Below are 85,042 nucleotides of genomic sequence, written 5' to 3' on the forward strand. Positions count from 1 at the left end.
CGGGAATGGCGGCCAGGTCTTTCAGGTTTACGCTCGGTTTGGGCGTCGCGGCGATCAGCTTGGCGGTATAGGGATGGCGCGGATGGTGGAACAGTTCAGCGGTTGGCGCGGCCTCGACGATATGGCCGGCATGCATCACCACGATATGGTCGCAGTATTCCGCCGCCATGCCGAGGTCATGCGTGATCAGCAGGGTCGACATGCCCTGGTCGGCGCCCAGTTCGGCGATCAGATCCATGATGGCGGCCTGGGTGGTCACGTCCAGCCCTGTGGTCGGCTCGTCGGCAATCAGCAGTTTGGGCGAGCAGGCGATCGCAATCGCGATCATGATGCGCTGGCACATGCCGCCAGAAAGCTCAAAGGGATAGGCCTTGGCGCGGCGTTCCGGATCGGGGATGCGCACCTTCTTCAGCATCTCGATGGCGCGCTGCGGAGCCTCGCGNNAGCGCCACGCGCGGGTTTTGGAAGATCATCGAGATTTCGCGGCCGCGAATGTCGCGCAGCACACTTTCCGGCGTGTTCAGCAGGTCGAGGCCGCCGAAGCTGGCGCTGCCCTGGCTGACGCGGCCGGCGGCATCGAGAATGCCCATCACCGTATAGGCGGTGACGGATTTGCCCGAGCCGCTTTCGCCCACGATGGCGACCATCTCGCCCTTGTTGATCCTGAAGCTGACGCGGTCGAGCGCCTTGACGATACCGCCGCGGGTGCGGAATTCGACGCTCAGATCATCGACGGCCAGGACGGGGACGGCACTCATGTCCTTCTCCTCGGGTCCACGATATCGCGCAACCCGTCACCCAGCAGGTTGAAGCAGAAGACGGCGGTCATCAGCGCCAGGCCTGGGAACAGCGCCACCCACCATTCGCCCGAGATCATGTAGGCAGCACCTTCGGCCACGAGAATCCCCCATTCCGGCGTCGGCGGCGAGATCCCTAAGCCGATGAAGGAAAGCCCCGCCGCATTCAGGATGGCGTAGCCCATGGTGAGCGAACATTGCACCATCAGGATGGGCAGGATATTGGGCAGAATCTGCATCAGCAGGATCCGCGCCTCGCCATTGCCGGACAGCCGCGCGGCTTCCACAAATCCGGCGTTGCGCCTGATATTGGCCTCGGCGCGGGCGACGCGGGCATAGAGCGGCGTGTTGATGATCGCGGTGGCCAGCACGATATTGCCCACCGAGTTGCCCAGCGCCGCCACAATGCCCATGGCCAGCACGAACAGCGGAAAGGCCATGATTGTATCGGCCACGCGGCCGACCAGCCGGTCGACCCAGCCACCGAAAAAGCCGGCGGCGATGCCGGCCAGTGCCCCGATCGCAAAGGTAAGGATCACCGAGGCGAAGGCAATGCCAAGATCGAGGCGGGTGGCAACCAGTACGCGGCTGAAGATGTCGCGACCCAGCGAATCCGTGCCGAACCAATGCGCGGCGGATGGCGGATTCAACGCCATGGCGGCATTGGTCTGCAAGGGATTATACGGCGCGATCCACGGGCCGAAGATGGCGCAGAGCACGATGAAGCCGAACAGCGCAAAGGCGAACAGCGTGACCGGATTCTCGGCCAGGACATAGCGGATATGCTTGACGGTTGCCGCGGTGCTCATGCGAAAACCTGCCTCACTCGAAGCCCACGCGCGGGTCGATCACGATGTAGAGGATGTCGATGGCGAGGTTGAGTGCCACATAGAGCAGTGCCATGGTCAGCACAAAGCCCTGGATCGGCGCATAATCCGACGCAATCAGTGCCTCGATGGCGAAAGTGCCGATGCCGGGCCAGGAGAACACTTTCTCGACCAGTACATTGGCGCCAAGCAGGAATGAGAACACCATGCCCAGCGTGGTGATCACGGGCAGCATCGCGTTGCGGAAGGCATAGCCGTAGATGATCTTGCTCTTGGGCAGGCCCGAGGCGCGGGCAGTGCGGATGAAGTCGCTGCTCAGAACTTCCAGCATGGCGGCGCGGGTCATGCGCGCCAGTGGAGCCATGGTGAAGATCGCCAGTGCCGCCACGGGCAGCAGCAGTTGTGCTGCGGCGGCACGGAAGGTTTGGAGATCCCCGGCGATCAGCGCGTCGATGGTGTAAAGTCCGGTGACGGCAGGCGGCGCTGAATAGAAGATGTCGAGCCGGCCGAGCGGTGCCGGCGCCCAGCCGAGCAGATAGTAAAGCACATAGACCAGCAGCAGCCCGGTGAAAAAGGCCGGCAGCGAGACGCCGGCCGTCGTGACGACGCGGCAGGCATGGTCAATCCACGAGCCAGGCCGCGTGGCGGCCAGCACGCCGAGCGGTACGGCAATCAGCACCGAAACCAGCAGGCCGTAGAGTGTGAGTTCCAGAGACGCCGGAAGTCGCGTGCGGATTTCGCTCAGCACCGGCTGGCCGGTGGCGATGGAGTTCCCGAGATTGCCCCGGCCGAGATCCTTCAAATAGACGACGAACTGCTCGGGCAGGCTCTTGTCGAGACCGAGGCTTTTGCGCACTTCCTCGATGGCCTGCTGCGTGGCAGCAGGGCCGGCGAAGAAGACGGCCGGGTCGCCAGGCAGGGCGCGGGTGAGCAGGAAGGTGACAATGAGCACGCCGATCACGCTCGGGATCGCTCCCACTAGGCGCTTTCCGATCAGTCGCAGCATTGCCGCCCTCCTGCTTTACAGCTCCCCGGCCTTAAAGCTTCTCGAACTGGCGGAAGTCGAGCTGGCGATGGAACCAGTAGGTATAGCCCTTGATGTTCTTCTGCATGCCGACATCCAGTATCTGCTGATACAGCGGAATGCGCGGCACTTCTTCCATCGACATCTTGATGAAGCCCAGGACCTGGTCCTTGTACTTGGCCGGATCGGTCTCGAAGCGCGAGGCATCGATCAGCGCATCCATTGATTTGTTCTGATAAGCCATGGTGTTGAACACCGCGTTCTGGCCGTGATAGCCCCAGAAGAAGTAATAATCCGGGAAGTTCAGCCAGCCGCCGAAGCTGGCGATATGGATCGGCCGGTTCTTCTGCAGCAGGGCGTTGCGGAAGTTGGCACTCGGGATTTTCTCGATGCTGGCCTTGATGCCGATCTTGCCCAGGCTTTCCTGCAGCAGCACGGCGGTCGGCTCATCGGCCGTGGCCTCGCCGAGATCGAAGGAGATGGTCGTCTCGAAGCCGTCGGGATAGCCCGCCTCGGCCAGCAGCTTCTTGGCCTTGTCGAGATCGACATTATACGGGAAGGGCTGCGGCCAGACCGGCTCGGTCGGCGTGCTGCTCTTGGCGCCGTACATCATATTGCCGCGGCCGTAGATGGCCGATTTGGAAATCTGCTCAAACGGCACGGCATAGGCTACGGCCTGGCGTACCTTCACGTTGTCGAACGGCTTGGCCGTCGTGATCAGGCCGATGTATTTCAGCGAATTTTCGACCGGCACGCCGACCACGACATATTTGCCCGACCCTTTTTCGGCGAAGATTTCAGACGCATCCTTCTGGGGCATGTCGAGCGAGATATCCGCATCGCCGCGTTCCATCAGAGCACGGCGATTGCCGGCCGAGGGTACGTCGCGGATGATGACGCGCTTCATCTTGGGCAGCGGGCCGCTCTTCCAGTCATCGAAGCGGGTAAAGGTGATTTCCTGGCCTGGCGTCCACTTTTCCAGCTTGTACGCGCCGCTGCCGGCGTCGTTGGTTTTCATCCATTCCATCGCCCACGGATCCTTCTCCGTGGCATGCTTCTTGGCGAGTTCGGAATTGTAGATCGCAGGCACCACGACGGCCATGTCGGGCAGCGACAGCTTATCGCGCTTGGGCAGATCGACGCGGAAGGTGTGGTCGTCCACCGCCACGAACTGTTCCGGCTTGGTCAGCGAGCCTGCGGCCATCTGGAAGGTGGGGAAACCGCCGACGGACACCGCGCGGTCGTAGGACCATTTCACGTCCTTCGCCGTCACCGGTGCGCCATCGTGGAATTTCGCATTGCGCCGCAGCTTGAAAGTCACCGACGTGCCATCGGGCGCTACGGCGTAGCTTTCGGCCAGTTCCGGCTCGATCTTGCTGTAGTCATAGGAAAGCGTGCCGTCGGCCAGCGTCTTGCGGCCGAAGGTGACCAGGCGGTCGTACATGTTCCAGGCGGCGACATAGGAACGGCCGCTGGTGCCGACACCATGGATGTCGAGATTGTTCATACCGGCTTCGACCACGACCAGCAGGGTCTCCTGCCGGGTCTGGGCGGCGGCAGTGCCGGCGATCAGGCCGGCGGCGACAATGGCGGAAGACGCGAAAAGGAAAACACGACGTTGCATGGCAGAGCCCCCGTAGCTGCTTGTCTGGGTTCATCATTGCAACCGATATGCCAAGGGCAGGCCGAAGCCTGCTCTCTGCCGTAATGAATTGTGCGGGCTGGGAAAAAGCCGGCGCTGCCGAAATTGGCGGCGGACGGATGGAGTTTATAATATGATTAAATAAAAGGCATTTGCCTTGGATTGTATGCAAGGTATAGGCAAATGCATAAAGCTACTACATTGATTTTCATGGGATTTGGAGCGGCATCACGCGGTATGGCTATTGCATACAATCTATGGAAAACCGACCACTGCGGTCTGTCGGAGCCGGTACATGGACATCTCACTCGATCTGAAAACCCTCGCTGCAGCTTACGAGAGGGGCCTGCGGCCGACTGAACTGGTGGCGGCGATTTACGACCGCATCGCGGCGCGTGGCGAGGACAATGTCTGGATCGCCCTGGCGCCGAAGGAACAGGCGCTCGCGCGTGCCGCGGCCCTGGAAGCTTCCGGTCGCAGCGCCCAGCAGCCACTCTGGGGCATTCCCTTCGCGGTGAAGGACAATATCGATGTGGCCGGCCTGTCGACCACCGCGGCCTGTCCCGACTTTCTTTATATGCCTGACCGTTCGGCGACCGTGGTGGAAAAGCTGCTGGCTGCCGGCGCACTGCTGATCGGCAAGACCAATCTCGATCAGTTTGCCACCGGCCTTGTCGGTGTACGCAGCCCTTATGGCGTGGCGCGCAATCCGTTCAATGCCGATTACATTCCCGGCGGCTCCAGTTCCGGTTCGGCCGTCTCGGTCGGTGCTGGCCTGGTCAGCTTTTCGCTGGGCACTGACACGGCGGGGTCGGGCCGCGTGCCGGCAGGGTTCAACAATATCGTCGGCCTCAAGCCCAGCGTCGGCCTGCTCAGTGCCAGTGGCATGCTGCCGGCCTGTCGCGCGCTGGACTGCATCTCGATCTTTGCATTGACGGTGAATGATGCCAGCGCGGTGCTGAAGGCTGCCGCCGGATACGATGCTTCGGATGCCTACAGCAGGTCCGCGCCTGCCGGCTGGCATGCGATGCCATCTGTCATGCCGGGCCATTTCCGCTTCGGTGTGCCGCAGGACAGCCAACTCAGGTTCTTCGGCAATGCCGCGGCGGAAGAATTGTTCCGCAGCGCTGTCGGCCGGATGACGGCGCTGGGCGGCGAGAAGGTCGAAATCGACTATGCGCCTTTCGCCGAAGCTGCCGGATTGCTTTACACCCCCGCCGGGACGGCAGAACGCACAGCGGCACTGGGCGATTTCCTGAACAGCCATGCCGATGCGCTGCATCCTGTCACGCGCCGGATCATCGAAGCCGGCAAACAGGCGACCGGCGTCGATGTGCATCGGCACTATTACCGTGTCCGGGAATTGCAGCAGACCTCATCGGCAACCTGGAACGATATCGATGTCCTGCTGCTGCCGACCAGCGGCACGATCTATACGGTCGCGGAGCTCGAAGCCGATCCTGTTCAGCTCAACAGCAACCTCGGCTACTACACGAATTTCGTGAACTACTTCGATCTTGCCGCCCTGGCGGTGCCGAACGGTTTCCAGCCCGACGGATTACCGGCCGGTATCACACTGGTCGGGCCGCATTTCTCCGAGCCGCTGCTGGCCACGATCGGTGACGCCTATCATCGGCAGGGTGGCCTGCAGCTTGGCGCGACCCGCCATGCGCAGCCTGCGACGGCGGCGGCGTCCGGCAATGCGAGTTATCCTTCAGTGACCATCGCAGTCTTCGGCGCGCATATGTCCGGCCTGCCGCTGAATTACCAGTTGCGCGATCTGGGTGGACGACGGCTGGCCGAATGTCGCACATCGCCGGACTACCGCCTCTATGTCATTGCCGGCGCGCTGCCTCGTCCCGGCATGGTGCGGACCCGTCAGGGCGGCACGGCGATACTTGGCGAACTCTGGCAAGTGCCGACCGCCGGTTTCGGCGCTTTTGTCGCCGGCATTCCGGCGCCGCTGGGCATCGGTGACGTGACGCTGGAGGACGGCCGCGTGGTGAAGGGGTTTGTCTGTGAGGCATCCGCGACGGCGGATGCGCCGGACATCACTTCGCTGGGCGGGTGGCGAGCCTGGCTGGAGACGCGGCAGCAGTCTGCTCTGGCTGTGTCCCGGTGACCTGACCGACCGAAGCGGTCGTTACTTTGCCGACATGGCCGCGCATGGCGGCTTCGGCGCCGAGGGCATCGCCCGACAAGATGGCCTGCACAACGCGGTCATGCTCGGCATGGGAATCGTGCAGGCGGCCCAGCACGCGGAACTGCGAACGGCGGAAGGGCAGGACGCGGCGGCGCGTGGCCCAGGCTGTCTCGGCCAGGAAGTCGTTCTTGCTGCCGCGATAGATCAGGTCGTGGAAGTCGTTGTTGAAGGCGGTATAACCCTTGAGGTCGCCGGTCTTGACGAGTGTCAGTGCCGCCTCATGAGCTGAGGACAGTTCGCGTCGTTCTGGCGCGGTCATGCGCAGCGTGGCCAGACGTGCGCAAGTCGCCTCCACCTCGGCCATGACCTCGAACATTTCCTCGATGCGGCGTGTGGTCGGCAGGGCGACGAGGGCGCCGCGATGAGGCCGATATTCCACGAGACCGAGCCCGGCCAACGCTTTGAGAGCTTCGCGGACCGGCGTACGTGACATGCCGAAGGTTTCGGCAAGATCGGCTTCGTCCAGTCGAGCGCCGGGCAGACGCTCACCGGTCACGATCTGCTCGGCGAGCATGTCCCGCAGCTGTTCAGCCAGCGTCCGTTTCTCGTCCATGGCCCGGTAATAAAGGCTTTCGGTGTGTCGTTCAAGAACGAGTCTGATCCACCGCCGGTGTCACGTGGACAATTGATGAGTGGAAGCGGCGGGATTTTTCGACAGTGTCCCAAATTGTCCCAAAAGGCAGAGGTGCTGCCTGTTAAGTGCCGGACTTTCAAGGGGATCGAATTTGCCGTCGTAAGCTCTGTCAGCAGCTTGATCAGCTAAGTGCTGGAGCGGGTGAGGGGAATCGAACCCCCGTCGTAAGCTTGGGAAGCTTAATCAGTAGATTTTCTGTGATTGATCGTAGCCAGTAGGTTTTGGCGCGGTGGGCAGAGTTTAGAGGCCGGCGCCAAGCCGGCCTCTGATTTAGGACGGTAGCTTTGACGTGATACGGCTCGCTACAGTCTCAGCCATAATGGATCGCGCTTCACGACCATATTGAGAATAGCGAGCGCTCATGCGGGTGGTTGAATGCCCCATAAGCGCCATAATCTGCTTCTCATGCATGCCGGCATCAGCAGCCATCTGGCCATAGAAGTGCCGCAAGTCGTGTATACGGGGACGGTCGCCGTCGGGCTTTACCAGGCGAGCCTCATCGCGGATTCGGTACCAAACCCTGGTGATTTCTTTTAGGTGGCTTTGGCGGCTTTCACCGACGAATACATAAGGGTTGCCGACAACGCGCACACTTTTGAGAACGCGCAGCATGTCTTCGAGCGGTTCTGTGATGGCACGAAGCATGGCACGCTGGCCGCGGCCAAGAGATTTAGTCTCTTTCCGTCGGCTGTTGCGAACCCACTCAATAACTTGTCGATCTTCCTTGATCTGATCCCATCGCAGCTTGAGTGCTTCACTCTTGCGTACGCCGGTGATGATCAAGAATCGAATGGCCAAGATAGACCAGGTATTCGGCATATGACCGGCGAATACCCCATCTGAACGTCGCTCGCCTATGATGTATTGACCAGACAGATTGGCCTCAACGGCCATCTTTTGATACTTATTGAGTACTTCGCTCAGGCGCGTTAGTTCGGCATCTTCCCATTCATAATGCCGCTCAGTGTCCAGCTGTGAGAAGTTTCTATCTATGAAATCACAGGGGTTAGTATTGCGCGGCACAAGTTCTTGTCGCTCAGCCCAGTTGAATAGCGCTTTCATGATATCTAGAACGCGATCGGCAACATGAGGGGCGGGGGCTTGGTCAGTCTGTGTGATCTTGCCCGCACCGTCTTTGATATAGACGGTCTTAGTTATGCTGGCATGCCAGGCGCTAATCTCGAACGCGCGGATAGAAACGGCCACTCGGTTACCAAATTTCGGTAGGATTCGTTTCTCGATGCAGCGCCAGGTTTCGTAATTGGGTTGTTTAATAAGGCGGTACTGCTCGGCGACGAAGCCAAGGGTAATTTTCGGCGGCGGCGGTTGTAGAGGATCGGCACCTTTTTGTAGCTCGGCCTTTATCTCAATAACTTTGATGCGCGCGTCCTTTAGCGTCTCTACCCCGTCGAGAACACGCTTCGTGGCATTGCGCTGGCCAGGTGGACGGTATTTGAGAATGAAGGTCTTGCGGCCAGAACGTGCCGAAACACGCACCTTTAAACCTGGCGTTTTTGAATCAATGTAGATGGTGTCTTTGTCAGCGATAGCCTTGAGCTTTGTGAGCTCAGCTTCTGTGCTGAATTTGAGTTGTGCGCGCATAGGTTGCTCCGATTTGGCGACAATTTGGCGACAAAACCGGTGCGAATCCTATTTCCTGGCCTTTCTATCGAATTCCTGCGTTTCCAATAAGCTTATGAATGCTTAGTGAAAATTGGAATCCTGGGAATTGACGGGAACCGCAGACATCCTCGTTGCCGGCCTTTACACCGAGGATGTCGGCGGTTCAATCCCGTCATCGCCCACCATTTTTTAGGCCTCGCGCCGATTTGGCGACAAAGCTCCCGGCTGTCAAATAGCGCAGAGTGACGCGGCAACCGCAGCGCGAAGCCACCCAAATGGACGCAGGCTCGCGAGTGTCGAACTAGCTCGAGTTCGAGCCAGCGCTTTCACATTCGCAAGGCTCCGAGATCTCTGGTCAACTGGTGAGCCAAGCGAGATGAGATCTATTACTTTCCAGTATTCGCTGTCGATTTAGGCTCAATAATCGCGGGCGGCAGACCCAGTAAATGCTCGATGGCGGCTGCAATCTGGAACAGGCGGCCTTCAGAACGCGGCCGGCCGATGATCTGCACGCCAAAAGGCAGGCCGTCACGCGAAAAACCGGCCGGTATCGCCAGTACCGGACAGGCCAGCAGCGAGGTGATGGCCGTGATGGCAATCCAGTCGATATAGGTCCGCTGCCGCACGCCGGCGATCTCCTGCGGCCACATCGTTTCGACCGCGAAAGGCAGGATCGGTGTCGACGGGGTGATTAGCACTTCATATTCGCCGAGGAATGCGATCACGCGGCGGTACATCTCGGCACGATAACGTTCGGCCGCGCCAATGCTGGCGGGCGTCTGGCGCAGGCCGTGTTCGATATCGCCCATCACCTCGGGCGTGAACTGGTGCCGATGGCGCTCCAGGAATGGCTCCCAGGTCGTCACGTAATTGGCGCCACGTAGTGTCAGCAGCGCGGGTAGCGCGCCGGCGAAATCCGGGCAGGCATTGTCGATGTCCATTCCGTCTTTTTGTAATGCCGCGACGAAGGCGTCGCCCAGCGCCCGCACCTGGTCATCCACCGGCAGGCAGCCGAGGTCGGCCGACCAGGCAGCGCGCAACGGCCGGTCGGGCGTCAGGGCCATCGACAGGAAAGGGGCATCCGGCGAAGGCGCGGAGAGCGGATCGGCAGAATCGAAACCGACCATGGCGTCGAAGAACAGCGCCAGGTCGCCCACGTCGCGCGCCATCGGACCATCGACAAAGATCGTGTCGAAGGGATTGAGGATGCTGCGGCGAGGCACGCGGCCGGGTGTCGGGCGCAGGCCCGTCACACCGCAGAAGCTGGCCGGGATGCGCAGGGAACCGCCGACATCGTTGCCATGTGCCAGCCAGACCTGACCGGTGGCGAGCGCCACGGCGGAACCACCCGATGAACCGCCACAGGTCAATGCCGTATTCCACGGATTGCGCGTGGTGCCGAGCGCGGCATTGGTGGTGTTGGCGCCGCCGAGTTCCGACAGGTTGGCCTTGCCGAGCGGAATGCCGCCATTGCGCTCGATCAGCGCGATGGTGCGGTCGGACTCTGGTGCAATGCGGTCGGCGAAGATCGGCGTGCCGCCGGTCCAGCGCACGTTGCCGACGGCGGCGTTGTCCTTGATGACGAAGGGAATACCACCGAGCTTTGAGTGGGGAATCTGTGGATCTTTGGCCTGCTCGCGGGCGCGGTCGAAGCAGCGGGTCGGTACGGCATTCACCGTGCCGTCAACTTTCTCCATCCGCGCAATCGAGGCTTCGACCAGATCGGCTGGGGAAATCTCGCGGCGAGCTAACAGGTCATGCACACGGCGGGCGGAAAGTCTGATCAGGTCTGCTGTCATGCTTTTTACGAAGACTGGGCGGGCAGGGGTTGCGCGGTATCCAGGGGCGCGGCGCAGGACTCGCGGATCACCAGTCGCGATTCCAGGAAATGCGTCTTGCCGGTGCCGGTACGGCCGCCGCTGATCCGGTCGGTCAGCAGCTGCACGGCCATCTCACCCATTTCGCGTACCGGCTGGGCGATGGTGGTCAGCTTGGGGCGGAAAACATTGGCCCAGGCGAAATCGTCGATGCTGATAACCGAGACGTCGTCCGGGCAACGCAGGCCGAGATCGCTCAGCGCACGCATCATGCCGATGGCCATCAGGTTGTTGGCGGCGAAGACTGCGGTCGGCGGCTGCGGCAGACGCATCAGTTCCACGGTGGCATCATAAGCCTGCTGCTCGCGGAAACCGGCTTCGCGCACCAGTCCCGGCTCAAACCGTAACTGACTGGCCAGCAGGGCCTCGCGATAGCCGGCGAGTCGGTCGGCGCCTGTCGTGACGCTGGTCGGGCCCGACAGCAGGCCGATCCGCGTATGACCGCGACGGATCAGATGCTGTGTGGCCTGATGGGCGGCAAGACGATTGTTCAGCACCACGGCATCCAGGCCAAGTCCATCGAAGGCGCGGTCGACCAGCACGACGGGCACGCGGCTTTGCGAGAGCAAAGAGGTGCGGCTGAGGGAAGCCTCGCCGGTGGTGGCCAGGATGATGCCATCGACCCATTGCGAGCGCAGCACCTGCAGATGTTTTTCCTCGCGCACTGGATCTTCATCGCTGTTGCACAGCAGCACCGAATAACCGTGCTGGCTGGCGATGGCCTCCACCGCCTGCACAAGTTCGGTGAAGAAGGGATTGGTGATATCTGCGACGATCAGGCCGAGCAGACCGCTCGACTGCTTGCGCAAGGAGCGGGCAGCGGCGCGGGGCGCGTAGTTCAGCGTGTTGATCGCCTTGAGCACGCGTTCGCGCAACTCGTCGCTGACCCGCTGTGGGTCGTTGACGGTATTCGACACTGTCGCGACCGACACCCCGGCCAGTTTGGCGACATCGCGGATGGTGACCATGCGTTCTATATACTTGAAACGTTTAAAAATCTCCCCCTGATATGCCAGAGGTGCGCGTCCCAGGCAAGGGCAGGCATATCCGCTGCGGGCAGTTTCGTTCTTCGCACATGCGGAATAAATCGATGTCTTCGATCATTTTGGAGCCGCTTGCCAGCCGCCGGAATTTCTGGCACTGGTCTTTGAAACGTTTTACATGGAGAGATCGGAGTCGCTAGTCGAGGGGCGGGCACTTCGGGAACGCAGCGGGGATGGCAGTTTGATCGGGTATGTCGTGCGACGAATTCTGGCCACCATTCCGGTACTCGGGCTGGTCGCGGTTTTCGTCTTTTTCCTGCTTCAGCTGACACCCGGCGACCCGGCCGTGGTGATTGCCGGCGATTACGCCACCACCCAGCAGGTAGAAGCCATCCGCCAGCAGCTCGGCCTCAACCGCCCGATCCTGGAGCAGCTTTATGCGTGGTTCGGTCGTCTGGCCCAAGGCGATCTCGGCACCTCGATTTTCTCTCGTCTGCCGGTGATGACCCTGATCGCCCAGCGGATTGAACCCACCCTGGTGCTGACCCTGTATACTGTCGTGCTGTCAATCGCCTTTGCACTGCCGCTGGGTGTGGTCGCCGCCTATCGCGCAGGCAGCTGGGTGGATCGCGCCGTCATGGGCTTTGCCGTGCTCGGCTTCTCCACGCCGGTCTTCGTGATCGGTTTCTTACTCGTCTATGTCTTTGCGCTGGGGCTGGAATGGTTTCCGACCCAGGGTTACGTGCCGCTGGCGCAAGGCGTCTTCGATAGCCTGCGAAGCATGACGCTGCCGGCCATCACGCTGGCGCTGCTCTACGCGGCCCTGCTCGCCCGCGTCACCCGTGCCAGCATGCTGGAAGTGCTGGCGGAGGACTACGTCCGCACCGCGCATGCCAAGGGGCTGGCGCCGCAGCCGGTGCTGATCGGTCATGCGCTGAAGAATGCNNGGCGTGGTGGTGACCGAGACGGTGTTTAACATCCCCGGTCTCGGGCGCCTGACCGCCGATGCCATCATGCGGCGCGACTATCCCGTGGTGCAGGGCCTGATCCTGCTGTTTGCCGGCGTCTATGTCATCGTCAATCTGCTGGTCGATCTCAGCTATATGCTGTTCGATCCGCGCATCAGGTTGTAGCGCCATGGCTGTCTCGGAAACTGCAGACACGGTCATGCGGCCGCGCCGCGCCGCAGCCTACATCAGCTTCCTGCGCCGCCACCCGACCATCTTGTTCGGACTTGTGGTGTTGCTCGTCGCCGTCGTCGTTGCGCTAATCTCGCCGTATCTGCTGCCAGACCCCAAAGCGATCAATCCAATCTACCGCCTGCGCCCACCGGGTGAGGCATTCTGGTTTGGCACCGACCACCTCGGCCGTTCCGTCCTATCGCGCAGTCTGAACGGGACGCGGGTGTCGCTCGCCGTTGGCATCCTGGTCGCTGTGGCAGTCACGCTGGCGGGTGTCGCCATTGGGCTGCTGTCGGGCTTCCTGCGCAAACTCGACGACATTGTGATGCGGGTGATGGACGGCATCATGGCGGTGCCCGGCGTGCTGCTGGCCATTGCGCTGATGTCCCTGTTCGGCTCCAGCCTGCAGAATGTGGTGATCGCGATCAGTATTCCGGAAATCCCGCGCATGGCGCGGCTGGTGCGCAGCGCCGTGCTCAGCATCCGCGAGCAGCCCTATATCGATGCCGCGATCACCAATGGTACGAGACTGCCGCGCCTGCTCGTGCGGCATGTGCTGCCCAATACGGTGGCGCCGGTGCTGGTGCAGGCCACCTATGTCTTTGCCTCTGCCATGATCCTGGAAGCCGTGCTGTCTTTCCTGGGCGCGGGCACGCCGCCCGAAGTGGCCAGCTGGGGTAACATGATGGCCGAGGGTCGCCAGTATCTGCAGCGCGCGCCCTGGATGGCGGCATTTCCTGGCGTGCTGCTGGCGATTCTGGTGCTGACGGTGAACGTGGTCGGCGACGCGCTGCGCGACGCCATCGATCCGCGTCTTGCCGGTAAGGGGGCGAAATGATCGCCCCCCAGAATGTCGGGCCTCTGCTCAGTGTCGAAAACCTCAGCGTCAACCTCGCGCTGCCACAGGGTGTCATGCCGGTGCTGCATGATCTGTCTTTCACTGTCCAGCGCGGCGAGACGCTCTGTCTGGTCGGTGAAAGCGGCTGCGGCAAGAGCATCACTGCGCTTGCGCTTCTGCGGCTACTGCCCAAGGGAATCGGGCGCATTTCTGCCGGCCGCCTTCTGTTCGACGGTACCGATCTTGCCACGCTCGACGAACCGGCGATGCGCCAGATTCGCGGCAACCGCATCGCCATGATCTTCCAGGAACCGATGACCTCACTCAATCCGGTGCTGACCATTGGGCGGCAGATCGGGGAGGTGCTGCGTCTGCATCAGGGGTTGACGCGTCACGAGGCTGACCAGAAGACCGTCCGCCTGCTGGAACGCGTGCGCATTCCCGATGCGACGCGGCGTCTCGGCCAGTATCCGCACCAGCTGTCCGGTGGCATGCGCCAACGTGTGATGATCGCCATGGCGCTGGCCTGCAGCCCGCAGCTTCTGATTGCCGATGAACCGACCACGGCGCTGGATGTCACCATCCAGGCACAGATCCTCGCCCTGCTGGATGAAATCCGTGCTGAGACCGGGGCAGCGGTGATCATGATCACGCATGATCTGGGCGTGGTCGCTGAAGTGGCGGACCGCGTCGTCGTGCTCTATGCCGGTCGCGCCGTGGAGCAGGCCAGTGTCAGTGCGCTGTTCGCCCATCCGCATCATCCCTATACGCGCGGCCTGATGGAGTCGGTACCGCATATGGCGTTGCATCGTGGCGGCCGGGGTGTGTCGAGGCTGCAGGAAATCAAGGGCACCGTGCCGTCGCCGTTCGACATGCCGCCAGGTTGCGCCTTTGCGCCGCGCTGTGCGCTGGCCAATGACGTCTGCGCGACCGTGCCTGCTCTGCAGGATTTCGGTGCCGGTCATGCTGCCGCCTGCTGGCACGCCGCGCAGCCGATGCCGCGCAAGGCAGGTGCGCTATGACCGCGCCAAATGTCTCTCCGGCGCTTGAAGTCCGCGATTTGGTCAAACATTACCCCTTCCGTCGCAGGCTCTTTGGCGGCGGCGGACATGGCGCCGTACGCGCCGTCGACGGCGTTTCCTTCACATTGCCGCGCGGCGAGACGCTGGCGCTGGTCGGCGAAAGCGGTTGCGGAAAGTCCACCATTGCCAAACTGATCCTGCGCCTGATTGAACCGACCGCCGGCACCGTTCTGCTGGATGGCCAGGATCTGGCCGGCATGCAGGGCGAGGCGCTGCGCCAGGCGCGACAGCGGATCCAGATGGTATTCCAGGACCCGTTCGCCTCGCTCAATCCGCGGCTCAATGCCGCCGATATCGTCGGCGAACCGCTGGTCAATTACGGCAAGGGTGATGCGGCTGCTCGCAATGCACAGGTCGACGCCCTGTTCGACCGGGTCGGCCTCGCGCGCTACCAGCGCGACCGTTATCCGCATCAGTTCTCAGGCGGGCAGCGCCAGCGGCTCGGCATTGCCCGGGCGCTGGCGCTTAATCCCTCCGTGGTGGTGGCTGACGAACCGGTCTCGGCGCTGGATGTTTCAGTGCAGGCCCAGATCCTGAACCTGCTGGCCGATCTGCAGCGCGATCTTGGCCTGTCCTATCTCTTCATCAGTCACGATCTCGGCGTAGTCGAGTATGTCAGTACCACCGTGGCAGTGATGTATCTCGGTGCCATTGTCGAAGTGGCGCCGCGGCAGCGATTTTTCAGCGCAGCCTTGCATCCGTATTCACGCGCTTTGCTGGATGCCGTGCCGTCACCAGATCCGACGCGCCGCAAGCGCCGCAGCCTGCTGCAGGGCGAGGTACCAAGCGCCAGTGCACTGCCCAGCGGCTGCCGCTTCCGCACGCGCTGCCCGAAGGCGACGGCGCTCTGTGCCGAGGCGGCTCCGGCCCCGCGCGAGATCGTTCCACAGCATTTTGTTGCCTGCCATCACATCGAAAACGCGTAACCCAACAACAGAAACGACCACGGAGGAAATCATGCTTAGAATCAAGTCACTCAAACTGCTGGCAGCCACGGCCGTCGCGGCCCTGCTGCTGCAGACCGGCATCGCCGCGGCGCAGGGCAATGTGCTGCGCGTGCGTCCCTTCGGCGATCTGAAGGGTATCGATCCGGTCACCAATTCGGATTATATGGCGCGCAATCACGGCTACATGATCTATGACACGCTGTTCGCCATGGACGAAAAGCTGCAGATCAAGCCGCAGATGCTGGAGAAATACGAGACCAGCGCCGATGGCCTGACCTGGACCTTCACCCTGCGTGACGGCCTGACTTTCCACGACAAGACGCCGGTGACGTCCGCTGACGTAGTCGCCTCGCTGAAGCGCTGGGGCCAGCGCGATGGACTCGGCCAGCAGCTGTTCGCCAATACCGCCAGCCTGGAAGCGGTGGACGCCAAGACCACCAAACTGGTGCTGAAGCAGAAATGGGGCCTGGTGCTGGATGCGCTGGGCAAGCCGAGTTCGGGCGTGCCGTTCATCATGCCGGAGCGCATCGCCAAGACCCCGGCGACGGAATCGCTGACCGATCCGGTCGGTTCTGGGCCCTTCATCATGAAGAAGGATGAATGGGTACCGGGCTCCAAGGTCGTCTATGTGAAGAACCCGAACTACAAGCCGCGCAGCGATGCCGCTTCGGGGTTGGCCGGCGCCAAGCAGGCGAATATCGACCGCGTCGAGTGGCTCTACATGCCGGATGCGCAGACCGCGCTGAATGCTTTGCAGGCTGGCGAGATCGACATCTTCGAGGAAGTGCCGCCGGATATGCTCGCGCTTCTGTCGAAGAACCGGAAAGTCAAGGTCGCGCCGCAGGACTCGCTCGGTGTGCAGGTGGTGTTCCGCATGAACAGCATCCAGCCGCCGTTCAACAATCCGAAAATCCGCGAAGCCATTCGCTACATGGTGGATCAGAATATCTTCATGCGGGCCTATGTGGATATACCGGCACTCTATAAGGACTGCCCGTCCTTCTATATGTGCTCGTCGCCGTACTACACGGATGCGGGATGGGTGAAGCAGGATCTGGCCAAGGCACGCCAGCTGGTGAAGGAGTCTGGCTATGACGGTACGCCGGTTGTCGTGCTGCATGGCACCGAAGCCGGTATCACCAATACCTTCTCCTCGGTCGCCGAACAGCTGATGCGCGACATCGGCCTCAAGGTCGACCCGCAGGCGATGGACTGGGGTACGCTCACGGCCCGGCGCACCAGCAAGAAGCCGACCAACGAAGGCGGCTGGTCGCTGTTCATCTCGGCGCCGACTGGTGCCGACATGATGGACCCATTGGGCCATCTCGGTCTGCGCTCCAACTGCGATGCCTCCTGGTTCGGCTGGCCCTGCGATGACCAGATCGAGAAGCTGCGTACCGAGTTTGCCGTGACGCCGGATCTGGCCAAGCGGCAGGATATCGCCAAGCAGCTGCAGCTGCGCGCCAACCAGGTGGTGCCCTATGTGCCGCTCGGCCAGCTGCACCTGGTGCGCGGCATCTCGACCAGCCTGACCGATATTCCGAAGGCCGCCATTCCGGTCTACTGGAATATCAGGAAGACGAACTGAACCTTGTAACACCCGGGCCGCCGTGTGCGGCCCGGGACTTTATCGATGAAAGCAGGCAACCTATGTTGATTGGTATTTCGGCGCAGTTGCCACCCGATCTTCTGCACGTTCTCGCCAGCATGGGGCATGGCGACGAGTTGGTGATCGCCGACGCGAATTTCCCGGCCGCGAAGCTGGCGCGCCTGCTCGTGCAAACCACCGCCGACAGCACGACGCGGCTGAGCAAGGCCGTGCTCAGTCTGCTGCCGCTCGATGAATTCGTCGCTGCACCTATCGCCCTGATGGCCCCCGCCCGGTCGCAGGATCAGACGGCGCCGGCCTTGGCTGATCTCTCGGTCGTGCTGGCTTCGCACGGCAAGATCGAGCAGACCGACCGCAACGCGTTTTACGAACGGGCAACCCAGGCCTTCGCCGTCGTCAGTACGGCCGATGCACGGCCTTACGCCAATGTAATATTGCGCAAGGGCGTGATCGCCCTTAACGCGGCCGGCTATGTCTGCTGATATGCAGGGTGTCGTCGAACGCGCAGCGCGCAGGCGCATTCTGGGCCGCGGCAATCTCTCGCTGACCCGTCTCGGCCTCGGCGGCGCGCCGTTGGGCAACCTGTATCAGGCGGTGGAAGAGGCCGAGGCCGAGCGTGTCATCGATGCCGCCTGGCAAGGCGGGGTTCGCTATTTCGACACCGCGCCGCTCTACGGCAGCGGCCTGAGCGAGCGACGTATGGGACGTGCACTGGCCCGGCGGCCGCGTAGTGATTATGTGCTGTCGAGCAAGGTCGGCTGGCTGATCGAACCGGGCGTCGGTATCCGCGACGACGGGTTGTATGTCGGCCTGGAAGGCGGGCCGCGCCGTTGCGATTACAGCTACGACGGCACGCTGCGCTCGCTGGAAGCCAGCCTGCTGCGGCTTGGCCTTGACTATGTGGACATTGTCTACATTCATGACCTTGATACGGTGCAGCATGGCGCTGCGCTGACTGAACGCTACGGCGACGCCATGGACGGCGCGTATCGCGCGCTGGACAGGCTGCGCGGAGAAGGCGTTGTCGGTGCCATTGGACTTGGCGTCAATGAATGGCAGATCTGCGACCGTCTGCTGGCAGATGCTGATCCGGATTGCTTCCTGCTGGCCGGGCGCTATTCACTGCTCGATCAGTCAGCGCTTTACAGCTTCCTTCCGGCCTGCATTAAGCGCGGCATCGGCGTAGTGATTGGTGGTGCATTCAATTCTGGCATTCTGGCCACCGGGGCAGTGCCGGGTGCACGCTACGATTACATGCCAGCGTCAGCCGAAATTATGACGCATACAGCACGGCTTGAGGCCGTGTGTCATCGGCATAACGTGCCGCTCGCGGCGGCTGCATTGCAATTTCCATCCTTCCACCCAGCCGTCGTATCGGTGGTGCCCGGTGCGCGCAGTGCGGCCGAGATGGCCACAAACCTCGACCTGTTCAGCCGCATTATCCCCGCGGCGCTGTGGCAGGAGTTGCGTGCCGAGGGGCTGCTGCCGGCCGAGGCACCGCTGGGGCCGGACTGATCATGCGGATCGACGCCCATCAGCATTACTGGCAGCTAGGCCGCAGCGATTATGCCTGGATGCAGGCGCCGCATGCGGTCATCAGACGCGATTTCCTACCGTCCGACCTAGCACCACTGCTGAAGGCCACAGGTATCGACGGTACTGTACTCGTTCAGGCAGATGCGACGGCGCGCGAAACAGATTTCATGCTCGAAATCGCGGCAGTCACGGCAAATGTTCTCGGCGTCGTCGGCTGGGTGGATTTCACCGCCAAAGATGCAGTCGCGCAGGTCGAATATCGGGCGGGGCAAGATAAGCTGCGTGGCCTGCGTCCCATGCTGGAGTTCATAGCCGATCCGGAATGGATTCTGCAGCCCGCATTCAAGCCCGTACTGCGCACCATGGTGCAACAGGGATTGAGTTTCGATGCGTTGGTGCATCCTCAGCATCTTCCGGCGATCGAGACTTTGGTGCGGCGCCATCCCGATTTGCCGATGGTGATTGATCACGGCGCCAAGCCCAAACTGCGGGCTTGGCGCGGCAATGCGCTGGCACTGGTGGCCTGGCGCGATGATATGCGTAAGCTCGCGCGGCATCAGCAGGTCTATTGCAAGCTGTCTGGCCTGCTGACCGAAGCAGGGGCGGGCTGGCAAGACGGCGATCTGCTGCCAGCGATGCAGATATTGCTCGATCTCTTCGGGCCATCGCGGCTGATTTGGGGTAGCGATTGGCCTGTTATGACACTGGCGGGCCAGTATTCTGATTGGATCGAGCTTAGCGAACAGGCGTTAATTGGGCTGACACATTCAGAAAAGCAGCAGATCTATTCGGATAATGCCGCGGACTTTTACAAGCTCGATATATCTAGATCTGCCTGCAAACACTCATAATCTACTGGCCGCGATGAAATCGTCGGCAAGGTGCCCGTCCCAAAAGCCAAGTTGAACAGATCACGGTCGCGCTGTTTCGCGGAGGTGGCAGGACACCCAGTGGCCTGGCGTCACTTCCCGCAAATCAGGGGATTCGATCCGGCAGCGATCGAACGCATAGGGACAGCGTGTGTGGAAGTGACAGCCCGAAGGCGGGTTCATCGGGCTGGGCACATCGCCCTCGATCACCAGCTCGCGACGCCGGGCGCGCGGATCGGCCACAGGGGCGGCGGCAATCAGGGCTTCCGCATAGGGATGCAGGGGCTGGGCAAACAGTGCCTCCTTGTCCGCCATCTCGACGATGCGGCCCAGATACATGACCGCCACGCGGTGCGCGATATGCTCGACAACGCCAAGGTCGTGCGAGATGAAGAGATAGGCAAGGTTGAATTCCTCCTGCAGATCCATCATCAGGTTGATGACCTGCGCCTGCACGGAGACGTCGAGCGCTGAGACCGGCTCGTCGGCCACGATCACCGCCGGCTGCAGCGCCAAGGCGCGCGCCAGGCCGAGCCGCTGGCGCTGACCGCCGGAGAATTCGAACGGATACTTGACCAGGGCGTCGGCGCGCAAGCCGACCCGCTCCAGCAACATCGCGGCCTTTTCCTCGCGGGCCGTGCGGGTCAGATCCTCGAAATTCTCCAGAGGCTCCCCGACGATTTGGCCGACCGTGAGCCGCGGATTGAGCGACGCATAAGGATCCTGGAACACCAGCTGGATCCGCCGGCGGTGCGGCCGCATGGCTTCCTCGTCGAGATGCGTCACGTCGACCCCGTCGAGCAGGATGCGGCCCGAGGTCGGCTGCATCAGCTTGACCAGCAGGCGGCCGACGGTCGACTTGCCGCAGCCGGATTCGCCAACCAGGCACAGGGTTTCGCCGCCGCGCAGGGCGAAGGAGACGCCGTCGACGGCCCTGATCTGGCCCACGGCATGGCGAAGCAGGCCGCGAAGGACGGGGAAATGCTTGATCAGATTGTCGACTTCGAGTACCGGCGCCGTCATGCGGATATGCTCCGGCCGGCTTCCCAGCAGGCCACGATGTGGCCCGGTACAGGCTCGGTGAGCGGTGGGGCCTCGGCGCGGCAATGCGCGGTGGCAGACCCGCACCGCGGTGCAAAGGCGCATCCCACAATTGGCTCGCGCAGGGATGGCACGATACCGGGAATTTCCGCCAGCCGTCGCGTGGCGGTTCCGGCACGGCGACCGCGCGGGATCGAGGCCATGAGGCCGCGCGTGTAGGGATGTAGCGGGCGATCGAAGAGTTCGAGCACCGGCGCCTCCTCGACCTTGCGCCCGGCATACATGATGATTACGCGTTGCGCGGTTTCCGCGACGACGCCGAGATCGTGGGTGATCAGGATGATTGCGGCATCCAGTCTGTCCTTGAGCTCACGCATAAGCTTCAGGATTTGTGCCTGGATCGTGACATCAAGCGCGGTGGTGGGTTCGTCGGCAATCAGCACCATGGGATTGCAAGACAGCGCCATCGCGATCATGACACGCTGCCGCATTCCACCGGAGAGCTGATGCGGATAGTCGCCCAGGCGACGCTTTGCATCGGGAATACGGACCAGATCGAGCATGTCTCGGGCCCGCTCAAGCGCCGCTACACGCGCCAAACCCTGATGGATCATGACGGTCTCGGCGATCTGGTCGCCGATGGTCATCACCGGGTTGAGCGACGTCATCGGCTCCTGAAAGACCATGGCGATGCGGTTGCCGCGGATGCCGCGCATCTGCGCTTCTGGCAGGCGCGTCAGATCGGTCCCGCCGAAATGCACCGCGCCGGATACGATGCGGCCACTGGTCTCCGGGATGAGGCGCATGATCGATAGCGCGGTCACGCTCTTTCCGCAGCCGGATTCGCCGACAATTGATAACGTCTCTTTCGCGCCGACACTGAAAGACAGGCCGTCTACGGCGCGCACGACGCCGTCGCGGGTAAAGAACTGGGTGTGGAGGTTCTGAACTTCGAGAACGGGGGGGGGCATCGCCTACATCCGTCGTGCCAGGCGCGGATCGAGATGATCGCGCAATCCGTCACCCAGCAGATTGATGGCCAGGACAACGAGGGCGAGACAGGCACCGGGGAAGAAAATTGTCCAGGGTGCGAGGGCCAGAAGCAGCCGGCTCGAGGCGACGATATTGCCCCAGGTCGGCGTCTCGGGTGGCACGCCGGCGCCGAGGAAAGACAACCCGGCCTCGGTCAGGATCGCCGACGCGGCCACGTAGGTTGCCTGGACGATCAGCGGCGGGATCGTGCTCGGGAGGATATGACGCAGGATGATCTTACGCCTGCGGCTGCCGCCGCTGATCGCCGCGTCGATATAGAGCTGCTCGCGGGTGGTCAGCACGACGGAACGTACCAGACGCACGACGCGGGGGATCTCAGGGATGGTGATCGCCACAACGACGATTCCGACGCCGGCCTGATTGAGAGATACGAGGGCGATGGCCAGAAGAATTGCCGGAATAGCCATCAATCCATCCATAAACCGCATCACCAGATTATCGACGCTTCGCAGGTAGCCGGCAGCAAGTCCGATGGCGAGCCCGCCGGCCACTGCGAGAGCTGCCACCGACAGCCCGACAACCAGCGACACGCGGGCCCCGTAGACGCAGCGCGCGAAGATGTCCCGGCCGAGATGATCGGTGCCAAAATAGTGCACTGCAGAGGGGCGCTGCAGCCGGTCCACGGGATTGATGAAGGTCGGATCGCCCGCCAGGAACGGCGCCAGGATTGCGACGCATGCCATGAAAACCAGGATCGTGGCGCCGATCACGATTGTCGGATTGCGCCGTCCGAATTCGGCAAGGCGGGCGGGAAGGCCGGGGCTTCGGCTGCGTATCTGGGAAAAGGCTGCCATCTCAATACCGAATGCGCGGGTCGAGGAAGGTGTAGGACAGGTCGACGAGCAGGTTCACCAGCACATAGATGCCGGAGAAGATCATGATGACGCCCTGAATGATCGGATAGTCGCGCCGTGCGATCGCGTCGACGACAAGCCGGCCGATGCCCGGGATGTTGAACACCGTCTCGGTGATCACCACGCCGCCGATCAGCAATGCCACACCAATGCCTACGACCGTTACGATCGGCACGGCCGCGTTCTTGAGGGCATGGCGCAGGAGCATTGGGGCTCTAGCTACCCCCTTGGCGTTGGCGGTGCGGATGTAATCCTCTGCCAGCACGTCGAGCATGGTCGTGCGCGTGATGCGCGCGATCAGGGCCACGTAGGCGAGACCGAGCGCCAGCGTTGGCAGGATAAGATTGTGAAGCCAGGGCAGGATGCCCTCGGCGATCGGCGTATAGCCCTGCACCGGCAGCCAGCGAAGTTCGATGGAGAACAAAAAGATGAGCAGGTATCCGACAACGAAGACCGGAACAGAGAAGCCTGCGACGGCGAGGCCCATCACGAAGCGGTCGACAACCCGTCCAACGTTGGCTGCAGCCACCACGCCAAGGCAGACCGCGACCGTCACGGCGAACAGGATCGTGGTCAGGGCGAGAGAGATGGTCGGTTCGGCACGCTGGGCGATCAGCGTGGTAACCGGATCGCCCCAGAACATCGAGCGGCCAAGGTCGCCCGACGCCAGATTGGCGAGCCAGACCACGAGCTGCCGCCACAACGGCTCGTCCAGCCCAAGCTTGTGGCGGATTTCCACGATGCTCTCGGGGGAGGCATTGTCCCCGGCCATGATGGCTGCCGGGTCGCCGGGAGAGAGATGAAGCAGAAAGAAGACAAAGACGGCGACCAGGCCCATGACGGGGATCGTCATGAGCAGGCGCCGAATGATATACGCGGTCATCTAGTGCTCCCGATCTTGCCTCTTCTGACAGAGAAGCCGCCCCCGAGACGCGGAGGACTGGTCTGCGCCTCCGCGCCTCAGGGGGGCGTGATCAGGTTACACCTTCTCCGCATTCCACCATGGCACAATCTCGGCGACCGGGATCACGCCGCGCAGATTGCGGCGCATGGCCGCGGGCTGCACCCATTGTCCGTAATAGAGCTGGGGCACGAAATTCCACGCATTGGCCTGCAGCTCGCGGGCCACAGCCTTGCGGGCGTCCAGCGTCGGGGCCAGGGCCCATTTGTTGCGTAGTTCCTCATGCTTGGCATCGGAGGGCCAGCCGAACCAGGCTTTGTCGCCGGTTGCGGCATGGGCGGAGAGCAGGATCGGATTGCCGATGGCGGCCCCGCCCGACCAGGTGATGAAGATGTTCCAGCCGCCCTGGTTCGGCGGGGCCTTGCTGGCGCGACGCTGCACGACGTTCGACCAGTCCATAGCCTCGACCTGCACGTTCAGGCCGGCCTGGCGCATCGCCTGCGCGATCACCAGGCTGGTGTTGCTCATCACGGCAATATTCGTCGCCTGCATGATGACGATCGGACGACCGTCATAGCCGGCCTCCTTGAACAGTTCGCGCGCCTTGGCGATGTTCTGCCCGCCTTTGAACCAGTCGATATTGGCATCGTTCTCCATCGGCGTACCCATGCCAAAATACGACGACACCTGTTTGACGTACTTCGAATCGCCGAAGGTGGCCTTCAGCACGTCGCTCTGCTTGACGAGGTAGAGCATCGCCTGTCGCGCTTTGACGTTGTCGAAGGGCGGATGCAGGTAGTTCAGCCGGACCTGGCCGACATTGCCAAGCCCGTTCAGCACTTCGATCTTGATGTTGCGGTCGCTCTCGAGCTGCGGCAACAGGTCGGTCGGCGGCACTTCATAGAAGTCGATCTCGCCGGCCTGCAGGGCGGCAACCGCGGTCTGCGCGTCCGGCATATTCATCATGATGACGCGGTCGACCTTGGCGATCTTGCCGCCGGCGATACCGGATGCGGCTTCCGCGCGCGGCACGTAGTTCGGGTTGCGGTCGTATACATACTGCGTGCCAGGCTTGGTTTCGTTGAGATTGAGCGTGAAAGGCCCGGAGCCGACGACCTGATCGATCTTCTGCATCGGATCGGTCTCGGCCTCCTTCTTACGCATCATGAAGCACATCGGCATGTTGGTCTTGGCCAGCACGTCCAGCACCAGACCATATGGCTCCCGCAGTGTGATGCTGAATGTCTTCTCGTCCTTGGCGGCGAGATCCTTGACCCGTTCCATCAGATGCTGGCCGCCGCCGTCGCGTGCAGCCCAGCGTTTCAGGGAGGGCAGGATGTCGGCCGTGGTGACTGCCGAGCCATCATGCCACTTGAGCCCGTCGCGCAGCTCGAATGTGTAGGTCAGCTTGTCGTCCGAGACGCCGTGGCGGCCGACCATTTGCGGCTGGGGCTGCTGGTTGCCGTCGATGCCGAACAGGGTGTCGTAGACCATGCCGCCGTGGTAGCCGGCCATATTCGCCGTCGTCCATATCGGGTCGTAGGTCGGGATGTCGCCGTGCATGACTGCGCGGATTGTGCGGGCCGCACTTGGCCTGGCTTGCCCACGTACGATACTGGGCGCGGCCAGAATGGCGGAGGCGGCGAGGCCGGTCTGTATGGCGGTACGGCGAGTGATCTTCATCGGTTGTCTCCCCTGCGAATTCTTTTTCATTTGCCGTTTGGCAGAATAGTTAGTATTGGCACGAGTTAGTGCATAAATGTACTATATGCTCGGCGCCCGGGGAATCCAAGCTCATTTGAGACGGAGCGGCGGGCCGGGGAATGGCGATGGTGCAAACGATCGAGGATGGAATAGCGGACGGCGAACAGGCCCGCCTGCATCGGCTGCGCGCCCCCGGGACGGACGACGTCTGGCTCGGGCTCATTCAACGGGGGAGCCGGGACACGGATAAGGGTCTCCGGCCGGTCCTGGTGATTCACGGTTCGACCTTCGGAGTCACCCTGTTTGACCTGCCCGTCGCTGGATATTCGATGCTGCGCGAACTGGCGGGCAGCGGCCGCGCGGTCTACGCGATCGATGTGCGCGGCTATGGCCTGTCATTGAACGGCCGGGTGATGGACGCGCCACCGGACGCCAATCCGCCATTCGGCACACTGGAACATGCCGTCCTGGACATCGGGGCGGCGGTTGACTTCATCCTGGCGCGTGAGAACGCGACCGCGCTCGACATGATCGGAAGTTCGTGGGGCACAATCACGGCAGCGCTATATGCAACCCGATACCCGCAGAAGGTCGCGCGGCTTGTGCTGTCCGCACCGCTCTATGCCGAGAGGAACGAGCCCTGGCTCGAGCGTATCGCCAACCCGGACAACCGCCGGCAACTCCATCCACGATTTGGCGCCTATCGCCTGCAGACTTTGGAGGAGCTGACGCAGCGCTGGACGGACGACCTTGGGAACGAGGATCCAGCCAGTCGCCGCGAACCGAACATCGCGGCGGCGATCTTTTCGGCGCTCTCTGCCGCCGATCCTCGCGCCCTGTCACATCGTCCGCCGGCGCTGCGCATCCCCAATGGGGCCCTTGTGGATCTTGTCACCGTGTTCAATGGTGAGCCGCTCTATGACCCGGCAAAGCTGACAATGCCGACCCTGATCATCCGCGGCGCCGGCGACACGACATCGACAGATAGCGACGCGCGTCGTCTGCTGGCCCGCGTGGCGGCGCGCGACAAGGACTATCACATCGTGTCGCCAGGCTCGCATTTTCTGTGCGTCGAGCGAAACCGGCACCAGTGGTATGATCCGATCAGACGTTTTCTGGACGGCGACAGCAGCGAATCATTCGACCGAAAGATATGAAAATGAGTAAGTCCGCGAATTTGCCAGCAGATGAAGGGCACACGGTGTGGGAGCCCGATGGCGATTTCGGCCGCCGCGAGAGACTGGCGGCTGTCCTGAAAGGCAATCCGATCCCGGTGGCTTATCGCCTGAACTACGTGGCGAATTTTTATGTCGGCCCGCTTGTGAAGAATATGGAGCAGGCGTTCGGCCTGTCGCGTCCTGAGTGGATCATCCTGTTCTGCCTGACCCAACGCCCGGATTTGAACGCGCAGCAGATCAGCGATGTCTCGGGTCGGCCAAAAACCAGCATCTCCAAGGCCGTACGGCAATTGCTGAGCAAGAAGCTGATCGTACGGAGTGCCGATGTGCGGGATGGCCGTCGTCTCGTACTGCATCTCACGGATGCAGGGCGCAGGATCTATAAAAAGATTCTCGCCAGCTTCGTGGCGCGCGAAGCCGACATGATGGCCTGCCTCGATGACAACGAGCGCCAAACGATTCTGGGGCTGCTCGACAAGGTCATCGACAACAGCGCGAACTGGGCTAAACCTTACTAACGATCGCTTTCAACGCCGTGGAAGTCAGAGTTGGAAATAGTGACAATCATCTAAAGAATCGATCATCGCTATTTCGGGATATGCTCAACCGATCATGTCGCCGGCCTACGATATTGTTCCGGCCCGGGGTTATGACCCCCATCGCCCGATATACTGAGTGTGAGCAGGGCTAAGCTGGATATCTGCAGTGATGCCGTAATACTGGCCAGTAGATCTGCTAGTTGCTCCCTGCTGAGGAGGCGATTTTGGCCGCTGCCACTTCGGCGGCAACAATTTCAATTATACCAATGGCCGAAAAATGGCACAGGCCCTGGCCCAATCACTCGTCAGTGGATTTAGCCAATTTGATCGCCGCCGGTAGATATTCGCAATGAGTCTCCTTCCGGTCGGATTGGAAATCTACATTCTGGTGATCGTCCGTTGGGGTTCAGTTATTGTGCAGTCGTAAATGCCTGGATCGTGGTAGTTGGACGGCAGCCAGGCATTTACGACCAGCGCTATCGCTTCATGCGCCGGACCAGACCCGAAGTTAATCCGCGACGATGATCTCGCCGATGCCGGCGCGGCGCAGTTCAGTCAGCGCCTTGCGCCCGGCGGAGCTGTCGGTGACCAGGCGGTGGATATGGCTGCAGCCGCAGATATTGGCGCGGCTGACCTGTCCGATCTTGCCGTGATCGGCCAGCAGCGCGAATTCATCGGCGTAGCGGATCATGGCGCGGGCCACTTCGGCCTCATGCAGCACGAAATTGCTGGCGCCGCGCTCAGCGTGGAGCGCCACCGGCGACAGCAATGCGATATCGACCTGGAAGCGGGCGATCTCGCTCAACGTCAGTTCGCCGAAAGTGCCGGGCACATCGCTGTGCAACTGCCCGCCCAGCAGCAAGGCCGTGGCCTCGATGCCCTCGCGGTTGATCGTACCGGCCACATCGATCGAATTGGTGATCACCGTGATGCCCGGAATCTTCGCCAGCTCTTCCGCCAGCAGCGCCGTGGTGCTGCCGGCATCGACGAAGCAGGTCTGGCCAGGTTCCACCAGCTGGGCGGCGGCGCGGGCGATGGCCTGCTTTTCGCGCCGGCGCACCTGCAGGCGATCGGCAAACGGTGCTTCCTTGCCGGTCGAGTCCGGCAGGATGGCGCCACCATGCACGCGACGCAGCAGGCCGGCAGCTTCCAGTTCGACCAGATCGCGGCGGATGGTTTCCCGCGAGACATCCAGTTGCCGCGCCAGTTCGTCGGCCGAGACCTGCTTATGGTGGCCAAGCAGGCCCTGGATGCGGCGATGCCGTTCCTGCGCCCACATGGCTCAGGCCTCGGCCGACAGGCGAATGCGTCGCTGCGCCAGCCACAGCGTTCCGCGCGCCAGCAGCAAGGCGGCGGTGACCACCAGCATGATGGCGGTGGAGAAGGCGGCGGCCTGTGCCGTGTAGCCGCCCTCGTCGAGGCGCATCACGGTCACGGCAGCGAGCATCAGATTGGGGGTGACCAGGAAGATAACGGCAGAGAGCGTAACCATCGAACTCATGAACAGGAAGAAGAACACCGAGATCAGGGTGGGCAGCGTGTAGGGGATATAGACATCGCGCAGCACCGCCCAGGCCGAGGCGCCGATACAGGTGGCGGCTTCCTCCAGCGCCGGCGGGATCTGGCGCAGGCCCGTCGTCATCGTGGCGAAACCCTGCGTGTGATAGTGGTAGAAATTGCACATCGCAAGCAGTGCGGCGCTGCCATAGAGCAGGATCAGCGGCGTGCCCGGCTGGTTGAAGGCAAAGACATAGGCCAGGCCGAGCACGAGGCCCGGCACGGCGGCCGGCAGCATCGACACGAAGTAGATCGCGCGCGCCGCCGGGCCACCCAGCCGTTTCAGCGCGACGCCGAGAAACAGCAGGAAGATGGTACCGAATCCGGCGGCGGCGGCAGAGATGCCGATGCTGATCCACAGCGGATCGTAACCGCCGGCCAGTTTGATGTCGTAATGCCGGAGGGTGAAGTCAAGGCGATAGGGCCACAGCCGCATGAAGCTGGCATAGACCACCACGCCAACGACGGTGACCGGTGCCAGCGCGACCAGCCAGGCCAGCGTGCCGATGATCCCGTCGCGCCACGGATCGTGGCCGGGGCGGTAGGGCACGGCGGCTTCGGACTGGGTGCCGAACTGGCGCTGCGTCGCCAGGCGTTCGAAGTAGAAGGCCAGCACGGTAGGCAGCAGCAGCAGCATGCCGACCACGGCGCCGAGATTCAGGTTCATCTGGCCGATGACCTGGTTGTAGATCTCAATCGCCAGCACGGTGTAATCGCCGCCGATTACCGCGGCATTGCCGAAATCGGTGATGGTGACGGTGAAGACCACAAACGTGGCGCTGAGCAGGCCGAAGCGGATATTGGGCAATGTCAGGTCGATGAAGCGGCGCCAGCCGGTGGCGCCCATCACTTCGGCGGCCTCGAACAGCCGCGCATCGGCATTGCGCAGCGCCGCGCCAATGATCATCGCGGCCTGCGGCAAAGCGTAGAGCGAGTTGGCAATCAGCAGGCCCCAGAAACCGTAGATCTCAACCTGCAGCCCGAAGGTCTTGTTGATCAGGCCGTTGCGGCCGAGCAGGAAGATCAGGCCGAGCCCCTGCACCAGCGAGGGCGCGATCACCGGCAGGCTGATGGCGCCGAGCAGGACGATGCGCAGCCAGAGGCGGCAGCGATGCAGCGCAAAGGCGAGCAGAAGACCGAGTGCGACAGTGACGGCCGTGGTGGCCAGACCCATGGTCAGGCTGTTGACCAGCGCCCGGAGGAAGCTGCGTGAGCCGATGATCTGGCTGAAATTGCCGAAGCCGAGCGAACCATCGGGCAGCAGCAGGCTGCGATAGCCCATCATGCCGATGGGATAGACAAAAAACAGCAGCAGTGCCGCAGCCGGAATCCACAGGCAGGCGAGATCGAATATCCGGTCGGCGCGTTCACGCGCCAGAGGGGTCACCCGGGGCGCCACTGCACTGACGGCCGTCATGCCGCGACCCAGGCTCCGCGTGCCGGGTCCGGTGCAATGTCGATGCCGTCGCCGGGCGCGAAGTCTGCCTGGCCGGGCAGTTCCGCGACCAGCATGCCCAGCGGGGTGTCGAGTTTCAGCCGCGTGATGTTGCCGAGGAATGTGGTGCTCATCACCTTGCCCAGCGTACCGGGGCGCACGGCCAGGTGTTCGGGCCGCAGGCACAGCAGCTGATCGCCGCCGGGATAGTCCTGCATCAGTTGCGGCAGCAGGGCAGAGAGCCGCGACGGTTCGATCAGGTTGCTGACGCCCATGAAATCGGCCACGAAACGCGTGGTGGGGCGCGCGTACAGATCAGCCGGCGTGCCGGCCTGTTCGATACGGCCCCTGCTCATGCAGACGATGCGGTCGGCGAGCGTCAGGGCTTCCTCCTGGTCGTGCGTCACCATCACGGTCGGAATGCCAAGCCGGCGCTGCAGGTCGCGGATTTCCTCGCGCAGTTCGGCGCGCACCTTGGCATCCAGCGCCGACAGCGGTTCATCCAGCAGCAGCAGGGCGGGATCGGCGGCGATGGCGCGGGCCAGCGCCACGCGCTGCTGCTGGCCGCCGGACAATTCCCAAGGGTAGCGGTCGGCGATCTGCGGCAGCTTGATCAGCGCCAGCAGGTCGTTCACGCGCTTGGCGATATCCGCTGTCGGCGTGCCGCGCAATTTCAGGCCGTAGCCGATATTGGCAGCCACGCTCATATTGGGGAACAGCGAATAGGACTGGAAGACGATGCCGAAGCCGCGCAGGCGCGCCGGCACCTGCGTCAGGTCGCGGCCAGCCAGGGTAAGGCGGCCGGAATCCATCGTGAGAAGCCCGGCGATGATACGGAGCAGCGTGGTCTTGCCGCAACCGGATGGGCCGAGCAGACAGACGAATTCGCCGGTGTCGACGCCGAGCGAGACATTATCGAGAGCGACGACGGAACCGAAACTCTTGGCGACCTGCTCAATCGCGAGATGCATACGACATCCTGGTGCAGCAGAAACGAAAACGGGCGGCTGGAAGCCAGCCGCCCGTCAGTGTAGCAGGCTCAGCGGCCGATTTCCTTGGTCCAGCGCGCCAGGATGGCTTCGCGCTGCACGGCGGAGGCGGCGAAATCCATCTTGTACAGGATGCTGCCCGGATCATCAGGCATGCCGGCATCGCGCGCGGCCTTGGCAGGCTTGTAGCCCGGCAGGGTCACCAGTTCCTTGTACTTGGCATAGAGACCGGAGGCGCCTGGCGACATGGTCCAGTCGAGGAATTTCTTCGCGTCGGCCTTGTTCTTCGACGCGGCCATCAGCGCCGAAGCTTCGAGTTCGTAGCCGGCGCCTTCGCTGGGCAGCACCATGGCGAGCGGGAAGCCTTCCTCGATCGACTTGATCGCGGCGAAGGCCAGCGAGGTACCGACGGTGAACTCACCCGCGCGCGCCGAGCGGCAGGGGCGCGAGCCGGACTTGATATACTGGTTCACATTGCCGTCGAGTTGCTTGAGGAAGGCCCAGCCTTTTTCCTCGCCCATCTTCTGCAGGATCGAGACGATCTGCAGATAGCCGGTGCCCGAGGAAACCGGGTTCGGCATGGCGATTTCGCCCTTGAAGGCCGGATTGAGCAGGTCGTTCCAGCTCTTCGGCATCGGGAGGTTCTTCTGCTTCAACCGCTCGGTATTGACGCAGAAGGCGCCGATATAACCGGTGGCGGCAAACCATTTGGAATCGGCGGCCTGATAGGCGGCGCCCAGCTTGTCGCTGCCCTTCACCTTATAGGGCTCGACCAGCGCCAGGATGCGCGGGTCCATCATGTTGGTGACGGCCCAGCCCCAGATCACGTCATGCTGTGGATTGCCGGCTTCGGCCATGATGCGCGCGCCAAGATCGCCGGTGGAGAGGCGCAGCACATTCACCGTCACATCGGGAATGTCCTTCTTGGCGAGCGCCACGTAATCGGCAATCTCGTCTTCTTCCAGCGCGGTGTAGACCGTGATGGTGCCGGCCTGTGCGGCGCCGGCGGTGAACATCAGCATGCTGGCGGCGCCAGCGAGCAGCATGGATTTAAAACGCTCGAGCATTGTTTATCCCCCGTCTGTCGGCCGGCATCCGGACCCTGTATCCGGGCGACCATGCGGAATTGTTGCAGACCCCCGTAAAGCCGTCTATAAAAAATTACACAGAAATCCACAAATGCCCAAAAATGCAACAGTCGCCTGTCGCTTCAGCATCGGCCAGCAGCATTCTCCAGATTCACCTGGCCACGGCGCGCGACCTGGTGGCGACGGCCCGGCCGATCGCGCGGCGCTATTTCCGTCAGCGGCTTACGGTAGAACGCAAGGCCGACGCGAGCCCGGTCACCGTTGCTGACCGCGGCATCGAAGCCGAGCTGCGTGCGATCCTGACCGCCCGGCATCCCGAACATGCCATTTTCGGCGAAGAACAGGGCGCGGAGCGTCTGGGAGCGCGGTTCACCTGGGTGATCGACCCGATCGACGGTACAAAGAGTTTCGTCACCGGCATGCCGCTGTTCGGCACACTCATTGCCTTGCTGGAGAACGGCCGGCCGCAGCTTGGCCTGATCGACATGCCAATGCTTGATGAGCTGTGGATCGGCGAGGCCGGTCAGGGTACCCGCCTGAATGGCCAGCCCTGCCGCACCAGCGGCTGCAGCGATCCGGCAACAGCCACGCTGTATGCGACCTCGCCGGACATGTTTACTGGCACGGAGCTTGCGTCTTTCGAGCGGCTGAGCGGCCAGGTCGCCCTGCGGCGGTTCGGTGGCGACTGCTACGCCTATGCCCTGCTGGCGGCCGGACATATCGATCTGGTGGTGGAGGTGGGGCTGCAGCCTTACGATTACCTGCCGCTGGTGCCGGTGATCGAAGGCGCCGGCGGCGTCATTACCGACTGGAACGGCCAGCCGCTTGGCCTGGGAGCGGATGGTCGCGTGGTGGCGGCAGCCACTCCGGCGCTGCACCGCTGGGCATTGGGCACACTGCTGGGATGAACAGGGCGATGGACGGGGGCAGGGAATGGCGATGAAACCCAGACAGGTCAAGACGGCGGCCGACGCCCGCCGCATCCTGACCGAACGCAAGATCGACCGGGTCAAGGTCGGCGCCTTCGATATCGACGGCATCCTGCGCGGCAAATACATCTCGGCCGAGAAATTCCTTTCCGCGCTCGACAGCGGTTTCGGCTTCTGCGACGTGGTGCTGGGCTGGGACTCCAACGACCAGCTTTACGACAATGTGAAATACACCGGCTGGCACACTGCTTATCCCGACGCGCCGGTCCGCGTGCTGCCCGAAACCTGCCGCGAGATTCCCTGGGAGCCGGAGACGCTGTTCTTCCTGGGCGAATTCTCGCCGCCGGCGGAAACCGTCTGCCCGCGCGCCGTGTTGCGCCGCGTGCTGCAGCGCGCCGACAAGCTGGGTTACAAGGTGCTCAGCGCCTGCGAATTCGAGTTCTTCGTTTTCAACGAAACGCCACACAGTATCCGTGAGAAGGGCTATCGCAAGCTGCAGCCGATCACGCCGGGCTTTTTCGGCTATTCGGTGCTGCGCAACTCGGTCGAGTCCGACCTGTATCACGAGCTGATCGATCTCGGCCTCAAGATGGATTTCCCGCTCGAAGGGCTGCACACGGAAACCGGCGCCGGCGTGCTGGAAGCCGCCATCACCGTGGACGAGGCGCTGGCATCGGCCGACAAGGCAGCGCTGTTCAAGACTTTCACCAAAGCGGCGCTGCAGCGCCGTGGCCTGATGGCCACTTTCATGGCGAAATGGTCGCATGACTGGCCGGGCCAGAGCGGCCATATCCATGTCTCGCTCAAGAAGAAGGACGGCAAACCGGCCTTCCATGATGCGAAGAAGCCGCATGCAATCTCCGACACCATGCGGCATTTCATTGGCGGACAGCAGGCGATGCTGCCGGAATTTCTCGCTATGGTCGCCTGCACGGTGAACAGCTACACCCGGCTGATTCCCGGCTTCTGGGCGCCGACGCAGGCCTCATGGGGTGTGGAGAACCGCACCACGGCGCTACGTGCCATTCCCGGCTCGCCGAAGTCGCAGCGCGTCGAGTTCCGCATCGCGGCGGCCGATATCAATCCCTATGTCGCGATGGCGGCGGCCATCGGTGCAGGCCTGTGGGGCGTCGAAAACAAGATCGAGCCGACCGCGCCGATCCAGGGCAATGCCTATGAGAAGGAGCTGCCGGCGAAATACCAGTTGCCGCGCACGCTGTCGGAGGCTGCCGCGCGGCTGAATGCCAGCAAGCCGGCGCGCGATCTGTTCGGCGATGCCTTCGTCGAGCATTACGCCGCGACGCGCGACTGGGAAGAGCGCGAATACCGCAAGGCGATCACCGACTGGCAAATGGCCCGTTATTTCGAAATCATCTGAGGTCTGTCGTTCATGTCCGCTTCGTTTCAATGCATCAGCCCGGTCGACGGTCGCGTTTATGTCGAGCGCCCGCTTGCCAATGCTTCCGCCATCGAAGCCGCGCTGGCGAAATCGGTTGCTGCCGGTGCCGGCTGGCGCGCCACACCGCTGGATGAACGGCGGGCCGTCCTGACCCGCGCTGTCGAGGTCTTCATTGCGAAGGGCGTCGAGATCGCGCAGGAACTGACCTGGCAGATGGGCCGGCCGTCCGGCCAGACGCCGGGCGAGGTGCGCGGCTTTGCCGACCGCGCCACGCACATGATCGCCATCGCGCCCGATGCGCTGGCCGATCTGCAGCCGGCGGCAAAGGACGGCTTCCGCCGCTTCATCCGCCGCGAGCCGCATGGCGTCGTCTTCGTCATCGCGCCGTGGAATTATCCCTATCTCACCTCGGTCAATGCCGTGATCCCGGCGCTGCTGGCTGGCAATACCGTGCTGCTGAAACATTCACACCAGACGCCGCTCTGTGCCGAACGCTATGCCGAAGCCTTCCGCGAGGCCGGGCTGCCCGAAGGCGTATTCCAGTTCCTGCACATGACCCATGCCGATACCGAAACGGCGATGCGTGATGCGCGCGTCGGTTATGTCGCTTTCACCGGATCGGTTGCTGGCGGTCGCGCCGTGCAGCATGCGCTGAGCGACCGCTTCATTGGTGCCGGCCTGGAACTGGGTGGCAAGGATCCGGCTTATGTGCGCGCCGATGCCGATCTGGCCCATGCGGTGGAGAATCTGGTCGATGGCGCGTTTTTCAATTCCGGCCAGTCGTGTTGCGGTATCGAACGCATCTATGTGCATGACTCGCTGTATGACCGGTTTGTGGATGGTTTCGTCGCGCTGACGAAGCAGTACAGGCTGGGTGATCCAACCAGGGCAGACACCAATCTCGGGCCCATGGTGCGCGGTCAGGCTGCCGATTTCGTGCGCGGCCAGATCGCCGAGGCCGTGCAGCAGGGCGCCAGGGCGCTGATCGCGCCACAGGATTTCGCAGCCGACCAGAAAGCCTCGCCCTATCTGGCGCCGCAGGTGCTGGTCGATGTCAGCCACAAGATGCGGATCATGAGCGAGGAAACCTTCGGTCCCGCCATCGGCATCATGAAAGTGTCGGGCGACGACGAGGCGATCCGGCTGATGAATGACAGCGAATATGGTCTGACGGCTGCGCTGTGGACCCGGGATGCCGACACGGCCGCCAGACTGGGTGCGCAGCTGGAAACCGGCACCGTGTTCATGAACCGCTGCGATTATCTCGATCCGGCACTGGCCTGGACCGGGGTGAAGAATTCCGGCCGCGGCTGCACGCTGTCGAGTGTCGGATTCGAGCAGCTGACCCGGCCGAAATCCTTCCATCTGCGTGTTGCCACGTAATTCTTTTTCGGAGTTTTTGACGATGTCCGCCCCTGTTCTGACCGGCAAATGGAATTACCCGACCACGATCTGGAGTGGCCCCGGCCGCATCGCTGAACTGCCGCAGGCCTGCCGCTCGCTCGGCATGAAGAAGCCGCTACTGATCACCGATCAGGGTTTGGCCGGGTCCGCGATGGTGAAGGCCTGCATCGAACGCAACGCTGCGGCGGGCCTGCCCACCGGGCTGTTTGCCGGCGTGAAAGGCAATCCGACCGGCGCGAATGTCGAGGCCGGCGTTGCCGCCTACAAGGCTGGCGGACATGATGGCGTGATCGCCTTTGGCGGCGGCAGCGGTATCGACGCCGCCAAGGCGGTGGCGCTGATGGCGGGACAGACCCGGCCGCTGTGGGATTTCGAGGATGTCGGCGACAATTCCGACCGCGTGAATGTTGCCGGCATGGCGCCGGTGGTGGCCGTGCCCACCACGTCGGGCACCGGGTCGGAAGTCGGCCGCGCCTCGGTGATCACCAACGAGGACAGCCACGAGAAAAAGATCATCTTCCATCCCCGCATGCTGCCGGCGCTGGTGATTGCCGATCCGGAGCTCACCGTCGGCCTGCCGCCGCATATCACGGCGGCCACCGGCGTCGACGCCTTCGTGCATTGCTTTGAAGCCTATTGCGCGCCGGGCTTCCATCCGATGGCGGACGGCATCGCGCTGGAGGGCATGCGCCTGATCAAGCAGTATCTGCCGCGCGCCTATCGCGACGGCACGGATATCGAGGCGCGCTCGCGCATGCTGGCGGCGGCGTCCATGGGCGCGGTGGCCTTCCAGAAGGGCCTGGGCGGCGTGCATGCGCTGGCGCATCCGATCGGCGCCGTTTACGACACCCATCACGGCCTGACCAATGCCGTGCTGCTGCCCTATCTGATGCGGCACAACCGCGCCGCCATTGCCGAGCGCATGAGGCTGCTGGCCCAGGTGCTCGATCTGCCGCAACAGACCTTCGAGGCCGTCTTCGACTGGGTGCTGGCATTCCGCAAGGAGCTCGGCATTCCCAACAGCCTGGCCGATATCCGCGTGCCGGTGGACCGCGCCGCCGAGATCGGTCGCATGGCCGAACAGGATCCCTCGGCGGGCGGTAATCCGATTCCGGTGAATGCCGCCGCACTGGAGGCGGTGTTCCGCAAGGCGGTGGCGGGCGATCTGGCCTAAAGAATCTGTCGCGGCAGCGTTTCGTATCCTAGTCATAATCGACAAATTGGACTGGCGTTGTCGTACTGCCGCTGCGCAATCCCGCTGTCACCCGTACATAGGGCGTGGTCTCATGTTGCGGCGTACGCCATCGCTTGTGGCCGACGCGCTACTCAGCCCGATCCGACGTCATGTCAAACTAAACTGAGATCTGGCGCCAGCCTGGTTTCCTACATCGTCGCGCCAATTTGCCATGGCACGAATTCGGCATCGCCGAAGCCGAGTTCCTCGCTCTTCGACGGATTGCCTGAAGCGACATCAACGATCTTGTCGAAAATGCGCTGACCCATCTCAGGCACGCTAATGCCTTCGTCCAGCACCGCGCCGCAGTTGATGTCCATGTCATCTTCCATACGGCGATACATGGTCGAATTGGTGGCGAGCTTGATCGAGGGGACCGGTTTGGCGCCGAACACCGAGCCGCGTCCGGTGGTGAAGCAGATGATATTGCCACCGCCGGCGATCTGCCCGGTGGCCGAGCAGGGATCGTAACCGGGCGTATCCATGAAGACGAAGCCCTTGGTGTCGACCGGTTCGGCATATTTGTAGACGCCGCGCAGGTTGGTCGTACCGCCCTTGGCGGCGGCGCCGAGCGACTTTTCCAAAATGGTGGTCAGACCACCCTTCTTGTTGCCGGGCGAGGGGTTGTTATCCATCGAGCCGCCATTGCGCTCGCAATAACCTTCCCACCAGCGGATGCGCTCGATCAGTTTCTCGCCGATGGCACGATTTTCGGCACGCCGGGTCAGCAGATGTTCGGCGCCGTAGATTTCCGGTGTTTCGCTCAGGATCGCCGTGCCGCCATGCCGTACCAGCAGGTCGGCTGCCGCGCCAAGTGCCGGATTGGCGGTGATACCCGAATAGCCGTCCGAGCCGCCGCATTGCAGGCAGAGCGTCAGATGCGAGGCTGGTACGGTGGTGCGTTTCAGCGCATTGGCAGCCGGCAGCATTTCCTTCAGTTGGGCGACGCCACGTTCCACTGTCTTGCGAGTGCCGCCGGTATCCTGGATGGTCATGCTCTGCAGGCGCGGGCTGTGTTTCAGTCCCTGCGCCTCCATCATGAAATCGATCTGCGCCACTTCGCAGCCCAGACCCAGCATCAGTACGCCAGCGAAATTCACATGCTGGGCATAGCCCCACAGCGTGCGCTGCAGGTTGCCATAGCCTTCGCCGGTGTCGGCCATACCGCAGCCGGTGCCATGTACGATGGCGACCACGCCATCCACATTGGGGTAATCCTTCAGCGCATCGCCCTTGAAAGCATCGGCGATATAGCGTGCCACGGTGGCGGAGCAGTTCACGCTGGTAATCACGCCGAGATAATTGCGGGTGCCGGCTTTGCCGTTCTCGCGCATGTAGCCCTGGAAGGTCGCGCGCTCGGCTTCGGGGATGAACAGGGTCGGCCGCATGTCGGCGCCGAAAGCGTAGTCACGCTCGAAATCGCCGATCGCCATGTTGTGGCTGTGCACATGCTGGCCCGGTTCGATGGCCTGCGAAGCAAAACCGATGATCTGGTTGTACTTGCGTACCGGCTCGCCCTGGGCAATCGGCGCGGTCGCCACCTTGTGACCGGCGGGAATTGCGCTGCGGGCAGTGACATTGCCTCCCTCAATGCTGGCGCCGGGGAGCAGCTCGGCACGCGCCACTACCACATTGTCATTTTCATTCAGGCGGATCACCGCCGAAACCCGGTCGAGCATTGGAACCTCCCTCGATTGGGCGCAGTCTAGCGCAGTAGACTGCCTAGCGCAGCAGTCCGCGTTGGGCGAGGTTGCGCATCAGCGCGGCCGTGCCGAACTGCCATGGCGGCAGCTTGTCGCAGAAATCTACCCGGTTGATCAGAGCGCCGAGTTTTGGTGAGCGGATGGTAACCACGTCGCCGGGTTTGTGGGTGAAGCCCATGCCCGGTGCGTCGCGGTCCTGGATCGGCGCGAACATTGTGCCGGTATAGAGCATGGCGCCGTCGGGGTACTGGTGCGAATGGCCAAAGGTCTGGGCAGCGAGTTCGACCGGGTCGCGGCTGATCTTCGACAGATGCGAGGCGGCCTCAAGGCGGAAATTGTCGGTGCCGGCGATGGTCAGGCTGACTTCGGTCTTGCGCAGGTCATCAAGGCTGAAATGCGCATCGAACAGCCGGATGAAGGGCCCAATGGCACTCGACGCGTTGTTATCCTTGGCGCGGCCGAGCAGCAGCGCGCTGCGGCCTTCCACGTCGCGCAGGTTGACGTCGTTGCCCAGCGTCGCGCCCACGATCTGCCCGCGGCTGTCGATGGCCAGCACCACTTCCGGCTCGGGATTGTTCCAGGTCGAGTCAGGATGAATGCCGACACCCATGCCGGTACCGACCGAGGCCATTGGCTGGCATTTGGTGAAGACCTCGGCGTCCGGGCCGATGCCGACTTCCAGATACTGCGACCAGGCACCACGCTTCATCAGCGTTTCACGCAGGCGCATGGCTTCCGGCGAGCCAGGTTTGATACGGGAAATCTCGCCGCCGAGCGCGGTTGCGATCTCAGCACGCACGGCCTCGGCGCGGCTGGCATCGCCGCGGATCTGTTCCTCGATCACGCGCTCGATCAGGCTGTCGGCAAAGGTGACGCCGGCGGCTTTGACCGCCTGCAGGTCGCAGGGCGGCAGCAGGTACGGTGCCTGCAGTTTCAGCGTATTTGTCAGCACATGCTGCAGGCTGCCGATCACAGGCGCCTTGCCCAGCGCCACCTGTACGGCGGCTGCCGCATCCGGCCGGTCCAGCAACTCGCTCATCGTGGCGGTCAATCCGCTGAGATCGACCAGATCCTCGCCGCGCATGGCCACCACAACCGGCCCCGCCGGATTGCCCGCCACCCAGGCGCGGCCGACCAGTGTGGCGCGGTCGTGGTCCTCCGGCAGGGTCTGACGGATCAGGTTCTCTAGCATGGTATGGGGCTCCGAACGTGGGCGGATAGATAGAATCGGCAATATACAATATTGCCAGCGGAAAACGGCTGTGCACGGACCAGCTTGCAATCAGTAGTCCCATTTAAAGAAAAATGACTATCTAAGGTTACATTGGTGGCGCACACACACAAAGGAGGTTGCCGATGCGCCGTAAGATGTCCGTCGACAAATACATCAACCTGATCCTGGCATCCCTTGATGCCAGGGGGTTTTTTATCGAGCAGGATCCAGACCTTAACCGCTGGCGCCGTTGTCTTGAATCGATGCCGGGGATCGTCGGGATCAACCCCAGCTTCGATCCCGCGCACCATGATTTCGAGGTCGGCGGTCCACAATACTGGCTGCGGCTTTCCACCATCCCGAATCATCCCGCCCATCAGATGCGCAAAACCAGCGAAATAGCAGCTGTGATTGCTTTCCGGCTGATCGATACCGGAAAGGGGGGCTGGACCGAACTGCTGCGCAGCGGCCGGTTGTTCTCCGACCGCTTTCCGCCGCTCGGCACGCCCAAAATCCTGCAGCCGCGTGACTGCAACTGGACAGGCAGGATCGGCCATCATGGCGGTCTGGTCGTTGGCGAAGCCTATCGCCGCCAGCGGCTGGCTTATCTGCTGACACATCTGATCCGCGCGGTCAGCGTCAAGCGCTATGACGTCGACCATCATTGCGGTCTGGTCTACGAAAATCTCTATCGCAGCGGTATTCCACTCAGAGCCGATGGTTATGGCTATGCGCGGGCAGATCTGGCGATGGACGGCTTTATCGGCGCAGTCGGCCGTTCAGCGCGGATGTACACCACGCAGATTGATCGCGCCGGCATGCTGGCCCAGATCGAAAATGGCCCGCTGATGGAACTGCTCGAACCTGAAGTCGAGATGGCTGCGTAATTACGGCCATATAGCATCGGTCAGTGCGAAACGGTCGCGAGCGCCACTCCCGGCGTGAGCGGCCGTATCAGCGTCGCCACGCGTGAGACATGGCCGTTCGCGTCGAAGAACGGGAACATGGCACGCTGATAGACGCGGATGCTCATCGCCACCTGGAAACACGCCGGTAGCCTTTCGGCGACGACGGCGGCGTAGGTCTGTTCGGCGGCAATGCGTGCAGGTGCCTGGCGAATGGCACCGAGGCAGAGATTGCTGACATCGTCGCCATCCAGCACGAAGGGATGATGATCGAAATCGATGATGCGCCAGGCCAGCACATGTTGCGGCGTGGTGTCGATCACATGCGCCGGATCCGGGGCGAACAGGTGCCGCATGGCGGTTACGAAGGGTAGTGTGGCCGCCTCGCTGTTATCGCGGCACCAGACCGCTTCGGCCAGGCTGAACTTGCCGTCGCGGACCTGAATCTGGGCGAGCGGAATGCGGTCGATCCGCACCAGGGCATGCTCGCTCGGAATGAACAGGGGTTCCGCAGACATGCAGCCAGTTTGCGAGTGATCCGAAAAAAAGACAACCGATAATACATAATGAGGCTGCTCAGCTAGCGTTTCCGACGCATCCGCTCGGCCAGAATCCGGGCCCGGGCCAGGGCGGCCTCGCTGCTGGAGCCCCCTGTTGGCTGAGCCGGGGCGTCGGCCTGCCGCTCCACATAATATTGTATGAGCGTATTCCGTTGGCGTGCGGTGAGTTTGATACCGAGCCGTTCGGCCTCGTTCAAGGCGTAAAGATCGGCTTCGGCGAAGCGGATGGCCTGTTCGTCGCGGCGCTGCAGACCGCGCGTGATCGTCGCGATGTAGCGACTGTCCTCATCCGATAGCGGCGCTATTTCATCTTCGGCTTTCGCCAGGGCATCAAGGCAGGCGTTGCGCTCTTCAGGAACCGCAGCCACGAAGAGTTCAAGCAACTGCACTGCCTGCTCCAGCAGCAGGGCATCTTGCGGCAGGCTGAGAACCAGCCGGCCATCCTGAACCTGCGCTTTTACGGGTGGCATGCGTTATTTACCCTGCATCCAGATCAAGCCGAGGGCGCAGGGTGCTGGACGTGCTACGGCACGTCAATGAGTTTTGGACTCAGTCGCGCCGGTCGACCCGTTTCAGGAAGCGGTGGATGCGGATTTCCGCCCAGATTCCGGCGCGGTGGAAGGGATCGGCGGCATTAAAGGCTTCCACCGCCGCCTTGGTGTCGGCTTCGATCAGGAACAGACTGCCGATCATTGTCTCGCCGTCGTCCGACATCAGCGGACCGGAAACCAGGATGCGCACTGGCGCAGCGCTCAAATATGCCTTGTGCGCCTCATAATGCTCCAGGCGGCGCGGCAGCGCGTCCGGAGCATCGAGACAATGAACGATGAAATGCGGCATTATAGAAGCGTGCAGGCGCGCTCGAAGGCATGGCGCGGTTGCCGCCCCATCAGCTTGGATGTGTCGCCGTAGCCGATATTGCACAGGAAATCGGTCTGGCAGCGGCCATCGGGGAGGAATTCGGCATTCACCTTGGCGACATCGAAACCGCTCATCGGGCCGCAATCGAGTCCGATGGCACGGGCGGCGATCATCAGATAAGCGCCCTGGAGAGTCGCATTGCGCACGGCGGTTGCCTGCGCCATCGGCGCGTTGTTGGCGAAGGTGTCGCGTGCCGTTGGGTTGTGCCATATCTCGGGCATGTACTCAAAGAACTGCATGTCGCGCGCCACGATGGCGGTCACCGGTGCCGCCATGGTCTTGTCCAGATTGCCCGGCGACAGGGCAGGGGCCAGACGCTGCTTGGCTTCCTTGCTGCGCAGGAAGATCACGCGCATCGGCTGCGTGTTCATCGATGTCGCACCCATCTTGGCGATGTCGTAAAGCTCGCGCAGCTGTTCGTCGGACACGGGCTTGTCGAGCCAGCCGTTCTGTGTGCGGGCATCGAAGAAGAGCTGCTTGAGGGCATCAGCGGAAATCTTGGTCATGTTTTTTGCTTTTTACTTGAGAAGGGAAGTTAGAGAGCGACGGAACTGCGTACGATGGTGGCAGTCTTACGCAGGTGGGTTTCAAGTGCAGCGACGGCACGTTCGACATCGCGTTCCATCACGGCATCGAAAATCGCCTTATGTTCGGCCGGCACGTCACGGGTTCCAGTCTGCTGCGGCATCGAGACCGACATGCGGCGATAGCGTTCACTCTGTTCGTACAGCATGGCGCGCATGCGCAGCAGCCAGTCATTGCCGCAGGCACCGACCAGTTCGGCATGGAAATCGGCATGGGCACGCGACCAGGTTTCGCTCAGATGCTGGTCTTTGCCGGCATCGGTCTGGCTCAGGCGCGACAGCTTGTGCCAGCTCGCCACCAGGCGGCTTTCCCAGGCGAGGTCGCCGCGTTCGATGGAAGTGCGCAGACACAGCGCCTCGATAGCGATGCGTGCTTCGGTGATGTCAGCCAGTTCCTTCGGCGAAACCGGGCTCACCGTGTAACCGCGTTGCGGTTCAGAAACCACCAGCGCTTCCGACTGCAGCATCGACAGTGCCTCACGCACCGCGCCGAGACTGACATCCAGATCGGCTGCCAGGCCTGCGATATTCAGCTTGGTGCCGGGCAGGTGATGGCAGGACAGGATATCGGCGCGGATCTGTGTATAGGCGCGATGCGATTTCGTACCTGGACTTTCAGTCAGGACGGCAGGAACGACATCGGTGGGGCTGTGGATTATTTTCATCCGAAAAATATATTGCGATGACAGAAATCTATGTGTAAGACGAAAATATAGAAAAATCCAGACCCTTACAAGGGCGGTTTTGGAGGAGACAGAGATGGCAGATCCCCGGCGCCCCGGCGTCACCGCAATCCATTCCCTTGATCGTTTCGTCTTCAGTGTGCCCGACCTTGGCGTCGCGAAGCAGTATTTCACCGACTTCGGCCTTGATGTGCGACAGGTCGGCAACCGCATCGATCTTTACACCTTCGGCCATCCGCATCGCTGGGGCTCGGTCTTCGAAAGCGGCAAGCCGAAGAAGCTCGAATACCTGACGCTCGGCGTTTATGCCGAGGATTACGAGCCGCTGCGCAAGCATCTCGAAAAAATCGGTGTGAAGTTCATCGACCCGCATCCGCTGGTGGATGAGCAGGGCTTCTGGCTGCGCGATCCCGACGGCATTACGCTGCAGGTCGTTGTGGCCGAGAAGTCATCGCCCAGCGTGAAGGGTGAGACCTTCGGGCCGCTGAATATGAAGAATCCGGCGGGCACCGACATCGGCATCAATCGCCGTTCAATGCAGCCGGTCAAGCCGGTGCGTCTGACCCATGCGCTGCTGTTCTGCTCGGACGTGCCGCGCTCGCTGAAATTCTATCGCGAAGCCATGGGCATGAATCTCTCGGATCAGTCGGGCGATGGCATCGCTTTCATGCATGGCGTGCATTCCAGCGATCACCATCTGCTGGCTTTCGCCAAGTCGGATGGCCCCGGCTTGCACCACACCAGCTGGGTCGTGCGCGGTGTCGACGAAGTCGGCCTCGGCATGGAGCAGATGGTCGGCAAGGGTTACAAATACGGCTGGGGCATGGGCCGCCACGTGCTGGGCTCGAACTACTTCTACTATCAGCGCGATCCCTGGGGCAGCTTCACCGAATATTCCTACGACATCGACTTCGTCGGCCTTGATGGTTGGCCGGCGCAGGATCATCCGCCGGAGGATTCCTTCTACCTCTGGGGCCCGGCCGTGCCGGAAGACTTCATCACCAATCACGAAACCCAGGCCCATAAGGCCTGACCAGAAACCTGAGTAAAAAAGAGGACTGTCTCCCCATGCGTCTGCTCAATTACCTGAACAACGGCAAGGCTTCTCTCGGCGCCCGCGTTGGCGACAACATCGTTGACCTGAACTCGGTGGCGGCTAGCGTCGATGCGCTGCTCGCTCAGGGCGTCAGCGGTCTGGCCAAGGCCAAGGAAGTCGCCGCGAAGGGCGGCGCCTCTACGCTGCCGTTCAAGGGTGCCAAGCTACTTCCGCCGGTGCTCAATCCGTCCAAGGCGATCGCGGTCGGCCTGAATTACATCGATCATGCCGCTGAAAGTCCTTACAAGGACGCGCCGAAATATCCGGTACTGTTCCATCGCTTCCCGTCGTCCTGGGTCGCGCATGACGACGCCCTGATCAAGCCGACGGTGTCGGACCAGTTCGACTACGAGGCCGAACTGGCCGTGATCATCGGCAAGGCCGGTCGTCACATCTCGAAGGACAAGGCGCTGGAGCATGTCGTCGGTTATTCGCTGTTTAACGACGGCTCGATCCGCGACTATCAGTTCAAGTCGCACCAGTGGATGATCGGCAAGAATTTCGACAAGACCGCCTCCTTCGGCCCCGAACTCGTCACCGCTGATGAACTGCCGGCCGGTGCAGTCGGCCTGCGCATCCAGTGCCGCCTGAACGGGGAAGTGCTGCAGGATTCCAATACCGAACACATGATCTTCGACGTGGCCACGCTGGTCAGCACCTGCTCGGAAATCTTCGAACTGGTTCCGGGCGACGTGATCATCTCGGGTACGCCGGCCGGTGTCGGCTTCGCGCGCAAGCCGCAGCTTTTCATGAAGCAGGGCGATGTGGTCGAAGTGGAAGTCGAGAAGGTGGGTATTCTGCGCAACGGTATTAAGAACGAGTAAGACGTCGATAAGACACACATCTAGGGAGGAAACAATGAAAAGCTTGAAACGGATTGTCGCCATGGCGGCAGTCGCGGCGGGCTGTTTAAGCCTTGCCGCTTCGCCGGTACTGGCGCAGAGCGCGCCGGTCCGCGTTGGCAGCACGCTGGCGCTGACCGGTCCGCTCTCGGCCACGGCTCTGGTGCATAAGCTGGTCGGCGAGATTTACGTTGAGGATCTGAATGCCCGCGGCGGCCTGCTCGGCCGCAAGGTGGAATGGATCGTCAAGGACGACCAGTCCAAGCCGGATGTGGCACGCACGCTCTATGAGCAGCTCGTCACCTCCGACAAGGTCGATCTGCTGATGGGCCCCTATGCCACCGGCGCGATCCTGTCCGCCATCGGCGTGGCGCAGCGCTATAACAAGATGCTGATCCATCACACCATGGGCGTGCCTTCGCTGGCGAAGTACGACATGCACTTCCCGGCCTGGTCGCTCGGCCCCAATCCGGGCACCACTGTCCCCAATACGCTGTTCGATGCTCTGGCTGCTTTGCCGAAGCCGCCGAAGACCATCGCCATCGTCACCTCCAAGTTCCCCTCGCTGCATTTCCTCAGCCTGGGTGCGCGTGAAGTGGCCAAGAAGCGTGGCCTGCAGGAGGTGCTGTTCCTCGAATGGGAATTCGGCAACCGCGACTTCGGTCCGATCGCCGCCCGCGTCAAGGATGCCAAGCCTGATCTCGTCTTCGTTGGCGATATCGGTCTGGAAGGCAACATGCTGCTCGAGGCGATGAAGAAACTCGACTACGAGCCGCCGCTGCATTTCCATCTCTACCCGGCTCCTGGCCCGATGGCGACGTCACCGGAAACCAAGAATGCGCTCTCGGTCACCATCTTCGAAGAGCATGCGCCATTCACCAATAATCCGGTGGCTGCAAAGTTCGTGAAGACCTACAACGAACGGGCCAAGGCGGCCGGCTTCCCCTACACCAAGGTGGAAGTGCAGGCAGCAGCAAGCTTCACGGCCTGGCAGTTGCTGGAAGCCTCGGTTGTTGCCACCAAGAGCCTGGATGACAAGAAGATGGCGGCCTGGCTGAAGGCCAATCAGGTCAAGACCATCCAGGGCACGTTGCGCTTTGACAAGGGCAACAACTTCGGTGACGACCTGATGCGCATCAAGCAGGTGCAGAATGGCAACTGGGTCACCGTCTGGCCGAAGGAATGGGCTGCGCCGGGCGCCACGCTCAAGCAGTAATCGTAACCGAGTAAACTCCTGATGACTTTCCCAAGCCTGAACCTTCTGCTGCAATCCATCCTGTCTGGCGTATTCATAGGCGGGATGTACAGCCTGATCGGTCTGGGCTTGGGATTGTCCTGGGGCCTGCTGCGCCAGATCAACCTGGCACATTTCGGCTTCGTCTTTCTCTCCGCCTATCTCAGCTACCATATGGTGTCGGTCTGGGGCCTCGATCCGCTGCTCACGCTGCTGATCCTGCCGCCGTTCTTCTTCGCCATCGGCGTGGCACAGCAATGGCTGCTGTCGCGCTTCAAGATTTCTCCCTTCAATTCTCTGCTCGTCACCTTCGGTTTCACAGTGATGATCGAAAGCCTGATCCAGTATGTCTGGACTGCCGACTTCCGCAAATTGCAGTCGGCCTATGGTGAGGAGAAGTTCAAGATCGCCGGCCTGTTCGTGCCGGTGCCCGAGCTGCTGACTTTGCTGCTCGCCATCCTGTTCGCCTTCGGCGTCTGGGCGGCCATGAGATTTACCGACATCGGCAAGGCAATGCGCGCCATGGCCGAGGACGGGCCGATCGCGGCTGCTTTCGGCATCAACCAGCGCTGGCTGTCGCTGATGCTGTCGGGCACCTGCGTCGCATTGGCCTCCATCGCAGGTGTCTGCTTCGCACTGACCTTCACACTGACGCCTACGCAAATTTTCTCCTGGGTCGGCGTTGTTTTCGCCGTGGTGATGCTGGGCGGGCTGGGCAGCGCGCTCGGGCCGCTGGTCGCCGGTATCATCATCGGGGTGAGCGAGGCCATCGCCATGGCGATCTTCGCGCCAAGCTGGGCGCCCATCGTGTCTTTCTCATTGCTGATTCTCATGCTGCTGTTCCGTCCGGGTAGGGCCTGATCATGAACAAGGCCATTGTTTCCGGCATCGTGGCAGCCGGCATCGCTTTGTCGACGCTGCCCTGGCTTGGTGCGCCGGCTTTCTGGGAATCCTTCCTCTATCTGCTGTTCCACTGGATCATCCTCGCGGTGTCGTGGAACATCCTATCCGGCTATACCGGCTACTTCTCCTTTGGTCATGGCGCCTTCTTCGGCGCCGGCATCTACGGCACGGCCTATCTGGCCGGCACTGTGGGCTGGCCTTTCCTCGCCACGCTGCCCGCCGCGGTGCTGGTGGCAGCCGCACTCGGTGTGGCGCTCGGCGCGGTCGTGTTCCGCGTCGCCAGTGTGCGCGGGGAGTTGTTTGCATTGCTCACTCTTGCCATCACCTTCGTGCTGGCCACCATCATCCTCAACACCAGCATCGATGGCGGCCCCGGCATCTACCTGCTCGGCGTCGATATCCCCAGGCTCGGCCCGTCGCCGGCAGCCTCGCTCTATATGCTGGGCCTCGTCAGCGCAGTGGCGACATTGCTGATCTCCTACTGGATTTATGCTTCCAAGTTCGGTGCGGGCCTCTTTGCCATTCATGACGACGAAGACGTCGCCGAGGTGATGGGCGTACCGACCTATCGTTTCAAGCTCTATGCGCTGGCGATCTCCTGCGGTCTGGTCGGTCTGGCTGGCGGCATCCATGCGGTGTTCATCTCCTATGTCACTGTTTCGGAGACCTTCTCGATCACGGTGCCGCTGTCGGTGGTGCTGATGAGCATCCTGGGCGGCAGCCGGCACTGGATCGGGCCGGCCGTTGGTGCGGTGTTCATCACTTGTCTGCTGTATTTCTTCACCTCGGGCGATTTTGCCGTGTTCGGCCGTGCCATGGTCGGCCTGATCCTGGTGGTCGTGATCCTGTTCATGCCGACCGGCGTGCTGGGCGTCTTCACCAACTGGCGTCATGCCCGACGCAAGCAGCAGGCCGTGGTCGAGCCTCCGCCATCACATGAGGGTGTCGACGGGCAGGCGGCCCCGGTGGTGCGGCTGGCAGCCAAGCCGGTGATCTCGGGCGAGGTGCTGCTGCAGGTGCGCGGCCTGACCAAGTCGTTTGCCGGCCTCAAGGCGCTCGACGATGTAACCCTCGAAGTGCGCAAGGGCGAGATCCTGGGCCTGATCGGGCCGAACGGTTCGGGCAAGTCGACCTTCATCAATGTGGTCAGCGGGCATTTCAAGTCGACGGCCGGCGAGATCGTGTTCGATGGCAAGACCCTGACCGGGCTGGACGCGCATCGCTTCGCCCAGGCCGGCATCGCGCGCACCTATCAGATTCCGCGGCCCTTCGGCCATATGACCGTGCTGGAAAATGTCGCCATGGTCGGGATGTTCGGCGGCGAGGGGATGAGCCGTGCCGAAGCGATGAAGCAGGCCGAGGAATTCGTTGCCTTCGCCGGGCTGTCGCATCGCGCCCATGTGTTGCCCGAGGATCTCAACCTCCACCAGCGCAAGTTCCTGGAACTGGCACGTGCGCTGGCGGCGCGGCCCAAGCTGCTGATGCTGGACGAAGTGCTGTCCGGCCTGACGCCGAGCGAGATCAACGAAGCCATCGAGATGATCCAGCGGATCCGCGACCGCGGCACCACGATCATCTTTGTCGAGCATGTGATGCGCGCGGTGATGGCGCTGACCGACCGGATCGTGGTGCTGAATTACGGCGGGTTGATCGCGCAGGGCGCAGCGGTGGATGTGATGAACGACGAGCAGGTCAAGGCGGCCTATCTGGGGAAAGCCCATGCTTGAGGTCAGCAACCTGAAAGTCGCCTATGGCGCAGCACCCGCCTTGTGGGATGTCAGCATCAAGGTCGGCACCGGCGAACTGGTCTGTGTCGTCGGGCCCAATGGCGCCGGCAAGACCACGCTGATCAACACGCTGGCCGGGCTGAACCGCGCCTCACAGGGCGGCATCGTGTTCCACGGCAAGGATGTGACGCGGATCGCGCCGCATAAATTCTGCCAGGCCGGCATTGCCATCGTGCCGGAAAGCCGCCGGCTGTTCGCCAGCATGACGGTAATGGAGAATCTGGAACTCGGCAGCTACCTGCCCGAGGCCAAGGCGCGCCGCAAGGAAACGCTGGAGCAGGTTTGCGAGCTGTTTCCCGCCGTGCGCCAGAAGCTGCCGATGCCGGCCGGTTCGCTCTCGGGCGGCCAGCAGCAGATGGTGGCGATCGGCCGTGCGCTGATGGCGCGGCCCCGGCTGTTGCTGCTGGATGAGCCTTCGCTCGGCCTGGCGCCGTCGATTGTGATGGACATGTTCGACGCGATCCGTCGCATCAACGCCGACGGCCTGTCGATACTGCTGGTCGAGCAGAATGTCAGCATGGCGATGGAAATCGCCAAACGCGTCTATGTGCTGGAAGAGGGCCGTATCGTAATGGAGGGCCCGGCCGACGACCTGATGCGTCGGCCCGAGATTCGTAAGGCCTATCTCGGCCTCGATTAAGGAAACTGGCCGCCCGTTGGCGCCTGTTTCGTCCTGTTCGGGGCCAGTTTCGTCCCATTCGGGGCCAGTTCCGTCCCGTTCTAGCCAGTTCCGTCCCGTTTCGGCCTGTTCCGTCCCGTTGCATCCGTCTTGAACCTCGGTATTCCGTGCCAAGGCATTGATATCCCTATCTACGATGTCCAACAACGCAACTGGGCCGGCTGACGCGGACACAAAGGCACACGAGTAAGTGTTATTGATATAGGAATAATAGCACATTTTCAGCCAAGTTCAATGCGAGTCTCGCCCGCCGACGCCGGCCTGGCTGGCCAGGTTCGACAGTGGTTGCCATGGACCTTCGCCAGTCATCGAGCGGTGGCCGGCACGGGCAAACCGCCTGTCCGGCTGCAGACGACGGATCATGCGCTTGTCACCGGCTTCCCGCCGCCCCGGGCTTTATCCTTCCCGGCCGAGCGAGGAGACAAACATGCTGACAGAAAGCCAAACCACCGAACCTTCCAGGGCCGGTTTCCCGGGTGCAAGCCTGCTGCGAGACGGCAAGCGCACCTTGCGGTCGCTGTGTCCGCAATCCGTGCTGAATTGGCGGGAAGAGCAGTTCTACCTGCGTTACGGTGAAGTCGAACTGCATCTGCTCGACCTGCTGTGCGATCCACAGCGCGATTCGATCGACGTCGGCGCCAATGACGGCAGCTACGTACATTTCATGCGCAAGCATTCCCGCATGGTGCATGCCTTCGAGCCGATGCCATCGCTGGCCGAGGCCCTGCGCGAGAAATTCGAGAGCAGGGTGACGGTTCATCCAGTGGCGCTGTCGCGCGAAACCGGTGAGACCGAACTGCGTATTCCGGTGGTGGATGGCGTGGCGGTGACGGGCTGTTCCACCATTTCAGATGGAGCCTCGGCGACCTATCCAGGCTTCACTACGGTCCAAGTGCCACTGGACCGGCTCGATGCGATCTACGAGGGCGATGTCGGTTTCATCAAGATCGACGTGGAAGGCCACGAACAGGCCGTACTGGATGGCGCCGTCAGCACCATCCGCCGCTCTCAGCCGCGTATGCTGGTGGAGGTGGACGAGCGACTCTCCCCGGGCGGCCTTGCGCGGGCGCGCAGCTATTTCGATGAACTGGGCTATCGCGGCTATTTCGTCGCCGATGGCGAGCTGCGGCTGATCAAGTCATTTTCCTCCGACAAGTACCAGCGACCGGAAAATCTGCCGGATCTGAAGGCACCGCTCAGCAAGCGCGAACGGTTTGGACGGTATCTCTACAACTTCATTTTCCTGCCGCCTGATGAGTCGCCGGCCATGCCACATCGCATTGCCGAAAGGCTCAAGCGTCTTTAATCGGCGCCAGCTCTGGCCATGCCCGCCGCTGGACTGGTCCCGGTGCGGCGGCGGGCATCGCGGAGCATACGGAACAGATTGCTGCCGATCTCCTTCCAGTCGAATGCCTTTTCGCAAGCCGCATAGGCCGCCATCTGCTGTGCATTCAGGGCCGGAAGATCATCCATGGCATCCACTACGCCCCGGCCGAGTGCCGCATGGCTGTCGAATTCGCGCAGCGAAATGCCGTCCACCAGCGGTGTGCCTGGCACAGCGCCCTGCATGGCGAAAATCGGCCGGCGATGGAACACGTAGTCGAGCGTCTTGAGTTTGAAGCCGCCCAGCAGATCGGGCACCAGCGCAATGCGGGCTCCGGCCAGATAGCGCCGGATATCGGGGACGCCGCCGGTGAAATCGACCGCCGGGTATTCGGCAGCCAGCCGGGCGAGGTATTCGCTTTCGGTTTGTCCCACCACCTGCAGTTCGATGCCGCTGGCGTCGAACAGAGGTGCGGCATCCTTGAGGAAAGCTTCAAGGCTGATCCGCTTGGGCAACCAGTCGAAACTGCCGACGATCACGGCGCGACGCGGCAGGGAGACATCCAGCTGTCGCTGATGGCGGTTTCCGCCGTAGCCCGGCGGGAGCAGCGCAACTGGCGGTGCTCCTGCAGTGGCGGCAAATTTTGTAACATCGTCCGGGGTGTTGGCGGTCAGCAGGTCGGCATGGCGTATCAGGCGGCTTTCAAGCCACGTCACCTTCGCAGCGTCGATGATTCGCAGTAGGCGACGTGGCAGGCCTGCCTCGTGCGACGCGATATGCCAGGCAACGCTTCTCTCATGGTTATGCGAAAGATAGACCACTGCGGTTTCCGGCCGGTCCTTTTGATAACGCAGCACATGCCTGAGCGCCCAGCCAACGGCAATGCTGTCGAACAGGATCGCATCCCAGGAGTCATTGAGACAGGATTCAATCGCCTGCCGCATGGCGGGCGTCCGGCTCCGCGAGGCGACCTGCGGCCAGGGTGAGAGCAGGGCAGCGGAGGCGGATTGAGGCGCCTGGGCCACCAAATGCCAGCGGATCTGCCCTGAAGCGGCGCGTTCTGCTGCATCGCGCGCCAGCCCAACCACCGTCAGTCTGGCACCACTGCCCGCCAGTGCGTCGATCAGGCCGCCCGAATAGATGTATTGCCCGTTCGTACGGGGTTCGGGATCGGCAAGCGTAAGCCACAGGCATTTCATATGGTTTCCTGGCGAGTCGATCACGGTCGGGATGATCACCGCCAGTAGAGTGGCCTCAGCCGGGTATGCTCGGCCAGTGATCAAAAGGGGGCAGCGACCACCCTGCCGTCATCGAATTGCCTATGCGGACTGGCTCACCTCGCAGCGCAATATGCGCAGGCCTTGGGCAGACACCGGCTAGTCACTGGTTGGAAAGGGGATTTCGGCGGATCGTCGGCGTTGTGATCCGCAACCAAGGCAGCACGACTTTCGGATAGTCAGTGCATGTGCTGCAGCGGGCAACAGCGGTGGAAGCTATGGAAATGCTTCTCGGGAGGTGACGCCGGTGCTGGCTACTGAAGACGAACAGGATTGCCAACCCTATACGTGCAAGCGGTCGGACAGTGTGTTCGCCGCGATCGAGAAATGCCTCGATAACGGTGTCGGGGCCTGCGTGGTCGTCGACGAGGGCAAGCCGGTCGGCAAGGTCTCGCTCGACGATATCCGCCGCGCCATCCTGGACGGCAGCGCGATTCATGAGCCGATGCTGGATCCGCTGGTCAGCCACATGGCTGATCCTTTGGGCAATGGCCAGTTGCGCAACGATGTGAATGTCGACGACAAGATCCTTAGCCCGATCGTAACGGAGAACGGTTATCTCAACAGCATCAGACTGGATCGCAGCGAGCAGTATATCCAGATCGCCCATCCCGACCTGACGCGCCACGAGTTCCGCGCCGTACTGGACGCATTCATCTCCTCCTGGGTATCCAGCAAAGGCCCGTATATCGGCAAGTTCGAGGAGGAGTTCTCTGCCTTTGTGGGGCTGCCGCACGGCATTGCGGTGTCGAACGGGACCGCGGCGCTGCATCTGGCGCTGGTCGCACTTGGCATCGGCCCGGGCGACGAAGTGATCGTGCCGGATCTGACTTTCGCAGCGACCATCAACGCCGTACTTTATTGCGGCGCCACGCCTGTGATTGTCGATATCGATCCGCTGACCTGGACCATGAGTGCGGCCGGCTTTGCCGCTGCTTGCACGCCGCACACCAAGGCAGTGATCCCGGTGCATCTGCATGGCCGCCCTGCCGAGATCGGCCCGATTGCCGAACTGGCACGCAGCCGCAGCATCTTCGTCATTGAAGATTGTGCCGAGGCGCACGGCGCCACGTATGACGGTGCCCGCGTCGGCACTTTTGGCGACATCGCCTGCTTCTCCTTCTTCGCCAACAAGATCGTCACCACCGGTGAAGGCGGCATGTGCCTGACGGCCTCCGACAGCCTTGCGCGTATGCTGCGTGAGTTGCGCGATCACGGCATGGTGCCGGGCAAGTCTTATTGGCATGAGCGGGTCGGCTACAATTACCGCATGACCAATCTGCAGGCAGCGATCGGCCAGTCGCAGCTTTGGCGCATCGACCGCATTCTGGATCGCAATCGCAGTATCGCCGCGCGATATCGCCATGCGTTGGACGGAATCCCTGGCATTGCTTTTCCGCCTGAGCTGCCGGACTCCTACGGCAATGTGGTCTGGCTGACCTGCCTTCAGGTACCTGCCCATCTGCGCAGCCGGCTGATTGCAGCGGCGCATGCTGCCGATATCGAAATGCGGCCGTTCTTCCATTCGCTGTCGGCCATGCCGCTATACGAGAAATATGCCGGCGATTGTCTCCATAGCAGGGCACTGTCGGAAACCGGCGTCAACCTGCCGACCTCGCGATCCGTCGACGACCAGGTGATCGGCCGTATCGCCACCTTGATCCGGGATGTGATGGGGGCGGCTTCGTGACATTACCTTCCACGATCATTCTGGGCGGCGGACCAGGCGGTACGGGTGCGCTGATCTGGGCGGCCCAGACCGGATTCCTCGATGCGTGGCTGGACCAGGGCATCGTGCTGATCGAAAGTCAGCCGCAACTCGGCGGATCGCTCGGGCGCTATGCGATCAATTCCGATACGCTGGGCAGCGCATATCTCGAATGCCTGGACGGCGGCAGCGCGCATCCCTTTCTACGGCAGATGCGGTCCGATCCCGTCACGCAGGAGATGCAGCATTATCGTGACGGTTTGCCGCCATTATCCCTGGTTGGCCGCTTCATGGCGCGGCTCGGCACCGGTCTGGCCGATCTGTTGTCGCGGCATCCGCGCTGCGCCGTGCTGACCAATACGACCGCCCGCTCAGTCACTGTCATGCCGGATGGCAGCGTGAAGGTGAAAGCCGTCGGCAAGGCCGGCCGGCGCCGCAAGCTGCAGGGCCAATCGCTGGTGATGGCCCTTGGGGCTATGCATGCAGCCATGCCGCCCGCCACCTTGCATCCGAACATCCTGCCGTCCGACAAAATCCTCACGGCGGCGGGTCTGTGCGAGGCCGTTGATATCCTGCGCCGCGCGCAGCGCCGGCGCGTCGCGATCCTTGGCGGATCGCACAGTGCCTATTCAGTCGCCTGGGCCCTGACGCATCTGTTGGGGGAGGAGGCGGTGCCCGGGCTTGAGATCGTGATGCTGTCGCGCCAGGAGCCGCCAGTCTTCTATTCGAATGCTGCTGCCGCTGCCGCCGACGGCTACGCGTTCCTGCCCGGCGATGTCTGCCCGCGCACCGGCCGGGTCAACCGCCTTGGCGGCCTGCGTGGCAACGGCAGGGATGTCTGGCGGCAGCTTCGCCGGGATCCGGCCAGTCTGCCGATCCGCTGCCAGGACGCGACCGAACTGTTGCCCGACGCGGTTCAGGCTCTGCTTGCTGATGCCGCGCTCGTTGTGCCGGCATTTGGCTACAGGTCGCGACATCTGCCGGTCTTCGATCATGCCGGGTGCAGGATTCCGCTGCAGACCGATATGTCGCTGCCGGCCGTGGATGCCGCCTGCAGGGTTTACCGGGCTGATGGCACTGTACTACCCAATATTTTCGGGATCGGTCTGGGTACCGGATTCCGGCCGACCGAGGCGATGGGCGGCGAGCCGAACTTCACCGGGCAGGCCAACAGCCTCTGGCTTTACCAGAACGATATTGGCGCCACCGTCTTCCGCGGCGTACAGCAGGCGGCGCATGACGCACGGCATTCGCCGATGCGTCCATCGACCGTCCCCGTTCTGGGCGAGGCGATGGCTTTCAGCTAGATCATTTCCAGCGGTTGCGCGTGTTTCGGCGGCGGGAAGAGGCGGTCGAGCGCCGCAAGATCGTCAGCGCCGAGCTTCAACGTGAGCGCGGCATGGTTTTCCCGCACATGCTGCTCGGCGGTCGCTTTCGGAATAGAGATCACGTTGTCCTGCCGCAGCAGCCAGGCCAGCGCCACCTGCGCCGGGGTAGCATTCAGCCGCTGGGCAATCTCCCGCAATCCCTTGTGGCCGGCGAGACGTCCCTGCTCGATGGGCGAATAGGCCATGATCGGCTGTTGCTGCTTGCGCTGCCAGGGCAGCAGATCGAATTCGATGCCGCGCCGGGTCAGGTTGTAGAGGACCTGATTGGTGGTGCAGGTCTTGCCACGCGGGTCCTGCGCCAGTTCCTGCATATCATTGACATCGAGGTTGCTGACGCCCCAATAACGGATCTTGCCGGCGTGCTGCAGTTCCTCGAAGGCGTCCAGCGTCTCCGACAGCGGTGGGCTGCCACGCCAGTGCAGCAGGTAGAGGTCGATGCGGTCGGTGCGCAGGCGCCTGAGACTGCGTTCGCAGGCGGTGACTGTGCCCTTGCGGCTGGAATTGCTCGGCAGCACCTTGCTGACCAGGAAGAGGTCGTCGCGCCGGCCGGCAATGGCCTCGGCGGTCAACTCCTCTGCGCCACCGCTGGCATACATCTCGGCGGTATCGATCAGCGTCATGCCCAGTTCGATGCCCAGCCGCAGCGCAGCGATCTCGGCCTTGCGCAAGGCCGGCTTCTCGGCCATCTGCCAGGTGCCCTGGCCAAGCCGCGGCACGGTTTCGCCGCCAGAGAGTCCATTGGCGTGCAGGCGAACGGTTGTCATTGCAGTCATAGGGCCTCCGATGTACCCGATGCAGAGGCCTCAGATTAGCGGCATGACAGCTGGATGGCTATTTCAGACCCGGCTGCACCGCCGTCGCTTCGGTTGCCACTGCCTGCGTCACCGTCAGGTGATTCACCAGGTACAGGCTGTCGGTCGTGAGCTGCCGCACATCCTGGAACAGCACGGCGAGTTCGAGGCTGGCGACGAAGGCCGCACAGTAGAAGGATGTGGCATGGGCTTTTTCCCAGCGCAGCAGCGGCTGAGCCAGCAGACGCGGCCGCAGGACGGCAAAGGCAATCTGCATGATCGCGATGCCGGTCACCGCACCGACGAGGACGTCTGTGGCGTAGTGATAACCGAGGAAAACACGCGGCAGGCAGATCGCCAGACTGCTCCACAGGAAAGCGAAAATACCGAGCGGGCGATTCAGGCGCCAGACCGCCAGGGCGAGCGCAAAAAACAGCACGGCATGGTCGCTCGGGAAGGAACTCCAGCCATCCAGCGTATCGGGATTGACCACAGTCGGCGGCGTCAGATTGAGGGCATCATTGTGCAGCGGACGCTCGCGGAACGGCAGCAGGAGCTGCAGCACGCGTGCGATGGCAATGGCGGAAATCGCACCAGCCAGAGCCGTCAGGATGGTCTGGCGCCGCTCAGTGGTCGCGTCGTCGCGCTTGAACCACAGCCACCAGAAGAAAGCCATGAACAGGCCGCCCTTCAGCATCGCGGAATCGGCAATGTTGTAGACGAAGCGGTCCAGCGCGGGATTGCTGCCGGCGAAACCGTTGAGCCACAGGCTGACGGTATGATCCCAACTGATGATCGGGGCCAGGGAAGCAGCGAAGTCGTGTAGCATGACGGACACCGTGATGTAATTTTTCTGACGCCAATGTGTCACGTTTTCTTACACCAGGCTTACAACAAACAGCCCCGCTGCGATGACCAAACGGTGACCGTAACTGCGCCGCAATATGGCTAACGGGAATTAATGCTTGTGCTGTAATTTGTTACGCAGAATTGCACAGCGCAGATTACTGCATCGCACGCATTCCAGTCGCACTAGACCAATGGCCGTACTTCAAAGGAGAAGCAGCCATGGTCACCGGCGTCGGAAACGTCAACACGACTCAAACTTCAGCCGCCAACAACGCCGCCAGTGCGCTGGCAGGCAATTTCGAGATGTTCCTGCAACTGCTGACCACGCAACTGAAGAACCAGGATCCGACCTCGCCGATGGACCCGAGCGAATTCACCCAGCAGCTGGTGCAGTTCAGCCAGGTCGAGCAGCAGATCAACATCAACAAGAATCTTGAAGCCATGATGGCGATGCTGAAAACCAGCCAGGCCAGCAGCAACCTGAATTATATCGGCAAGGTGGTGGACTTCGAAAGCCCGGAGGTCGAACTGACCGATGGCGGCTCGGCCTTCTGGACCTACAATCTGCCCCCCGGCACCGAGACGGTCGAATTCAAAATTCTCGATGAGGATGGCAATGTGGTGCGCAGCGGCAGCATGCCAGCCGAGGATATCACTGTCGGTCCCAACGGTCGTACCGAGGTGGCCTGGGACGGCACCGATGCCGACGGCGAACCCTGCGACCCTGGCAGCTATACGCTGGAAGTGGTGGCGAAGGATGCGTCGGGCAAGACCATCGACGGCGTCAACGTCAACGGACGCGGCTATGTGCAGGCTGTCGAAGTGATCGATGGCGAGCAGTATCTGATTGTCTCGGGCACCAGGGTTCCGCCGGAAGATGTGGTCGGCGTTTTCGACCCCGGTGAGATTCCCGAGCCGGAAGATCCGGAAGAAGAGGCGGCTTGAGCGCGGGTGTCTTGCACTCTTGGTAAACGCGCATTAACAGCACTGCGTTACAAACTCTTGCTTTCGAAAGACAATTCCGGCTGGCATCATGCGCCCGCATGAAACATTGATTCCCCCAGTGCAGAGTCCGATGTCCCGTACGCCTCATATTCTGATCGTCGATGGCGATCGCGAGATCCGCAATCGCGTGATGCGGTTTCTGGTCGAACATGGCTTCCGCGTCACACCGGCGGCCGATAGCCGCGGCATGTCGCTCGCGCTTAAAACGGGCCGCTTCGACCTGATCGTGCTCGATCTGATGCTGCCGGGCGAAGACGGCGTGCAATTGTTCCGCCGGCTGCGCCAGCAGGTGACTGTGCCGATCCTGCTGCTGACTGCATTGTCGGGCGAAGCCGACCGCGTGTTGGGCCTGGAGAACGGCGCCGACGACTATCTGACCAAGCCGTTCAGTCCGCGCGAACTGGTGGCCCGCATCAAGGCTATCCTGCGACGCAGCGCTGCAGCCGTGCCTGACGACAGCGACCGGCCGCAGGCTTATATGTTCGAAGGGTGGGCCCTGGAAATCGGCAAGCGTCACCTGCGCGCGCCCGACGGCGGTATATTGCCGCTGACATCCGGGGAATTCGACCTTTTGCTGGCCTTCGCCGAGCATCCCCAGCGCGTGCTGAGCCGCGAGCAGCTGCTGGACCTGACCCGCGGTCGCTCCACCGTGCTGTTCGACCGCAGCGTGGATGTGCAGGTCAGTCGTCTGCGCCGCAAGATCGAGGCTGATCCCAATATGCCCGAACTGATCAAGACGGTGCGCAGCGGCGGCTATATCTTCACGCCGGCCGTCCAGGCGCTCCAGACCGCCTGAGACGGTCTGGAGCTCTCACCTTCTAGCCTTTCAGATTGACAGCCGTGGTCAGCATCTCGTTGGCCATCTGGATCACCTGCGAATTCATCGAATAGGCCTGCTGTGCCACGATCAGCATGGTCATCTGGCCGGCGGTGTCGACGGTGGAGTTTTCCAGTGCGCTGCCCTTGATCGTGCCGATGCCGGCGCGATTGGCGGCATTTATCGGATTGCCGTAGACGGCATCGCCTGACTCTGCCGTGGTGCGATAGGCGGTCCCATCCACGCGGTCGAGCTTATCGGGTTCGCGGAAATTGGCCAGCAGCACCTGGCCCTGCTGGGCGGTGGTCTTGTCGTCGTAATGCACGGTGATCACGCCGCCATCGTCGATACTGACATGGCTGAAGCCGCTGCCGGCGGCATTGTCGCGCGTGTCGATGGTCAGCACCGAGGGTGTGGTGCCATTGGCGCTGGCCGAACCCATCAGATAGAAACCTGCCGAATTGACCAGCCGGCCGCTGCTGTCGAGGTGGAAATCCCCCTGGCGCGTATAATACGTCTCGGTTTCGAAACCGGTGGCAACGCCGGTTTCCGGATCGACACCGGCAGGCTTGGCCACCGCGAAGAAACCGTTGCCGTCGATCGCTGCCGATGCCGGATTGTCCAGGTCGCTGGCGATCTGACCCTGCCTGCGGTTGTTGAAATCAGCATAGCCGATCACGCCAGCCTGTTTGGTGCCGCCCAGCACCGGACTGGCGGCCGACTGCATGCCCTGCACCAGATCGCGGAACTGCGTCTCCACCGCCTTGTAACCGACAGTGCCGGCATTGGCGACGTTGTCGGCAATGTTGCTGATCGCCATCGACTGCGCGTTCAGCGCCTGCACCGCCATACTCATTACGCCACTTATCGCCATCGCTTCGCTCCTGTTGTGTTGTCGATGCAGGAGCAAGGTGCATGCCGCGCGTGAGGGATGCTTCGTATCGGAGCAATGAAGGGCTCGACACGATCCGTAACATGGTAACGACGATGTTCATGATGAACGCAGAGTGGGGCGAGGGCGGCACGGGTTGCGGAGATAAACCGTTCTCGGACAATCGGAAGTCTGTTCCTGAAACAGTCTTACAGAGCTGCCCTAACGGGTTTTAAGCATCTCCAGTAATGTTAACTTTTATTACCTGTAATATACCGTAGCAAGACTACGGGGTATCGTTAAAATCATTGAAACTACGCAGTTTTTTCCTAGTTTGGCAATTTCTGCCCGGCCGCCCGGCAAAGCTTGATCCTTAACTGCCATTAACCCTTTGGCAACAAATGGCGCTTTGCCAAGGGGATAGGATAGGAGTCATAAACCGGCACGATCCTTGCTCCAGGCAGCGGCGACATCGCCATCCAACCAGGGAGCAAACCATGTCGATCACCGGTGCAATGCAGACCGCGATTTCCGGAATGAACGGCCAGTCCGCTGCTATCGGCTACATCTCCGATAACGTCGCGAATGCCAGTACAGTCGGTTACAAGAAAGTGGAATCGCGTTTCCAGACGCTGGTCACGCAATCGAGCGCGCAGGCCAATACGCATTCCTCGGGCGGCGTGCTGAACCAGCCGTTCTTCGCCAATAATGCGCCGGGCCCAATCACGCGGGTGTCATCCACCACCTCGATCGCCATTTCGGGCAACGGCTTCATTCCGGTGTCGAAGCAGACGGGCGTCGATCCGTCCACCGGCCTGCCGATCTTCGAAGCCACCAACTACTACACGCGCGTCGGCGACTTCAATCAGAACTCGGAAGGCTTCCTGATCAACTCGTCGGGCTATTACCTGCAGGGCTGGCGGGTCGATCCGGTGACCGGCGAGGTGGACACCTCCAGCACCTCCGAGGTGCGCGTGTCCAACCTGCTCGATGCACCGGTCGCCACCAACCTGGTGGAATACGCGGCGAACCTGCCGTCGAACGCGCTGGATGCCAACGGTAATCTGCCGGCCACCCTGCCAGCCAGCTCGATCCAGATCTTTGACGCGCTGGGCAATGCCCGTACCGTCAACCTGACCTGGACGCGGATTGGCGACAGCGACTGGACGCTGCAGGTCAATGCCCCCGACAGCACACCCTCCAGCTTCGGTCCGGCCACCGTCAGCTTCGGCGGCACCCTGACCGACGGGACGGTTACACCGGACGGCACCATCTCCTCGATGAGTACTGCCGGTGGCCTGACCGCCACCGCGAACACCGCCACCGGCGCCAATGCCGCTCTCGGTTTTAATCTTGATTTCGGCAACGGGCCGCAGGCGATCAGCCTCGATCTCGGTTCCTACGGCAACAACACCGGCACCACGCAGTATGCCGGCGACAAGCTGACGCTGAACAGTTTCGAGCAGAATGGCGTCCCGCAGGGCAACTTCAAAAGCCTGGCCATCGACGAGCAGGGTTACGTTTCGGTGACCTTCGACAATGGCAATGTGAAGACCTTCTACCAGATACCGATTGCGCGCTTTAACGACCCCACAGAACTCGATCGCGTGAATGGAAATGCCTTCGTTGCCACGCCCCGGTCGGGTTCGCCGATCCTGGCTGAAGCCGGCTCCAGTGGCGTTGGCGATTTCGTCTCATCGGCTGTGGAAGGCTCGAATGTCGATATCGCCGAGGAATTCTCCAAGCTGATCGTCGCCCAGCGTGCCTATTCGGCCAATGCACGCATCATCACGACGACCGATGAGCTGCTGCAGGAAACCATCAACATCCGACGCTGATGCGCCGGATCTGAGGAGGCGAGATCATGTCGCTGACGGCCGCACTCAACACCGCGCTGATGGGCCTGTCGACCATACAGGCTCAGACGGGGGTGGCTTCGGGCAATATCGCGAATGCGCAGAACCCGAACTACGCCCGCAAGATGGTGCAGCTCACCACGCCGGCCGCCGGCGGCGATCCGATGGCGGCGGTGGTGGCTGCCATCGTGCGCGCCGCCGCGCCGGACGTGCTGCAGGATTACTACGGCGCCACGGCGGATTACGGCCGGCTGAGTACGAGTGCCGATCAGGCGCGTCGTCTGGCGGAAGTGCTGGGGATAGACATCACAGACGGTGGGCAGACGCCGCTGGAATCGCGGCTGACCAGTTTCGAGGATGCCGTGAAGCGGCTGGAAGCGACACCGGAAGATACGACGCTGAAGGCGCTGGTAGTGCAGCGCGGCCAGGAACTCGCCAAGGAGGTCAACCGGCTTGCCGGCCAGCGCACCACGCTGCAGAATCTGGCGCAGGACGATATCCGGCTGGGCGTCGACACGCTGAACGATGCCACCAAGGGCATCGCCGCCCTGAATGCCAAGATCGTCAGCCTGAAGGCCACCGGTATGCCGACCGGAGATCTGGAAGATCTGCGTGACGCCGAAGTGGCCAAGATCGCGGGTTTGGTCGGCGTACGCACCGTCATGGCCGACAACGGCTCCATGTCACTCTACACTGATGCTGGTGTCCAGCTGGTTGGCGTGACGGCGCAAAATTTCAGCTACGATACCAATACCGGCACGATCAGCAATGGCACTGGTGGCGATGTCACCGGGGGATTCGACCAGGGATCGTTGCGTGCCAGCCTGGACTATCTGAACGGCAGCGCCGCGGCGCTGGCCAGTTCGGACGGCAATGTCGGCGCGATGGAGAAATTCTTCAACCAGCTCGATTCCATGGCGCGCAACATCGCCGACGTTGTGAACGCCGCTTACGGTTCGAATCTGTTCAACTACACGGCAGGGAATGCCGCCGCCACGCTGGAGATCGACGGCTCTTTCACGGCCGATCCGACGACGCTGGACGCCACCCGCATGGGAGATGTTCAGCAGGCGATGCGCAATACCACGCTGACCGCGGCGCAGATCAATCCGGCCGGCGAGCCGAACGGGCTCAGCACCGCCAATGTCAATATCTTCGGCCTGGTCAGCGGCGTGATGGCCTATCACGCCCGGCAGGTCTTCGACAACGAAGCCGCCCGCGACACCGCCGAGAATCTGCAGGCCAGCGTCGAACAGAAATTCCGCAATCTCACCGGCGTCAATGTCGATGACGAACTGGCACAACTAACCGTGCTGCAGAACAACTACGCGGCACTCGCCCAGGTGATGAATGCGATCCGCGAAATGTTCGATGAAATAATCTCAATCGGGAGGTAGATCATGGTTGCCCTGACCGGAACGACCCAGCTGGCCATGCAGCAGGCGATGAGCCGCAATATCAGCCTGCTCACCACCATGCTGAACCGGCAGAACCAGCAGCTCGCCACCGGGCTGAAGCTGGACGGCCTGATCGGCGTTTCCAGCCAGGCGCAGGAACTCGGTGCACTGAAGTCCAAACTCGGCACGGTGGAGAACTATACCGAGGCGCTGAAGACGGCAGCCAATCGCACTGATCTCTATGCACTTTCGCTGGAGAAGATCATCGACCTGGCGACCGACGCCAAGGACATGATGATCAAGAACCGCGACCCGTATTTTGCATCCACGGCCGCCCCGGCGACGCAGGCCGCCACGCTGCTCAATCAGATCGGCAGTATCCTGCAAACCAAGGACGGCGACCGCTACATCTTCTCCGGCAGCAATTACAACGCCAATCCGCTGTCGGGCGCGCTGTCTGACCTGCCGGCGGTCTATGGACCGGGCGCAGTGCCGGGTACGCCGGGCTATGACGATCCGCTACAGGTGGTAACGGATGGAACCCAGCCCGGCCAGCCGCCGTATCTCAATCTCGGCCCCGCCGACCTGCAGAATTTCTATGATACGAGTGAAGTCGGGCTTTACGTGGACGACAATGAGCGCGTTTCCTATGGTGTCTCCGCCGTGGAGTCGGGCTTTCAGCGCGTGATCGATGCTATCTTGCGTTTCCGCGATGCCACGGCCGATCTCGGTGTGGACGATCCGAACTATCAGGCTCGTGTCGACGATGCGATGAAACAGCTCGACCTGGCGATTTCAGATCTCAAGTCGACAGCCTCAAGCAACGGCTACCGGCAGCAGCATCTCGAAGAGGTGCAGGAGCGTCATGCCCGCGCGGCCGATCTGCTGAAAATCCGCATCGGCGGCATCCAGGATGCGGATACCGCCGAGGTCACAACCAGCATCGCCGGCCTGCAATCGGCACTGGAGGCATCCTATGTGGTGACCAGCAAGATGCTGTCGCTCTCGCTGGTCAATTACCTGTAGCCGGAGCAATTGTACGTCGTGATTGCAGCGCATTTTCTTCCACGCGGATGCGATGCCAGAGCAACAGCGCATTGAGCAGGCTCCAGATCAGCGCGATCTGCCAGGCACCGAATGCCAGCGGCAGTACAGCGATCTCGCCGACCACCACGGCATAGTTGGGGTGCCGCAGCCAGCGGAACGGGCCATGCCGCACCAGTGGTGCGGAATCCAGTGTGATGATGCGGGTGGTCCAGTAAGGTCCGAGCGTGACCACCACCCAGATGCGCAGGAGCTGTAGCACCGCGAATACACACAGCAATGGCCAATGCGGTGGTGTTTCGGCGGGAACCGTCAGCGCCAGCGCGATCAGCCATGAGCCATGCAGCAGCACGAAGAGCGGATAGTGCCCTGCGCCAATCTCTTGTGCGCCGCGCGCCAGCAGGCGGCGGGTGTTGCGCGCCGACCAGACCAGTTCGGCCAGGCGTTGCACCACGACGAAAGCCAGTACGATGTGAAAGACGGTCATTGCAGATCGATGACCTGCAGCGCAGCTGTGAAACCGGGACCGAGCGCGGTCAGCAGTTGCCGGCCGTGCACGCCATCCGCCATCGCGGCAGCCAGAACGAACAGCACGGTGACCGAGGACATATTGCCATGTTCGCGCAGCACCTCGCGGGCATGACGCATGGCACCGTGCTGCAGATCGAAGCATTCCTCCAGCGCATCCAGCACCTTGGCGCCACCGGGGTGGCAGAGATAGCCGGCGATCTCTTCGGGCAGGATGCCATGATCGGCAAAGAAGCGGTCGACCACCGGGCGCAGGTCGTTACGTACCAGGTCTGGGATATTGCCCGAGAAGATCACCTTCAGCCCATCATCGCCGACATCCCAGCCCATCACATCCAGGCTGTTGGGCCAGGTATGTTCGCCGGCCGCGCCCAGCATGGGCTTGCCGGCATGACGGCTGCGGCTGCTGATCACGGCCGCCGCTGCGCCATCGCCAAAGAGAGCAGTGGCGACGATGTTGCTTTTCGAACGGTCCTGCGCGCGGAAGGTCAGTCCGCAGAGTTCGACCGCCAGCAGCAGCACATTGGATTGCGGCCGCGCCTTGGCCATCGCGGCGGCGCGCGAGAGGCCGAGTACGCCGCCGGCGCAGCCCAGGCCGAAGACCGGCAGGCGTTGCACGTCGCTGCGCAGGCGAAGCCGGCCGATCAGCCGTGCATCCAGGCTGGGTGTGGCAATGCCGGTGGAGCAGATGGTGACGACGATGTCGATCTCATGGGCCGCAATACCAGCTTCCGCCAATGCCTTCTCGGCCGCCTCGGCCAGCAGGTCGGTGGCATTGCCGAGAAACAGGTCGTTGCGCTCGCCGAATGAATGCCGCTGGACGTACCAGTCGATTGGCACGCAGGAATGGCGCTGCTCGATTTCTGCGTTGCGATAGATCGGCGTCAGGCGGCCGAAATCGGAAACCATCGGCGCGAACAGTTCGCCGGCGCGACGCGCGACGTCATCCTGTGCCAGTCCAAAATCCGGCACGGCGGTTGCCAGCGATACCAGATGCGCGGTCGGCTGGCGAAAGACACTGCTGTTCATGAACGCTCCCGGGTCAAGCCATCAGCCTAACCCAAGGGCGTGCATCCAGTTCCTCACGCCTTGGTGAGTGAATTGAGGTCCAAGGTTATTCGGAAGTTATTCCGCTGCCACGGCGGAGAGCGCCGGATAGTCGGTATAACCCTCGGCGCCGCCGCCATAGAGCGTGGTGCGGTTGAGTTGCGCCAGCGGAGCATCATTGCGCAGGCGCTCGACCAGATCGGGGTTGCTGATGAAGGGCCGGCCGAAGGCAATCAGGTCGGCGCGACCGTTGACCACTGCATTCTCCGCCATGGCGCGGTCATAGCCGTTATTGGCGATCCAGGCGCCGCGATAGCGGCTGCGCAGCGCGCCGTAATCGAAGGGCAGGTTGTCGCGCGGACCGCCGGTCGAGCCCTCGATCACATGGATATAGACCAGGCCGAGCCGGTCGAGCTGTTCGACCACATAGTTGAACAGAGGCTGCGGATTGCTGTCGACCGCGTCGTTGGCAGGTGTCACCGGTGAGATGCGGATGGCGGTGCGGTCAGCGCCGATCTCCTTCACGATAGCTTCGGTCACTTCCAGCAGTAGGCGGGCACGGTTCTCGATACTGCCGCCGTAAGCGTCCGTGCGCTGGTTGATGCCGTCGCGCAGGAACTGGTCGAGCAGGTAGCCATTGGCGCCGTGGATCTCGACGCCGTCGAAGCCGGCAGCGACTGCATTCGCCGCACCCTTGCGATAGCCATCGACGATGGCTGGGATTTCATCCAGCCGCAGCGCACGCGGTTCCGAGACATCGGTGAAAGTGCCGCCGACGAAGGTCTTGGTCTTGGCGCGGATGGCAGACGGCGCCACGGGAGCCTGACCACCCGGTTGCAGGTCGACATGGCTGACGCGGCCGACATGCCAGAGCTGCAGGAAGATGCGACCGCCCCCGGCATGCACGGCATCGGTCACGCGTTTCCAGCCCGCCACCTGCTCGGCGGAGTGAATACCGGGCGTATCCTGATAGCCCTGGCCCTCGGGCACCACCTGCGTAGCCTCGGCCACGATCAGGCCCGCGCCGGCGCGCTGCGCATAATATTCGGCCATCAGCGCGGTCGGCACATTCCCGGCACCGGCGCGGTTGCGAGTCAGCGGAGCCATCACGATGCGGTTGGAAAGCCTGAGGTTGCCGAGGCGGTAGCTGTCGAAGAGTCCGGTCATGGGAGTCCATCAGGGAAGGGAAGGGGAATGGTCCTAGAGAGTGCGGCGACGCCTAAAAGGCAAGTGCGCCGGCCTTTGCAGAAAGATGATTTGTATTTGACGTGGCGTCATCACGTCAGGCCGGAGTACGGGAGCTGGGCGGCCGTTGGGGGACTCGGGGCCGTACGACCGTAACGGGCGAAACCGTTCCGTCCGATGCCCCGGAATCCGGCCGTCCCGGGTTATCGGAAAACCACCCGGCGATGAGAATCAAATTTATAGTTAAGCTATTGTTATTATTATAATTTTATGAATCTTTGGAATTCTTGTGAGAATAAGCGTTGCCAAGAATTAACGGCTGGGCAATGAACAACTGCTACTAGAATTCTTGCAGTCCCGAAGCGAACCCAGTTTTCCCATGAATATCGTCGACATCGCGTTTGCGACCATTCCGGGCATGATCCTGCTGCTGGCCATTGGCATCGGCGGCGATGCCCTGTCGCGCCTGATCAAGACGATGGCGACCAGACACCATGACCTCGGTCAACTGACTTCAGCAGCCGAAGAGGCGCGGCGCATCTACCATGAAAAGGCCGGCCTGCTGGCCGATCGCAACAAGCGGCTGCAGGGGATTGAGTCGCAGTATCTCGGCGTATTCCGCGAGGTACAGGCCCTGCGCAATGCCGAAGAGGCGCTGCAGGATCCGCAGAACAACACAGTCTTCGAGATCGGCGTTCCGGCCATGGGCGCGCAGGGCTGGTATGCCCGTGTGCTGCTGCGCCGCAAGCACGACATGTTTCATGGTCTTGGCACCACGTCGACCAACAGCGAAGGTTATCGCATGGGCCGGCTGGTGATCTGGGGCGTCGACGGCGACACGGCGAAGCAGCTCTGTTACCAGCGGTTCAACAAGGAAGCCTCGATCCTCTCGATCCAGCCGTTCCGTGGAAAGCTGAAGCGCGCCGATGTCTAGCCTGTTCAATCTCGACATGATGTCGTTGACCTATGTGCTGGTGGCAGCGGCCAATCTGGCGCTGGTCCTGCTGATTGGAAATCTGACCTACGAGCGCGCGCGCGACGCCTGGCACTCGGTCAGCGGCCGGGCAAACACCCTGCAGACCAGCCTGACCGATCTGCAGGCATCTGCCGAAGCAGCGGAACGCCAGTCCGCCGAGGCGGACCAGAATATCGGTGCTGCGCTGAAGAAACTGGCCGCCATCGAAGACGAGCTCGAGCAGCTGAAAAAGCGGCATGAGGAAGAACCGCTGCCTTTTGTCTACCGCGTCACGCCAACCGAGAATTTCGATCCCGGCGGTGCAATCTGGGAATTCCTCGTGCAGCATGATGAAGGCCTGCAGGAGATCGATGCGCATCATCCGGCGCGTCAATGGGTCAACGGTCGCCATTACCTGATCCAGGGGGCGACGCAAAAGGCCGCCCAGCGCCAGCTCGAGCGGCATGTGCCGGAATCGGCCGGTTTCCGCATCACGCTGCTGCGCAATCATGATACCGGCTTCGCGAAAGCCGGCTGATTCCACACCTGATTTGACGTTGTATGACCGCGAGACATGACGTGGGGGCTGACAGTTTCTGTCAGTTCCGCTGCGCTCTCCGGCCTGTGACCGCGATCACAGCGCAGGGCCGGGTGACCGTGGAATGATCTCCGGGTCAGCGTCGAGGGATGACCCTCGTGTTCCCCAACTGAAGCCCCGGAGCCTTGTGCTCCGGGGTTTTCTTTTTTTGGCTTAACCAAATGTGTCGGCGATGATGCTGGCATACCAACCCATCGTGTATTCGGCTTCGGCCTTGCGTTGCGCGGCGGTGGCACGTGCCGGCGACACGCCGCCGGAATTCGGCACCAGCGTCGGACCTTGCGGGCCCGGACGATAGGTATCGCTGACCGAGATGCCGTAGTCCGGCGTCACCAGGCTGTAGCAGGTATTGTGATACACGGCGGCCGGCGGCTGCACGCCGCGCAGGCTCGCCACGATGTTGGCTGCTACCACTTTGGCCTGGCTGTTGGCCGAAGTGCCGGATTTCGGCATCTGGCCGGCAATCGAGGCATCGCCCAGCACATAGACATTCTGCGCTTTGCGCGACGCGAAGTTGTTGGGATCGACGGCGCACCAGCCATTCGACTCTGCAAGTCCGGCATCCAGCGCGATCTTGCCCGCCGTCTGCGGCGGGATCACATTGATCACCGCGCCTTTCTCCTTGCCGAAGCCAGCGGTCACCGTCATCCCCTTGGGATCGACGCTTTCCACCTTGCCGCCGTCCTTGCCGGCGATCCAGGTGATCATGCCGGGATACTGGCTTTCCCAGCCGGCCATGAACAAGCCCTGCTTGGAGAAGGCATCCTTGGCATCCAGCACCAGGATCTTCGACTTTGGCTTACGGGTCTTCAGGTACCAGGCGATCATGCTGACGCGCTCGTAGGGACCGGGCGGACAGCGGAAGGGATTGGCCGGTGGCGCGATGATCACGGTGCCGCCATCGGCCATGGCTTCCAGCTGCCTGCGCAGCAGCACCGTCTGCGGACCGGCTTTCCAGGCATGCGGCATCACCGTATTGGCGGCCCGCTCGCTCCAGCCCGGCACGCCGGCATAATTCAGCTCGATGCCGGGAGCGACGACCAATCGGTCATAAGGCAGATTGGCGCCGTCCTTCAGCTTCACGCTGCGGGCACTGGTATCGACAGCCGTGGCTTCGCCGCGCACCAGCCGCACGCCGTAGCGCTGGCGCAGCGGATCGCGCCCATGCGTGATGCTGTTGATGTCGCGGATACCGGCCAGCACATAGTTCGAGAAGGGGCAGGTGACATAGGTGGCATCGCGCTCCACCAGCACCACATCAATGTCGGGCGAGAACAGTTTTATATAGCGCGCGGCCGTCGCACCGCCGAAGCCGCCACCGATCACGACGACGCGGCCGGCCGAGCCTTGCGCGCGGGCAATGTGGGGCGCCGCGAAGAGTCCGGCGGTGGCGCCGAGACCGGCGAGGATTTTGCGGCGAGAGATATTCGAGGTCATGGCTGTTCTCCCGCTCAGTTCTTCGACAGATAATCGGCGAGCGCCTTGAGCTGCTCATCCGAATAGCCGCGAGAGATACGCCCCATAATGGTGCTGGGGCGCTTGTCGGTCTTCAGCTCGATCAGCGCCGTGTACAGTGTCGCGGCATCGACGCCGCGGATCGCCGGCATGGTCGGCGAGAGATACGACTGGCTGCCATGGCAGACATTGCAGCCCTGTGCGGCCAGTGCCGTATCGTTAAGTGGGATGCGTTGCTGGGCAACAGCGCTGCCGGCCGTCAGCACAAGTGCGACGGCAAGGGCATGAATCCGGAATGACATGAGGTGCATTCTCCCCTCTGCTGGTGGGAGCATGCTATGCCGGTGGCGCTATTTTATCAAATTCAGGTCGTTGATAATAATTTTATACATTCAGCGTAGTGTTATTTGGCTTTGCCTCCTGCCGCTCACCGCGCGCGGCCAGCAGGATCGCACCGATGATCATCGCGGCACCGGCCAGAGTGGTCGGTTCCAGTGACTCGTTATAGGCAACCGCGCCCACCACCAGCGCAGTGACCAGTTCGCTGGCGCCGGCGACGGCCGTGCGTTCGGCCCCCGCGATGGGCGCGCCATAAAGCAGCAGCCCAAGTGCAAACACCGTGCTCAGCAGCGCCAGCGCGATCGCTGCGCCCCAGCCGGCGGCAGTGGCGGGCGCTGTGATGCGGCCTTCCATGACCAGACCGAGCACGACCATCGCGATCAGCCCGCCGAGAAAGACGCCGCCGAGCCGCACCGGAATGGTCATCGAACTGAGGCGCTTGGCGGCGATATGCACGAACAGCGCATAGGCAGCAGGCGGCACGAAGGCCATACCGAGCCCGACCGGATCGACCTGATCGCCAAAGCCAGTCGGAGCGAGGATCAGGATCGCAGCAAGCAGAACGATCAGCGCGGCCGTGGCATTCTGCCATGTCAGCTTCTCGCGGAAGCCGAGCCAGCCGATCAGGATGGTGAAAAGCGGATAGGTGAAGAGGATCAGTACTGTCAGCGCGACGGTGAGGCGTTCGAGCGCCAGGAAGTAGAAGAGGTTGATGCCCATGTAACCAGCGCCTGTCAGGACGGCGATCAGCGTATCGCGCCGTGCCGCCAGTAGACGCGGCAGGAAGGGCAGCAGGCAGAGTACGGCAAATCCGAAGCGCCAGCTCAGCAGCGACAGCGCGGATAAACCGTCGGCATAGGCGGTGCGGGCAAACAGCGGCATCAGACCGAAGCCGATGGCACCGAGGGCGACCAGTGCCATGCCGGTGGCGGGAGAGCGAGTAGATTGCATGCTTGACTGTCACTTTCGGGCTTGACCCGAGAGTCCCATTTGTTTTTTCCACCATAAAAAACGGGATGCGCGGGTCAAGCCCGGGCATGACCGGATACGTAATCAGGCAGCGAAGCTGGCGCTGACTGGCGGCAGGTTGGCAATGCGGCCGGTCAGCTGTGCGCCTTTGGCAAAGAAGCGCAGTCCGGTGAAGGAACCGGTGGTGACGATCTGGCCCGGCTGTACGCCACCGCAGTGATCGCCGCAGGTGCGGACCAAGTCGGCCAGCATCCCGAACGGCGTATTGGTGTTCAGCATTGCCGGGCCGGCGCAGACATCCACGCCGTCGGCGGTCAGTTGCACTTGCGGACGGGCGAAATCGTCAGGCTGCCACGGTGTCGTCAACGGTTCAGCATAGACCAGCCCCGCGTTGAGCTGGAAATCGGCCAGCTGCCACAGCTTGCTGGCGGTTCTCGGTTCGGCCAGCCGGCTGTCGACGATCTCGAACACCGTCATCGGCGTGACGCAGGCCGCCAGCGCCGGCAGGAAATCATGCGCACCAGGCGAGGGCAGTGGCGCATCGATCCGGAAGCCGAGTTCGAGTTCCGCACCGCGCAGGCGGCATTCCGCCGGCTGGCGCGTATCGGGCGCCGGACGCATCAGGTCGGCGCGGATCGGTGCAAAGATCAGCGGCGAGCCCGCGTCCCAGCGGCCGACTTTCCAGCCGCGGACACGGCCAAGCCCGGCCATCACGCCGGACTGGATCGCATAGACGGCGTCGAAACCGGGAAGGTCTTCGGTGGGCTGCAGTAATGGCCCGCCGCGTCGTGCCGCCAGCAGTTGGTCAACGATAGCGGCGATCTGCGTCATGCGGCGAAGGTCAGGCCTTGATCCCACAGAAGTCGCGGGCGTTGATCCATTCGCCGTTGCGCGTGCTGCTGGCTTCGGCCAGGGCGACGAAGACTTCGGTGATGTCTTCCGGTTTCGGCAGCGTGCTCGGATCTTCGCCAGGGAAGGCCTCGGCGCGCATCTTCGAGCGTGTGCCGCCCGGATTGACCAGGTTCACACGGATGTTGCTCTGCGCCACTTCCTTCGCATAACCCATCACCATGTTGTCGAGCGCCGCTTTCGAGGCCGCATAAGCGCCCCAATAGGCGCGGATTTCGCGGCTGACGGTGGAGGTGACGAAAATCGCGCGGCCGGCGGTGGAGGCGAACAGCAACGGATGCACGGCGCGGATCAGGCGCTGGTTGGCATGCACGTTCACCTTGAATACCTCTTCCCACAGATTGGGCGGGAACTGATGCAGCGGCGTCATGCGGCCGAAGATGCCGGCATTGCCCACGAGAATGTCGATGCGGCCGAAGCGCTCCAGCAGCGGTGCGGCCAGGCCGTCGATCATCTCGGTCTTGGCAAGGTCGAGCGGGATCAGCGTGGTGGAACCGCCGAGCGCCTTGATCTCGTCATCGAGTTCTTCCAGGCCGCCGGTGGTGCGGGCGACGCAGATTACATGCGCGCCTTCGGCAGCATAACGTTTGGCAATCGCGGCGCCGATGCCGCGGCTGGCGCCGGTGATCAGCGCGATCCGGTCCTTGAGACGCATTCTTCTACAGTCTTCTTGTTACGGGTTACGCCGTTTCGGCGAGCAGGGTGAGCTGGCGCGGGCCGCGGGTGCCGCGGTTGACTTCGTCGGTCAGGCCGATCGGATAATCGCCCGAGAAACAGGCGTCGCAGAAAGCGGGCTTCAGCGGATCGCGCGCCGGCTTGCCCATGGCGCGATACAGGCCCTCCATATTCAGGAAGGCAAGGCTGTCGGCCTTGATGAACTTGGTCATCTCTTCAATCGAGTGGGTCGCCGCCAGCAGCTTGCCGCGTTCCGGCGTATCGACGCCGTAGAAGCAGCTATGCGTGGTCGGCGGCGATGCGATGCGCATATGCACTTCCTTGGCGCCAGCATCGCGCACCATCTCGACGATCTTGGTCGAGGTCGTACCACGCACGATGGAGTCATCCACCAGGATCACCCGCTTGCCTTCGATATAGGCGCGATTGGCGTTGTGCTTCAGCTTCACGCCCAGATGGCGGATCTGGTCGGTCGGCTCGATGAAGGTGCGGCCGACATAATGATTGCGGATGATACCAAGCTCGAACGGGATCTTGCTTTCGGCCGCATAGCCGATGGCGGCCGGCACGCCGGAATCGGGCACCGGGATCACCACATCGGCATCGACGGCACTGGCGCGGGCCAGTTCGGCGCCGATGCGCTTGCGCGATTCATAGACGCTGAGGCCTTCCATCTGCGAGTCCGGCCGGGCGAAGTAGATGTATTCGAAGATGCAGAAGCGGCGCTGCACTGGCGGGAAGGGGTGGTGACTGTGGATGCCCTCGGCATCGATCACGATCAGCTCACCCGGCTCCACGTCGCGCACGAAGTCGGCGCCCATGATGTCGAGCGCGCAGGTCTCGGACGCCAGGATCGGCGCGCCCTTGAGGTTGCCCAGCACCAGCGGACGTACGCCCCAGGGATCGCGCACGCCGATCAGCTTCTTCGGCGTCAGCGCCACCAGCGCATAGGCACCTTCGATCTGCTTCAGCGCGTCGACGATGCGGTCGACCACGCTGGTCTTGCGGCTCAGCGCCACCAGATGGGTGATCACTTCGGTGTCCATGGTGGACTGGAAGATGCTGCCCTTGGCCACGAGGTCGTCGCGGATCATGCGCGCGTTGGTCAGGTTGCCGTTATGGGCCAGCGCAATGCCGCCCAGTTCGAGATCGGCATAGATCGGTTGCACGTTGCGCAGCAGCGTGCCGCCCGAGGTGGAATAGCGCACATGGCCGATGGCGCGGTCGCCCGGCAGTTCGCGGATCACCTTCTCGGAGGAGAAGTTCGGGGCGACATGGCCCAGCGCACGGTGACTGTTAAAGCGGCCTTCGTTATAGGCGACGATGCCCGCCGCCTCCTGGCCGCGATGCTGAAGCGCGTGCAGGCCCAGCACCGTGTTGGCAGCGGCGTCGGACGTACCGAAGATGCCGAAGATGCCGCATTCTTCATGCAGCTTGTCGTCGTCGAAGGGGTTCGTTTGCATTTCTAACGGCTCCATCGTCCGACGAGCGAAACCGGCTCGTGGCGGCTCAAGGTTTGTCCTGCTTCTGGATCAGACTCTCGATGCCCTGGCGTTCCTCGGTCTTATACCCGGTTTGGGCGCGCGAGTCAGCGCCGCCCCCCGGATTTGTATGGGCTGGAATGGGAGTGGATTGCGGCCCAACCGCCCTTTTCGGGGGTACCCGAGTCGGGTCAATTTGCCGCAGGATCATCTCGGCACCCCATTCATACCCCATCACCGCCAGCGGGCGGGTGCGGGCTTCGGCCAGCCAGGTCGGCTGGGTCTGCACCGGAATCAGCCTGTCCACGATCCACCAAGCCACCACAATGATCAGCGCACCCCGGGCCAGACCGAACAGGAAGCCCAGTGAGCGGTCGACGGCAGAAATCGCCGAAGCCCGTCGAACCTGTTCGGAAATCCAGTGAGTCAGGATCGAACACAGAATCAGGGTCGGCAGGAAGAGGGCGATGCCGGCCGCGATATCGGCGAAAATCCGTGACTCGATATAGGTACGCGCAATGTCGCGGGCAAGGGGGAAGAAGAAGTAGGTAACGGCCAGCGCGGCCACCCAGCCGACGATGGACAGCACTTCCTTCACAAAGCCCCGGAACAGCGCCAGCAAAGCTGACAGCAGCAGGATGACGATGACGATCAGGTCGACGATATTGATTGGCAGGGACGACACGGCTCAGTCCTCCTCACCGGTCCAGTTCGCACCGCCACGGCCGGCATTGGCGCGCTTGGCGGCAGCCCGGGCAGCGGGGAAGAGTTCGACCAGTTCGTTCAGCCGCATCAACTCGCTCGTTCCGATATCCTTGACCTTAGATTTTGCGCCAGCCGGCATGACAGCGTGGGTGAAACCGAGCTTGGCCGCTTCCTTCAGCCGCGAGTCCGACTGGCTGACCGGGCGGACTTCGCCGGCCAGGCTTGCCTCGCCGAAGAAAACCGTACGTTCCGGTGCCGGCGTATCGGCCAGAGCCGACAATAGCGCAGCAGCGACGGCCAGATCGGCGGCCGGCTCCACGACCCGCAGTCCGCCGGCCACGTTGAGATAGACGTCGCAGCCCGAGTAACGCAAGCCGCATCTTGCATCCAGTACCGCCAGCACCATGGCCAACCGGCCGGAATCCCAGCCGACGACGGTGCGGCGCGGTGTCGCAAGCGGCGAAGGGGCGACCAGCGCCTGGATTTCCACCAATAAGGGCCGCGTACCTTCCATACCCGCGAAGATGGCAGAACCGGCGACGGGGTCGGCCTTGCCGGCTTCCGAGCGGCCGAGGAACAGGGCCGAGGGATTGGCCACTTCGGCCAGGCCGCCATCGGTCATGCTGAATACGCCGATTTCGTCGGTGGCGCCGAAGCGGTTTTTCACCGCGCGCAGGATGCGGAACTGATGGCCGCGCTCGCCCTCGAAATACAGCACGGTGTCGACCATATGCTCGACCACGCGGGGGCCGGCGATCTGGCCGTCCTTGGTGACATGGCCCACGAGGAACACGGCGGCATTCGACTGTTTGGCGACGCGGACCAGTTCATGGGCGCAGGCGCGCACCTGGTTCACCGTGCCGGGCGCGCTTTCGATATTGTCGGCGAAGATCGTCTGGATCGAGTCAATCACGATCACGGCAGGGCCACCCTTGGCCTGGCTCATCGCCTGATCGATGCCGGCGAGGATGTCGCGCAGGCTGTTGGCCGCTGACAGCATCACCGGCGCATCGGCCAGACCCAGACGCTGCGCGCGCAGGCCGATCTGTGCCACGGCCTCTTCGCCCGACACATACAGCGCTGTCGTGCCCTTGCGGGCGAGCGAGGCGACAGCCTGCAGCAGAATGGTGGATTTGCCGATGCCGGGATCGCCGCCGATCAGGATGGCGGAGCCGGGCACCAGGCCGCCACCCAGCACGCGGTCGAATTCATTGATGCCGCTGATGGTGCGTACCACCTTGTCGGGCTGTGTGCTCAGACTGGCGAAGCCGATCGCCTTGCCCTTGCCGGCGGAAAGGCCCTTCGGCACGGCAACCTTGGGCGCTTCCTCAATGATCGTGTTCCAGCCGCCGCAGGCATCGCAGCGGCCCTGCCACTTGCGGTAGGCGGCGCCGCAGTTCTGGCAGACGAAGGATTCCGACGCCTTTGCCATCGCTAAACCGCGGTCGTCATCCCGGCCAAGCGACGCTGTTGCGTCGCGCGAGCCGGGATCCCATTTTGCGATGGTGAGGAAATGGGACCCCGGGTCAAGCCCGGGGTGACGATGTGTGAAAACGCGTTAAGCCGGTTCAAGGCTTCAGCACTTCCATCTTGATCGGGCCTTCCGCCCGACCATGGATGAACTGGTCGACATAGTCGTTGCCGGACGTGTCGACCTGCGAGGCCGGACCGTGCCAGATGATCTTGCCCTTGTAGATCATGGCGATGTAGTCGGCGATCTTGCGCGCACTGGCCATGTCGTGGGTGATGCTGAGCGTGGTGGCGCCCAGCTTGCGTACGCAGGACACAATCAGGTCGTTGATCACATCGGCCATGATCGGATCGAGGCCGGTGGTCGGCTCGTCGAAGAAGATGATTTCGGGTTCGGCAGCGATCGCGCGCGCCAGCGCTACGCGCTTCTGCATGCCGCCGGAAAGTTCGGCCGGCGAAAGTTCTGCCACTTCGGGACCGAGACCGACCTGGCCCAGCTTTTCCAGCGCGATCTCTTTCGCCTCGCCGCGCGGCATATTGCGGCCCTGGATCAGGCCGAAGGCGACGTTCTCCCAGACTTTCAGGGAGTCGAACAGGGCGGAGCCCTGAAACAGCATGCCGAACTTGCGCAAAGCCTCTTCGCGCTCGCCGTTATCGAATTTCATCGAATCCTGGCCGTCGATCAGGATCTGGCCGCTGTCGGGCCGGATCAGGCCGAGCACGCATTTCAGCATCACCGACTTTCCGGTGCCCGAGCCGCCGATCACCACCAGCGACTTGCCACGCGGCACTTCCAGGTTCAGGCCGTCGAGCACGACCTTCCTGCCGAAGCGCTTGTGAATGTCCTTGAGGACGATTTTGTTCGGAGTGTCGCTCATTTGCCGGCGAAGAAGAGTTCGGTGACGAAATAGTTGGCGACCAGGATCAGAATCGAGGCCGAGACCACCGCATCGGTGGTGGCCTTGCCCACGCCCTGCGCGCCGCCGCGCGATTGGAAGCCGTGATAGCAACCCATCAGCGCGATGATGAAGCCGAACACCGCTGCCTTTACCAGACCCGACACGACGTCCAGCGTCTGCAGGAAGTCCAGCGTGTTCTTCATATAGGTGCCGGCATTGAAGCCCAGCTTGTGCGTGGCGATCAGGTAGCCGCCCATCACGCCGATGATATCGGCCACCAGCACCAGCACCGGCAGTGACAGCGTGGCGGCCAGCAGGCGCGGCGCCACCAGATACTTGAACGGGTTGGTGGAGAGCGTGGTGAGCGCATCGATCTGTTCGGTCACGCGCATGGTGCCGATCTCAGCGGCCATGGCAGAGGCAACACGACCGGCGACCATCAGGCCGCCCAGCACCGGGCCGAGTTCACGCGTGATGCCCAGCACCACGATGCTGGCCACCGCGCTTTCGGCATTGAAACGTCCGGCGCCGATGAAGATCTGCAGCGCCAGCACCATGCCTGTGAACAACGCGGTCAGGCCGACGACCGGCAGCGAGAAATAGCCGATGGTCATCATCTGCCGCACCAGCAGGCGCAGATAGAAGGGCGGCATGAAGATGTGGCGCACGCCGTGGAAGGTGAAGACCGCGACGCGACCGATGGCGGTCAGGAAGTCGAGGAAGACGCGGCCGATGATGGCAAGCGGGTTCATGCGGCGCTCTTGTAAATACGGCGGTAGCGCCGGCCGAGCTGGGTCAGCAGTTCGTAGCCGATGGTGCCGGCCAGTGCTGCCTGTTCGTCGATGTCGATGCCGCCGCCGAGCAGGCTGACCGGCGTGCCGGGCGGGCAATCGCCTACGTCGAGCGCAGAGACATCCAGCGTGATCAGATCCATCGAGACCCGCCCCGCGATCGGCACTCGCACATGGCCCTGGCGACCTTTGATGATGGCGTTGCCCCGGCCGGACAGCGCGCGAGAAAATCCGTCAGCATAACCGACCGCCACAGTGGCAATTTGGGTCGGTTTTTCAACGATATAGCCGGCACCGTAGCCAACGGTCATGCCCCTGTCAACGGAACGGACCTGCAGTATTTTGCCTTGCAGATGAACCACTTCCGCCATACGGCTGGCTTCACGGCGCGGCCCGGCCGAGGGGTCCAGCGGATTGGCGCCATAGAGCGCGATTCCCGGCCGCAGGATGTCATGATGGAAGTCCGGGCCCAGGAAAATCCCGGCCGAATTGGCCAGACTGCCCTTCAGGTTGGGGAAGCGCTGGCGCAGGGCTGCGAAGCTGTCGGCCTGCTGGCGGTTCAGCGGATGGTCCGGCTCGTCGGAACAGGCGAGGTGGCTCATCACGAAAGCCAGGTCGATGCCATCCAGCCGAGACGGGTCGGTGGCGACCGCATAGGCCTCGGCTTCCGACAGGCCGAGCCGGTTCATGCCGGTATCGACATGCAGCGCGGCGGGCAGCCGGCGGCCGAGTTTTTTCGCAAGCTGGGACCAGGCGGCGATCTGCCCCGGCGTTGAGAGCACCGGCGTGAGATTGGCGGCCGCCAGTTCGGCTTCACCGCCCATGGTCGGGCCGTGCAGGATATGGATAGTGGCATCCGGCAGGGCCTGCCGCAGCGCCAGCGCTTCCTCGGAATGCGCCACGAAAAAGCGGCGACATCCGGCCTTTTGCAGCGCCTTGCCCACTTCGGCAGCACCGACGCCATAGGCATCCGCCTTCACCACCGCGGCGCATTCCGCCTGGGGCGCCATGCCGCCCAGCCGCCGCCAGTTGGCGACCAGCGCATCGAGATCGATATGGAGAATCGCCTGGTCGCCGGAAATGAAAGTCATGGCCGGTGTTTAGCCCAGCCGTCATGAAAGGGACAGGGTTTTCACAAGCCTTGCCGCGACCGGCGGGGCGGGTCACATTACCGGTCAAGGGGGACTGGCCACGGAAGAGGGCGTTGCAGGCGGCGAAACTGCGTCGTCTGCATGAGTGTTGCCAAGTCCGTGTCGCCAATCTGTATCCCCTGGGGAAACATGTCCGTCCCGCCTGCCGATCAATCCCTGCTGACCCGTCTGTTCGCCAATCCCTATCTGCTGCTGGTGCTGACCGTGGCAATGTGGGGCGGCCATTCCGTCGTCAGCCGCATGGCGGTTGGTGAAATCTCACCGGCCTCGCTCACCCTGCTGCGCTGGCTGATCGTCGCCGGCATCATGTTCTCGCTGGCGGGTCGGGGCCTGCGCGAACACTGGCCGGTGCTGAAGCCGCGCATTCCCTATCTCGCCATGATGGGGGCGCTGGGCTACACCAGCTACAACATCCTGCTCTACTGGTCGGCTTATACGACCACGGCGATCAACATCAACATCATCAATGCGGCGATGCCGGCGATGATTCTGATCGGCGCGCTGGTCTTCTATCGCCAGCCGGTCACCAGATTGCAGTGGGTCGGCATGGTGGTGTCGATGGCCGGCGTGGTGTGGACGGCCGCCAAAGGCGACCTGCAGCATCTGCTGGAACTCACCGTCAACCGCGGCGACATTCTGATCCTGATCGCGGTGATCTTCTATTCCGGCTATTCGCTGCTGCTGCGCCACCGTCCCTTGGTGCCCAGCCTGGTCTTTTTCGCAGCCCTGACGCCGGCAGCGCTTCTCTCGTCATTCTTCCCGCTGGCTTATGAAATTGCCATGGGTGAATTCTTCTGGCCGACCACGAAGGGCTGGATGCTGCTGATCTACGTGGCAATCTTCCCGTCGCTGCTGTCGCAGATCTTCTATATGCGCGGCGTCGAACTGATCGGCGCCGGCCGGGCCGGGCTGTTCACCAACCTGATGCCGCTGTTCGGCGCCAGCTTCGCCATGTTGATTCTGGGCGAGCAGCTGGCGCTCTATCACGTCGTCGCACTGGTGCTCGTGCTCGGCGGCATCCTGCTCGCCGAGCTCAAGCGTCCGGCTTAACTCACGCGGAAGAAGGCGACGAGGCGGGTCAGTTCCTTGGCCTGACCGGCGAGCGCCTGGGCCGAGGCCGAGGTCTCTTCCACCAGTGCGCCGTTGCGCTGGGTCATCTCGTCCATGCTGCCGACGGCGGTGTTGATCTGATCGAGGCCCATGGCCTGCTCGCGCGAGGCCGCGGCAATCTCGGCGACGATATCCGACACCTTCTTGATCGCGGTGACGATCTCGGTCAGCGAGGTGCCCGTCTGGTTCACCAGGCTGGCGCCGGTCTTCACCTGTGCGTTTGACTCGGTGATCAGCGACTTGATCTCGCGACTGGCATCGGCCGAACGCTGGGCGAGGGCACGCACTTCCTGTGCCACGACGGCGAAACCCTTGCCGGCTTCGCCGGCACGTGCGGCTTCCACCGAAGCATTCAGCGCAAGAAGATTCGTCTGGAAGGCGATCTCGTCGATCAGTCCGACGATGTCGGAAATCTTTTGCGCGCTTTCCTCGATCCGCGTTACGGCACCGACGGCATCGCTGACCACACTGCCACCCTTTTCGGCGGTATCGCGCGCCGCTACCGCCAACTGGTTGGCGGCCTGCGCATTGTCGGCATTCTGTTTCACCGTGGTGGTGATCTCGTGCATCGAGGCGGCGGTCTCTTCAATCGATGCGGCCTGCGATTCCGTGCGCTGCGCCAGATCCTGGCTGCCGGTCGAGATTTCCGAAGAGGCGTCGTTCACCGCCGAAGCCGCTTCGGCGATACCCTTCACGGTGCCGGCCAATTTCTCGCTGCTGGCATTCACATTATCCTTCAGTTCGGCGAACACGCCCTGATACTCGCCATCCACACGGCGGGTCAGGTCGCCGCCGGCCATGGCCGCCAGCACGCGGCCGACCTCGTCGATAGCGGTGCTGACGCTGCCGACTAGGCTGTTGATGCCGGTCCCCAATTTGTGCATCACGCCTTCCAGACCGGCCGTGTCGATGCGTTTGCCGAGATCGCCGGCGACGGCGGCCTGCACCACCATGCCGACCGAGCGGTCGAGTTCCGCCTCTTGCGCGGCACGGTCGCGTTCGCGCTGTTCGCGGTCGATCTCCACCTGCTGGCGCAGGCGTTCATTCTCCTGGCCGTTCTCCTTGAATACCTGCACGGCCTTGGCCATGCGGCCGATTTCGTCGCCGCGGTCCAGTCCAGGCACGGCAGCGGCATAATCGCCGGTCGAGATCACGCCCATGCTTTCGGTCAGGGCCAGGACCGGCCGCCGGATAGACCGGCCGATCAGCATGGCGGCAGCCAATGCGGCGATCAGCGCGATCGGTGCAAGAACGGCGATGGTGGCCAGCGTCAGTTCCAGGTTGCGGTGCATGGCCGCTTCGACTTGGTCAAGTTCGGCGCTACGGGTCGCAGCCAGCGCATTGGCGCGTTCGATGCCACCGACGGCGGCTTGAGTCATGCGGCCTGCCATGTCGGTATTGATGCGGCCGATGGAAGTCATCACCTTGACCAGTCCTTCGCCATAGGCGGCGGCAGCTTCCTTCATCTCTTCGCCGGCCGACATCTGTCCCTTGGTGATCAGGCGGTCGGCAAAGGAAGCGCTCGCGGTGCCGAGTTCACCGGTCAACTGCTGTGTACGCTGGAGCAGTTCGGGACGCGGCCGATAGAGATACTGGTAGGCAGACGCACCGATGGAGTTCAGAAGGTCGGAAACCCGCGAGGCTTCGAAGGCCGTCTGGTAATCGTTGGTGGCAACGGCCTGCGATATCATCTGCGGCAGAATCTGGCGGATCATGGTGCTGGCCGGCACGACGTCTTTCTGGAACACGCCGTTATAGTCTGCCTTGGCGGCGACGGTTTCTTCGATCGCGGCGCTGAACTGGTTTGTCAGGTCGCGGATCTCACCCAGGATGCGGCGCTCGTTGGCATCGGCATCCTTCTCGGCTTCCGCAATCGTTGCCGGGATTTCCTGCAGCAGCTTGCGCGCATTCTCCAGTGCCGGCTGGCTGTCGCGGTCGGTATAGAGCAGCACGTTGCGGCTCAGGTCGATGATGTCGCGCTCCGCCCGCAGTACTGCACGGGTGGCATCGGAGGTCTCGTCGAAACTGTCGAAGAGTTCGCTGGCATTATTGCTGCCGAAGATGCCGGCACCGGCTACGATCAGCAGCAGTACAATCACGATGCCGAAACCAAGATTGATGCGGCCGCCGATGGAGAGAGTTGCGGTCGAGTTCTGCGACGCCATGATTTTCTCCTCATGCGCCTCGCCGACAGGCCTGCGCGATTTTGTTTGTACTCAGACGAGACGGTATTTTAGCCCTACAAACTGAGACGGGAAACCGTCGGCGACAACTGGCGGTCAGCCGAGCGCCACATCCAGATAGAGCATGACCACGAAACCGCCAAACAAGGCCGAGGTCGCGCCGCGTTCGACGCCATGGCGATGGGTTTCGGGGATCACCTCGGACGAGATGATAAACAGCATCGCGCCGGCCGCAAAAGCCAGTGCCCAGGGCAACAGGCCGCCCGAGACGGCCAGCGCGCCGGCACCCACGAGACCGCCGAGCGGTTCCAGCGCACCGGTCAGCGCCGCCACCAGGAAGGCGGCCTTGCGGGTGTAACCTTCGCCACGCAGGGCGACGGCAACTGCCAGGCCCTCGGGCAGATTCTGCAGGCCGATGCCGAAGGTGACCCCCAGCCCGCTGCTGAGATCGCCGCTGGCGGCGCCGATGCCGACGGCAAGGCCTTCAGGGAAGTTATGCAGTGCGATGGCGATGACAAAGAGCCAGACGCGGGCGAGCCGCGAGGCGTCGGCGCCTTCGCGGCCTTTCATGCCGAAATGTTCGTGCGGCGCCAGGCTGTGCGCCAGATGCATGGTCAATGCGCCAACCAGCAGTGCGGCGATCACGCCGAGCGCCGCGCCACTCGGGCTGTGCAAGACCTTCTCGGCTTGGCCCAGCGCCGGCAGCAGCAGCGAGAAGAAGGTGGCCGCCAGCATGATGCCGGCGGCAAAGGCCAGCATCAGGTTGCGCGTGCTGTCTTTCATCGTGCCAAGGAACAGCACGGGCGCCGCGCCCAGCGTGGTGGCACCGAAACCGGCAACCACGCTGGCCAGCACGCCCAGCAGGAAGGGCGAGAAAGGGGGAATGGCGGCGGCGAGGTCCATGCCCGTGATGTAGCATGGACCTCGTTGCTGTTAACAGGGCCGCCTTTAACAGGCTTGGGCCCGGTTCAGGCCGGTGCGCCCTTGCACATGGCAATCGCCAGCCGGTTCCAGGCGTTCATCGCGACGATGGCGATGGTCAGGTCGGTGAGCGTGCGGTCATCGAACTGCGCTTTGGCGGCCTGATAGACATCCTCGGCGACGCGCTGATGTTCCAGTCGTGTGACGGCTTCGGCATAGGCCAGCGCTGCCTGTTCCTTCGCATCGAACAGAGGTGACTCCCACCAGATGGAGACATGATGCAGCTTGCGTTCGTTGGAGCCGTGCTGCAGGGCATCCTTGACATGCTGGTCGACGCAATAGGCGCAGCCGTTGATCTGCGATACCCGGATCCAGATCATATCGAGGAAGGGACGGGGCAGGGTCTTGATCAGATAGGGCTGGCTGGCGAACAGGCCCTTTACCCCGTCGGGGCTGAGGGCGCGGTAATCGAGACGCTGGGTCATGGCTTTTCTCCTTGTGACATACCCCAGACGATAGGCCCGGCCGGTTTGTGACAGCCAGGGCCATAAAAATGGGGCCCTCATGAAAGAGGGCCCCGCGCCAAAGGCTTAATGCCGGTTTAATGGTACTTCGCCGCCCGGTGCCTGCCACCCATATGACCATGCTGGCCAAACAGCTGGTCGGCGGTCTGCTTCTGCTCAGCCGACAGCGACTGGTAGAGCGGACGGAAGGCGGCGAGATAGCGGTCCTGTGCAGCCGTCATCTCTTTCATCGCCGTGCTGCGGCGCTCCAGCTTCTCGAGTGCCGAGGCCGGAGCAGTGGTCGCGCTGGCCTGCTGACGCAGCGCATGGCGCTCCTGCATCGTCCTGGCGCCGGCACGCATCTCGTCGGCCAGCTTGTCGAACAGCGGCGTCTGCTGCGCGGTCAGTTTCAGTTCGGTCTTCAGGAAGGCGATACGGCCTTCAATGAAGCGGCCCGGCGCCGGGCGAACATGATCGGCGCGCTGCACTTGCGCAGCCGGTGCACCGGGCTGTTGTGCGGCAGGCTGTGCAAGCGCGAGTCCGCCGGCAAAACCGGTGGCGATCACACTGGCGGCGATGAGCAGATTGCGAGCGGACATGCTGAAGCTCCTGTGATTGCGAAAGGGGGCGGTGTGTTTTTTGTCACCGTCCCCAAGCAACACGCAGCATGTTCGCAAATCCTGCGGTGGATCTTTTTTGGCGGTTATCCCGCCGATCGGGGGCGTCAGTAGGCGTCCGGCAGGTGGTCGGACTG

At 62.5% G+C, this 85,042-nt stretch carries 79 protein-coding genes and 1 pseudogene (1 of these 80 only partly in view); 33 read left to right on the forward strand and 47 right to left on the reverse strand.

Annotated features, from left to right (window positions below):
• The 5 genes from CTR53_RS09785 to CTR53_RS09805 form a co-directional block, all read right to left on the reverse strand.
• Window positions 1–415, reverse strand: partial view of an ABC transporter ATP-binding protein gene (locus tag CTR53_RS09785; RefSeq protein ID WP_290812135.1) — the 5' portion only. The gene continues 149 nt to the left of window position 1, outside the view; only the first 415 of its 564 coding nucleotides appear in the window; the start codon lies at window positions 413–415; the stop codon falls past the left edge of the window.
• A complete protein-coding gene (locus CTR53_RS09790) occupies window positions 357–758 on the reverse strand; it encodes an ATP-binding cassette domain-containing protein (protein WP_290812140.1) in 402 nt (133 codons plus the stop codon). Before CTR53_RS09790 ends, CTR53_RS09785 begins: the two co-directional genes overlap by 59 nt.
• Window positions 755–1,606: an ABC transporter permease gene (locus tag CTR53_RS09795; RefSeq protein WP_290812143.1), complete on the reverse strand. Its 852-nt coding sequence runs from the start codon at window positions 1,604–1,606 to the stop codon at window positions 755–757. The genes CTR53_RS09790 and CTR53_RS09795 overlap by 4 nt, the downstream gene beginning before the upstream one ends.
• A 13-nt stretch (window positions 1,607–1,619) precedes the next feature.
• Window positions 1,620–2,630 (reverse strand): ABC transporter permease, encoded by a 1,011-nt coding sequence (locus tag CTR53_RS09800; RefSeq protein WP_290812146.1) that lies wholly within the window; start codon window positions 2,628–2,630, stop codon window positions 1,620–1,622.
• Window positions 2,631–2,661: 31 nt separating this feature from the next.
• On the reverse strand, window positions 2,662–4,272 hold the full coding sequence (locus CTR53_RS09805) for an ABC transporter substrate-binding protein (RefSeq protein ID WP_290812149.1): 1,611 nt from the start codon (window positions 4,270–4,272) through the stop codon (window positions 2,662–2,664).
• Between the two features lie 313 nt (window positions 4,273–4,585).
• Between CTR53_RS09805 and atzF the strand changes: the two genes are divergently transcribed.
• Complete coding sequence (atzF, locus tag CTR53_RS09810; RefSeq protein WP_290812152.1) at window positions 4,586–6,412, forward strand: allophanate hydrolase; 1,827 nt, start codon at window positions 4,586–4,588, stop codon at window positions 6,410–6,412.
• Here atzF and CTR53_RS09815 read toward each other — a convergent pair.
• From CTR53_RS09815 to CTR53_RS09830, 4 genes are all read right to left on the reverse strand, one after another.
• Entirely contained in the window at window positions 6,342–7,046 is a 705-nt protein-coding gene (locus CTR53_RS09815; RefSeq protein ID WP_290812155.1) for a GntR family transcriptional regulator, read from the reverse strand. The genes atzF and CTR53_RS09815 overlap by 71 nt on opposite strands.
• Window positions 7,047–7,397: 351 nt before the next feature.
• Window positions 7,398–8,729: a tyrosine-type recombinase/integrase gene (locus CTR53_RS09820; RefSeq protein ID WP_290812158.1), complete on the reverse strand. Its 1,332-nt coding sequence runs from the start codon at window positions 8,727–8,729 to the stop codon at window positions 7,398–7,400.
• Window positions 8,730–9,136: 407 nt separating this feature from the next.
• Window positions 9,137–10,549, reverse strand: coding sequence for an amidase (locus CTR53_RS09825; protein WP_290812161.1), 1,413 nt, complete (start codon window positions 10,547–10,549; stop codon window positions 9,137–9,139).
• Window positions 10,550–10,554: 5 nt separating this feature from the next.
• On the reverse strand, window positions 10,555–11,595 hold the full coding sequence (locus CTR53_RS09830; RefSeq protein ID WP_290812164.1) for a LacI family DNA-binding transcriptional regulator: 1,041 nt from the start codon (window positions 11,593–11,595) through the stop codon (window positions 10,555–10,557).
• A 193-nt stretch (window positions 11,596–11,788) separates the two neighbouring features.
• Between CTR53_RS09830 and CTR53_RS09835 the strand changes: the two are divergent.
• From CTR53_RS09835 to CTR53_RS09870, 8 genes and pseudogenes are all read left to right on the forward strand, one after another.
• Window positions 11,789–12,743: pseudogene (locus tag CTR53_RS09835) on the forward strand (ABC transporter permease).
• Window positions 12,744–12,747: 4 nt separating this feature from the next.
• Entirely contained in the window at window positions 12,748–13,629 is an 882-nt protein-coding gene (locus CTR53_RS09840) for an ABC transporter permease (protein WP_290812167.1), read from the forward strand.
• Entirely contained in the window at window positions 13,626–14,651 is a 1,026-nt protein-coding gene (locus CTR53_RS09845; RefSeq protein ID WP_290812170.1) for an ABC transporter ATP-binding protein, read from the forward strand. The genes CTR53_RS09840 and CTR53_RS09845 overlap by 4 nt, the downstream gene beginning before the upstream one ends.
• A complete protein-coding gene (locus tag CTR53_RS09850) occupies window positions 14,648–15,637 on the forward strand; it encodes an ABC transporter ATP-binding protein (RefSeq protein ID WP_290812173.1) in 990 nt (329 codons plus the stop codon). Before CTR53_RS09845 ends, CTR53_RS09850 begins: the two co-directional genes overlap by 4 nt.
• Before the next feature lie 31 nt (window positions 15,638–15,668).
• Window positions 15,669–17,246: an ABC transporter substrate-binding protein gene (locus CTR53_RS09855; RefSeq protein ID WP_290812177.1), complete on the forward strand. Its 1,578-nt coding sequence runs from the start codon at window positions 15,669–15,671 to the stop codon at window positions 17,244–17,246.
• 62 nt (window positions 17,247–17,308) lie between these two features.
• Window positions 17,309–17,749 (forward strand): RbsD/FucU domain-containing protein, encoded by a 441-nt coding sequence (locus CTR53_RS09860; protein ID WP_290812180.1) that lies wholly within the window; start codon window positions 17,309–17,311, stop codon window positions 17,747–17,749.
• The gene (locus tag CTR53_RS09865; RefSeq protein WP_290812183.1) at window positions 17,739–18,782 is read left to right on the forward strand and encodes an aldo/keto reductase; all 1,044 of its coding nucleotides are present in this window, start codon (window positions 17,739–17,741) and stop codon (window positions 18,780–18,782) included. Before CTR53_RS09860 ends, CTR53_RS09865 begins: the two co-directional genes overlap by 11 nt.
• A gap of 2 nt (window positions 18,783–18,784) precedes the next feature.
• Window positions 18,785–19,654 carry an amidohydrolase gene (locus CTR53_RS09870; protein WP_290812186.1) on the forward strand — a complete coding sequence of 290 codons (870 nt, stop codon included), beginning with the start codon at window positions 18,785–18,787 and terminating at the stop codon, window positions 19,652–19,654.
• 60 nt (window positions 19,655–19,714) lie between these two features.
• On the opposite strand, the gene CTR53_RS09875 is transcribed toward CTR53_RS09870, so the two are convergent.
• From CTR53_RS09875 to CTR53_RS09895, 5 genes are all read right to left on the reverse strand, one after another.
• On the reverse strand, window positions 19,715–20,695 hold the full coding sequence (locus tag CTR53_RS09875) for an ABC transporter ATP-binding protein (protein ID WP_290812189.1): 981 nt from the start codon (window positions 20,693–20,695) through the stop codon (window positions 19,715–19,717).
• Window positions 20,692–21,684: an ABC transporter ATP-binding protein gene (locus tag CTR53_RS09880; protein ID WP_290812192.1), complete on the reverse strand. Its 993-nt coding sequence runs from the start codon at window positions 21,682–21,684 to the stop codon at window positions 20,692–20,694. The genes CTR53_RS09875 and CTR53_RS09880 overlap by 4 nt, the downstream gene beginning before the upstream one ends.
• Window positions 21,685–21,687: 3 nt before the next feature.
• Window positions 21,688–22,560 (reverse strand): ABC transporter permease, encoded by an 873-nt coding sequence (locus CTR53_RS09885; protein WP_290812195.1) that lies wholly within the window; start codon window positions 22,558–22,560, stop codon window positions 21,688–21,690.
• 1 nt (window position 22,561) lies between these two features.
• Window positions 22,562–23,503 carry an ABC transporter permease gene (locus tag CTR53_RS09890; RefSeq protein WP_290812198.1) on the reverse strand — a complete coding sequence of 314 codons (942 nt, stop codon included), beginning with the start codon at window positions 23,501–23,503 and terminating at the stop codon, window positions 22,562–22,564.
• Window positions 23,504–23,599: 96 nt separating this feature from the next.
• Entirely contained in the window at window positions 23,600–25,204 is a 1,605-nt protein-coding gene (locus tag CTR53_RS09895) for an ABC transporter substrate-binding protein (RefSeq protein WP_290812201.1), read from the reverse strand.
• Between the two features lie 146 nt (window positions 25,205–25,350).
• On the opposite strand from CTR53_RS09895, the gene CTR53_RS09900 reads away from it, so the two are divergent.
• The gene (locus CTR53_RS09900; protein ID WP_290812203.1) at window positions 25,351–26,382 is read left to right on the forward strand and encodes an alpha/beta fold hydrolase; all 1,032 of its coding nucleotides are present in this window, start codon (window positions 25,351–25,353) and stop codon (window positions 26,380–26,382) included.
• Window positions 26,379–26,921 (forward strand): MarR family winged helix-turn-helix transcriptional regulator, encoded by a 543-nt coding sequence (locus tag CTR53_RS09905; RefSeq protein ID WP_290812206.1) that lies wholly within the window; start codon window positions 26,379–26,381, stop codon window positions 26,919–26,921. Before CTR53_RS09900 ends, CTR53_RS09905 begins: the two co-directional genes overlap by 4 nt.
• Before the next feature lie 529 nt (window positions 26,922–27,450).
• On the opposite strand, the gene CTR53_RS09910 is transcribed toward CTR53_RS09905, so the two are convergent.
• The 4 genes from CTR53_RS09910 to CTR53_RS09925 form a co-directional block, all read right to left on the reverse strand.
• Window positions 27,451–28,221, reverse strand: a complete 771-nt coding sequence (locus CTR53_RS09910) for a DeoR/GlpR family DNA-binding transcription regulator (protein WP_290812209.1) — start codon at window positions 28,219–28,221, stop codon at window positions 27,451–27,453.
• Between the two features lie 3 nt (window positions 28,222–28,224).
• Window positions 28,225–29,916: an ABC transporter permease subunit gene (locus CTR53_RS09915; protein WP_290812212.1), complete on the reverse strand. Its 1,692-nt coding sequence runs from the start codon at window positions 29,914–29,916 to the stop codon at window positions 28,225–28,227.
• Window positions 29,913–30,905: an ABC transporter ATP-binding protein gene (locus CTR53_RS09920; RefSeq protein ID WP_290812215.1), complete on the reverse strand. Its 993-nt coding sequence runs from the start codon at window positions 30,903–30,905 to the stop codon at window positions 29,913–29,915. Before CTR53_RS09920 ends, CTR53_RS09915 begins: the two co-directional genes overlap by 4 nt.
• 68 nt (window positions 30,906–30,973) lie before the next feature.
• On the reverse strand, window positions 30,974–31,990 hold the full coding sequence (locus CTR53_RS09925; protein ID WP_290812218.1) for an ABC transporter substrate-binding protein: 1,017 nt from the start codon (window positions 31,988–31,990) through the stop codon (window positions 30,974–30,976).
• Between the two features lie 122 nt (window positions 31,991–32,112).
• On the opposite strand from CTR53_RS09925, the gene hisN reads away from it, so the two are divergent.
• From hisN to CTR53_RS09945, 4 genes are read left to right on the forward strand one after another with little or no spacing between them, the layout of a single operon-like run.
• Window positions 32,113–32,919 (forward strand): histidinol-phosphatase, encoded by an 807-nt coding sequence (hisN, locus tag CTR53_RS09930; RefSeq protein ID WP_290812221.1) that lies wholly within the window; start codon window positions 32,113–32,115, stop codon window positions 32,917–32,919.
• Between the two features lie 31 nt (window positions 32,920–32,950).
• A complete protein-coding gene (locus tag CTR53_RS09935) occupies window positions 32,951–34,318 on the forward strand; it encodes a glutamine synthetase (protein WP_290812224.1) in 1,368 nt (455 codons plus the stop codon).
• Window positions 34,319–34,330: 12 nt separating this feature from the next.
• Entirely contained in the window at window positions 34,331–35,722 is a 1,392-nt protein-coding gene (locus CTR53_RS09940; protein ID WP_290812227.1) for an aldehyde dehydrogenase family protein, read from the forward strand.
• Window positions 35,723–35,744: 22 nt separating this feature from the next.
• A complete protein-coding gene (locus CTR53_RS09945) occupies window positions 35,745–36,917 on the forward strand; it encodes an iron-containing alcohol dehydrogenase (RefSeq protein WP_290812230.1) in 1,173 nt (390 codons plus the stop codon).
• Between the two features lie 209 nt (window positions 36,918–37,126).
• Here CTR53_RS09945 and CTR53_RS09950 read toward each other — a convergent pair whose 3' ends face one another.
• On the reverse strand, window positions 37,127–38,656 hold the full coding sequence (locus CTR53_RS09950) for a UxaA family hydrolase (RefSeq protein ID WP_290812233.1): 1,530 nt from the start codon (window positions 38,654–38,656) through the stop codon (window positions 37,127–37,129).
• A gap of 43 nt (window positions 38,657–38,699) precedes the next feature.
• A complete protein-coding gene (locus tag CTR53_RS09955; protein WP_290812236.1) occupies window positions 38,700–39,872 on the reverse strand; it encodes a fumarylacetoacetate hydrolase family protein in 1,173 nt (390 codons plus the stop codon).
• Between the two features lie 164 nt (window positions 39,873–40,036).
• Here CTR53_RS09955 and CTR53_RS09960 point away from each other — a divergent pair, with 164 nt between their 5' ends.
• Window positions 40,037–40,780: a hypothetical protein gene (locus CTR53_RS09960; protein ID WP_290812239.1), complete on the forward strand. Its 744-nt coding sequence runs from the start codon at window positions 40,037–40,039 to the stop codon at window positions 40,778–40,780.
• A gap of 20 nt (window positions 40,781–40,800) precedes the next feature.
• Here the strand turns inward: CTR53_RS09960 and CTR53_RS09965 are convergent, their stop codons facing one another.
• The 5 genes from CTR53_RS09965 to CTR53_RS09985 form a co-directional block, all read right to left on the reverse strand.
• Window positions 40,801–41,316 (reverse strand): hypothetical protein, encoded by a 516-nt coding sequence (locus CTR53_RS09965; RefSeq protein ID WP_290812242.1) that lies wholly within the window; start codon window positions 41,314–41,316, stop codon window positions 40,801–40,803.
• A gap of 62 nt (window positions 41,317–41,378) precedes the next feature.
• Window positions 41,379–41,828 (reverse strand): hypothetical protein, encoded by a 450-nt coding sequence (locus tag CTR53_RS09970; protein WP_290812245.1) that lies wholly within the window; start codon window positions 41,826–41,828, stop codon window positions 41,379–41,381.
• A gap of 79 nt (window positions 41,829–41,907) precedes the next feature.
• Window positions 41,908–42,198, reverse strand: coding sequence for a YciI family protein (locus tag CTR53_RS09975; RefSeq protein ID WP_290812248.1), 291 nt, complete (start codon window positions 42,196–42,198; stop codon window positions 41,908–41,910).
• Window positions 42,198–42,785: a malonic semialdehyde reductase gene (locus tag CTR53_RS09980; protein WP_290812251.1), complete on the reverse strand. Its 588-nt coding sequence runs from the start codon at window positions 42,783–42,785 to the stop codon at window positions 42,198–42,200. The genes CTR53_RS09975 and CTR53_RS09980 overlap by 1 nt, the downstream gene beginning before the upstream one ends.
• Window positions 42,786–42,814: 29 nt before the next feature.
• Window positions 42,815–43,528: a GntR family transcriptional regulator gene (locus CTR53_RS09985; protein WP_290812254.1), complete on the reverse strand. Its 714-nt coding sequence runs from the start codon at window positions 43,526–43,528 to the stop codon at window positions 42,815–42,817.
• 94 nt (window positions 43,529–43,622) lie between these two features.
• On the opposite strand from CTR53_RS09985, the gene CTR53_RS09990 reads away from it, so the two are divergent.
• From CTR53_RS09990 to CTR53_RS10020, 7 genes are all read left to right on the forward strand, one after another.
• Window positions 43,623–44,579: a VOC family protein gene (locus CTR53_RS09990; RefSeq protein ID WP_290812258.1), complete on the forward strand. Its 957-nt coding sequence runs from the start codon at window positions 43,623–43,625 to the stop codon at window positions 44,577–44,579.
• Window positions 44,580–44,614: 35 nt separating this feature from the next.
• Window positions 44,615–45,466: a fumarylacetoacetate hydrolase family protein gene (locus tag CTR53_RS09995; RefSeq protein ID WP_290812261.1), complete on the forward strand. Its 852-nt coding sequence runs from the start codon at window positions 44,615–44,617 to the stop codon at window positions 45,464–45,466.
• A 34-nt stretch (window positions 45,467–45,500) separates the two neighbouring features.
• On the forward strand, window positions 45,501–46,700 hold the full coding sequence (locus CTR53_RS10000) for an amino acid ABC transporter substrate-binding protein (protein ID WP_290812264.1): 1,200 nt from the start codon (window positions 45,501–45,503) through the stop codon (window positions 46,698–46,700).
• A 21-nt stretch (window positions 46,701–46,721) separates the two neighbouring features.
• Window positions 46,722–47,579 (forward strand): branched-chain amino acid ABC transporter permease, encoded by an 858-nt coding sequence (locus CTR53_RS10005; protein WP_290812267.1) that lies wholly within the window; start codon window positions 46,722–46,724, stop codon window positions 47,577–47,579.
• Window positions 47,580–47,581: 2 nt separating this feature from the next.
• Window positions 47,582–49,348, forward strand: coding sequence for a branched-chain amino acid ABC transporter ATP-binding protein/permease (locus CTR53_RS10010; RefSeq protein WP_290812270.1), 1,767 nt, complete (start codon window positions 47,582–47,584; stop codon window positions 49,346–49,348).
• Window positions 49,341–50,048 carry an ABC transporter ATP-binding protein gene (locus tag CTR53_RS10015; RefSeq protein ID WP_290812274.1) on the forward strand — a complete coding sequence of 236 codons (708 nt, stop codon included), beginning with the start codon at window positions 49,341–49,343 and terminating at the stop codon, window positions 50,046–50,048. Before CTR53_RS10010 ends, CTR53_RS10015 begins: the two co-directional genes overlap by 8 nt.
• Before the next feature lie 466 nt (window positions 50,049–50,514).
• Complete coding sequence (locus CTR53_RS10020) at window positions 50,515–51,393, forward strand: FkbM family methyltransferase (RefSeq protein WP_290812277.1); 879 nt, start codon at window positions 50,515–50,517, stop codon at window positions 51,391–51,393.
• On the opposite strand, the gene CTR53_RS10025 is transcribed toward CTR53_RS10020, so the two are convergent.
• Window positions 51,390–52,610, reverse strand: a complete 1,221-nt coding sequence (locus CTR53_RS10025; protein WP_290812280.1) for a glycosyltransferase — start codon at window positions 52,608–52,610, stop codon at window positions 51,390–51,392. The genes CTR53_RS10020 and CTR53_RS10025 overlap by 4 nt on opposite strands.
• 325 nt (window positions 52,611–52,935) lie before the next feature.
• Between CTR53_RS10025 and CTR53_RS10030 the strand changes: the two genes are divergently transcribed.
• Together CTR53_RS10030 and CTR53_RS10035 are read left to right on the forward strand one after the other, a co-directional pair.
• Window positions 52,936–54,378, forward strand: coding sequence for an aminotransferase class I/II-fold pyridoxal phosphate-dependent enzyme (locus CTR53_RS10030; protein WP_290812283.1), 1,443 nt, complete (start codon window positions 52,936–52,938; stop codon window positions 54,376–54,378).
• Window positions 54,375–55,703 (forward strand): FAD-dependent oxidoreductase, encoded by a 1,329-nt coding sequence (locus CTR53_RS10035; RefSeq protein WP_290812286.1) that lies wholly within the window; start codon window positions 54,375–54,377, stop codon window positions 55,701–55,703. Before CTR53_RS10030 ends, CTR53_RS10035 begins: the two co-directional genes overlap by 4 nt.
• Here CTR53_RS10035 and CTR53_RS10040 read toward each other — a convergent pair.
• Window positions 55,700–56,557 (reverse strand): aldo/keto reductase, encoded by an 858-nt coding sequence (locus CTR53_RS10040; protein ID WP_290812289.1) that lies wholly within the window; start codon window positions 56,555–56,557, stop codon window positions 55,700–55,702. The two genes, CTR53_RS10035 and CTR53_RS10040, sit on opposite strands and share 4 nt — an antisense overlap.
• Before the next feature lie 58 nt (window positions 56,558–56,615).
• Window positions 56,616–57,404, reverse strand: a complete 789-nt coding sequence (locus tag CTR53_RS10045) for a phosphatase PAP2 family protein (protein WP_290812292.1) — start codon at window positions 57,402–57,404, stop codon at window positions 56,616–56,618.
• Between the two features lie 239 nt (window positions 57,405–57,643).
• Between CTR53_RS10045 and CTR53_RS10050 the strand changes: the two genes are divergently transcribed.
• Complete coding sequence (locus CTR53_RS10050; protein WP_290812295.1) at window positions 57,644–58,369, forward strand: flagellar hook capping FlgD N-terminal domain-containing protein; 726 nt, start codon at window positions 57,644–57,646, stop codon at window positions 58,367–58,369.
• A 130-nt stretch (window positions 58,370–58,499) separates the two neighbouring features.
• The gene (locus tag CTR53_RS10055; RefSeq protein WP_290812299.1) at window positions 58,500–59,225 is read left to right on the forward strand and encodes a response regulator; all 726 of its coding nucleotides are present in this window, start codon (window positions 58,500–58,502) and stop codon (window positions 59,223–59,225) included.
• 22 nt (window positions 59,226–59,247) lie between these two features.
• On the opposite strand, the gene CTR53_RS10060 is transcribed toward CTR53_RS10055, so the two are convergent.
• On the reverse strand, window positions 59,248–60,102 hold the full coding sequence (locus tag CTR53_RS10060; RefSeq protein WP_290812302.1) for a flagellar hook basal-body protein: 855 nt from the start codon (window positions 60,100–60,102) through the stop codon (window positions 59,248–59,250).
• Window positions 60,103–60,614: 512 nt separating this feature from the next.
• Between CTR53_RS10060 and flgE the strand changes: the two genes are divergently transcribed.
• The 3 genes from flgE to CTR53_RS10075 are packed head-to-tail and all read left to right on the forward strand — an operon-like array spanning window position 60,615 to window position 64,396.
• Complete coding sequence (gene flgE, locus CTR53_RS10065; RefSeq protein WP_290812305.1) at window positions 60,615–61,955, forward strand: flagellar hook protein FlgE; 1,341 nt, start codon at window positions 60,615–60,617, stop codon at window positions 61,953–61,955.
• A gap of 26 nt (window positions 61,956–61,981) precedes the next feature.
• The gene (flgK, locus tag CTR53_RS10070) at window positions 61,982–63,370 is read left to right on the forward strand and encodes a flagellar hook-associated protein FlgK (protein ID WP_290812308.1); all 1,389 of its coding nucleotides are present in this window, start codon (window positions 61,982–61,984) and stop codon (window positions 63,368–63,370) included.
• Between the two features lie 3 nt (window positions 63,371–63,373).
• Complete coding sequence (locus tag CTR53_RS10075) at window positions 63,374–64,396, forward strand: flagellin (protein ID WP_290812311.1); 1,023 nt, start codon at window positions 63,374–63,376, stop codon at window positions 64,394–64,396.
• On the opposite strand, the gene CTR53_RS10080 is transcribed toward CTR53_RS10075, so the two are convergent.
• The 3 genes from CTR53_RS10080 to CTR53_RS10090 all read right to left on the reverse strand — a co-directional run bounded on the left by CTR53_RS10080 (window position 64,383) and on the right by CTR53_RS10090 (window position 67,156).
• Complete coding sequence (locus CTR53_RS10080; RefSeq protein WP_290812314.1) at window positions 64,383–64,901, reverse strand: isoprenylcysteine carboxylmethyltransferase family protein; 519 nt, start codon at window positions 64,899–64,901, stop codon at window positions 64,383–64,385. The two genes, CTR53_RS10075 and CTR53_RS10080, sit on opposite strands and share 14 nt — an antisense overlap.
• Window positions 64,898–65,971, reverse strand: coding sequence for a type III polyketide synthase (locus tag CTR53_RS10085; protein WP_290812317.1), 1,074 nt, complete (start codon window positions 65,969–65,971; stop codon window positions 64,898–64,900). The genes CTR53_RS10080 and CTR53_RS10085 overlap by 4 nt, the downstream gene beginning before the upstream one ends.
• A gap of 96 nt (window positions 65,972–66,067) precedes the next feature.
• The gene (locus CTR53_RS10090; RefSeq protein WP_290812320.1) at window positions 66,068–67,156 is read right to left on the reverse strand and encodes an alkene reductase; all 1,089 of its coding nucleotides are present in this window, start codon (window positions 67,154–67,156) and stop codon (window positions 66,068–66,070) included.
• Between the two features lie 397 nt (window positions 67,157–67,553).
• On the opposite strand from CTR53_RS10090, the gene CTR53_RS10095 reads away from it, so the two are divergent.
• Window positions 67,554–68,108, forward strand: coding sequence for a hypothetical protein (locus tag CTR53_RS10095; protein ID WP_290812323.1), 555 nt, complete (start codon window positions 67,554–67,556; stop codon window positions 68,106–68,108).
• On the forward strand, window positions 68,101–68,667 hold the full coding sequence (locus CTR53_RS10100) for a hypothetical protein (protein ID WP_290812326.1): 567 nt from the start codon (window positions 68,101–68,103) through the stop codon (window positions 68,665–68,667). The genes CTR53_RS10095 and CTR53_RS10100 overlap by 8 nt, the downstream gene beginning before the upstream one ends.
• 213 nt (window positions 68,668–68,880) lie before the next feature.
• Here CTR53_RS10100 and CTR53_RS10105 read toward each other — a convergent pair whose 3' ends face one another.
• The 11 genes from CTR53_RS10105 to alr all read right to left on the reverse strand — a co-directional run bounded on the left by CTR53_RS10105 (window position 68,881) and on the right by alr (window position 79,511).
• Window positions 68,881–70,164: an NAD(P)/FAD-dependent oxidoreductase gene (locus CTR53_RS10105; protein ID WP_290812329.1), complete on the reverse strand. Its 1,284-nt coding sequence runs from the start codon at window positions 70,162–70,164 to the stop codon at window positions 68,881–68,883.
• Between the two features lie 14 nt (window positions 70,165–70,178).
• Window positions 70,179–70,484 (reverse strand): hypothetical protein, encoded by a 306-nt coding sequence (locus CTR53_RS10110; RefSeq protein WP_290812332.1) that lies wholly within the window; start codon window positions 70,482–70,484, stop codon window positions 70,179–70,181.
• 82 nt (window positions 70,485–70,566) lie between these two features.
• Window positions 70,567–71,472 carry a DMT family transporter gene (locus tag CTR53_RS10115; RefSeq protein WP_290812335.1) on the reverse strand — a complete coding sequence of 302 codons (906 nt, stop codon included), beginning with the start codon at window positions 71,470–71,472 and terminating at the stop codon, window positions 70,567–70,569.
• Window positions 71,473–71,574: 102 nt separating this feature from the next.
• Complete coding sequence (locus CTR53_RS10120; RefSeq protein ID WP_290812338.1) at window positions 71,575–72,321, reverse strand: hypothetical protein; 747 nt, start codon at window positions 72,319–72,321, stop codon at window positions 71,575–71,577.
• Window positions 72,322–72,331: 10 nt separating this feature from the next.
• Complete coding sequence (locus tag CTR53_RS10125) at window positions 72,332–73,054, reverse strand: SDR family NAD(P)-dependent oxidoreductase (RefSeq protein ID WP_290812341.1); 723 nt, start codon at window positions 73,052–73,054, stop codon at window positions 72,332–72,334.
• Window positions 73,055–73,079: 25 nt separating this feature from the next.
• Window positions 73,080–74,537, reverse strand: a complete 1,458-nt coding sequence (gene purF / locus CTR53_RS10130) for an amidophosphoribosyltransferase (protein WP_290812343.1) — start codon at window positions 74,535–74,537, stop codon at window positions 73,080–73,082.
• 46 nt (window positions 74,538–74,583) lie between these two features.
• Complete coding sequence (locus CTR53_RS10135; protein WP_290812346.1) at window positions 74,584–75,240, reverse strand: CvpA family protein; 657 nt, start codon at window positions 75,238–75,240, stop codon at window positions 74,584–74,586.
• Window positions 75,241–75,243: 3 nt separating this feature from the next.
• Window positions 75,244–76,692 (reverse strand): DNA repair protein RadA, encoded by a 1,449-nt coding sequence (radA, locus tag CTR53_RS10140; RefSeq protein ID WP_290812349.1) that lies wholly within the window; start codon window positions 76,690–76,692, stop codon window positions 75,244–75,246.
• A gap of 136 nt (window positions 76,693–76,828) precedes the next feature.
• Entirely contained in the window at window positions 76,829–77,608 is a 780-nt protein-coding gene (locus CTR53_RS10145; protein ID WP_290812352.1) for an ABC transporter ATP-binding protein, read from the reverse strand.
• A complete protein-coding gene (locus CTR53_RS10150; protein ID WP_290812355.1) occupies window positions 77,605–78,381 on the reverse strand; it encodes an ABC transporter permease in 777 nt (258 codons plus the stop codon). The genes CTR53_RS10145 and CTR53_RS10150 overlap by 4 nt, the downstream gene beginning before the upstream one ends.
• Complete coding sequence (gene alr / locus CTR53_RS10155; protein WP_290812358.1) at window positions 78,378–79,511, reverse strand: alanine racemase; 1,134 nt, start codon at window positions 79,509–79,511, stop codon at window positions 78,378–78,380. The genes CTR53_RS10150 and alr overlap by 4 nt, the downstream gene beginning before the upstream one ends.
• Window positions 79,512–79,700: 189 nt before the next feature.
• On the opposite strand from alr, the gene CTR53_RS10160 reads away from it, so the two are divergent.
• Window positions 79,701–80,621 (forward strand): DMT family transporter, encoded by a 921-nt coding sequence (locus tag CTR53_RS10160; protein ID WP_290812361.1) that lies wholly within the window; start codon window positions 79,701–79,703, stop codon window positions 80,619–80,621.
• Here CTR53_RS10160 and CTR53_RS10165 read toward each other — a convergent pair.
• The 4 genes from CTR53_RS10165 to CTR53_RS10180 all read right to left on the reverse strand — a co-directional run bounded on the left by CTR53_RS10165 (window position 80,618) and on the right by CTR53_RS10180 (window position 84,887).
• Complete coding sequence (locus tag CTR53_RS10165; protein ID WP_290812363.1) at window positions 80,618–82,846, reverse strand: methyl-accepting chemotaxis protein; 2,229 nt, start codon at window positions 82,844–82,846, stop codon at window positions 80,618–80,620. The two genes, CTR53_RS10160 and CTR53_RS10165, sit on opposite strands and share 4 nt — an antisense overlap.
• Before the next feature lie 114 nt (window positions 82,847–82,960).
• Window positions 82,961–83,767, reverse strand: coding sequence for a ZIP family metal transporter (locus CTR53_RS10170; protein ID WP_290812366.1), 807 nt, complete (start codon window positions 83,765–83,767; stop codon window positions 82,961–82,963).
• A gap of 65 nt (window positions 83,768–83,832) precedes the next feature.
• Window positions 83,833–84,270 carry a carboxymuconolactone decarboxylase family protein gene (locus CTR53_RS10175; RefSeq protein WP_290812369.1) on the reverse strand — a complete coding sequence of 146 codons (438 nt, stop codon included), beginning with the start codon at window positions 84,268–84,270 and terminating at the stop codon, window positions 83,833–83,835.
• Between the two features lie 116 nt (window positions 84,271–84,386).
• Entirely contained in the window at window positions 84,387–84,887 is a 501-nt protein-coding gene (locus CTR53_RS10180) for a Spy/CpxP family protein refolding chaperone (protein WP_290812372.1), read from the reverse strand.
• Between the last annotated feature and the right edge of the window lie 155 nt (window positions 84,888–85,042).

Source organism: Ferrovibrio sp. (assembly GCF_002796975.1).
Lineage (GTDB): Bacteria > Pseudomonadota > Alphaproteobacteria > Ferrovibrionales > Ferrovibrionaceae > Ferrovibrio.

Excerpts from the sequence above, each read along its gene's own strand:
- CTR53_RS09795 (WP_290812143.1), bottom strand. The coding sequence starts at position 1,606 with ATGAGCACCGCGGCAACCGTCAAGCATATCCGCTATGTCCTGGCCGAG.
- CTR53_RS09800 (WP_290812146.1), bottom strand. The coding sequence starts at position 2,630 with ATGCTGCGACTGATCGGAAAGCGCCTAGTGGGAGCGATCCCGAGCGTG.
- CTR53_RS09805 (WP_290812149.1), bottom strand. The coding sequence starts at position 4,272 with ATGCAACGTCGTGTTTTCCTTTTCGCGTCTTCCGCCATTGTCGCCGCC.
- atzF (WP_290812152.1), top strand. The coding sequence starts at position 4,586 with ATGGACATCTCACTCGATCTGAAAACCCTCGCTGCAGCTTACGAGAGG.
- CTR53_RS09815 (WP_290812155.1), bottom strand. The coding sequence starts at position 7,046 with ATGGACGAGAAACGGACGCTGGCTGAACAGCTGCGGGACATGCTCGCC.
- CTR53_RS09820 (WP_290812158.1), bottom strand. The coding sequence starts at position 8,729 with ATGCGCGCACAACTCAAATTCAGCACAGAAGCTGAGCTCACAAAGCTC.
- CTR53_RS09825 (WP_290812161.1), bottom strand. The coding sequence starts at position 10,549 with ATGACAGCAGACCTGATCAGACTTTCCGCCCGCCGTGTGCATGACCTG.
- CTR53_RS09830 (WP_290812164.1), bottom strand. The coding sequence starts at position 11,595 with ATGGTCACCATCCGCGATGTCGCCAAACTGGCCGGGGTGTCGGTCGCG.
- CTR53_RS09840 (WP_290812167.1), top strand. The coding sequence starts at position 12,748 with ATGGCTGTCTCGGAAACTGCAGACACGGTCATGCGGCCGCGCCGCGCC.
- CTR53_RS09845 (WP_290812170.1), top strand. The coding sequence starts at position 13,626 with ATGATCGCCCCCCAGAATGTCGGGCCTCTGCTCAGTGTCGAAAACCTC.
- CTR53_RS09850 (WP_290812173.1), top strand. The coding sequence starts at position 14,648 with ATGACCGCGCCAAATGTCTCTCCGGCGCTTGAAGTCCGCGATTTGGTC.
- CTR53_RS09855 (WP_290812177.1), top strand. The coding sequence starts at position 15,669 with ATGCTTAGAATCAAGTCACTCAAACTGCTGGCAGCCACGGCCGTCGCG.
- CTR53_RS09860 (WP_290812180.1), top strand. The coding sequence starts at position 17,309 with ATGTTGATTGGTATTTCGGCGCAGTTGCCACCCGATCTTCTGCACGTT.
- CTR53_RS09865 (WP_290812183.1), top strand. The coding sequence starts at position 17,739 with ATGTCTGCTGATATGCAGGGTGTCGTCGAACGCGCAGCGCGCAGGCGC.
- CTR53_RS09870 (WP_290812186.1), top strand. The coding sequence starts at position 18,785 with ATGCGGATCGACGCCCATCAGCATTACTGGCAGCTAGGCCGCAGCGAT.
- CTR53_RS09875 (WP_290812189.1), bottom strand. The coding sequence starts at position 20,695 with ATGACGGCGCCGGTACTCGAAGTCGACAATCTGATCAAGCATTTCCCC.
- CTR53_RS09880 (WP_290812192.1), bottom strand. The coding sequence starts at position 21,684 with ATGCCCCCCCCCGTTCTCGAAGTTCAGAACCTCCACACCCAGTTCTTT.
- CTR53_RS09885 (WP_290812195.1), bottom strand. The coding sequence starts at position 22,560 with ATGGCAGCCTTTTCCCAGATACGCAGCCGAAGCCCCGGCCTTCCCGCC.
- CTR53_RS09890 (WP_290812198.1), bottom strand. The coding sequence starts at position 23,503 with ATGACCGCGTATATCATTCGGCGCCTGCTCATGACGATCCCCGTCATG.
- CTR53_RS09895 (WP_290812201.1), bottom strand. The coding sequence starts at position 25,204 with ATGAAGATCACTCGCCGTACCGCCATACAGACCGGCCTCGCCGCCTCC.
- CTR53_RS09900 (WP_290812203.1), top strand. The coding sequence starts at position 25,351 with ATGGTGCAAACGATCGAGGATGGAATAGCGGACGGCGAACAGGCCCGC.
- CTR53_RS09905 (WP_290812206.1), top strand. The coding sequence starts at position 26,379 with ATGAAAATGAGTAAGTCCGCGAATTTGCCAGCAGATGAAGGGCACACG.
- CTR53_RS09910 (WP_290812209.1), bottom strand. The coding sequence starts at position 28,221 with ATGTGGGCGCAGGAACGGCATCGCCGCATCCAGGGCCTGCTTGGCCAC.
- CTR53_RS09915 (WP_290812212.1), bottom strand. The coding sequence starts at position 29,916 with ATGACGGCCGTCAGTGCAGTGGCGCCCCGGGTGACCCCTCTGGCGCGT.
- CTR53_RS09920 (WP_290812215.1), bottom strand. The coding sequence starts at position 30,905 with ATGCATCTCGCGATTGAGCAGGTCGCCAAGAGTTTCGGTTCCGTCGTC.
- CTR53_RS09925 (WP_290812218.1), bottom strand. The coding sequence starts at position 31,990 with ATGCTCGAGCGTTTTAAATCCATGCTGCTCGCTGGCGCCGCCAGCATG.
- hisN (WP_290812221.1), top strand. The coding sequence starts at position 32,113 with ATGCAACAGTCGCCTGTCGCTTCAGCATCGGCCAGCAGCATTCTCCAG.
- CTR53_RS09935 (WP_290812224.1), top strand. The coding sequence starts at position 32,951 with ATGAAACCCAGACAGGTCAAGACGGCGGCCGACGCCCGCCGCATCCTG.
- CTR53_RS09940 (WP_290812227.1), top strand. The coding sequence starts at position 34,331 with ATGTCCGCTTCGTTTCAATGCATCAGCCCGGTCGACGGTCGCGTTTAT.
- CTR53_RS09945 (WP_290812230.1), top strand. The coding sequence starts at position 35,745 with ATGTCCGCCCCTGTTCTGACCGGCAAATGGAATTACCCGACCACGATC.
- CTR53_RS09950 (WP_290812233.1), bottom strand. The coding sequence starts at position 38,656 with ATGCTCGACCGGGTTTCGGCGGTGATCCGCCTGAATGAAAATGACAAT.
- CTR53_RS09955 (WP_290812236.1), bottom strand. The coding sequence starts at position 39,872 with ATGCTAGAGAACCTGATCCGTCAGACCCTGCCGGAGGACCACGACCGC.
- CTR53_RS09960 (WP_290812239.1), top strand. The coding sequence starts at position 40,037 with ATGCGCCGTAAGATGTCCGTCGACAAATACATCAACCTGATCCTGGCA.
- CTR53_RS09965 (WP_290812242.1), bottom strand. The coding sequence starts at position 41,316 with ATGTCTGCGGAACCCCTGTTCATTCCGAGCGAGCATGCCCTGGTGCGG.
- CTR53_RS09970 (WP_290812245.1), bottom strand. The coding sequence starts at position 41,828 with ATGCCACCCGTAAAAGCGCAGGTTCAGGATGGCCGGCTGGTTCTCAGC.
- CTR53_RS09975 (WP_290812248.1), bottom strand. The coding sequence starts at position 42,198 with ATGCCGCATTTCATCGTTCATTGTCTCGATGCTCCGGACGCGCTGCCG.
- CTR53_RS09980 (WP_290812251.1), bottom strand. The coding sequence starts at position 42,785 with ATGACCAAGATTTCCGCTGATGCCCTCAAGCAGCTCTTCTTCGATGCC.
- CTR53_RS09985 (WP_290812254.1), bottom strand. The coding sequence starts at position 43,528 with ATGAAAATAATCCACAGCCCCACCGATGTCGTTCCTGCCGTCCTGACT.
- CTR53_RS09990 (WP_290812258.1), top strand. The coding sequence starts at position 43,623 with ATGGCAGATCCCCGGCGCCCCGGCGTCACCGCAATCCATTCCCTTGAT.
- CTR53_RS09995 (WP_290812261.1), top strand. The coding sequence starts at position 44,615 with ATGCGTCTGCTCAATTACCTGAACAACGGCAAGGCTTCTCTCGGCGCC.
- CTR53_RS10000 (WP_290812264.1), top strand. The coding sequence starts at position 45,501 with ATGAAAAGCTTGAAACGGATTGTCGCCATGGCGGCAGTCGCGGCGGGC.
- CTR53_RS10005 (WP_290812267.1), top strand. The coding sequence starts at position 46,722 with ATGACTTTCCCAAGCCTGAACCTTCTGCTGCAATCCATCCTGTCTGGC.
- CTR53_RS10010 (WP_290812270.1), top strand. The coding sequence starts at position 47,582 with ATGAACAAGGCCATTGTTTCCGGCATCGTGGCAGCCGGCATCGCTTTG.
- CTR53_RS10015 (WP_290812274.1), top strand. The coding sequence starts at position 49,341 with ATGCTTGAGGTCAGCAACCTGAAAGTCGCCTATGGCGCAGCACCCGCC.
- CTR53_RS10020 (WP_290812277.1), top strand. The coding sequence starts at position 50,515 with ATGCTGACAGAAAGCCAAACCACCGAACCTTCCAGGGCCGGTTTCCCG.
- CTR53_RS10025 (WP_290812280.1), bottom strand. The coding sequence starts at position 52,610 with ATGAAATGCCTGTGGCTTACGCTTGCCGATCCCGAACCCCGTACGAAC.
- CTR53_RS10040 (WP_290812289.1), bottom strand. The coding sequence starts at position 56,557 with ATGACTGCAATGACAACCGTTCGCCTGCACGCCAATGGACTCTCTGGC.
- CTR53_RS10045 (WP_290812292.1), bottom strand. The coding sequence starts at position 57,404 with ATGCTACACGACTTCGCTGCTTCCCTGGCCCCGATCATCAGTTGGGAT.
- CTR53_RS10050 (WP_290812295.1), top strand. The coding sequence starts at position 57,644 with ATGGTCACCGGCGTCGGAAACGTCAACACGACTCAAACTTCAGCCGCC.
- CTR53_RS10055 (WP_290812299.1), top strand. The coding sequence starts at position 58,500 with ATGTCCCGTACGCCTCATATTCTGATCGTCGATGGCGATCGCGAGATC.
- CTR53_RS10060 (WP_290812302.1), bottom strand. The coding sequence starts at position 60,102 with ATGAGTATGGCGGTGCAGGCGCTGAACGCGCAGTCGATGGCGATCAGC.
- flgE (WP_290812305.1), top strand. The coding sequence starts at position 60,615 with ATGTCGATCACCGGTGCAATGCAGACCGCGATTTCCGGAATGAACGGC.
- flgK (WP_290812308.1), top strand. The coding sequence starts at position 61,982 with ATGTCGCTGACGGCCGCACTCAACACCGCGCTGATGGGCCTGTCGACC.
- CTR53_RS10075 (WP_290812311.1), top strand. The coding sequence starts at position 63,374 with ATGGTTGCCCTGACCGGAACGACCCAGCTGGCCATGCAGCAGGCGATG.
- CTR53_RS10080 (WP_290812314.1), bottom strand. The coding sequence starts at position 64,901 with ATGACCGTCTTTCACATCGTACTGGCTTTCGTCGTGGTGCAACGCCTG.
- CTR53_RS10085 (WP_290812317.1), bottom strand. The coding sequence starts at position 65,971 with ATGAACAGCAGTGTCTTTCGCCAGCCGACCGCGCATCTGGTATCGCTG.
- CTR53_RS10090 (WP_290812320.1), bottom strand. The coding sequence starts at position 67,156 with ATGACCGGACTCTTCGACAGCTACCGCCTCGGCAACCTCAGGCTTTCC.
- CTR53_RS10095 (WP_290812323.1), top strand. The coding sequence starts at position 67,554 with ATGAATATCGTCGACATCGCGTTTGCGACCATTCCGGGCATGATCCTG.
- CTR53_RS10100 (WP_290812326.1), top strand. The coding sequence starts at position 68,101 with ATGTCTAGCCTGTTCAATCTCGACATGATGTCGTTGACCTATGTGCTG.
- CTR53_RS10105 (WP_290812329.1), bottom strand. The coding sequence starts at position 70,164 with ATGACCTCGAATATCTCTCGCCGCAAAATCCTCGCCGGTCTCGGCGCC.
- CTR53_RS10110 (WP_290812332.1), bottom strand. The coding sequence starts at position 70,484 with ATGTCATTCCGGATTCATGCCCTTGCCGTCGCACTTGTGCTGACGGCC.
- CTR53_RS10115 (WP_290812335.1), bottom strand. The coding sequence starts at position 71,472 with ATGCAATCTACTCGCTCTCCCGCCACCGGCATGGCACTGGTCGCCCTC.
- CTR53_RS10120 (WP_290812338.1), bottom strand. The coding sequence starts at position 72,321 with ATGACGCAGATCGCCGCTATCGTTGACCAACTGCTGGCGGCACGACGC.
- CTR53_RS10125 (WP_290812341.1), bottom strand. The coding sequence starts at position 73,054 with ATGCGTCTCAAGGACCGGATCGCGCTGATCACCGGCGCCAGCCGCGGC.
- purF (WP_290812343.1), bottom strand. The coding sequence starts at position 74,537 with ATGCAAACGAACCCCTTCGACGACGACAAGCTGCATGAAGAATGCGGC.
- radA (WP_290812349.1), bottom strand. The coding sequence starts at position 76,692 with ATGGCAAAGGCGTCGGAATCCTTCGTCTGCCAGAACTGCGGCGCCGCC.
- CTR53_RS10145 (WP_290812352.1), bottom strand. The coding sequence starts at position 77,608 with ATGAGCGACACTCCGAACAAAATCGTCCTCAAGGACATTCACAAGCGC.
- CTR53_RS10150 (WP_290812355.1), bottom strand. The coding sequence starts at position 78,381 with ATGAACCCGCTTGCCATCATCGGCCGCGTCTTCCTCGACTTCCTGACC.
- alr (WP_290812358.1), bottom strand. The coding sequence starts at position 79,511 with ATGACTTTCATTTCCGGCGACCAGGCGATTCTCCATATCGATCTCGAT.
- CTR53_RS10160 (WP_290812361.1), top strand. The coding sequence starts at position 79,701 with ATGTCCGTCCCGCCTGCCGATCAATCCCTGCTGACCCGTCTGTTCGCC.
- CTR53_RS10165 (WP_290812363.1), bottom strand. The coding sequence starts at position 82,846 with ATGGCGTCGCAGAACTCGACCGCAACTCTCTCCATCGGCGGCCGCATC.
- CTR53_RS10170 (WP_290812366.1), bottom strand. The coding sequence starts at position 83,767 with ATGGACCTCGCCGCCGCCATTCCCCCTTTCTCGCCCTTCCTGCTGGGC.
- CTR53_RS10175 (WP_290812369.1), bottom strand. The coding sequence starts at position 84,270 with ATGACCCAGCGTCTCGATTACCGCGCCCTCAGCCCCGACGGGGTAAAG.
- CTR53_RS10180 (WP_290812372.1), bottom strand. The coding sequence starts at position 84,887 with ATGTCCGCTCGCAATCTGCTCATCGCCGCCAGTGTGATCGCCACCGGT.